We start from the raw sequence: 115,343 nt of genomic DNA, 5'->3' as shown, positions 1-115,343 counted from the left end.
TTCCGGCAAACAGCAGGCGGCCGTCAAGCTCGTAAGTCCACTGATGGTAGGGGCATACCAGTTTTGCGACTTTTCCCTTGTCCTTGGTGCACAGTCGTGAGCCACGATGGCGGCATACGTTATGAAACGCATGAATCTGTCCTTCACCGCCACGCACAATCACAACGGGATTATTACCGATTTCCAAGGTCATAAAGTTGCCCTTGGCCGGTATCTCGCAGGTCATCCCTGCGAATAGCCACTCTTTTTCAAAGACTTCCTGCATATCGAGCGCAAACAAGCGGGCATCGTTATAGAACGGCTGGGGTAGAGAAAAGGCGTGCGCACGGGACTGCAGCATATCAACCGTCGCTTCACGCATGGCGGCCAGAGGGTCGTTGAGTGTGTCATCCATTGTCTTGTTCATACCAGATATCCTTTTAAATACCGCCTCCCTTACCCAGGGTGGCGACAGAGTCATTAACCAAACGTAATTGTCTTGTTGTTAAGTTGCTGAACCTGGCGATTGTGTGAAGCGCGCAGCGCTTGCTACTTGTTGATGGATTGTGGTCCACGCCATTTGCTTTCAATTGTCTGCCCACGACACTATGTGGCGTGGCGACGACGTGAGCGGAGATTTTTGATAGGCCGAAGGTGCCGCAAGGTAAGTGCGTGTCGCTAACAGGCAAGCTGGTCATAAAGCGCGTACTCAGAATGCAGGTTAATGGTGCTGGACCGTGCAGACAGGACGGGCCGGTGAAGGCAACGCGATAGCACGGCCATATTGAGACGACGATGACAACGAACTTCTTTAATCCCGTCACGACCCAAACCTGGACCAACGGCCGCCACCATGTGCGGTGCGTCAAGATCATTCAGGAAACCTGGGACGTTCGCACGTTCTGCTTTATGGCTGAACAGCCGGTAATGTTCTTCTTCAAGCCGGGCCAATTTGTGACACTAGAGCTAGAAATCGATAATCAGCCCGTTATGCGCTCCTATACGATTTCAAGCTCTCCCTCTGTGCCTTACAGCTTTTCAATCACGGTCAAACAGGTGCCGGGAGGCCAGGTCTCCAACTGGCTGCATGCCAATTTAAAGGTAGGCGACGAGCTGGTGGTCCATGGTCCGGTGGGCAACTTCAACTCCATCGACTTTCCTGCCGAAAAGGTGCTGCTTCTCTCAGGCGGTGTAGGCATCACACCGCTAATGTCGATGACGCGTTGGCTCTTCGATACCAACGCCAACGTCGACGTGGAATTCATCCACAGCGCCCGCGCCCCGCGCGATGTCATTTTCCATCGCGAGCTGGTGCACATGTTCTCGCGTATACCCGAATTCAAGCTCCATATCGTGTGCGAGAAGAAAGAAGATATCGGCGAGGCATGGGCTGGCTACCGCGGTTTTCTAACCCAGCCCATGCTTGAGCTGATGGCACCGGACTTCCTTGAGCGGGAGATCTTCTGTTGCGGCCCCGTACCGTATATGAATGCCATCAAAGCGATTTTGCGCGCCAATAACTACAACATGGACCACTACCATGAAGAGCTGTTTGGCGCGACGCCGGTTGACGTTCAGGAAGACGTCCTGGAGCTTGCTGAGCAGGCCGAAGTGGAAGCCGAGCAAGCAGAGCCTGAGGAGCTGATCAACATCGAATTTGCCCAGTCGAACAAAAGTGTACGTATACAAGCAGGCGAAACGGTTCACGCCGCAGCGGCCAAACTTGGCCTGCATATCCCCAAGGCCTGTGGCATGGGCATCTGCGGTACTTGCCGGGTGGAGCTGAAATCCGGCGAAGTGGAAATGGAACATAACGGCGGGATTACCGACGAAGATATTGAAGAGGGTTACATCCTGTCCTGCTGCAGCAAACCGAAAGGCGATCTGGTGGTCGATTTCTAATGCGGCAGCCCCTCATTCACCACTAGCCCGACCCCAAAACGGATACTGAGCTCCTCGGTATCCGTTTTTTGTGGCGTACACTCGCCTTGAGCGGACACAAAAAAACGCCCATGGCACGCAGCCATGAGCGTTATTAGCGTTGGTTAGCCGCTTTTTTAGCGTCTAATCAGGCAACGCCCAGCAATCCATGAGGATCAAGCACGAACTTGCTGGCCACGCCCGCATCGAACTGCTCGTAACCTGCTGGCGCATCTTCCAGCGAAATCACCTGGGCGTTAACGATCTCAGCAATGTTCAAACGTCCGTGCAGAATGGCCTGCATCAGCTGGCGGTTGTACTGCACCACCGGTGTCTGACCCGTATGGAAAGAGAGGCCTTTGGCCCAGCCTTGGCCAAAACGCAGGCTCAGGCTACCAGTTTGTGCAGCTTTCTCGGTCGCACCCGGGTCTTCAGTTACGTATAAGCCTGGAATGCCGATAGAGCCGCCTTCGCGGGTGACTTCCATCATCTGGTTAAGTACTACCGCAGGCTGCTCTTTACCGCCATGCCCAATGGCTTCAAAGCCAACCGCATCAATAGCGCTGTCTACGCTGGGCTCGCCGACCACCGCGGCAATCATTTCACCCAAACGGTCGTGCTGGGAAAGGTCGATCGGCACGAAGCCCATCTTACGAGCATGCTCCAGACGATCCTTGTTGAAATCGCCAATCATCACTACCGCTGCGCCTAACAGGCGTGCCGAGGCGGCAGCGGCCAGCCCTACAGGGCCTGCGCCCGCTACGTACACGGTGGACCCCGCACCAACGCCCGCTTTCAAGGCACCGTGGAAACCGGTCGGAAGAATATCGCTTAGCATGGTCAGATCGCGGATCTGGGTCATCGCCTGGTCGCGGTCCGGGAACTTGAGCAGGTTAAAGTCGGCGTAGGGCACCATCACGTAGTGTGCTTGCCCACCTACCCAGCCGCCCATATCAACATAACCGTAGGCACCGCCCGCTCGGTCATCGTTAACATGCAGGCAAAGACCGGTGTGGCCCTCTTTACAGGTGCGGCAGCGGCCGCAAGCGACGTTGAAGGGAACGGATACAATATCGCCAATGTTTAGAAACTCGACGCCCTTGCCTTTTTCGATCACCTCACCGGTGATCTCGTGCCCCAGCACCATACCGGTAGGCGCCGTGGTGCGTCCGCGCACCATGTGCTGGTCGGAGCCGCAAATATTCGTGGACACTACTTTCAGAATGACGCCGTGATCAATGGGCTTACCATGGGGCGTTTCCATTTTCGGGTAGGCGATATCCTGAACTTCGACTTTACCGTCGCCGATATAAACAACACCACGATTGTTGGACATGCGAAATCCTCTCTTCCGGGTGCTGGCGCAGTCTCAAGAGGTTTTCTCAGAGAGCTGTCTCAAGGACGCTATCAAGAGCCACTTCAACAACTGCGCTGGCATCATTATTTTAAATCGAGCTGGCGTATGTGAAGCGCTTTCAAGAAACGCTTCCTGATCAGCAGGCCAATTAAAAATTAGCCTGTTGCCGCAGCATGACGCACTCGGCCTACCCGCGATTACTTATAAACGACGTCGAGCAATAAATGAGCGACGCCTTATAAAGACCCATAAAAAATTCACGCCGATGTCGCAAATACGCCGAGCGGTGACGTCGGTAAGCATCTTGGGGGGCAAGCCCAGCGATACTATCGCGGCACGATAGCGTTAATGGTGATGCCATTACCGACGCTAACAAACTCCCAGACCGAACAAAGCGACTAGCCTGGAGACCCAGATGACTCACAATAATTTTTCTCCCGAAGCCCGCTTGGCCAACTACGACACGGCCCTTGCCTCGGCAATAGCTGAAGAGACAGCGCGTCAAGAAGCCCACATCGAACTGATCGCCTCTGAGAACTACACCAGCAAGCTGGTGATGGAAGCTCAAGGCACCCAGTTGACTAACAAATATGCCGAAGGCTATCCCGGTAAGCGCTATTACGGCGGCTGTGAGTTCGTCGACAAGGTGGAAGCGCTAGCTATCGAGCGGGCTTGCAGCCTGTTTGGTGCCAACTATGCCAACGTGCAGCCCCACTCCGGCGCTCAGGCCAATGCGGCGGTATTCATGGCACTGGTAAGTCCTGGCGACACCATTTTGGGCATGAGCCTAGCCCACGGCGGCCACCTGACCCACGGTGCAGCCCCCAACTTCTCGGGCAAGCACTACAATGCTATCCAGTACGGCCTGGTCGAAGGCACCGGCGAAATCGACTACGACGAAGTAGAGCGGCTGGCGCGAGAGCATCAACCGAAAATGATCATTGCGGGTTTCTCGGCCTATTCACGTGTGGTCGACTGGCGCCGTTTCCGTAACATTGCCGATGAAGTCGGCGCCTATCTGATGGTCGATATGGCCCACGTGGCGGGCCTGGTAGCCGCGGGTCTCTACCCGAGCCCGCTGCCCTATGCCCATGTCGTGACGACCACGACCCACAAGACACTGCGCGGCCCGCGAGGCGGCCTGATTCTCTCCGCCGATGGCGACGAGACGCTTTACAAGAAGCTCAATGGCGCGGTATTCCCCGGCCAGCAGGGCGGCCCGCTGATGCATGTGATCGCGGCCAAAGCGGTGGCGTTCAAAGAGGCCATGAACCAGGACTTCGTTAACTACCAGCGCCAGGTGATCGCCAACGCCCGTGCGATGGCTCGCGTCTTCGTTGAGCGTGGTTTTGATGTGGTTTCCGGCGGTACCGACGATCACCTGTTCCTGGTCTCGCTGATCAAACAGGGCATTACCGGTAAAGATGCCGACGCGGCCCTTGGGCGCGCGCATATCACGGTCAACAAGAACACCGTGCCCAACGACCCGCAAAGCCCCTTCGTTACCTCGGGCCTGCGCATCGGCACTCCGGCGGTAACCACCCGCGGAATGGTTGAGGCGGACTGTGAACACCTGGCAGGCTGGATTTGCGACATTCTTGACGTACTGGCCGACCAGCAGGACACCACTGACGTAGAAAACCAGGTACGCGAAAACGTCGCCGACCTGTGTGCCCACCACCCGGTATATGGCCAAGCCCAAACCGCCAGCGAGCACGTAGCCGATAGCGCATCAGTCGCCTGACGATAGCCGCCAGCCGGCTCCTCGGAGCCGATCAAGGAGAAACTTTATGCAACGTTATTCCGGCTTCGGACTGGTCAAACATGCGCTTGGACATCACGAGAACTGGGAGCGCCAGTGGCGCAACCCTGAACCCAAGAAGCGCTACGACGTCATCATTGTCGGTGGTGGCGGTCACGGGCTAGCCACTGCTTACTACCTGGCGAAAGAGTTCGGCGTCAAGAATGTCGCCGTGGTTGAAAAGGGCTGGCTGGGCGGCGGCAACACCGCACGTAATACCACCATCGTACGCTCTAACTATCTATGGGATGAATCAGGGCGGCTTTACAACCACTCGCTTGATCTGTGGAAGGGCCTCTCCCAGGATTTGAACTACAACGTGATGTTTTCCCAGCGCGGTGTGCTCAACCTGGGCCACACCCTGCAGGACATGCGTGATATTCAGCGCCGCGTTCACGCTAACCGTTTGAACGGTATCGACAGCGAGGTAGTCACTCCGCAACAGATCAAGGAGATCGAGCCTCAACTGGATATTTCCAGCCGCGCCCGCTACCCGATCATGGGCGCTTCCTGGCAGAAGAGTGCCGGCGTGGCGCGCCACGATGCGGTGGCCTGGGGCTATGCGCGTGGTGCCGATGCTCTCGGCGTGGATCTTCTGCAAAATACCGAGGTAACCGGCTTCAAGATTCGCGACGGCAAGATATTGGGCGTCCACACCAACCGCGGTGATATCGAAGCCAATACCGTGGGCTGCGTGGCGGCAGGCAACTCCGGCGTATTGGCTAACATGGCGGGCATCAAGCTGCCGTTGGAATCCCATCCGCTGCAAGCATTAGTGTCCGAGCCGCTCAAGCCGATCCTCAATACCGTCACCATGTCCAACCACGTTCACGGCTATATCAGTCAGTCCGACAAGGGCGACCTGGTTATCGGCGCGGGTATCGATGGCTACGTCGGTTACGGCCAGCGCGGCAGCTACCCGACCATCGAGCACACGCTTCAGGCCATCGTCGAGATGTTCCCGATGTTCTCTCGAGTGCGTATGAACCGCCAGTGGGGCGGCATCGTCGATACCTGCCCGGATGCTTGCCCGATCCTGTCCAAAACGAAGGTTAAAGGTCTTTATTTCAACTGTGGCTGGGGCACCGGTGGCTTCAAAGCGACCCCCGGCTCCGGGCATGTTTTCGCCGCAAGCTTGGCCAAGGGTGAAATGCACCCCATCGCTGCGCCTTTTTCCATCGACCGTTTCCATACCGGTGCGCTGATTGATGAACACGGCGCCGCTGGCGTAGCGCACTGAGGAGAGCCCATCATGTTTTATATCTTCTGCCCCTACTGCAAGGAGCACCGCGAGGAAGAGGAGTTCCACCCTCGCGGCCAGGCCCACTTGATGCGCCCTTCCGACCCGGACAACACCAGCGACGAGGAGTGGGGTGACTACCTGTTCTTCCGCGAGAACCCGCGCGGCATTCACCACGAAATGTGGGTGCACTCGGTGGGCTGTCGCAAGTTCTTCAATATCACCCGCAATACGGTGACCTACGAAATTCTCGAAACCTACCCCATGGGCGAGCAGCCAACCATTACGGCGGCAACACCCGATGTTCGTCACGAACAAGGTGTCCAGGTAGCCGATGGCGGCTGGCAAACCGTGGGCGCCCGGCCTGAAAACAAAGCACTGAATGAGGAGGCCTCGTCATGACCCAGAAAAATCGTATTGATGCCGGTGGGCGTGTCGATCGTTCCCAAGTGCTTGAGTTCACCTTTAACGGCCAGCGTTACCAAGGTCTGAAAGGCGACACGCTCGCTTCGGCACTGCTCGCCAACGGCGTGAATATCGTCAACCGTAGCTTCAAGTATTCACGCGCTCGCGGCATTGTCGCCGCAGGCGCCGAAGAGCCCAATGCCGTCGTTCAGTTGGGCGCCAAAGATGACACCCAAGTGCCCAACGTACGCGCCACCCAGCAGGGCCTGTACAACGGCCTGGTGGCGCGCAGCACCAACGGTTGGCCCAACGTTCAGCGTGACGTAATGAGCTGGGTAGGCAAGTTGGGCGGTGGTTTTATGCCGCCAGGGTTCTACTACAAGACCTTTATGGCCCCTGCCTCAATGTGGATGACCTACGAGAAGTACATCCGCATGGGCGCGGGGCTGGGTCGTGCACCGACCGAGTCCGATCCGGACATTTATGATCACATGCATCACCACTGCGATGTGATGGTGATCGGCGCGGGCCCAGCGGGGCTTGCCGCGGCGCTTTCTGCCGCACGTTCCGGTGCCCGCGTGATCTTGTGCGACGAACAGGAAGAGATGGGCGGCTCGCTGCTGGATAGCCGCGAAACCCTGGATGGCGTTTCAGCGACGCGCTGGGTTGAGCAAACAGTGAAAGAGCTTGGCGCAATGGATAACGTGACGCTGCTGCCACGTACCACCGCCAACGGCTATCACGACCACAACTTTGTCACGCTGCACGAGCGGCGCACCGAACACTTGGCCGATACCGCTCGTGAAGCGGGTTTCCCCGGTGAGTCGCGGGCACGGCTGCACCGTGTGCGCGCCCGCCAAGTGGTGCTAGCCAGCGGCACTCACGAACGCCCGCTGGTGTATGCCAACAACGACTTGCCGGGCAACATGCTCGCAGGCGCCGTTTCCAACTACATTCGTCGCTATGCGGTAGTGCCTGGCAACAGTCTGGTGCTTTCCACCAGCAACGACCACGCTTACCGCGCAGCACTCGACTGGAAAGAAGCCGGACGTAAGGTCGTCGCCATTGTCGATGCCCGCGCCAACCCCGATGGCGACCTGGTTCGCCAGGCACGCGACAGCGGTATTCGCGTGATCACCGGCAGTGCCGTCATCGAAGCACGCGGTAATCAGCGTGTTACCGGCGCACGCGTCTCGGCCGTTGATCTTGAGCGTTTCGTGGTGACCGGCAAAGCCGAAGAGCTTGAGTGCGATACCATCGCCACCTCCGGCGGCTATAGCCCGGTGATCCACCTCTCCTCACACACCGGCACACGCCCGATATGGAACGAAGCGTTATTAGGCTTTGTGCCCGGCACGGTCAAGGGCATGCAGTCGGCTGGCGGCGTGGCGGGCTATTATGCCCTCGGCGAAACGCTTGCCGATGGCGCTCGCATTGGGTGTCAGGCAGCGCTGGATAGCGGCTTTAACAGCGCCGAGGAAGCTGCCCTGCCCGCCACGCGAGCGCGGCGTGATGCGCCTTCCTGCGCACTTTATCAGGTGCCGCATGAAAAGAGCGCCTTGCGTGCGCCCAAGCAGTTTGTTGACCTGCAAAACGATGTCACCGCGGCGGGTATTGAAGTCGCCACCCGCGAAGGCTTTGAATCCATTGAGCACGTCAAGCGCTACACCGCGCTGGGCTTTGGTACCGACCAAGGGAAGCTTGGTAACATCAACGGCATGGCGATTGCCGCGCGTTGCCTGAAACGCTCGATTCCCGAAGTGGGCACCACCGTGTTCCGACCCAACTATACGCCGGTGACCTTTGGCGCCATCGTTGGTCGTCATTGCGGCGAGCTGTTTGATCCTGAGCGCTACACCGCGCTGCATCAGTGGCACGTTGAAAACGGTGCCGAGTTCGAGGACGTGGGCCAGTGGAAACGCCCGTGGTACTTCCCCCGAACCGTGAATGGCAAGAAAGAAACCATGCACGATGCAGTCAACCGCGAGTGCCTGGCGGTGCGCGAAGGCGTGGGCATTCTTGATGCCTCGACCCTTGGCAAGATCGACATCCAAGGCCCGGATGCCCGCGAATTCCTGGGTCGCGTCTATACCAACAAGTGGGCACAGCTCGCCCCTGGCCGCGTGCGTTACGGCCTGATGTGTAAAGACGACGGCATGCTGATGGATGACGGCACTACTAGCTGCCTGGGTGATAACCACTTCCTGATGACCACCACCACCGGCGGTGCAGCGGGTGTGCTTGAGTGGCTGGAGCTGTGGCATCAGACCGAATGGCCGGAGCTTCAGGTCTACTTCAACTCGGTGACCGACCACTGGGCAACCATGACCGTGACCGGCCCGGACGCCCGCAAGCTTTTGTCCGAGCTGACCGATATGAATCTTGATAAAGAGAACTTCAAGTTCATGGATTGGCGCGATGCCACGGTCGCCGAGGTGCCCGCGCGCATCTTCCGCATTTCGTTCACCGGCGAGCTGGCGTTCGAGATCAACGTGCAGGCCAACTACGCCATGCACGTCTGGAAGAAGCTTTTCGAGCACGGTAAAAAGTACAACCTGACGCCTTACGGCACCGAAACCATGCACGTCCTACGTGCGGAAAAAGGCCTGATCATTGTCGGCCAGGATACCGACGGCTCGGTGACGCCGGAAGATCTTGGAATGCGGTGGGCTATCGGCTACGACAAGCCCTTCCCGTGGATCGGCAAGCGCGCCCTGTCACGCCCCGATACCCGCCGTACGGACCGCAAGCAGTTTGTCGGCCTGAAACCCAAAGACCCAAGCGTGGTACTGGAGGAAGGCGCCCAGGTCGTCTTTGACGGCAAGCAGTCGATCCCTATGGACATGAAGGGGCACGTAACGTCGAGTTACTACAGCGCCTCGCTCAAACACGGCTTCGCCCTTGCCGTGGTAATGGGTGGTCACGAGCGGATGGGGCAGACCGTCTATATTCCCATGACCGATGGCACAGTGCATGAAGCTGAAATCGTAAGCCCTGTCTTCATCGACCCGAAAGGAGAGCGCCAGCATGTCTAACGCGAGTGTACCTAACGTTTGCGAGTTCAACACCGTGCCCGACGGCAATCCGCAGGTCGAATCTCCTCTGGCGTGGAGCTACCAGCAGCACCCGGTGCCCCGCACTAACGGTCAGGCAGGCGTTGTCCTGCGTGAAAAAGCACTGCTGGGCCACCTGGTGCTGCGCGGCGGGGCCATCGTGCTTGATGAAGCGGTTCGCGCCACGCTTGGCATGAGCCTACCGGCCAAGCCCAATGCTCTGGAACACGACGATAGCGGCGAGCGCACTATCCAGTGGCTCTCGCCCGACGAATGGCTAGTGATTGTGCCAGGCGGCGAAGAGTGCGCGCTAGAAAGTGCACTGCGCCAGGCCTTGGGCGATGCCCACGTGAGCATCGTCAATGCAAGCGGCGGCCAGACAGTGCTAACGCTTAGCGGCGACAATGCCCGCGAGGTGCTGATGAAGTCGATCTCCTATGACGTACATCCCAGCACATTTACCGTGGGCAAGGGGGTAACCACCATGTTTGCCAAGGCCACCGTGGTTTTGCGCCGCCCTTCCGAAACACACTGGGAATTGGTGGTGCGCCGCAGCTTTGCCGACTACTGCTACCGTTGGCTGCTCGACGCCTCGGCGGAATATGGTATCGACACACAATAATAAGCCGGCAGGTCGGCACCACCGGCCTGCCCTGACTGCTGATCAAGCTGATGAAAGAGAAGCGCCATGAGCCGAATGACGGATACCTGGATACTTGCCGCCCAATGCCCCAGCATTCTGGGCACGGTCGATGTGGTGACCCGCTTTTTAAAAGAGCAGCACTGCTATATCACCGAACTGAGCTCATTTGATGATCGGCTGGGTGAACGCTTTTTTATTCGAGCGGAGTTTCGTCCCGAGCGAGAAGCGTTTGACGAGCAGGCGTTTCAGGAGAATTTTCTGCCGCGCGCCACCGATTTCGACATGACGTTTGAACTGACCCCTCCGGCCAAGCGCACGGGTGCAGTCATTCTGGTATCCAAGGCAGATCACTGCCTAAACGACCTGCTCTACCGCTACCGTACCGGGCAGTTGCCACTGGATATCAAGGCGATTATCTCCAATCACCCGGACCTTGAGCCCTTAGCGAGCTGGCATGATCTGCCTTACTATCATCTGCCTATTACGCCCGAGACCAAGACCGAGCAGGAGTCCCAGGTACTCGATATTATTGAGAATACCGGGGCGGAGCTGGTAATTCTGGCGCGCTACATGCAGGTATTGTCACCGAGCATGTGCGAGCTTTTGAGCGGGCGTGCCATCAACATTCACCACTCACTACTACCGGGTTTCAAAGGTGCCAAGCCCTACCACCAGGCCTACGAAAAAGGCGTTAAGCTGGTAGGCGCTACGGCGCACTACATCAATAACGACCTCGACGAGGGGCCGATTATTGCTCAAGGGGTGGAGCCAGTTGATCATGCACACTACCCTGAGGACCTGGTCGCCAAAGGGCGCGATATAGAGTGTCTGACGCTCGCCCGCGCCATCGGCTATCACCTTGAGCGGCGAGTCTTTCTGCACAATGGGCGCACGGTGGTATTTGGCAACTAGCCGCGCTTGCTTGACGCTATGCCTTGCACCCACAGAACAATCATCAAGTCTGCTCATTGATCGACGACAGGACAAGGTTACGCGGCATTAATTCGCGATTCCCCTGTCCAACGTTGGGTGAGCCGACTTTTTATTTCCCATTCAGAGGTCTTCCATGCCTATTAGTGTCTTCGACCTTTTCAAAATTGGCGTCGGCCCCTCCAGCTCACACACGGTCGGCCCCATGATGGCCGCCTTCAAGTTTGCGGCCGTTCTGCGCGATAGCCAATTGCTCGACCAGGTGAGCCGCCTGGAAGTGCATCTGTATGGCTCGCTTTCCGCCACGGGCATCGGCCATGGAACCGACCATGCCATTATCATGGGTTTGCTGGGCGAACGCCCGGACACCATCGACCCATCGATTATCAACACCACGATTGCGGCGTTGAAAGAGACGCGTAGCCTATCGCTGGGGCGCCAGAAAGATGTTACGTTTGAATGGGACCAGGACATTATCTTTCATGAAGAGAGCCTGCCCCATCACCCGAACGCCATGAAACTTTGCGCCTTTGCCGAAGATGGCAGCCTGCTGACCGCCAACACGTACTACTCGGTAGGCGGCGGTTTTGTGGTTGACCAAAACCAGGTCGATGCCAAGCTTGAAGACATGGACACCGCCAAGATCCCCTTCGACTTTAACTCCGCCGAAGAACTACTCGCCATCTGTAAGCGTGAAGGCATGAGCATCAGCCGCCTGATGATGGAGAACGAGAAAACCTGGCGCGGCGAGCAGGAAGTAAGAGACGAGCTGTGGCGCATCTGGCAGGTCATGTGCGAGTGCATCGATAACGGCCTAACCCACGAAGGCATTCTACCCGGTGGGCTTAACGTCAAACGCCGGGCAAGGCAGCTGCATCAGCGCTTGCAGGCGGCCGAGCAGAACGACTGCCTGATCGCCACAACCTTTTCCGCCATGGAGTGGGTCAACATCTTTGCACTGGCGGTGAACGAAGAGAACGCTGCGGGGGGACGCATGGTGACGGCCCCAACCAACGGGGCAGCAGGTATTATTCCCGCCGTGCTGCACTACTACATGAAGTTCCAGGCGGGTGCCAATGACCGCAATGTGGTGGACTTCCTGCTTGCCGCCGGTGCCATCGGTATTTTGTGCAAGAAAAATGCGTCCATATCCGGCGCCGAAGTGGGCTGCCAGGGCGAGGTGGGCTCAGCGTGCGCCATGGCCGCCGCTGGCTTGGCCGAGGTGATGGGCGCTACGCCTGAGCAGGTCGAAAACGCGGCTGAAATAGGTCTTGAGCACAACCTCGGTTTGACCTGCGACCCAGTAGGCGGGCTGGTTCAGGTGCCCTGCATCGAGCGCAACGCGATTGCCACCGTCAAGGCGATCAACGCCGCCCAAATGGCCCTGCGCGGCGACGGCACTCACTTTATCTCGTTAGATAAAGTTATCCGCACCATGCGTGATACCGGCAAAGACATGTTGGACAAGTACAAGGAAACGTCCAAGGGTGGGTTAGCGGTTAATGCGATTGAGTGTTAGCGCAGCGCTTTAGCCACGTTACACGCCACAATGTGCTAAGTCGCATTGTGGCTTTTAGGCGTCAGCATTGAGCTTCACGTCTAGCGCCTAATATCCCCGGTTCTCTCTCGGCTCCCCTTCTCAAGACCAACCTGCCTATAAGCGTTGTCTTTACCTTGACTAAAGTCGTAGCCAGCTCATCGTTTGAATACTGGTAGGGTATACGACTTTATTACAATGCCTAAACGATTGGCTGAAAAATGCCCCAGTTGCTGGCTTGGCAACAGCTAAGTTCATAAAGGTAATGTTAAGTTGTCGCTTATACCTTGGAGGCATCATGGAGCTACGCCACCTTAGATACTTTTGCATTGTGGCCGAAGAGCTTAATTTCACCTGTGCTGCTGAAAGATTGCACATGTCGCAACCGCCTCTATCGCGCCAAATTAAGCAACTAGAGCAGGAAGTGGGTGCCGAATTGTTTGAGCGAAGCTCAAGAGGCTTACGCCTAACGCCTTCTGGTGTATTTTTTCAGCAGCACGCTTTGCAGATATTAGAAAAAGTGGAAGTTACCATCGATGCCACGCGACATATGGCGCGCAGCAAGCGTGCGCTATTCGGTATTGGTTTTGTGCCATCTGTTTTTTATGGACAGCTTCCGACATTAGTCCGTGACTTACGCCGCATTGAGAATATTGAACTTACACTGGCAGAACTCACAACAGTACAACAAATTCAAGCACTCAAAGCAGGCCGCATCGATATGGGATTCGGACGCATTCGCATTGATGATCCAGACGTAGAGCAGGATATTCTCTTCGATGAACCGTTGATTGCTGCCCTCTCGAGCGGCCATCCACTCGAGGGTACGACCCCGACCTGCGAGGAGCTGGCTCGCTATCCCCTCATTGTCTTCCCTGCAAAACCACGTCCCAGTCTTGCGGATATGATACTAGGTATTTTCCGACGCCAAGGTTTAAAGGTTGAGGTGGTACAGGAGGCGAACGAAGTACAGACAGCGCTTAGCCTTGTCGCCTCCGGTATAGGCATTACATTGGTCCCAGAGCAAGTAAAACGCGTTCAACGTGACGGTATTACCTATGTAGCATTGGCAGACAAGACCATAACCTCCCCCGTTATCTGCAGTCGTCGGCGAGGAGAAAACCCCTCGCCTCTAATGCAGGAAGCCAACGCTATCTTAGAGGTGCTCGTGGAAAATCGCCGTTCTGGCCGTTACCCATAGCACCACCCTTTATGGGCGCAGTATGGCGACCGGACAAGCCGCTTCGTGCAGCACTTCGTGACTAACGCTGCCAGCCACTACTTGCGAAAGACCACTACGTCCATGGGTTGTCATGGCAAGCATCGTATTATGACGACTTGCCAAATAGCTGACGATAGAGTCCGCTGGGCCGCAAATATTTGCCCAAATGCCAGGGCATGCAAAGCACTTTCACTATCATCAACCGCCACAACGATCTTTTCCATGGTCCCACTCCACTACCGCGTAAGCAGTATCACTGTTATTAGGTTTTATGGTTAAGCGAGTTAAAACGTCGATGCAGCAGGTTATAGGCAAGCGCCCCAACGACCACTCCCCAGAAGGCGGAGCCTAAGCCTAGAAAACTAATGCCAGAGGCGGTGGCAATAAACGTAATGACAGAGGCTTCCAAGTGGCTCTTTTCGGCCGCAAACGCACTGATATTGCTACTAATCGCGCCAAGCAGTGCAAGGCCTGCGAGTACCGCCACAAACTCCCCTGGCAACGACGTAAATAGCGCTACAATAGTGCCTGCAAAAATAGCACCAAACAGGTAGAAAACCCCGTTTGCCACCCCGGCAACATAGCGCTTAGCAGGATCTTCGTGAGCTTCCTTACTGGTACAGATTGCCGCGGTAATCGCTGCGATTACCGTGGTGATACCGCCAAAAAAAGCGGTGAAAAAGGACGTTGCGCTAGCCACGATAACGATTGGTCTGGCCGGGGTCGAATACCCAGAGGCGCGTAGAATCGCCATGCCGGGTAGGAACTGTCCCGTCAAGCTCACCAGTACCAAGGGAATGGCCAAGCTCAGGGTCGCATTCCAAGACCACTCGGGGCGAATAAGCTGGGGCTCGGCAAGCTGGAGTGCCACTCCCTCCAGGCTCGCGCCCTCCAGCAAGACGGCTAACGTGATACCAGCGATTAATAGCAGTACCAAGCTATAGCGCGGAGTAAGTCGCTTAAAGAGCAAATAAGCGATAATCATACCAATAGCCAGCGCCGGCACACTCTCTAAAGAGACGAAGACGCCCACCCCGAATTGGAACAGAATGCCTGCCATCATCGCGCTGGCGATGCCTGGCGGTATCATTCGGATAATGCGGTCAAAAGTGCCTGTAACGCCGATCAGAAAAATGATCACAGCGGCTGTTAGGTAGGCGCCCACCGCTTCATTGAGCGTCAACCCCGGGAACAGCGTTACCAACAGCGCAGTCCCTGGCGCCGACCAGGCGGTCACCACCGGCACTTTTAACCATAGGCTTAAAAAGATACCCGAGATAGCTGCGCCGATAGAGATAGCCCACACCCAGGACGTCATCATGGCACTGGATATTTCGGCACTCTGAGCCGCTTGGAAAAAAATGGCCAAGGGCCCGGAGTAAGAAATTAGCACCGCCACAAAACCAGCAGTGATGGCTGGGATCGACAAATCCTTTTGCAATTGCTTATGAAATTGCATGCAACACACTTCCCCGTGTCAGTATTTAACGAGCAACCAACGGCCCCGGCAAGCATCTGCTTGCTGGGGCCGTATCAAGCAACGCCGAGGTGAGTTTCAAGGCGAGAGGTCAGCTGATCCACGAGTAAAAATGACGTCAAAGTCTTTGGTTTCGACGATTGCCGAAACAACGACACCCAGCACTAACGCCCAAAACGTGGCGCCAATGCCAAGAATCTGAATACCGGAAGCGGCGATCAGAAAGGCGAACAACGCGCCTATTTCATGCTTTCTGCCAGAAAAGGCGATGGCCATCGAGGAAGTAATCACGCGCATTAGCGCCAATCCCGCAATAATGGCGATGAAATAGCGCGGCGTAGCCTCCAGTAAGCTGACCACGTAACCGTAGAATGGCGCGGCAATTACGAAAATAGCTCCTGCTATCACGGCAGCAACCCAACGTTTATCGGGGGCTCCCGCTTCTGGAGAAGCGCATACGCCGGTCATGGGCGCCGCAATGCAGGTGCTATGCAGATTAAAGAATGACGACACCATGGTACCTAAGCCCCCTACAGCGGTAATCGCATTCGCTGGCGCATCTTTATAGCCCATCCCCTTTATCAAACCGACTCCCGCTGGGGTCTCCATTCCAATCAGGATGATAGCAAGTGGTAAGCCATACGTTAGGAAAGCTTCCAACGTAAACGCAGGCATGATGAACTCAGGGAATCGAATAGTGGCGTCGATGCCGGATAAATCAACGCCTGTCACGGTTAGATAGACAAGACCAGCCACCATCGAAATGATCAATGGAGGAATCTTGCGAAAGAGCCGAGAAGAGATAAAGAAAGCCAGTATCATGATCGACGCTGGTACAATGGCACTTTCAAGCGGCTTGACCATATTGAGACCGAAACTAAGCAGCATCCCACCCACCATGCCCATCACTATCGGCATCGGTATCAAGCGCATGACGATCCCCATTATCCCCGTCACACCGGCAACCAGCGTGATAGCCCCAGCAATAAAGCTAGCGCCCAAGGCAGCTTCCAAGCCAATTACCGGAATAACCGCGGCAAACATCAATGCCCCGGGAATGGAGTTAGCCATGGGCAGCGGCAAACGGTAGTAAGCGGGCATGAAAAGTCCAAACAGGCCATTGATCATCAAGTAGCTGATAACCCAGATCATGATGAAGGAGGGGTCGAGGCCTGCCGATGTGCCCGCACTGATGTGAACGACGCCGACGCCGAGCCCCAATATACCCGCTACCAACCCCGTACTGGCATTGTCGGCATTGAGATCGCGCAGAAAATCACGGGGCGCATGCCTTAAGCTGACGCCCTTCTCGATATGTTTCACGGTGTGCTCCAGGGGATTATTGTGCTTAGAGTTATTGTTAACACTTATACAGATTTATTTTTAATCGACTCGTTAGCCGAGGTCACCGCCTGCGACAGGAAGCACGCTGCCGGTGATATAACTGGCCTCATCGGACGCAAGGAATAGAATAGGAGCGACCATTTCATCCAGCGTGCCATAACGTCCCATTAAGCAGCTCTGCTTCGTCTGATCAATATGGGCTTGAAACCATTCTTTTTCCGTCTCGTTCGTTGGCTCTGGCGTTCCACGCGAAATACGCCTTGGCGGTGCTTCTGTGCCACCAGGTGCCGTTGCAACAATACGAATACCGTGCTCGGCATACTCAAATGCTAGCGACGCGGTTAATGCATTAATACCGCCCTTCGCTGTCGAATAAGGAATACGATGAATACCCCGGGTTGCCGCTGAAGAAACATTGACGATCACACCTTGCCCTTGAGCTACCATGGCTGGCAGCACTGCTCGACAGCACCAAAGCGAGGGCATCAACGAGCGGTTGATCTCCGCTGTAATCTGCGTTTCGGTAAACTCGGTAAATGGCTTGAAGTTAATCGCTCCGCCTACGTTGTTCACCAGAATATCGATACGGCCAAAGTGAGCGAGCGCCGTATGCATCGCTTGCTCAGCGCCTCGCCACGTTTCCAAGTCAGCCTGTACCGCAATCGCTTCGCTTCCTTGCTTGCTAATTTCAGCGACAACTTCGTGGATAGCGTCAGCGCGATCTATCAGTACCAAACGCGCGCCTTCAGCGGCTGCGCGCTCGGCAACTCGTAGCCCAATCCCTTGAGCAGCTCCGGTGATCACCATTATTCGATCTTGAAAACGCGCACTCGCGAAACGTTGATTGCTCATGCGCCCTCTCCCACTTGGTTAGGGGTGAACTTCTCATAGTGAAAGCTTTGCGGTTCAATGCCTTCTGCGTCGAAGTGCTTTAGAACGGCATCTACCATCGGGGGTGGGCCACACAAGTAAATGTCGACATCGCCGTCATGCATTACGCTGGCATCCATATGGTGCGTCACATACCCTTTACGTGGATGCTCGCTGGCTTCGTCGACGACGACGGTGGAGTAACTGAAGTTTGGTAACTTCTCAGCGAAGGCATCTAACGCGTCGGTTTTGACCAAATGATCATCTTTATTGGCACCGTAAATCATATGGATCGGCGCATCACAGCCCTTCTCGACCATCTGCTCAAGCATGGAAAGGAATGGCGCTAATCCCGTGCCGCCCGCCAACATAAGGACAGGACGTGTCACTTCGCGTAGATAGAAGCTGCCCAGCGGACCAGTGAGCGTAAGCTTGTCGCCCACCACGGCACGTTCAGTCAAATAGCCACTCATTACCCCATTGGGAATATTACGAATTAAGAAAGTGGCACGCTTATGACCGGGCTGCGAGCTAAATGAATAGGAACGGTGTACTTCAGTACCGGGAACATCAATATGAATGTATTGGCCAGGTAAAAAAGCGAGGCCTCCTTCATCACCCAGATCGACCACCAGTTCAATACTGTCTTCGGAGAGCTGCTCAACCGCTGCTATCGTGCCTTCAAGCTTGCCTACTTGTGTTTTACACAGCGTGGAGGCCACTGGCACTTGGATCACACAATCCGAAGAAGGCACCATTTGGCAAGTAAGTATCTGCCCCTCAGCGGCTTCCTCATCGGAAAGCGCTTCCTCCAGGTACTCATCACCCATATCAAATTGGCCCTGCTCGCAGTGACCCTTGCAGGTGCCACACACGCCGTCTGAGCAATCCATGGGTAGGTTAACTTTTTGCCGGTAAGCGGCATCCAGAACGGTTTCCCCTTCTTTACAGCCGATGAAGCGAGTCACTCCGTCTTCAAAGTTGAGGGCAATGGTATAGCTCATGATTAACTCTCCTCTACCATCGGGTCAGACGTGATAAACGTCGATAACCTGATGGATATAGTCGTTATTAAGCTGCACGACTTTTCTTGTGATCAACGGCATCTCACCCGACACGTCCAGCGTATAAAACGAGCTGCCGAAAAAGCTGTCGGTCTTCTTGTAACGGTGGCTTAGCGTGTGCCAGTTGAAACGCAACTCCACCGTGTCGCCGTCCTGAGACAAAATCTCAATATTCGTAACCTGATGGGTGGTGCGCGGTTCCGGCATACTCGCTCCGCTGCGTTCGGTCTTGATCCGGTAAACACGATCTTCCAACCCTTCGCGGTTGGGATAGTAAATCAACGAAATTTCACTGTGCGGATCCCGAGTGAGCTGATCGTCGTCATCCCAGGCGGGCATCCAGTACTCGGCATCTTTACGGTAAAGCGCGAGCCATTCGTCCCATTCCCGATCGTCCAGCAGTCGCGCTTCGCGGTACAGGAAGGCTTGGAGTTCGTGATAGCTAATGCTCATGGTCTTTTCCCTCTCTTCACAGACACTCAGGCGGATGCGGTGGCGATAAACTGGCTACGCTCTTTATCGATGGCGCGCAGCATCTCGTGGACCCAGTGCTTGTGGTGCAGTACGTAGAGTCCTTCGTCTTCCGGGGAGGCCCCACTGAGTAGCGGTTTCATGCCAATCGCCAGGGCATTTGCATCAGCGCCTTCGATCCACTGCTGAGCACCTCGAGAGAGGTCATTCCATTCCGCTAGGGCGCCGTCGTAGCCCTCCTGACAGGCGCGGAATTCTTCAAGGTCATCTGGGGTGCCCATACCGGAAACGTTGAAAAAGTCTTCGTATTGGCGAATACGCAACCGGCGGTCCTCCGCCGACTCTCCCTTAGGGGCGAAGCAGTAGATCGTGACTTCGCTCTTGTCCACGGAGAGAGGACGAATCACGCGAATCTGCGTGGAGAACTGGTCCATCAGATAAGCGTTCGGGTAAAGGCAGAGGTTGCGCGTCTGGTTGACGATTGAGTCGGCACGAGCCTCGCCAAACTGCTCCTTGATCCAGTCCTTATTCTGATAGACCGGACGAACATCCGGGTTAAGCAGCTGCGTCCAGAGCATCATGTGACCGTTTTCGTAGGAGTAGAAACCGCCCTTGCTCTTCGACCAGCCGTCGGCATCGACCGACTTGGTGCCACCGGCGTCGTAGTTGCGTCGCTCCATAGTCGAGGCATAGTTCCAGTGCACAGAGCTTACGTGGTAGCCGTCGGCGCCGTTCTCGGCACCCAGTTTCCAGTTACCGTTAAAGGTATAGGAAGACGTGCCGCGTAAAATCTCGAGGCCTTCCGGGGCCTGGTCGACAATGTTGTCGATTACCTTGGTGGTTTCACCGAGGTGCTCGTCAAGCGGCATAACATCGTCGCTTAAGCTGCCGAACAGAAAGCCCTTGTAGTTCTCGAAACGCGGCAGGCGCTTGAGGTTGTGAGATCCATCCTGCTTGAAGTTCTCCGGATAGGCGCCAGTTTTCTCGTTCTTGGCCTTGAGCAGTTGGCCATCGTTCTTAAACGTCCAGCCGTGGAAGGGGCAAGTAAACGTGCCCTTGTTGCCACGCTTGCGGCGACACAGGGTCGCGCCGCGGTGGGCACAGGCGTTGATCAGGCCATGCAGCTCGCCCTGCTTGTCGCGGGTAATGATTACCGGCTGGCGGCCCATAGTGACGGTCATGTAGTCACCTGGCTCGGCGACCTGACTTTCGTGGGCCAGAAACAGCCAGTTGCCTTCGAAAACGTGCTTTATTTCAAGTTCAAAAAAATCGGGGTCGGTAAACATGCTGCGGTGGCAGCGGAACCGGCCGTTGGCCGGGTCATCTTGAACGGCATTGCGAACACGGGCTTCAAGTTGATCAAGCTTCACGGTCATGATCGCGCTCCTCGAGGTTATTATGATGTTCTGTTGAACTTGAGAACGACAGGTTTCAGGGGAGTCTGCCGTTCTCATGGGGTGGACAGTCAGGTGCTGTGCCGAGGGACTTATACCTTGGCAGTACCCGCCAGTTGACTGGCCAGGTCTTGCTCGTCCTCTTTGGCACGGGGCCGAGCGTGGCGTGCCTGAAGCTCCGGGGCAGAGACTTGTGTCAGCTCAACATCGAATACTACTTGGGAGAACGGACCGCTCAGGTCCCGCTGGGCGATTTCAGCCGGGTCGTCGATGCGCTCGGCGGGGATCACCAGCTCTTCTCGAGTGGCGAAGGCGAAGTCATCAAACGTGTAGGGGTCGCCCGCCAAGTTGATCTGGGTGGTCAGGTGCTGATGGCCCGGGGCGGAAACGAAGTAGTGGATATGGGCCGGGCGCTCGCCATGACGGCCAAGCGACTTGAGTACCACATCCGTGGGCGCGCCTTCGGGAACGCCGTAACCGGAGGGAATGACGCTACGAGCGGTATAACGACCGTCACTATCGGTGTAGATCGTGCGGCGCAGGTTATACTCGGACTGCGACGGGTCAAAGAAAGAGTAGCCACCCTTGTCGTTGGCGTGCCAGATCTCAACCTTGGCCCCGGCAATCGGGGTGCCATCCACGCCCCGAACCTGGCCGGTCAGCCACATGGTCTCGCCTTCGGTGGTTTCGTCGGCCATACGCGCAAACCCTTCAGCTTCCGGAGCACCGGCCACGTACAGCGGGCCTTCGATGGTACGCGGCGTGCCGCCGGTGCGCTGGGCCTCGGCATCGATGGCATCGTGACGCATATCAAGGAAGTGATCGAACCCAAGGCCCGGCGAGAGTAGGCCGAACTGGGTCTGGCTACCCAGCGCGTTGAGCAGATTAACCGCCGCCCAGTACTCTTCTTCGGTGACATCGAAGTCATCGATCAACTTGAAAAGATCGCCCACCAGACGATGGATAATCTGCTTGGCACGGCCATTGCCGCCAGCCTGGTCGAGCCCGGCGACCGTGTTAATGAAGTCTTGTACTTCTGGCGTGTCGAAGATTTTCACAGTCATTATATAATCCTCAGATTTTTATAAGATATTGTTCTATTAGTAATAAGCTGACGTGGTGCGTATTTGTTTAACTATCATCTTCGCGAATGGAGGAGGGGTGGCGGCACAAGGGCTTGACGCTGATCTCCATATACGGAAATAGTGGGAGATTGCTAACGAGCTCTTGTAACTCAGCATTATCTTTAACGTCGAAAATACTGACATTGGAGTAGCTGCCCGCTACCCGCCATAAGTGACGCCACTTGCCCTGACGCTGTAGTTCTTGCGAATACTCTTTTTCGGTTGACTTGATCCTGGCCGCCTGCTCAGCCGGCATATCGGGCGGTAGTTTGACGGTCATTTCTACTTGAAAAAGCATGCCTATCTCCTTTCTAAATCACGTGTACGCTTAGTGATGGCAACTTGAACACAAGGGTTATTTACGGGCGTAATGGGCCAATTTATCTTCGTCCAGCGTCATTCCCAGACCCGGCCCTTTAGGCACCTCGACACCGAACTCGGTGTAATTGAGAGGCTCGACGACGATGTCGTCTTTTTGCAAAAGCGGGCCAAACATCTCGGTGCCCCAAGCCATTTCTGGGAGGATGGACCAGGCGTGAAGTGATGCGGCTGTGCCGATAGTGCCTTCCAGAAGCGTACCGCCGTATAAACCTATACCGGCGGCCTGAGCGACGTGGGCCAGCTCTAAGGCGCCATAAATGCCGCCAGCCTTGGCCAGTTTGATAGCATAGGCACCGCTGAAGCCGCGACAGATAAGGCCCAGCCCGTCGCGCGCATCCTGCACTGCTTCGTCTGCCAGCATAGGAACGTTAAAGCGGTTGGCTAACCGCACTAAACCGGCGTGTTCCCGTGCAGGGATAGGTTGCTCAATCAGATCAATGCCAGCATCTTGAAGCGCCTGGATACCACGCACCGCCACGGACTCATCCCAAGCCTGATTGACGTCGACACGTACACTGGCACGATCGCCTAACGCCTCTTTAATCGCCGCCACATGACGGACATCCTGGTCGACAGGGTTAGCACCTATCTTCAACTTGAAATCACAGTGGCGGCGTTGCTCCAGGCGTAGTAGCGCTTCATCGATATCCTTGGCGGTATCGCCACTAGCCAGCGTCCATAACACGGGGAGATGCGCTTGCTGATGGCCGCCGAGAAGTTCGCTGATGCTCAGGTCCAAGCGCTTCCCCTGCGCATCCAGCAGCGCCGTTTCGAGTGCCGACTTGGCAATCATATTGCCGCGGGCATGCCGATTGAGCCGTGTACGCAGGGAGTGGATGTTAGTAGAAGGCTGACCAATCAGCAGAGGTGCTAGATAAGTATCGATATTGCGTTTGATACTTTCTGGACTCTCTGGGCCATAGGCCAGGCCACCGATAGTAGTGCCCTCTCCGAGCCCTTCGATACCATCAGAGTGGCGCATACGCACGATGACCATGGTCTGGCAGGCCATGGTTGCCATGGAGAGTTTGTGGGGACGAATAGTCGGTAGATCGACTAGCAGCGTCTCGATATGTTGGATGACGGTTGACATGGCAACTCCGGCGTAAGGCAATCATTTCACTGAATATCAGTTTGATTGGCGCTGTCAGCCGGAACCAATATTGTTTAAGTGCTTTGCCATACCAAGGAGGTATTACCAGGGAGTAATTAGCTCGGCAGTTTTAGCATTCCGACGCCATTATTGATTCACTCTCGTCACTGCCACAACCTGCCGGCATCCATTATTTTTTGTTAATTATCAATCATTTGAGAAAACACCCGACAACTAAGCAACTCATTCCCAAGAATTGGATGGCGTAGCGTACGGGAAATAGCTGTTTTCTTGCACAAGCAGCTCCTGCTACTTGCTATATAAGGTATCTACGAACTTGAAAACCTATGCCTTACTGTGGCTTGTAGCGGTAACCTTCTTTCTTCAAAGTACACTGAGTTATGAATCTTTTGCGACAAAAGAATAAGCCGCTACTGCCGAATCAGCGTCATTTCACGGCTTACTTGGTAGTAACGTTAGGGAGCTAAGGCTAATTTATGTCTTGCTGCCACCACATCATCATAGGGGTCATGGTCCCAAAGCCACTCGAAACGGGTTTCCAGATTTTCGATCAGCCTGGTTTCATCGGCGCTACTACCAACACCGGCATATTCGTAGATATCCCCGGCTTCATGGGATGTTCGCTGTGCCTTGCAGGTGCGGTCATAGCGCACTTGCTCAAAGGCAGACAGCACATCACTCACATTATGGCGATCACAACTAGCATCTGTCAGCAGGCTGGCTAGCACATAAGCATCTTCAAGTGCCAGGCCGGCTCCAGCCCCTTGGTGCGGCACTAGCGCATGAGCAGCGTCGCCAACGATTAACACGCGATCCCGATGGTAACGGGTTAACTCAGGTAACTCATGTAATGCCCACCGCATTGGTTCTGGAATACATTCCAGGATAGCCTGGCAAGCAGGACCCCAATCTTTAAACACCCCCAGCATTTCTTTGTGAGTTACGGCTTGTACCCACTCTTCACCTTCGGGTAGCTTGGGATTTGTTGTCGAACGATCAGTAATAAAGGCGACAACATTAACCAATTGCGACTGTTTAACTGGGAACGTCAAGATGTGACGATCTTTACCAAGATACATTTGAGGTACTAGTGCTAAACGCTTCTCGCTGCCGTGAGCCTCTAAGGTAGTCTCTAATTCACTTGTCGGGATCATGCCACGGTAGGCGTAAGTACCACTCCAAAGCGGCGTAATCTCGCCGTACTGCTCTGGGGGTAAAACGTGCTGACGCACTGCTGATTTAATCCCGTCAAAGCCTATAATCACGTCGCCGGTGAAGTGCGTACCATCACTGAAGTAAGCCGTTGCACTCTTGGCATCCTGCTGCACCTCGACACAGCGCTTGCCGAAGTGAGCGATGCCGTCAGGAAGGTTGGCAACAATGGCATCCAGAAAATCAGCACGGTGCACCGAGGATTGACCAACGCCTGGTGCTAAGCTGGCAGTTAAATAAGTGTCATCACTGCCACGCCGCCATTCAAACCACACATCTTCAAAGGGCGCGGGTGAAGAGTCGGCAATACGTTGATAAGAGGCTTCCAATCCCAGCCGTTGAATAGCTTTCACAGCATTAGGGCCAAAGGAAACTCCAGCACCAATCTCAGAGAACTGGGGGGCTGATTCAAAAAGCTGAACATCAAGCTGGCTATCGCGGGATAACGCAACCGCAAAGGCCACGCCACCGATGCCACCACCGATAATACCAATAGAAAGACGTTTTTGTTGCACCTGTGTGGCTTGCATATTGTCACCCCGGTCAGAGATTTATCGTTATCATGTTGAGCTTTATGCTCTTGCCCTAACGTTATTCGGATGAAACAGCGGCCACCACACAGCCCTCTTCATTCGAACTATAAGCGGCGCTAATAACATTAAGAAACAATGAGTTGGAATCAGTTCATTTAAATTAAATAGACCAATGTCGAACAAATGACGAGGCATCGAGGGATGGTAAAACTTACGGATATCGACCTTAACCTACTGGTTGTTTTTGATCTTCTGTACCAGGAACAGAACACCCAACGGGTCGCTCTACGTTTAGGTATTACCCAACCTGCCGTGAGTCATGCGCTTAAGCGTTTAAGGCTTTTACTGCATGACGAACTCTTCGAGCGCACTTCTCAAGGGCTTCAGCCAACGCCGCGCGCCAGTCAGTTGCATCCCGGCATCGCCGATGCACTCGCAAGAGTGAACGATACCTTGAACATAAACGAGGTTTTCAATCCCGCGGTGAGCGAGCGCACCTTTAATATCAACATGACTGATATTGGCGAGATCGTCTTTCTGCCGCGCTTGCTTGAGCATCTCTCAAAAGCAGCGCCGGGCGTGTCACTGACAACCGTGCGCAGCCGCAATAGCGGCCTGAAACAGGAGATGGAGGCGGGCCAGATCGACCTATCCGTTGGCCTTATTCCACAGCTTGGGGCTGGTTTTTATCAACAACGGCTATTTGGGCAGCGCTATGTGTGCCTGATGCGCCAGGGTCACCCGTTGGCCACCGGCGAGTTTGATGTTGAGCGTTTTCGCACCGCCTCTCACGCCGTGGTAGTGGCACAAGGTACCGGCCACGGCATCGTAGAAGAGCAGCTGACACGTGCCAAAATCACGCGCCCCGTCAGGTTAACGTTGCCGCATTTTGCCGCCATTCCTTATATCATCAGCAACAGCGACCTTATCGTCACGGTGACCGATAAATTGGCCGAAGCTACCTGCGAGCGTTTTGGGCTAACGATTCGAGAGCACCCATTGGCGTTTCCCGAGATCCCGATCAACCTTTTCTGGCACCGCCGCTTTCACCAGGACCCTGGCAGTCGGTGGTTGCGTGGGCTGATGTTCACGATGTTTTCCGAGTAATTACAACGAAAAGCGCCAACTTCATCCAAATATATCTCCTGCCATTTGGATGAAATTATCAAGCACGGGAGATACGCTGCTCCTGCGCCACGCCAGCCAAAGTGGCATATCACAGGTTGCTAACTCTTCTAGCTCAATAAAACGGATGCCTAACATGGGATGGCAGCGACTGGCAGCCGGGACAATCGCTACCCCCAATCCTGCCGAGACCATACTGAGGATGGTAATGTTATCCGCGCCATACTGCACCACGCGAGGCTCAAAGTTTAGCCGTGCAAAGTGCATAATCACACGATCATAATAGACCGGAGAAATACTGCGGTACCCCCATACAAACTCAGCCTCAGCAAGGTCCGCAAGTTTTGTCGGAGGCAATCGTGCCCAAGACGAAGAGGTGGGTACGGCGAGTATTAGGTGATCTTGCTGAAGTAGACGTGCGTCGATGCCCGACGGAGCATGATCATCGTGATAGATAATACCGACATCAAGACTACCCTGTTGCAGCTTTTCTAACTGAGGGCCGGAAAGCAACGGCAAAACATCCAGCGCCACATGGGGATAGTGGCTACGATAGTCGCCCATGAGTTTAGCCACTTCGGTTACCCACAAATGCGTCACGGTTATACCAAGGCTAAGTTTTCCTGTTTGCCCACTGCCCAGTGCTAACAAGCGCGCCTTGATATTCGCACGCTCGTCTAACATGCGTGTAGCATCGCCGTAAAGCGCACGCCCCGCCACTGTCAATCGGATCCCGCGAGCGTGGCGATCCAGAAGTGGTGTACCAACACTTTCTTCTAACAGGCGCATCTGCCGTGTCAACGCAGGCTGTGCAACGTGTACCTTGCGGCTAGCCCCAGAAATCGATCCGCTCTCCACCACGGCAATAAAATACTCCAGTTGACGAAACTCCATGGTTTGACAACACCTCACATACGCCCGTGAACCACAAGTAAAAGCATCTTAGCTACCAACACTTTAAACCATACCGCCTGCCCATGCCTAAATGATATATCTAACATCTAAAAGATATATTTTTGATATCCCAATGCTTGTTTCATAGTGAATAAACAATCCATAACAAGACTCGCTATGACGAGCAGGAAACCCGATGAACAAGACATACCACCTTCTAACAGGGTTGCACTTTGCGGTGTGCACCCTGGCAATGATCTGGCCCGGCGCACTGATCGCCAATCGTATCGAGCCCACCGTACTCGGACTGCCCTTTCTATTTTTCTGGTACATCCTCTGGATGCTGATTCTATTTGTCGGCATGTGGGTAGCCTTTGTGATTCGCCACGGAGGTGATCGCCATGAATGATTCGATCATTGTCGTCGGCATCACCCTGACCTATCTCGCTCTGGTGCTATGGGTGGGACTCCGCGCTCGCGGTCAGAAAAATTCAAGCCTAGAGGGCTATGTAGCAGGTGGACGCCATGTTGGCGTGGTGATTTTGTTCTTCATCCTCGGCGCCGAAATATTCTCCGCCTTTGCCTTCTTGGGCGCGCCGGGCTGGAGCTATCAGCATGGTGCACCAGCCTTCTATATTCTCGCTTACCTGTCGCTGATGCCCATCACCATTTGGGCCATGGGGCCACGAGTGGCCAAGCTAGGTCGAGAGCGGGGCTATCTCACCCAAGGCGACATGATTGCCGATCACTACCAAAGCAAAACGCTGGGTATGCTGGCTGGCGTGATCGGTGTGCTAGCGCTAGTACCCTATCTTACGATTCAGATTGCCGGTGCAGGCCTGTTGTTTCAGGCGGCTACTGATGGCCTGATTCCCTTCTGGCTGGGGGCATTGCTAGCCTTCCTGGTAGTCGCCGCCTACGTCTTCTGTAGTGGTCTGAACGGCATCGGGTGGACCAACCTACTCCAAGGAATCATGATGATAGTCATCGCTTGGTTCCTGGGTCTCTCCATCTCTGAGCGCCTCTACGGCGGCGTGGGCGAAATGTTCCGCCAGATCCAGTTAACCATGCCTGAGTACCTGACCATGCCTGGGGCCACTGGTATGAACTGGGGCTATTTCAGTACTGCGGTGCTGGTCAGTGCTTTCGGCGGTGCCATGTGGCCGCATCTGTTTATGAAGTTCTATTCGGCGGACAGCGGTAAGACGCTGCGTAAGGTTAGCGTCTTTTACCCGCTTTACGCCTATCTGTTGGTGCCGCTATTGTTTATCGGCTTTGCGGGCATTTTGCCCTTCTCCGGCTCTCCTTTAGAACGCTCCGATACGGTGCTCCTGCGCATGGTAATGGACGCGGCCAACTTCTCACCCTGGGTGGTCGGCTTGATGCTTTCTGGCGCGCTGGCCGCTGCCATGTCTACAGGCGCTAATCTAGCCCATACCGCTGCCGTAGTGTTGGTGCGTGATGTGGTTGGCCCCACCATGATGAAAGGGGCAAGCGAGAAGGCGGTCATCAGCGCAACACGCTGGAGCGTGCTCGGCTTGTCGTTGATCGCCTACCTGTTTGCGCTGGCCAACCCCTCGTCGCTGGTACTACTCCTACTCGGCGCCTATGGCTTAATTGTTCAACTCTTCCCGATGGTCATTGGCGCGCTGTTTATGCCACGCCTGCGCCGCGCCAGCGTCATGGCGGGCGCCCTATTCGGCAGCCTGGCCTACTTGCTGATGGAGTTCGCCTGGAGCTCTCCACTTGGCTGGCACGCTGGCATCTGGGCGATGCTGATCAACGTCGGCACTGTGGCTGTCTGGCAGTGGTTGGTTAACCCCACCCTTGCGGCCCCTACGTCAACATCTCCCCATTGAATGCCCGGAGAAATACATGGCTACCCAAACAGAATGTTTCAATTTAAAAGATGCTATCAGCAAACAGGCCGAGGCAACGTTCGTAGATACCCAAACGCTATATCGCGAGTTGCATCGAACGCCAGAGCTTCCCTTCCAGGAGTATAAAACCAGTGCGCGTCTCGCCGACGCTTTGGAAAGCCTCGACTATGAAGTAACACGCGGCGTAGGCGGCACTGGCGTCGTCGCTCTAATGCATAACGGAAGCGGCCGTACGGTCATGCTGCGTGGCGATATGGATGCCCTCCCCATAAAGGAAGAGACTGGACTCGATTTTGCCAGTAACGAAACCACTACTACGTCAGATGGTAATGAAATACCACTGATGCACGCTTGCGGACATGACCTACACAGCAGCTGTATTGTAGGAACAGCTGCTGTGATGGCAGCGCTAAAAAAACACTGGTCCGGCACGTTGATGCTCATCTGTCAGCCTGCAGAAGAGATTTTTGGCGGTGCCAAAGCGATGTTAAATGATGGCCTCTATGAACGCTTCCCACGCCCAGACATCATTTTAGGTCAACACAATATGCCAGCATTAGCAGGAAGTGTTGGGCATATTTCTGGCAGCGCCATGGCCGCCTGTACTAATTTGGCGGTGACTATTCATGGCGCTGGGGGCCACGGGTCTATGCCTGCACAAACGGTAGATCCGGTCGTGATCGCAGCGCATGTGGTCACCCGGCTACAGAGTATCGTTTCCCGGGAAGTACCACCGGAAGAAACCGTGGTGGTCACCGTAGGAAAGCTCCACGCGGGCACCCAAGCTAATATTATCCCCCACTCCGCCGAACTTGAGATTAATATCCGTAGCTTTGATGATGTGCTGCATAGCCAAGTAGTGGCATCTATTAAGCGTATTATCCGCGCAGAATGCGAAGCGGGCCGCTCGCCCAAACTGCCGGAATTCCGAACACTCAACGAAACTATCGCTCTGCACAACGATCCGATGGCGGTAGAGCATGTTCGCCATGCCCACACCGAATATTTTGGCGATGCCAACCTTTTCGCCATGCCACGCCTTAATGCCAGCGAGGATTTCCCGCTGCTTGGCAACGCCGAAGTCGGCGGTTTTGGTGGCAAAGATATCCCCTACGTCTACTGGTTTATTGGTGCCACGCCCGCCGAACGCTGGGCAAAAACCTTAGGAACGAGCGTGTCGCAGAAAATGCGCCACCTTGAAATGCCTCATTCACCTTACTACTTTCCGGGGAATGACGTGACGTTGCGAACCGGTATTGAGGCAATGGCAACCGGCGCTCTCGCCTATTTAGCCTAGTGTCACTGCAACCTTAACGGCCACGGTCTACCAGCACAGCCGTTAAGGTTTTGGCTTGGCCCATGCCGCGCGGGTGCTGTGGGCAGCCGTTTTATTGGTAATCTTCCAAGTACCGTCGACCTTCACCAGGGCAATAACATCGACCCAAGAGTCTGCAAGATTGTCACTGTTATCAAAACCCAGTAGCACGCTGGCCACGTCCCCGGCTTGGGTGACTGCAATAAAACGGCTGGTGACCTTTCGGTAGCTAGTCGCCCAGCGTTCAAAACGAGCGCTGATCAGATCAGTCGCTAGAATGCCTTCAGCATCCACAGCAAATATCCACGCATCCTTATGAAAGGCCTCCTGCAGCTTTTCCATACCGCCTTGAAAGCCATCAACATATAGCTGCACGACGTGTTTAATCTCATCAATCTCGAAGGCATTACCTACTGTAGTAGCGTTATTCATGTTTGAACTCCTGCAAATAATTTAGCGCTTTTTTGTAACTTTTATAGCCTTGGCATCTCGCGGGCCTGTTGCCAGCTAGCTATTGGGCGCTGGTACTGGGCGCATAGCACAACCGTACGGTCGACCAACGCCGCATTGGAAGGGCCAGCGTATTTTCCCAGGGAGTTTACTAACGCAATAATAGAGACGCCGATAGGCACCCTAATAACCGCCGTAGCCGTGTTACTGACCCACATGGTGATGAACCAGCAGGCAAACATTAGCCCGAAAACGATTTGAGCGGGTTTAGTGCCGACGGTGAGAACCGTTAACAATGCAAAGCTCACCCACGCCAAGCGCTTAATCGTCTGCTGAAAGGGTGTATTCAAGCTGTTGGCGTTAGCGGTTGAACGCGCCACATACTCCTTGCACTGCACCTACTGACGAGTTTCCAAGCCAGTGACGCAAGTCTCGCCGTGGTTCGCCACGTCGCCCAAATCTGTTGCCAGTACGCCAAGCAGCTTCACAGCGATCAGCTGAGGCGCTTCTACTGAAGGCACATGACCTACGCCGTCAAAGATCTCAAGCGGTGCGCCATCAAGCTCGGCAGACAAGGCTTCCAGTGTCGTCGGCGGCGTAGCCAGATCTTCACTGCCGCCAAGTAGCTGCACCTTGACGTTCTTGTTGGAGAGCTTGCCGGTAAACGTCTCGCGGCCGAGCATTTCACACAGCTGAGCGTAGGATTCGTCGTCGCCGCGGCCCATCTGAATGCACCAGCCCGCTTTCAGCGCGGGGCTTGCTTCAAAGGCCTTGGGCGCAAACCAGCGCGGCACAATCTCTTGTGACATCGCCGCGAGACCTTCCTGACGCACGCGACCCGCGCGAGTGTTCCAGAGCTCTGAGTTGCCGATAACCGCGCCGGTATTGGTGAGCGTGGCAGAGAGCAAACGGTCGCTGTGCTCAGCGATCAGCTGTTGACCGATTACACCACCAATGGAAGTACCGACAAAGTGAAAGCGCGCAGCGCCTGAAAGCTCTGCCAGCGCCAAGGCCTCGGCAACCAGATTAGCGGGCGTAACCTGTGCTCCACTGACCGCCTGACTAGCCCCGTGACCAGGCAGGTCCCAAGTCAGCACGCGATAGCGTGGCAAGAGTACCGGGATGATGTCATCCCACACTGCCTGGCTCATGCCCAGGGGGTGCGCCAGCACTACCAAGGGGTTAGCTTCTATACCGAGCAGCCGATAGGCCACGCTGCGGCCATTGATGGTATGAAATGCCATGGCAACCTCCGTTAAACGCGTTCGATCAGTGTGGCGATGCCTTGGCCAACACCCACACACATGGTGCATAGCGCGTAGCGCTTGCCGCTGTTTTGCAGCTCATGGGCGGCGGTGAGCAGCAACCGTGCGCCGGACATGCCCAGCGGGTGACCTAAAGCAATCGCGCCACCGTTAGGGTTTACCCGAGGGTCATCATCGTCCAGGCCAAGGTCACGCATGCAAGCCAGCGCCTGAGCAGCAAAGGCTTCGTTAAATTCAAATACATCAATCTCATCTAGCGAGATACCGGTGCGCTTAAGCAGTTTCTGCACCGCCGGTACCGGCCCATAGCCCATGATACGTGGCTCAACGCCTGCGGTGGCCATCCCGATGACTCTTGCCATCGGTGTCAAGCCGTACTGCTTAACTGCGGATTCGCTTGCCACTAGCATGGCAGCCGCGCCGTCGTTGACGCCGGAGGCGTTGCCTGCTGTGACGCTACCGCCATCACGGAAGGGCGTCGGCAAGGCCGCGAGTTTCTCCAGCGTGGTATCCCGCAGATGCTCATCGGTATCAAATACCAATGGCTCCTGCTTACGGCGAGGAATCTCGATGGCGGTGATCTCTTGAGCAAAACGCCCAGCCTGTTGAGCGGCAGCCGCTTTCTGCTGGGAGCGCAATGCAAAAGCGTCCTGATCTTCCCGGGAAATCTTGAACTGCTCGGCGACGTTCTCCGCCGTTTCGGGCATGGAGTCCACCCCATAGGCTTTCTTCATCAGCGGATTGATAAACCGCCAGCCGATGGTGGTGTCTTCGATTTTTTGCCCGCGGGCGAAGGCGCTGTCGGCTTTGCCCATCACGTAAGGCGCGCGCGACATGGATTCCACGCCGCCGGCCAGCGCCAGCTCCATCTCACCGGCTTTAATCGCCCGAAACGCTGTACCTACCGCGTCCATTCCGGAGCCGCACAAGCGGTTCATGGTGGTGCCGGGGACCGAGGTGGGGATGCCTGCCAAAAGTGACGACATGCGCGCGACGTTGCGGTTATCTTCACCTGCCTGGTTGGCGCAACCCATAAACACTTCTTCGATCGCGGCAGGATCGAGATCCGGCGCGTCGGCCAGCACGGCCTTGAAGATCGTGGCGGCGAAATCATCCGGGCGCACACTTGCCAGCGTGCCGCCAAACCGGCCTACGGCGGTACGTCGTGGGTGACATAAATAAACGTTTGTCATAACCGACTCCTTATTCGCCCGTGTGAGCGCGTTCGGTGCGGGCTTTCAGCTCGCGCAGGATCTCAAGTTCTTTCTCACTGGGCTCAGGAGTGCTCTCAAGCTGGTCGGCAAAACGTATTTCCCAGCCGGTCGCCTCCATCACGTCCTCGCGATTAACGCCGGGGTGAAGCGATACCACGACAAGCTCTTTGGTGTCGGGGTCGGGCTTCATTACGCATAAATCGGTGATCACCCGGGTAGGGCCTTTACCGATATTAGGCACGTTATCGCGCCCTTTGCCGTCACGGCCAAAGCCTAGCGTGGTAACAAAATCGACATCTTTTACAAACGCCCGCTTGGAGTGCTTCAGGGTAATAAATACCTCACCCGCGTTGGTGGCAATTTCCGGCGCTCCACCGCCGCCCGGCAGGCGTACTTTAGGTGCTTTGTAATCACCAATCAGCGTGGTATTGAGATTAGCAAAGCGGTCAATTTGTGCGGTACCCAAAAAGCCTACATTCACTTTGCCGCCCTGCAGCCAGTAACGGAACATTTCCGGTACAGCCACGGTAGTGAGTGCTGATTCGCACAGTTCGCCGTCGCCGATGGAGAGCGGCAGAATGTCGGGCTTGGTTTGCAGCGTGCCGGATTCGTAAATCAATACCACGTCCGGCGCATGGGTAAGGCGCGCCAGGTTGGCAGCTTCAGAAGGCAGGCCGATTCCCACAAAGCAGGTGGTGCCGTTTTCCAGCGCGCGTGCCGCCGTGACGGTCATCATTTCAGAAGAGGTATATTCCAGGCTCATCAGACGTTCTCCCCTGCATGATTTTGAACACCCTTAAAGACGTTCTCATCGAGCCACTGAGTAAAGGTGTCGCGGTCTCGGGCAATGGCATCCCACTCTTTATAAAAGCGGTTACTGCGACCGTAATAGCCGTGAGTATAAGAGGGCAGCGCGCCTTTCTCGGCCACCGCAATGGCACTGATCGCCCAGCCTGGAATCACGCAGGCATTGGGATGCGCTTTCAAGTCATCGACGATCTCTTCGACCGTGACGATGCTGTGTTTGGCAGCGAGTATGGCTTCTTTTTGTACGCCGACAATTCCTTCCACCAGCACGTTGCCCTGGCGGTCTGCACGCTGAGCGTGAACGATGGACACATCCGGGCGTACCGAAGGCACGGCGGCTAAGCGCTCACCAGTAAACGGGCACTCGATGAATTTGATCTGATCGTTCACGCTGGGCAGTTCGCTGCCGATGTAGCCGCGGAAAACAGCCATCGGCAAACCCGCAGCCCCCGCTTCAAAGGCGCAGGCCATGGCCGCGTGACTGTGCTCAAGAATCTCAACCTTGTGCGGCCAGCCTTTCTCAACCGCATCGCGCAGGCGGTGTAATGAGCCAACGCCTGGGTTACCGCCCCAGGAGAAAATCACCTTTTTGGCGCAACCGGCGCCGATTAGCTGATCGTAGATGATGTCGGGAGTCATGCGGATCAGCGTCAGATCACGCTTTTGCTGACGGATCACTTCGTGACCCGCAGCAAACGGGATGAGATGGGTAAAGCCTTCCATGGCCACGGTAGCGCTGTCTTGAACGTAGCGCGCTACCGCGTCATGTAAGCTGAGAAACTCGGCCATTAGATTGCCTCTTAGCTATTTTGTTGCCGTCACGGCAAAAATTGTTCGCAAAACGAACATTGATTTGCAATACGAACAAAATAAAGAGACCTTGACGCTACGTCAAACGACTAAAAAAGGGAGGCCACTCCTCCCCCTCTTTGCTAACTTTTAAAAAACCAATAAAAACAATTTCTTATATAAAACACCGGCATTAAAATGCTGGAAGAAGGTGATAATAGCAAGACAAAAGTATTAGAAGCAGTACTCTCAAAGGTGGTCTATTAAACGGTGGCAATGGGCGTTACCGGTGACCCGATAGCACCGGGTAATCGCAGGGGAGGTGCTGTCAGCAGGAAACGTGAGCGTTGATGCCTATGCAACCAATCGGCCAAAGGCTTGAGATACCAAAGCTCTGCAAGGGGCAGCCCCAGCTTGAAAAGACAATGGTGATGTAACGGCAGCTTGCAGCAGTCCTCCGGCATAGCCGCCTTGTCTGCATTCTCTACAGCATAGTTATCAGCACAGATGGCGGTAATGCCGCTGTCGCTTATCCATTGCAGCAGTGAAGTATCGGTGCCGTCCAGCACGGCACCGGTTTGCTTCAGTGTTGCGGTATCAGGACACCCATCCATTTGCACAAGTGCCTCAGCAAAACCTGTGCGCAATACCAGCATATCACCTTGCTCAATGGTGACATTCAGCTGTTTTAGCGCATGCATAAATTCTTTATAGCCGACAAGCATGCGTCCGTGGCCGTATACACGGGCCAAGTCCACCAACACGCCGCGCCCCTGCATCCCGTGGACCGCCATGTTTTCAACCCCAAGACGTCGAGCACTTGAGCGACTCACAGCACCACCCATGTCCAGGCTCTGGATATCGGTTTCTGCACGATAACCGTTGTAGTAGCACCGTTCGGCGTGGCCATCGCCATCTGCATCGAAAAGCGCGCCTACGTGGGCAAGAGAGTCCCACTGAGAAGAGTACTGGAGCGACAAGACCACCTGATCATCACTGATGACGTCGATGAGGCCTGGGTGAAGATTGGCCAGCGGGAAGTTGAGGTAGTCATCCTGACCGAGGCTCGTTGGTGCAAGACGCGGCGGGAAGCGACGAGGATTGAGTGCATTGCCCCCCGGCAGATCCAGCGGCAGCGACAGGCTGAATACGTTTCCCGTCACGACCTCACGGGCTCCCTTCAGCACCTGCTCGGCTCGGAGTAGATTGACCCTGCCCAACTGATCATCAGGTCCGAAGTCGCCCCAGTTGGCCCCCTCGGGCCGTTGCTGCCAGCGTATATTCGATTTGGTATTCGTCATCAGTCAGCTCCTCTTGTCATTCATCGCGATTGCAATGATGTGTTCCAGATTACCGCGGGCCTCAAGCTCCTGACGCTTGATGTGAACCTCATCCCACGGGTAGAACCCTCGCCCGGCTTTGGCACCTAGCCGCCCCTTCGCCACGTACTCTTCAAGCAGCCTTGAAGGCGTGTGAGTATCCTCGAGATCCTCGTACAGGTAGCGGGCAATATTGAGGTGCGTATCAAGCCCGTTGAGATCGCGCTGTAGCAACGGTCCGTTAAGCGCCAGCCGAACCCCGATAGAGAACTGGACGATCTCGTCCAACGCCTCAACATCAACAACACCCTTCTCCAGTAGAGAAAGGCATTCGCGCATGATGGCGTGCTGAATGCGGTTCGCAACAAAGCCAGGAACGCTCTGTTTGAGGACAGCGGGCCGTTTGCCAAGAAGCGACAGAAAGGCGCAGGTCCGATGGATCGTCGCTTGGGTGGTGGCCGCTCCAGGAATGACTTCCACGGCAGGGATCAGATCCGCCGGGTTGAAGAAGTGCGCACCGGCCAAGCGCTCGGGATGACGCATACCCTGACCAATCGCATCGATGGAAAGCCCGGAGGTATTGGTGACGATCAGTGTGGTAGCTGCACAGTTCGCTTCGGCTTCGGCGATCACCGCACGCTTGATAGCCAGGTTTTCCGTTACGCTCTCGATAACAATGCTGCCTTCGCCCTCCTGCGACCAGTGAGCCTGCACTTCAAGCTCACCGACCGTCGGGTGGTTGTCTGAGAACGTCCGCTCGATTTCGCGTCGGCATGCCTCAAGAGCAGCCGCCTGATTATCGATCATGCGTACCGGTATCCGATGCGCCAACATTAGCTTGGCAAGCGTTACGCCCATGGTGCCAGCCCCCACGATCACGACGCGCTCAATGGGTTGTGTCATGTTTTCTGTCTCTCCTTTGATGCCATCTCAAAATATCGCCCAGTCGATATCATCAGGGTGCTGAGTACGCCGGCGAGCGGCTCGTATCCAGCCCTGGCGAGCGCTCTGTGAAGCAAGCTGCGACTAACGTCGCATTGTTAGCTCGCTCAACAAGCTCAATCATCACCACCATGCGAACACTAGTACGCTATACGTACACTTAAAGTACTTCAACTCCAGGAGAATCGCCATGCAGGCTATGGCCAATTTCTTTACCCGCTTGGTCAGTCGCTACATGCCTGATCCGCTGGTCATCGCCATTCTGCTGACGGCCGTTACCATCGTGCTCGCCATGCTGGTGGAAGGCACATCGGTATTCGCCGCCACCCGCTTTTGGGGAGACGGTTTCTGGGGGCTGCTCGCATTCAGCATGCAGATGACCGTTATTCTTCTGGCTGGCTACATTCTGGCCAAAACTCCGTTAGTCGACCGACTTCTCGATCGTATCGCGGGTTGGGTCAGAACGCCTTTTGCCGCCATCGTGGTCGCCACGCTGATTGGTGGTATCGGCAGTTGGCTCAACTGGGGGTTTGGCCTGGTGATCGGCGGTATCGTGGCGCAGAAACTGGCCGTAAAGGTCAAGGGGCTGCATTACCCGTTGGTGATCGCGGCGGCGTATTCCGGCTTTGCGCTTTATGGTATCGGCCTTTCCGGAAGCGTGCCGCTACTGATCGCGACCGAGGGACATTTCCTGCAGGATGAGATGGGGCTAATCCCACTCTCCGAAACGATTTTCTCTCCCGTTCTGCTTATTACCAGCGTTCTCATTATCGTCACGCTGCCGCTTTTCAATGCCTGGCTTCATCCCAAGCGCCCCGAGGATATTGTCGAGATCGACCCCGCCACCGTAGATAAGCCAGCGGCACCAACGCTGAGTGACACTCAGAGCGCCACCCTAGCCGAACGGCTCAATCATAGCCGTTTCATCGGCATCGGCATTGGCCTGCTGGGCATGCTCTATGTGGCACTCTACAGCCTTGGCGGCGGATCGCTGAATCTCAACACGGTCAACTTCACCTTTGTGTTTCTCGGCATTCTGCTGTTCGCATCGCCCGTCCAGTATCTTGCAGCCTTGAACGACGGCGTGCGTATCGTATCGGGCATTATCATCCAGTACCCCTTCTACGCCGGCATCATGGGCATCCTCGTAGGCTCTGGGCTGATGGTCAGCTTTGCCAACCTGTTCGTGGACATCTCGAGTGCGGCGACCCTACCCATCTGGTCGTTCATCAGCGGCGGGGTAATCAATATTCTGGCACCTTCCGGAGGTGGCCAGTGGGCCGTTCAGGGGCCGATCATGATCGAGGCGGCCACTGAGCTTGGCGCCTCCCACGCAGCGACGGCGCTCGCCGTGCAGATCGGCGACCAGTGGACCAATATGGTTCAACCCTTCTGGATACTCCCCGTGCTCGCCATTTCAGGCCTGAAATTGCGTGACGTGATGGGCTACATGGTACTGATCCTAATGTATCTGGGCGTCATCTTTGCCGGTGCCGTGTGGCTCTGGGGCTACCTGGGCGCGTAAATTCCACCGTAGAGCAGGAGCGAACCTTGCCTTATATGATCGAAACCTTCGACAAACCCGACCACCACGAGCGGCGCCTTGAGATGCGCGAGGCCCACTTGGCCTACCTGGACGCACACAAGGAACATCTGCTGGCCTGCGGCGCAAAGCTTTCCGACGACGGGGCGACCGCTTCCGGCGGACTTTACCTGCTCGACTGCGAAACGCGAGACGCCGCGCAGGCCTTCATTGATGATGACCCGTTCAGCCAAGCGGACCTGTTCGAACGCGTCGTCATCTGCCTCTGGCGCAAGGCGTATCTGGACGGTGTCGGCTACTTATAACACCTTCTAAACAAGCGAAACGGAGAAAGCGCGATGCTATTTCACGTGGAGATGGTAGTTAATCTGCCCCATGACATGCCCGCCAACGTGGCCGATGAGATCAAGGCCCGAGAGCGGCAGTATGCTCAAGACCTTCAGGCTCAAGGCAAGTGGCGCCACCTATGGCGCATCGCTGGCAGCTACGCCAACGTCAGCATCTTTGACGTGGAGAACAATAGTGAACTGCACGAACTCATTTCAAGGCTACCGCTCTTTCCCTACATGGATATCATGGTGAGACCGCTGTGCCGCCACCCCTCCTCCATTCGTGACGACGATCGTTGAGCGCTCCTGACTCGGCCTCGTTACGTATCCAACAGGAGCACCTCATGACGACACCCTTCGCCGTGGTTACCGGCGGCGCCCGCAATATAGGCCAAGCCATCGCCCTGCGTCTGCAGCAAGATGGCTATCGCGTCCTCGTGCTCGACATCGTCGAACCTGAAGCGCCATCACTCAAGGAGCACGCCTATCAAGTCGATCTTTCGGACGTAGCCGCTACCCAACAGTTGCTGTTGAAAGTCACCGAGGGCCTGCCCGTCGCCTGCCTGGTCAATAACGTGGGTATCGTGGCGCCTGCGCTGCTTGATGACACCGATATTGATGGTTTCGATACGCTGATGCACCTGAACGTGCGTGCAGCGCTGGTGTGCACCAAGGCGCTGCTGCCCAAGCTGCGCGAAAGCGGCCACGGGCGTATTGTCTTCAACGCCAGCCGCGTTGTATTAGGCAAAGAGGCAAGAACGCTGTATAGCGCTACCAAGGGGGCCGTGCAGGCCATGGCGCGCACCTGGGCGCTGGAGCTTGCCCAAGATGGCATTACTGTCAACTGCGTCGCTCCCGGCCCGATTGCCACCACTGCGTTCTGGGAGAACAATCCGCCGGACTCCGAGCGCGCGCGGCGCATCATCGATAACGTGCCGATAGGGCGCATGGGCCAGCCTGAAGAGGTCGCTCACGCGGTCAGCTTCTTCTGCGATCAGCGCAGCGGGTTCATCACTGGCCAGACCCTGTTCGTCTGCGGTGGCGTCACCGTCGGCTGAGCCGCTAGACCACACCCTTTTCCTGCAAGCGGTGAACCGCCTCGTCGCTTTTACCCAGCAGCCGGGTCAGTACGTCTTGGGTATCTTCACCCAGCGCCGGCGGCGCCTTAGGGTAGCTCAAGGCCGTTTTGGAGTACTTGATGGGGTTGGCAACGCCGGGCACGCTGCCCGCCTTGCCAGGAACATCGATCTTCATACCGCGTGCCTTTACCTGCTCATCCTCGAATACCTGGGCGATGTCCTGAATGGGGCCGCAAGGAACGCTGATGGATTGCAGCATTATGGTGAGAGCGGTGCTTTCAAAGCCACGTGTCACGTCACTGATCAACGCAACCAGCGTTTCGCGGTGCTTGACGCGCAGAGGATTGGTGACAAACCGCGGATCATCCGCTACATGAGCGATGCCCACCGCCTCACAGAAACGCTGGAACTGACCGTCGTTGCCGATAGCGATAATGACCTTGCCATCTGCCGTTGGAAAAGGCTGGTAGGGCACAAGATTGGGGTGATATTCACCGGTACGCTTAGGGGACGTGCCGCTGCAGAAGTAGTTGAGTGCCTGATTGGCAAGCCAGCTTACCTGTACATCCAGCAGGGCCATATCGATATGCTGCCCCTCGCCGGTCTGATGGCGGTGGTGCAGGGCCCCCAAAATGGCCACCACGGCGTTCATGCCCGTGGTCAAATCCGCCACGGCCATGCCCACCCGCTGCGGCCCGGCGCCGGGCAGGCCATCCGGCACACCGGTGATACTCATCAGCCCTGCCTGGGCCTGAATCAGGTAGTCGTAGCCCGCCATCCTGGCCATGGGCCCAGTCTGGCCAAACCCCGTAACGGAGCAGTAGATAACCCCGGGATTGATCGCCGAGAGGCTTGCATAGTCAAGCCGCTTATCGGCGAGCCCACCGGTCTTGAAGTTCTCCACGACGATATCACACTGGACCGTCAGCTCATGAAGCAACGCTTGGCCTTCGGGGTGGGCGATATCAACAGTTACCGAGTGCTTTCCACGGTTGGCTGAAAGATAGTAAGCCGATTGAGGCGCCTGCTCGCCCTCCCCTTGCCACCACGGCGGCCCCCAGTGGCGCGTGTCATCGCCAAGGCCCGGACGCTCTATCTTGATGACCTCCGCGCCCATGTCCGCGAGTATCTGCGTACACCAAGGGCCTGCCATTACCCTGCTCAAATCGAGTACGCGCAACCCTGTTAACGGCCCTGGCATAAAACTCTCCTGTTTATTATTGGTCCACAACAGCGCAGCTCATCCAGCTTGATAAGGGCAAGCTTTGATAAGAACCTCAGTGTTATTAATTAACTGGCTGGCTCGGTTTTAGTTTTCGATCCTTGAAAAAGCGAAATATGGCAAAGGCAATGGAACCAAACGTGATCGCGATAAAGAACCAGGTGATCGGGCCACGGACAAAAATCGATAGATCGCCGTTGCTGATCAGCAGAGAGCGCCTGAGATTGTCTTCAAACATGGGGCCAAGGATAAAACCGATCAGAAACGGTGCGGCGGGAATGCCCGTCCGATTGAACAGATAGCCCACCACGCCAAAGGCCAGCATCAGCCAGATATCGAACGTGGCGTTATTGACCGCATAGGCGCCGTAAATGCAGAACATCAAGACGATAGGGAAAAGGATCGACTTGGGAATATCCGCAATCAGCGAGAAATACTTGATCGCCGCGTTGCCGACCACCAGCAATATCAATGAGCTGAACATGATCCCGAGAAACAGCGCATAGATCAGCGACAGGTTCTCCTGGAACATGATGGGGCCAGGCGTTAGCCCGTGCACCATGAACGCCCCCAAAATGATGGCCGTGATGACATCACCCGGAATACCCAGCGAGAGCAGCGGTATCAGCGTCGCGCCGGCTACCCCGTTGTTGCCCGCCTCGGCAGCCGCGACACCCTCGACTTCCCCTTTGCCGAAATTCTCCTTGTTGGGAGAGCGGCGGCGGGCATCGCTATAGGAGATAAATGCCGCGGCCGTTGCTCCCGTACCTGGAATGGCGCCAATAACCACGCCGATCAGGCTGCCGCGAACGATACTTTTCATGCAGCGCTTGAGCTCGGCTAGGGTCATGCCAACTCCGCTGGCTTTTGCCTTAATGTGAGGTAGTGCTTTCTTTCTATAGAACTCAATAATCTCGGGTATGGCAAACAGGCCGATCAGCAGCGGAATAAAGGAGATCGAATCCATCAGGTTGTAGTTACCAAAGGTAAGGCGCTGCGATCCGAAGACCGAGTCAAGCCCTACCAATGACAGCAGTATCCCCATCAATGCCGCCAGAAGACCCTTCACCATTGAACCACTTGCCAAGGAAATGATGATGGTAAGAGAAAAGCAGATCAGCCAGAAGAACTCAGGCGCGCCAAAGTTGAGCGCTATCTTGGCGAGATAAGCAGCAAAAAATATCAGAGCGATGTTGGAAATGAAGTCCGCGATGACCGAAGAGAACAGTGCAGTTTTAAGCGCCTTCTTGGCATTGCCCTGCTGCGCCATAGGATAGCCGTCTAGCAACGTACAGGCAGACGCGGGAGAGCCTGGCGTACGAATCAGGATAGCGGTAATTGAGCCGCCATACATGCCCCCTTTATAGATACCCACGAGCAACAGAACCGCAGCGACAGGCTGCATCGAGAAGGTAAAGGGCAAGGCTAATGCGACGGCCATGGTGGCCGTCAAGCCCGGGATAGATCCTACGGTAACGCCAATGACCACGCCAAGCGCAATGGCTATAAAGTTATCGATACTTAAGAAAAGTTGCAGTACTTCGGTAAGGTTTTCCATATATCACCCAGGCTGCGCGCCGCCAAGAAGTTGTTAATAAGGCATTAGCGGAAGTGGAACATTCATCACATTGACAAACAGCAACGTCACGCCCACAGGAAAAGCCACAGCAAACCCATAGACCCACCAGGTTCTGACAGGGTGTGCCAAAAAGAGAAGTACGGTTGCCAAGATGCCGGTCAAGATGGCGCCTAATGTTTCGAAAAACAGTACGTAAACCAGAAGGGCAATCACCATGATGACAAAACGACGAAAGGAGCCTTTAATGAATTTTCGTTCATCGTTTTCACTTTTATTGGCCACCAGCAACCCTTGAAGAATCAGTAACACTGAAAAAGCCAGCATCAGCCAACTAACGATATTGGGTAGCCAACGCGGTGACATCATGGGGTTCTGCAGTATAGGCGGCTCACCGATATAGTTGGGAACGAGATATAGCGCCAGCACTAACGAAACCACCAGCAATATAATGCCGGTCATAAAATCCAGGGTATCTTTAATTCTGTTCACGGCACTGTAATCAGAGAATGACATAACAGCCTCTCCAAAGGGACAAGCTCACGAAAGCAGTGAAGGCGAAGGTCATGACAACCTCCGCCTTCATTTTTTTAGTGCTGTTTACTGACTGATGCCGGCCTGCTCGGCCACTTCCTGCCAGCGTTCCAGATCATCGATCACGAACTGCTTGAACGCTTCGCCTTCTATCTGGCCCGGCTGAGCGCCTAGCTGCTCGGCAAAATCCAGGAACTCTTCACGCTCCATCACTTCGTCCAGTGCTGCCTGCATGGCCTCAAAACCCTCTTCGGGGAACGAGTTGTGCGCGATGAGGCCGAACCAGGCCGTGGTAACAAACTGGTCAAGATTGTACTCACCGATTTCGGAGAGTGTGGGCACGTCAGGCAGGTAAGGCGAGCGTTCTGCAGACGTGACGGCAAGAGCGCGCAAGTCGCCGGATCTGATATGCGAATAGACGGTTGGCATATTTTCAAAGGAGACGTCTACATCGCCACCCAGCAGGGCAGGCAGGGCTGCACCACTTCCCGCGAAAGGCACGGCAGTCATGTCGGAACCGGTCAGTGTCTTGAACAGCTCGCCCGACATATGAATGGAGCTACCCACGCCGCTATGGCTGAAGGCCATGTTCTGATCCTGCGCAGCTTCTATAAACTCAACAACCGTGTTGTAAGGACTGCTGGCAGGCACCACCATCACGTTGGGTATATCAATGACATTTTGAATGAAAACGAAATCTTCGACAGGATCGTAAGCAAGATCAGGGTAAATGGCAGCACCGATCGTATGGCCCGGCGATGCCATTAAAAGCGTATGATCCGCATCGCGACCACCGCGTGCTAGACGACCAGTACCCACTGTCGAGCCTGCACCTGGGCGGTTCTCAACAATGACATTGGTATCCAGCGCATCTTTAAGCAAGTCGGCCACGCGGCGTGAAAGCACGTCAGTGGTGCCACCCGGCGCGTAGGGCACTACCAAGCGGACGTCACCGGTGGGCCAACCGGCAGCGTTGGCAGTTGAAATGGAAGCAGAAATTAGTAAGGCGCTGCCGCAGGCAGCTATACAAGTGGTGCTGATGAGTTTTTTCATTGTATTAACTTCCTGTGCGTAGCTGGCTATTTGTTCGCTATACGTACATGTATTCGCATTACACACACAGACTACTGCGTTATAGCGTCTCTACAAAACACAACTTTAGTAGCATTTCCTCGTCGTACCTATCTATTTATCAGAAATAAAAAGGAGTGACAAAAATCAAAGCCTCATGTTCGCATAACGAACTACTATCCGATAGAATCGCGTACCGCTCTTATTTGATTAGTAAAATCGATACACGTAAGTAGGGAAACCATGCTTGAAGACATTCTCGACCCTGAAAGCCGGGACTTTGTGACAGCACTTGCCAGCGGATTGGAAGTAATACGCGCATTCGACTATGAGCACCCACGGATGACGCTCAGCGAAGTGGCCACGCGCACAGGCATGAATAGAGCAAAAGCGAGGCGCTTTCTGCTGACGCTGCACTCCTTGGGCTATGTGCGTAAACAGCAGCGCTATTTTGAGCTCGCTCCACGGGTTCTTCAGTTGGGCTATGCCTTTTTGTCGGCCAACAACTACCGAGGCGTCATCCAGCAGTATCTGGAAGACATCACGCTGGAAATTGGCGAGTCCTCCTCGTTGGGCGTATTGGATGGCGAAGACGTTATCTACGTTGCTCGATCAGCTGCCAAACATCGCTTGCTGGCCATTACGCTATCTGTGGGCACCCGACTACCTGCCGCCCACACGTCCTTGGGACGCGTATTGCTCGCCCAGCTCGATAGCGCTGAACTGGATAATTACTTGGCCAATCTCAAGCTGGAAAAATATACGGAAAAGACCATCACCGATATAGCTAAGTTGAGGCATCAAATCATTACCGCACGACAGCAGGGGTATGCCATCGCTGATCAGGAACTGGATCCTGGATTACGCTCCTTGGCCGTGCCCGCCTTTGATGCCAAGGGCCACCTGATCGGCGCCATCAATGTCAGCACGAACGCTGCCAGGGTGGATCTGGATACACTATTGGGTAGTTACTTACCGATCATGCAGAAAAAGGCCGCTCAAATCAGACTGAACATCAATTAGCCCCAGAGAAAACACCTTTCATGCCTTGAAAGCTAAACCACCATCTACTTCTTATCAGTCCTGATGATAGCCTCTAGTGCAGCCAAGTATCCCTGTATGCCTAGCCCGGCAATCACACCGTCCGCGCGCAGCGAAATATAGGAGTGATGCCGGAAACTCTCGCGCTTATGCACATTGGAAATATGTACTTCAATGACTCGCCCATCGAAAGCGTTGAGCGCATCCAGAATGGCTACCGAGGTATGCGTATAAGCGGCTGGATTGATAATGATCGCCAGGGTTCCATCCAGCCTTGCCGCATGAATGGCATCAATCAGCACGCCTTCATGATTGCTCTGCAGGCAATCAATTTCCCACCCTGCGGAGACCGCCTTTTCAAGTAACAGGCTGTTCACGTCGTCAAGTGTTGCAGCGCCATAGATTTCCGGCTGCCGAGCACCCAGCAAATTAAGATTAGGGCCATGAAGCACCAGGACACGTGGCGTAGTCGGCATGCGATTTCCTTGTCTGTTGTTCAAGTCTATTGTTCAGGTCTGTTGACCCTTATTCGTCGGTGCTAAAGTATCTCTTCATGCTACATTAGTACGCTTTATAAATGCAGCAGGCTCGTTGCCCCATGATCCTCCCCCTCTACCTAGGCCTACCCATGTGGGCAAACCAGGATTGGCAGGGCAGCCTATATGCCCGCCATGCCAAAACCGATCTGCTGGCTGACTATGCCAGCGTATTCTCAAGCGTGGAAGGCAATACGACCTTTTATAGCGGCGCGCCCAAGGCCGAGACCGTTGCCGCCTGGGCTCGCCAGGCACCTGCTCACTTTCGCTTCTGTTTTAAATTACCTGCCAGTATCACCCATGACCAGCGGCTTACCCAGTTGGATGATGTCTGGTCCTTTTTAGCCGCACTTGAGCCACTGCATGATCGTCTTGGCCCTACCATGGTTCAGCTACCGCGAGATTTCGGGGCGGATGAGCTACCAAAGCTAGAGGCCTTACTGGCTGCCTGGCCCGCTCACTTACCATGCGCGGTTGAAGTTCGTCATCCTGTTTTTTTCCACAAAGGCGCGGCTGAAAAAGCACTTAACCAATTGTTGATAACTTATTGTGCCAACCGTGTAATGCTGGATGTACGTCCGGTGTTTTCAACCCCTGCTGAGGGCCACGCGGGCCTTGCGCACGCTCAGCAGGAAAAGCCGAAACTCCCGTTACACGTGCTTTCCACAGGTAATTTTCCGGTCGTTCGCTTTATTGGCCATATTGACAAAACGATTAATACGCACTACTTCACCCCTTGGAAAGCTCGCCTGAACCTGTGGATAAGTCAGGGGAAAACCCCTTTCTTATTTGTGCATACTGCTGATAATCGCGAGTCTCCCGAGATGGCACGTCAGCTATACAATGCGCTTGGCGAACTTGCCGACCTACCCCCGCTTAGTGCCTTCCCCGGTGAGGCACAAAACCTGTTGTTTTAAGCTAATATTAATTTAACCTAACTGGCACGAGGTCTCTTGATCGGATAAATTGCGCATACTTTTGAAAAGCGCAGAGCGATCTGCTCTTTTTGAATATGCGTAAATGGGCGCATAGCGGTTTATTACAATTCAACTAACAGTAGGTGATGTATGGCAAAACTTGCACATGCACAATGGTCATCGCGTATGGGCTTTGTGCTTGCAGCTGCCGGTTCAGCGGTAGGCTTAGGGAATATCTGGCGCTTCTCATATATGGCGGGTGAAAGCGGCGGCGCTGCTTTTGTTCTGGTCTATCTTGCATGCGTAACGCTGGTTGGCCTGCCCATTCTGGTAGCGGAATGGATGATTGGTCGCCGGGGCCAGAAAAATCCGATTAACACCATGGCCGACCTTGCCACGCGCCACGGGCGCTCCAAGGCTTGGGCAACTATCGGTATTAGTGGCGTTCTGGCGGCCTTTTTAATTCTATCTTTTTATAGTGTTATCGGTGGCTGGTCGCTCAATTACACGCTGGGGTCGGTGATCGGGACGTTTAACGGCCAGGATGCCGATGCCGTCGGGGCTATTTTTGGCGATCTGCTGGGCAGGCCTACAACGCTTCTGCTTTGGCATACCGCGTTCATGGTGTTGGTCGTTGGTATCGTGGCACGTGGTGTGACCAAGGGGCTTGAAGCCGCTTCACGACTTCTGATGCCAGCGCTGATCGTGCTTCTTTTGATTCTGGTCGGCTATGGCGTAACAAGCGGCTCCTTCGGTGAAGCACTTGCGTTCATGTTCAGCCCTGACTGGGGTGCACTGGACGGTGGTGTCGTACTGGCGGCGATGGGCCAAGCCTTCTTCACCCTATCATTGGGTATGGGCATCATGATGGCGTATGGCTCTTATCTGGGCGAAGACGTCAACCTGATTAGCACAGCGCGTACCGTTATTATCCTGGATACGGTCATTGCCCTGCTTGCAGGTCTTGCGATCTTCCCCATTGTGTTCGCCAACGGGCTGAGCGCAGGCGAAGGTCCGGGACTCATCTTCGTAACGCTGCCTCTGGCCTTTGGCAACATGGCGGGCGGCACCATTCTCGGTTTGATGTTCTTCCTGCTGCTGACGTTTGCAGCGCTTACGTCGGCTATCTCGCTGCTGGAGCCGGTCGTTGAGACACTCGAAGAGCGCACGTCCTTGAGCCGGATAGGATCGACACTGGCGAGCGGTATTGCGGTGTGGGTACTCGGTGTGGCGGCGCTGCTGTCATTTAATGTGTGGTCCAACGTGCTGTTATTCGGCCTCAATATTTTTGACTTCCTCGACACCTTCACCAGCAAGATTTTGCTGCCGCTGACGGGTCTGGGCGCGATTATCTTCTTCTCGCTATGTTTGGACAAAGAAGAAGCGCGCAAGGAGCTACGGTTAGATATCTACGATTTCACCTTGTGGAATCTACTCGCCAAGTACGTGGCGCCACTCGGTGTGATTATCGTATTCCTGACCGGCTTGATCTAGCGATACCTACGCCCTGCCGCTTGGCAGGGCAGTACTATATGGGTACTGCTTAAACACCGAGCTACATGCCGTTAGTGCAACTCGCTCTCTTGCCGTTCATCATCGTCTGGCAGGGGGGCGATATCCCGGTATAGCTTCTGAAACTCCCGATGCAACTCAATTCCTCGGCGAGCTCGTAAATTGCGTTGTGCGGCGCTACGCTGGCGCTGAGCATGCTCATCCACTTCCATGCCCATAAAAATATCCAGCAACTCGCTTTTGACCGAGGTAATTCGTTCGACGTTTTTCATGATCGACGTGCCTCCAGGTGAATATGCCTTCGTCCACCTGCATCTGTGGCGACTGTTGAATGATGCAGTGCGACACTTCACTTCTTACTATACCTTACTTGACAGTATGATGACGAAACTTGGCGAAATGCGTTAACGCCTTTTAAACGCACGCCTAAACATCGTTTCGCTGCCCTTTTATGCCATCACTCAGGCATACTGTGGCAAATGCTGACAAATACAGCAAAGCGCGCAGTGCAAAACGCGCGCACTGGATAATCGAGGAGCTGAACGTGAGTCGCGCCCTGTTCGATGAGATGAGACGCCGCATGGAGCACTTTCGCCGCTCCGAACAAAAAGTGGCACGCTTTGTACTGCGTAATCCTGACGAGGTTATCCACATGCGGATCGTTGACCTCGCCACCGAAGCCAACGTTAGCGAGCCTACCGTGGTGCGCTTCTGTCGCGCCTTGGGCTGTAATGGCTTTCAGGATTTTAAACTGCAGTTAGCGCAAATGCTGGCGTCTGGCAGCCAATTCGCGCAGTTCTCAATGAACGACAGTGACTCCGTTGCTGAGTTCTCACACAGTATTTTTGACTCCACGGTCGGCACCCTGCTTTCGGTACGTGACCGGCTCGATAACGACGCGCTGGGCCAAGCGGTTAATGCGCTGGCGATGGCCAATCGGGTTGAGTTTTACGGCTTTGGCGCCTCTGGCGCTGTCGCGTTTGATGCACAGCACAAATTTTTCCGTTTACAGATATCTACATCGGCCTATGCTGACCCGCACATGCAGAACATGTCGGCGGTGACCCTTAAAGAGGGCGATGTGGTGGTGGCTATTTCTCAAACGGGCCGGACCAAAGCATTGGTCGCCAGCGTACGCTTGGCCCGTGAAGCGGGCGCTACGGTGATTGGCCTGTGCCCCAGCGGTTCCCCCTTGGCAGAAGAGGTCAGCCTGCCACTGTATATTGATGTTCACGAAGATACCGAGATCTACACGCCGCTCAGCTCTCGTATTGCCCACCTGGTGTTAATTGATGTGCTCGCCGTGGGCGTTGCCAAAACCCGCGGCCCCAAGCTGGCTGAGCAGCTTAAATCGGTGAAGAAAAGCCTGAATACTCTGCGCTACCCTGAAGACAACTAAATCGTCGTACGCTAACGCCTGTATGCACAGCCAGTTCACCTGCTGTGCTAAACTACCCGCCCCTTTTCGATCCGGCAGCGGCTTTTATGGACGACGTCACGGCGATACTCGATCAGCTCAACACAGCCCAGCGTGAGGCAGTCAGCGCTCCTCAGGGTAATCTTCTCGTGCTGGCCGGTGCAGGCTCCGGTAAAACCCGGGTACTGGTTCACCGGATTGCCTGGCTGATGCAGGCAGAGGGCCTGTCGCCCTATGCACTACTGGCAGTTACCTTTACCAACAAGGCTGCCCGCGAGATGCGCACGCGTCTTGAAGCCCTGCAAGGAATCTCCTTACGCCATGTTTGGGTAGGCACGTTCCACTCCATTGCTCACCGCCTGCTGCGCACCCACTGGCAGGACGCTCGACTGCCGCAAAACTTCCAGATTATTGACTCCGATGACCAGCTCCGACTGGTGAAACGGCTGCTCAAGGATTACGCCATTGACGATGAGCGCTTTCCGCCGCGTCAGGTCCAGGGGTTCATTTCAAGTTGCAAGGAAGAGGGCTTGCGCCCGCACCAGGTGAACGTTGACGGAGATGCCTACATGGCGCAAATGGTAGAGCTTTACGAGCGCTATCAATTGACCTGTGAACGCGGCGGGCTGGTGGATTTCGGCGAGCTGCTGCTTAGAAGTCTGGAACTTCTGCGGGATAATCCGGCGCTTTTAAATCATTACCGCGAGCGCTTTGGGCACGTATTGGTGGATGAGTTTCAGGACACCAACACCTTGCAGTATGCCTGGCTAAAGCTGCTGACCGGCATGCAAACTCCCATGACCGCAGTGGGCGATGACGACCAATCCATTTATGGCTGGCGCGGCGCCAAGGTCGAGAATATTCGCCGGTTTGAGGAGGAGTTCCCGCAAACGCAAACGGTGCGTCTTGAGCAGAACTACCGTTCAACCAGTGCCATTCTGGATGCTGCCAATGCGTTGATCAGTCATAACAGTGACCGGCTGGGCAAGAACCTGTGGACCGATGGTATCGAGGGCGAGCCTATTTCCGTCTATGCCGGGTTTAACGACCTGGAAGAGGCGCGCTATATCGTCGACACTATCAGAGAGAAGGTCGATGAAGGCTTTAACCGTCGTGATATTGCGATTCTCTACCGCTCCAATGCTCAGTCGCGGCTGCTGGAAGAGACGCTGATTCGTCAAGGCATGCCTTACCGTATTTACGGTGGTCACCGCTTCTACGAGCGCTTGGAAATCAAGAACGCCCTCGCCTATTTACGTTTACTGCTTAACCGCGATGACGATGCCTCGCTTGAGCGTGTGATCAACGTGCCGACCCGCGGCATTGGCACGCGTACCGTGGAAATTCTGCGCCTGCGCGCGCGCGAACAGAGTATTTCACTTTGGCAGGCGCTGCATGATGCCCTTCAGGACGGTACGTTAAAGGGCCGTGCGGCCAATGCGGTACAGACGTTTGCCAACCTGATAGAGCAGTTAGATAACGACGCGTCAGGCTTAACCCTTTACGAAATTATCGACCACGTCACCGAGCACACGGGCCTGATTGAGCACCATAAAAGTGAGCGCGGTGAGAAAGGCCAGGCGCGGGTCGAAAACCTCGAAGAACTGGTCACCGCTGCCCGAGCCTTTACCCAAAGTGATGCGTTTGAAGCACCCGAGGCGGGTGAAGGCATGGCTGCTCTGGAGGCATTTCTTTCCGAGGCGGCGCTTAACGCGGGCGACCATGAAGCTGAAGAGTTTGAAGATAGCGTACAACTGATGACACTTCACTCTGCCAAAGGTCTGGAGTTCCCGGTGGTGTTTATTGCCGGTGTGGAAGAGGGCCTGTTCCCGCATAAAATGTCGCTCGAAGAGCCGGGGCGTTTGGAAGAAGAGCGCAGGCTCTGCTACGTGGGCGTTACCCGCGCCATGCAGAAACTCTACCTGACCCACGCAGAAACTCGCCGCTTACACGGCAAAGAGGTGTTTCCTCGCCCCTCGCGCTTCTTGCGTGAATTACCGCCACACCTGCTTGAAGAGGTTCGCCTGCGCGGCCATATCTCACGCCCAGTGACCGCCGCCCGCACAAGCTTTGCGCAGCAGCGTGTTGAAAGCGATGGCGATTTACCTGCCCTGCATGTGGGCCAACGCGTTGGCCACGCCGTCTTTGGTGAAGGCATTATTCTTAATGCCGAAGGCGAAGGCGCACGCGCCAGAGTACAAGTGAGCTTTGAAGGCGAGGGCGTTAAGTGGCTAGTGCTGGGATTTGCCAAGCTAATCCCACTGTAACGCCTATGTTAAGGGGAAGTGTCTTAACAGGTTGCCCAATAAAACCGGGGTAGCGCATACTGGCGAGTGGACACGTACGCTCACGCGTAACGCAATAATAATCGTATTTATTCGGAGTTATAGCCGCCATGCAACGCCGCCAATTCTTAAAAACCGCTGGCTTAGGTGCTGCCGGTGTCGCTGCCGCCCCCTTTGTAGCGACCGCGCATGCAGATGAAACGTATACCTGGGACATGGTGACCTCTTGGCCGAAGAACTTCCCGGCGCTAGGCACGGGCGCCAACGACTTCGCCCGTCGCGTTGAGCAGCTCTCCAACGGTCGTATGAAAATCCGCGTACACGGCGCAGGCGAGCTGGTACCTGCATTGGAAGTGTTTGATGCGGTATCAGCTGGAACGGCAGAGATGGGCCACTCCACGCCCTATTACTGGCGTGGCAAGCTTCCGGCTGCCCAGTTCTTTACCGCCGTGCCCTTTGGTATGTCAACGACTGAGATGAATGCGTGGCTGTATCACGGCGGCGGTCAGGAGCTGTGGGACGAGGTTTACGCCAAGCATAATCTTAAGCCGTTCGCAGTGGGCAACACTGGCCCTCAAATGGCAGGCTGGTTCAAGAAAGAGATCAACTCGCTGGACGACATGCAGGGCCTTAAACTACGTTTGCCAGGACTTGCCGGTGAAGCCATGAACGGCATCGGAGTCAGCACCGTGAATATGCCAGGCTCTGAGATTTTCACCTCGATGCAAACGGGTGTTCTGGATGCCGCCGACTGGGTAGGGCCTTACAACGATATGGCGTTTGGCCTGCATCAAGTGGCCGACTACTACTACACCACGGTGTGGAACGAGCCGACCGCAACCGTCGAGACAATGATCAATCTGGATGCCTGGAATGCCTTGCCAGAAGATCTGCAGGACGTTATTCGCGAAGCAGCACGCGCGTCCAACCTGGCCATGTACACGGAGTTCGCTTACCGCAACGCTCAGGCGCTAGAGACACTGGTGGATGAGCATAACGTTCAACTGCGCGAATTCCCCGACGATGTCGTTCAGGCACTCTACGAATCCTCACAAGCCGTGATTCAAAACCAGGTTGAGAGCGATGAAGACTCACGGCGCATTTATGAGTCGTACGCTAACTTCCAGAACCTTATCCGCCCGTTCAGTGATATCGGCGAGTATGCCTACCTGAAAGGACGTGATGCCGTTGGCGGTTAATCGCTACCCACGGTTGATAAAAAGGGCGCCCAGGCGCCCTTTTTTTGCAAACCATTGTGCCATCTGATGAAGGGCCGGCAAGCCTTAACCATGCACGGCACGAATACGGCCATTATCGTCCAGAGCGACCATGACGAAACGCGCCTCAGTGACTTTTTGGCGCTCTTCAAGTCGTCGCCCATGAGGAATACGTACCCATACTTCGACATCGATCTTAAGAGAACTGCGGCCAATTTCCTGTACATGAGTGTAAACGCTCACCATGGAACCCACGCGCACAGGGCTTAAGAAATCCATCGATTCAATGGCCACTGTCGCAGTACGCCCGCCAGCCTCACGACCGGCTGCAAGTTCTGCCGCCTGATCCATATGATTAACCAGCCACCCGCCCGAAATATCGCCGTAAAGGTTGGTATCCTGTCGAGAAGCCAGTAATTTGAGTGTGAGCAGGCCTTGAGGGGCCGGAGCATCATCCAGGTCGGTTTCTAAAAGTGTCATAAGTCGGTCGCTTAATAGGGTTATTGTTGTGCTGTTGCTGCGTCGCAATATAAAGCATTAGTTAATCATACGAGGACACACGTTTGAAGTGCATGGGTTTATCGTCAGGGAAAAAAAATCGCCTGCGTTTTACGCTTGCCACGGTACTAATGCTATTCGCATCAGCCGCCTGGGGGCAACCACAACCAGTGAGTGGCACCCTGAGTGCGATTGGCTCCGACACGATGGCCGGCCTAATATTACGCTGGGGCGAGGCGCTAGCCGTGCGCTATCCAGAGATTAACTTGCAGTTTCAGGCCACCGGCTCGGCAAGCGTACCGCCAGCGCTTACGGCTGGCACTGCACGGCTTGGACCCATGTCGCGCCCCATGAATGACCAAGAGCGACAAGCGTTTATCGATCGCTACGGTTACCCACCGCTAGAGCTTAGGGTGGCCAGAGATGCGCTTATTCTGGTCGTTCATCGTCATAACCCCTTGCGGGCCATTACGCGCCAACAGGCCGATGCCATTTTCTCCACCGGCCAAGCGTGCGGCGCCGAAAAGCCGATAAGACGCTGGAGCGAATTGGCCGCCACACGCGAGTGGCCCTATGGAAATATCGCCCTACATGGGCGTAACCTGGCATCGGGCACCTATGGGTTGTTTCAGACCGAGGTGCTGTGTGATGGCCAATTCCGCCCCGACATCAGCGAGCACCCGGGCTCCTCTGCCGTTGTCGCGGCCGTGGGTGAGTCGCCCAACGCCATGGGATATGCCGGATATAATCACCTGACACCGATGGTACACGCGCTACGCCTTGTTACCGCAGAGGGGGAAGAAATTGCGCCCAGCGAGCAGGCTGTTCAGCGCAACGAATATCCGCTATCACGCGACCTTTACCTCTACGTTAATTTACCGCCAGGTGAGTTACTGCCCGCCGCCGAGCAGGCATTTTTAGCGTTTATTTTATCGGAAGAAGGCCAGCAAATTGCCCGTGCGGCGGGTTTTGTACCGCTGCCCGATGATGAACTCACAAATCAGCAACGGTGGTAGTTCACTATCATCCAATTGTCATAAAAATGTCTTAGAGTAAGGAGAACTCACCATGCAACCCATCTTCGCGACGGCCATGCCTTCCCTATGATGTTGATATGACCCCATCTCGCGTTCCTGCTTCTTATCAGCCGCTACGCCAGTTTAAAAATCGTGTCGCCACCGGCCTTATTACGGCGGGGGGCATCGCGGTACTGCTCGCGATTCTGGCGATCGGAGTGTTTCTATTTTGGGAAACGCTGCCGCTGTTGGCACTGGATAAGACCTTTGCCTTCGATAAGCTCTCACCACTGGTATGGGGAACGCTGAAAGCGGCCTTGGCGGCGATGCTCTTCGCGCTGCCTATCGCCTTGGGCGCCGCCATGTACTCGGCGTTATTCATGTCAGCGCGCTTGCGCAGCCGGATTAAGCCGACTCTTGAGATGATGGAGGCAATGCCCGGCGTGGTAGTGGGATTTATTGCCGGTTTAGTACTTGCTCCATGGGTGGAGCGAAACCTGGCCAGTACGCTGGTGCTGCTGGTATGGCTGCCAATCAGCGCGGGGCTTGCAGGCGTACTCTGGCACATGGCCTCGTCTCACTGGCATCGGCGGCTGCCGTTTTCCTGGGCCGGGCTATGGCTTGTACCCTGGCTTGTCGGCATGGTGGCGCTGGCAGTGTGGTTGACGCCCTTGCTGGAGCAACTCTTTCTGGGCGGCGATCTGCGCCGCTGGTTAGAACAGCGCTGGGGGATGGATTACGCCACCCGCAATGCACTGATTGTAGGTATCGCCATGGGGTTTGCAGTAATACCCAGCATTTACTCTCTTGCCGAAGATGCACTTGCCGACGTCCCGCTCTCCATGATGGAAGGCGCCCAAGCGCTCGGGGCCAGCCGCTGGCAGGCGCTATGGAAAGTCGCGCTACCGGCGGCGGGACCGGGTATCTTTTCTGCAGTGATGATAGGCATGGGTCGTGCGGTAGGTGAAACCATGATTGTGTTAATGGCCAGCGGCAATACCGCTCTGCTGAGCGCCAGCCCCTTTGAAGGCATGCGCTCAATGGCCTCCGCCATTGCGATTGAGCTCCCAGAAGCCTCCCCCGGCGGGTTTACCTATCATCACCTGATTCTAGCGGCGCTGGTGCTGTTTCTATTTACGTTTTTGGTAAACACCCTAGCCGAGGCAGTGCGCTTACGTATGCGCCGCCGCTACCATAAAGCAGGGCATTACTAATGAGCCGCCTATTCGCCGCCGCTCCCAGGCATCGGCTCGATAAACTATGGCCGTGGCTATGCGCCGCTAGCGTTGCCTTATCACTTTTAATGTTAAGCGCGTTACTTACACTATTGCTTGTGCGTGGGTTAGGCCATTTTTGGCCCGCCACGCTTGAAGAGATAACACTACGCTCGGGTAGCGTTGTTGCAGGGCAAGCTATTCGCGAAACGCCGCTGCCTCAGGAAGCCGGGGTTGAGCGCCTCTATTTTAAAGGTAACCGTGATGTAGACGGCGTCAGCTGGCACTGGGTAGATATCGACGATATTACCTCACGTACAACACCGCACGACCTGATCCGCCTGGAACGTGCTCCGTGGGGCAGTTTTATTGGTCGCTTGGCCGCAGTAGAAACTGACCAGCAATCGCTACATGGCCACGAAGCGTGGGACTATTTAAACAATGCACTTACCCTACCGGCTAATCAGCGCCCGCCGGGGCAGCTGCTGCTGGTCACGGCACAGGGCGAGACGTTACGCCAACCTCTGGACAGCGTCAGCCAGGCACTGGCTCCTAATGCCATGTCCTGGTGGCAAAAAACGCACACCTGGGGCACTAACGTTTGGCAGTTTTTAAGCGAGGGCCCGCGTGCGGCCAATACCAGTGGCGGCGTATGGCCGGCTATTTTCGGTACTGTACTGATGGTCATTTTAATGTCCGTAATCGTCACCCCCTTTGGCGTACTGGCCGCTATTTATCTTAATGAAATTGCTCATCAAAACCGACTTACCCGGTTAGTGCGCATTGGCGTACGCAATTTGGCGGGCGTTCCCTCCATTGTGTACGGCGTATTCGGCCTTGGCGTATTCGTTTACGGCATTGGCGGCACGCTGGATAGCTGGTTCTTCAGCGATACACTGCCTTCGCCAACGTTCGGCACCGGCGGTCTTTTATGGGCCTCTTTAACGCTCGCGCTATTGACGCTTCCTGTCGTTATTGTGGCCACCGAGGAAGGGCTTGCTCGCATTCCCGATGCCCAGCGTGAGGGGGCAGTAGCGCTGGGGGCCACCCGTCTGGAAATGCTAACGCGTATTGTCCTGCCCATGGCTACTCCTGCCATGCTAACTGGCGTTATTCTCGCTATCGCCCGCGCCGCAGGCGAAGTCGCTCCGCTTATGCTGGTGGGGGTTGCCAAGTTAGCTCCGCAAATGCCGGTCGACGGTGAGTTTCCTTATGTGCACCTGGAGCGCAAATTTATGCATCTTGGCTATCATCTATTTGATACTGCTTTTCATGGCGAAGATGTACAGGCCGCTATGCCTCTGGTTTACGCCACGGCGCTTCTTTTAGTGGTTATTATTTTGGTGCTTAACCTAACTGCCATATTTCTGCGTCATTATTTTAGGCGCCAACGAGGAAGCGAATGCTAGCGTCATTAGATATAGCCAATGCCCCACAGGCGCCGGTGACGCACTTTTCATCCGAGCACTGCGCCTTGAGTATCGAGCAATTTAACCTCGCCTATGCGGGGAAATCGGCGTTGCGTAATTTAACGTTGAGTGTGCCACGCCACCGGGTAACGGCCTTTATTGGGCCTTCTGGCTGTGGCAAGTCAACACTGCTACGTGCCATTAACCGGTTACATGATCTTAACGAGAGCGTGGAACACAGTGGGCATATTCAGCTTGAAGGGCAGGATATTTACGCCGCGCAGATGAACGTGACCGAGCTACGCCGCCGGGTAGGCATGGTGTTTCAAACGCCCAATCCGTTTCCCATGTCGATCTATGAAAACGTCGCTTTTGGCTTGCGTTTACAGCATCGCCTACCCAAGCGGCAACGCGATGACATTATCGAGTGGGCGCTGACCTCAGCAGCCCTATGGGATGAGGTAAAAGACCGCCTGCATCGTTCGGCGTGGCAGCTATCAGGTGGTCAGCAGCAGCGCTTGGTCATCGCTCGAACGCTTGCCGTGCAACCGGATGTGCTACTACTGGATGAGCCGGCATCAGCGCTTGATCCAATTTCAACGCTGAAGATTGAGGAGCTGATTCGTAACCTTAAATCACAGCTAACCCTTATCCTTGTCACCCACAATATGCAGCAAGCCGCACGGGTCTCCGATTATACGGCCTTTCTACACAACGGAGAGCTGGTTGAGTACGGCCCTACTGACCAGGTCTTCACTAATCCGCATTTACAACGCACCGAAAACTACATCACCGGCCGCATGACGTAGTCGTCAATCATCAGGCCTAACTAACCCAACATCAGGAGTGCTCAATGGATATTACGAGCGATACCCACAGCCAGCATATCTCGCGCCAGTTCAACCAGGAGCTGGAAGAGCTAAAAACCCACCTGATGGCCATGGGCGGCCTGGTGGAAAAACAGGTTCAGGATGCCGTATTCGCCCTGCTGGAAAACGATACCCGCTTGGCTGAAAAAGTGCGCGATAACGACCGGCAAGTGAACGACCTGCAGCTGCAAATTGATGAAGAGTGCACCCGCGTATTGGCACGCCGCCAGCCCGCAGCATCAGACTTACGCCTGGTGCTTGCCGTTATTCGTGCCACTTCAGATCTTGAGCGTATCGGCGATGAAGCCAGCAAGATTGCGCGTAATGCAATCTTGCTCAGCGAGAACACCAGCACGGTTCGTGGCTTAATTGAAGTTCGCCATATCAGTGAGCATGTACGTAAAATGCTGCGCGATGCGCTGACAGCCTTTGCCCGTTTCGATACCGACTTGGCGATGAAGGTAGTGCGTGAAGACGAGTCGGTCGATGATGAGTACGGCAGTGCCATGCGCTCATTGATGACCTTCATGATGGAGGATTCACGCTCAATTAGTTCAATACTCAGCATTATGTGGGTGCTGCGCGCGCTGGAACGCGTCGGCGACCATGCCGATAACCTGGCGGAGTACGTTGTGTATCTCGTGAAGGGGCTCGATATTCGACATAGCGACCTGGACATCGTCGACCAGAAGGTTACGAAAAAGCCTTGACCCATGAGGCGTTTCCTCTTGCAATACGTCTGGGCGGACACCCGCCTGGACGTTTGTATTTATGAGGACTGCTTGAATGTTGGATGCAATAACAGCGCTTAGCCGAGGTACGCGGCTGGTCTATCAAAAAGGCCTGCGGCGTTATATTTTTCTTCCTATCCTCGTCAATATTATTGTTTATGTCGCCATGTTCAGCTTTGTGATTACGCGCTTTTCGGGCTGGATTGATCACTGGATGACATTAGTACCTGCTTGGCTGGATTGGCTCTCCTGGCTGATCTGGCCGCTGTTTGTGGTTAGCCTTATTGCCATTGTATTCTTCACCTTCACCCTGATTACAAGCTTTATTGCGGCACCTTTTTACGGCTTTTTAGCGGCTAAAGTGGAAACTCAAGAAACAGGCCGTATTCCGCTGGATGACCGGGGGCTGACCAGAACTGCGGTTGATGCGCTAGGCCGAGAGCTGGTCAAGCTTGCGTATATCGCCCCCCGCGCCATTGCCCTCTTTATCATCAGCTGGATTCCAGGACTCAACCTCTTTGCACCGATTCTATGGGGGCTGTTTTCCGCATGGGTAATGGCCATTACCTATCTGGACTACCCTATGGATAATAATAAGGTCGCGTTTAAGGATATGCGTCAACGGCTTTCCAAGCGCTGGTGGCAAAGCCTCAGCTACGGCGGGCTAGTTACTCTGGTTACCTGGATACCGCTTGCCAATCTTTTTTTGATCCCGGGAGCCGTAGCGGGAGCCGTACTAATGTGGGACCAATATTATCGTACGGCGAGTGAGCTTACGATCCAGAGGCCCTCGTAACACCTGAAAAGTCATGCTTTTTCTACGCTTTTAGGCGCAAAACCCCGCTTTAGCGGGGTTTTTTAATGCTTTTAGTAGTGGTTTACCAGTCCAGGCTATCGCCTTCTTTGTGATTCAACTCGGTCGATCCGAACGAATGGGTGTTACGACGCTGGGTACCATCCTGATCCCGCTGCAGCTGGCTTGACGGTGCATAGTTGCCGTTCATATGATCACGCTGACTATGGTTAAGCTCACTGGGTGAGTAGTGAGGACTAGACGTGCTAGTGGATTGCGGCATGTCGATGACATCACTACCCACTGCACGATCTTTAGTACGCTCAATAGAGCTTTGGGCAAAAGCGAGCGGGCTTGCAACCAAACCGATAGAAATACCTAAAATACCTGCCGTTTTTAATACTGCTTTAAATGACATAACTCTCTCCTGATGTGGGGTGCTACTCATCTGTCGTACCTATTATCACACTAATGTAAATACCACTGCACTGAAGGGGTGAGAAGCGGTCAGTGTCTTTGACTACAGGATTACGGTCTAAGTGCCAAAACATCCCAAATTCATGGAATGATAGATAATTCAAAGATAGTTTTTAAACAAGACCACAAAAATAAAGCCACCCAAGTAAATAGCAGGCTAATATTTGTTTAATGTTAGCACAGCACCATGGTGAACAAGCTAAAAAGCTCGTTATTAACCTTTGTGTTTAAAAAGTATGAAAGGAGTCATCAAACCGGCGGGGGCAGGAAAATGGTGAAAAGCTGAGATAGAGAATTTAAAACTTGTCAACCGTGACTGCTCATTTAGAGCTATACAAGATTAGGTCCTGCCATGGCAGGACCCTAACCCCGTATCTATGGACAATAGCTAGCGCTAGCTTCCTCTCCTTTTGCGGGGCTCCAACCTTGGAATTTACCCTGACTAACGCTCTGATTGTCGCTTGATTCAGTCCGTGAATCGGTGAGCATCCATGCGATGGGACATCCTTATCCCTTGCTCGTTCCTAAACTGTAGTACAAATTTTTAGAGCTGAGTGTTTAAACTGCTCGTCACTGATCTTGGCCAGTGGTTACAGAGCTATTTTGCTCAGGCAGGTCGCTCGGCTCAAATGACGTATCGCCGCCACCAGTTACGCCCGTTGGACCGCCATCCATGGACTCATTATGAGTTTCATGTTGAGAAGAACCTGCACCGGGACGCGTAGTATCGCCTGCGCTTTCACCGTTAATGTCTGAAAGATCACCTGCATCATAGGTAGATGCATCACCACCTGCACCCGTACCAGATGATTGCGGCTGCATGGGTTCTTCATCAGCTGTAATATCGTGGTTTGGATCTACTGGCTCTTGGGCAAAAGCGAAAGGGCTTGCCAGTAAACCGAACGTTACACCTAAAATCCCAGCTTTCTTGAGTAGTTCCTTGGACATCATGTTCCTTCTCCTCGAGCGCTGTTGATACCGCTTAACTTAAGGAAGTGCCTTCCTGGCTTACCATTTCCTGCGGTAATCTTCCTTGCCTAACTTAATGCAGATGTAATGCCAGAAAACAAAAATAAAAAAATACTTCTTATTAATAAATAACTTAAAACCCAGCCGACGTACCAGCCATGCTCGTTGAGCGTGTATATGGGGCCACCATAACTGACTAAAAATGACACATGAGCAGACTTGAGCCATAGTTGGCTGTCTACATGGCACGCTTATATAAAGGTTATACAAAAAACCAGGGAAAGGGGGCTAGGAGGCAGCAGCCAGCCGAGTGCCGGGGAAAATACAGCGAAATAGCGAACCTTCGCCAGGATGCGATTCAACCTGAAGCAGGGCATCGTGGCGCAGCAGGATATGCTTAACGATGGCAAGACCAAGCCCAGTACCGCCTGTCGCGGTACTTCGGCCTTTATCAACCCGATAAAAGCGTTCCGTTAGCCTGGGAAGGTGGACAGGATCGATGCCCTCTCCATCATCTTCTACTTCTATGCATGCGCTTCCATCTTCCATGGGCGCCCAGCGCAGTGTAATTTGGCTACCCTCTGGGGTATATCGCACCGCATTGAAGGCCAGGTTAGAAATAGCGCTACGTATTTCCTTCTCGCTCCCTATGAGCTGGGCGTCACTTTCAATAGCAACACGGATAACATGCTTACGGTGCGATAGCGCCAATGCATCCTGGCAGACGCTATTAAGCAATTGCTCAACCGACAGCGCCTGATGATCCTGCCCGCCTTGATCAATTTCCAAGCGTGACAAAAGTAGCAGGTCGTTAACCAGATTTTGCATGCGCTGCGTCTGGTCCTGCATTTGCTCGATCCCCCGACCCAAGCGAGGCGGAAGCTGCTCAGCCAAGTCACCATAGGTTTCGAGGTAGCCAGAAAGAACCGTAAGCGGCGTACGCAGCTCATGGGAGACGTTGGCCACGAAGTCTCTGCGCATTTGCTCAAGGCGGTGCAAACGAGTGATATCCCGTGCCATCACCAGGCGTTCATCGTCGCCATACAAGGTGATTTGGTATTGCAGAATGCTGCGCTCATCAATGGGTGAGGTCAGCGTAAGCGGTTCGCTGTAGTCGCGGGCGTTGAAGTAGCTGATAAAGCGTGGGTCACGCAACAAATTGGTAATGTGCTGGCCACGATCGTGTGCGGTTTGTAGGCCCAGCATATCCGTCGCAGCACTGTTCCACCACTCCAAATCACCATGGCGGTCGAGCATTACCACGCTGTCGCGCATGGCCTCTGAGGATTCCTGGATACGCGCAAGCGTAGACCGCAATCGACCTTGTGTAATGCGCTGGCTTTTTTGGTAGCGGTAAAGACGATCAAGCAAATCCCCCCACATGCCACCAGCAGCTGGCGGCTCGTTATGGGGATTAAGGGTTAACCATTGAAAGAGTACGCGCAGCTGGCGTAAATGGTAAAAAAGACAAACGGCCAACCCGGCCGCCAAACCAAGACCCGCTGAACCTAACAACCACCCCAGGCAAACACCTATGGTCGCTAACCAGGCAATACGCCAAAGCTCACGGCTCCATAGACGCACAGTTACACCCGGGCTGAGAAACGATAACCGGTACCCCGTACCGTCTGAATCAGGTTTTGATGCACATCGCCTAACGCCTTACGCAAGCGCCGAATATGTACATCCACTGTGCGCTCCTCAACATACACATTGCCGCCCCATACCTGGTCCAGTAGCTGGCTGCGTGTATAGGCTCGCTCCTGGTGAGTCATAAAGAACTGCAGCAGGCGATATTCAGTGGGCCCCATTTCCAGCGCCTTGCCATGCGCACTAACACGGTGGCTGACGGGGTCGAGTAGCAGGCCGTTAATTTCGATGGGGTCTTCTACGCCACGCGGGGTAGTGCGTCGCAATACGGCTTTCAAGCGCGCGACCAACTCACGGGGCGAGAAGGGTTTGGTGATATAGTCGTCCGCTCCCGCCTCAAGGCCTTGAATCTTATTGTCTTCCTCACCCTTGGCGGTGAGCATAATAATCGGCATTTCGGCGGTTGCTTCTTCACGCTTAAGGCGTCGCGCCAACTCAATACCACTGGTACCTGGCATCATCCAATCCAGAAGCAGTAAGTCAGGCTGATGATCAACGACTAGCGCGTGGGCATCCTGGGCGTTATCCGCTTCAAGCACGCGATAGTCAGCCATTTCCAGCGCCACTGCGATCATTTCGCGAATAGGCGCTTCATCATCGACAATCAAAACGGTCTTGGCGGTCATTCCAGGGCCTCACGGTGTTCAATGAAAGGTAATTCAATGACATCTCAGTGACAATAACACCATGACTTGATGACACTTATATGACAATAGCCAATAACAAGAACGAATGACAACCACTAATCACGCTTTACTAGAGCGGCCCGGCCACTGGCCACCAACTTAGCGCAATTCCGGCAAAAATCAGCAGCCCTGACCAGTGATTATTCAAAAAAGCCTGAAAACACGGGTCACGTTCACGATGCCGAATCAGGCGCTGTTGATGAATAAAGGTGGCCGCCATACCGACAAGGCCTAGCCAGAAAAAACCACCCAGCCCAACACGAACACCCACAAAGGCTAACAGCGCCAACGTCGCCAGTTGCAGTAATCCAATCATCAAGCGGTCTGCACTGCCAAACAGCACCGCCGTTGATTTAATACCAATTTTCAGGTCATCGTCGCGGTCGACCATGGCGTATTGGGTATCGTAGGCAACCGTCCACAGTACGTTCGCACAAAACAGCAACCAGCCTTCCACAGGTACATATCCCAGCACCGCCCCAAACGCCATGGGGATTGCCCACGAAAAAGCCGCCCCCAGCACCACTTGAGGAAAATGGGTGTAACGCTTCATAAAGGGGTAGATAAACGCCAGAATCACGCCACCAATCGACAGCAGCACCGTAAACCAGTTGGTCAGCAGCACTAACACAAACGCAACAGCGACCAGCCCAATAAACAGCAGCTGGGCTTCGGTTTCACTGATTCGCCCCGTCGCCAGCGGACGATGTTTCGTGCGCTTAACGTGGCCATCAACATGGCGGTCAGCGTAATCATTCACAACGCAGCCAGCAGCGCGCATAACATAAACACCTGCCACAAAAATAAGCAGCACGTTGCGGCCTGGCACCCCGTTTGTAGCCACCCAAAGCGCCCATAAGGTAGGCCACATCAATAGCCAGGTGCCAATGGGGCGGTCCAGACGCATTAAGTGTAAAAAATCAGCGACTCGCGCCCATCCGATTGGCCGCAACAAAGAACGATCCATGCCTACCTCACGTAAAGAAGAGATGCCGAGCAAGCCTACCGCGAAGGCAGACGAAGGTCATCTGCCATGGTGGATAAAAAGTACTCCTGCACCAGTAGCGATAACCCACCATGCTGAAATACTGAGCGCCGCCCCCAACGACTTTCCACGCCTGCACCCTCAGGGAAGTCAAAGCGTGGGGCGCCGCTCGTGGCTTCAAGAGGACCACGTACTAAATCCGGCTGGCGAAACAGCCAGCTGCCCAGCGAGCGCTCACCAAGTTGCTCCAATCGCTGACCTTTTAGCTGTGTTAAGGGGGCAACCGAACGTGCGACGACCCAAGGGTTATCACCCACGCACAGGGCGACCTCCCGCAACCAGGCATAGCGGCGAAGCTCAATCCCCAACGCCTGCGCTTCATCACGCAGAGGCACGCCGGCGCCCTGGCGCAGCAGGCGAACGCGAAACAGCTGCCCCGCACCTGCCGCTTTCAAGCGGACCGTTAGCGAATCAGTAGACGCGATCCACTCCCACCAGGCAGCGCTCATGGCGGGGCGTAACGCAGCCACGGGCTGCCAAACAGGAAAGGCATGCGTTTGCCGAAAAGAGGACGTCACCACCAGATACTCCTGGGCAAAAAACAGAGAAGCTAGTGTAACATGGTGGTCTTAAAAGCTTTTACGACACCGATTATTTGGGGATGGCATGCCTGCATCACATCCGGTTAGCAGCCCGACTGACCACGCTGAGTTGATCATCATTGGCACCGGCATGGCTGGCATTGGGCTTGCGCGTGCGCTACGTCGCCAAGGCGATAAGCGCTCGATGATTTTGGTGAGCGCAGATAGCGGCGAGGACTACAGCAAGCCGCTGTTATCTACCGGCTTTGCAAAACGCCTCTCGCCCAATCAGTTGGCCAGGCATTCAGCCACGGCACTGGCCGATGAATTGGATGCCCATGTGCTTACCCATACGTCAGTAGAGCACGTGACAACAGACACGCACACTGTACAGCTTAGCGACGGACAAACACTTGCCTACGATACACTGGTGCTGGCGACCGGTGCTGAATCCCGGGTGCCTTTTGACATTCCAGAAAGCGTTGCTCGCTACTGCTTTACCATTAACGATCTCGACGACTATCGTCTGCTTCATCACGCGCTGAGTGAGCGCCCCGCGCGCATTGCCGTTATCGGCGCAGGATTAGTCGGCTGTGAATTTGCCAACGACCTGCATGCAGGTGGCCATCAAGTAACCCTGATTGCTCCAGAGGCCACGCCGTTACCCAAGCTATTACCAGAACCGCTGGGGTTTGCGCTGAGTGATGCCTTTCAGGAAGCCGGTATAAAGCTTGCGCTCCACCGCACGATTAAAGAGTTAGCCCCGAATAATGACAGCACTGTTCGTCTAACGCTTAGCAACGATGACATCGTCAACGCCGATGTTATTTTACTGGCAACCGGCCTTACGCCAAGAATCGCTCTGGCAAAAGCCGCTGGGCTTGCCGTTTCACCACAAGGTATTCAGGTAGACCGATATTTGCGCACTTCGCACCCGCATATTTATGCCTTGGGCGATGTTGCTTGCATAGAAGGCATCAATGCCATGTACGTCCAGCCATTACAAGCCAGTGCCAAAGCACTCTCGGCAACGCTTACCGGCTCACCAACGCAGGTCAGCTTTGGCGCCTGGCCCATCATTGTGAAAACGCCGCTATTGCCCGTAGTGGCCTATCCGCCTTCGGCGATACTCGAACACTGGCGAATTGAGGGCGAAGGGGGTGATATGACGGCGCTTGCCGAAGATAAAGACGGGAATTTAGTCGGTTTTGCGTTGACAGGCGGCTGCGTGAGACGGAAAGTGGAGCTTTCCCGGGCAGCTCCCACACTGCTGGGCTGATTTTTATCGCGCTCACGTCTAGGCTGGATAAGCTAGCCCAGTCTAGTGAGTACTTTTAACAACACCGCTATGCTTTACGCTTAACGTAAATGAGGGGAACTTCCTATGCGCAAACCTGAACTCGCCGCTGCCATCGCTGAGAGTGCCGACTTATCCAAGGACAAAGCAGGCCAGGTCCTGAATGTTATTCTGGATGAAATCACTAACAGCGTTGCGAAAGGCGAAGATGTGGCATTGATTGGTTTTGGTACCTTTACCGTACGTGAGCGTGCAGCGCGTACCGGCAAAAACCCGCAAACGGGCGCACCCTTACAAATTCCGGCTAGCAAAAATGTTGCCTTTAAGCCGGGTAAAGCGCTTAAGGACGCCGTTTCCTAATGAAACTCAAGCTGACGCTGTGGCTATTGAGCCTAATGCTCAAACGTGCCCTGCGCCGCAAGCCGCGCTTTCGTGAGCAGCTTGAAAGGATGCGTCACTTGGACTGGGGCATTGCTACAGAAGACTTGAGCATTGCTCGCTACTACCGGATGGCCCCCAAAGGGATCTCTTCTGGTAAAGGCCTGCCAGTCGATTTGGATCTTGAATTGCGCTTTCGCGATCAGGAAGCCGCATTACGTATCCTTAGAAAGCCAACGCAGCAAGCTTTCCTCGATGGAATGCTCAACGGCGAGGTACGCCTTGTCGGTGACTCCACCGATATGAACAAGCTGCAAAAACTGCTGAAGTATTTATAACGCTTCTTCCAGCGGTTCTACCCGCCACCCATAGGTGGCGGGTTCCTACTCGTTTCACCTGCCTTTCTCCCGCCATAATGTTTGCACAGCGCTTTTTAAACACATTTTAAACAGGTCTTTTGCGTTTATTCCCGCTAACGTTAGCGCTATTAATGTAATGAACGGACCACTATGACCGTATCCAGGAAAAAAACGACAGGCTTAACGATTGCCCACTTGCCTGAGGGAGAGTTGCGTTGCGAGCACATCGAAAAGACAGTGATTAGCCTGCCAGACATAACGCGATTACTGCTAAAACCTCTCGCGATCAGCGTTGACCCCTACATGCGCACGCGGATGCAGCCCAGCGGGTATGGCTATATTGAGCGCTGGAAGGCTGGCAGCACCCTATCAGGCTGGACCATGGCCGAGGTAGTTATCAGCAGTGAGCCGGGGTTTAAGCAGGGCGACCTCGTCGTGGGCCACCTCCCCATGCAGGAGCTCATTGCCGCTGACGGGCAGCACCTGATGCGCATACCAGCAGGCAGTGACCCCGAAGCCTACTTGCATCCACTAGGAATGACGGGGTTTACTGCTTGGGTAGGTATGCAGTTACTGGGGCAGCCCACCGCTGAAGATACCGTACTGGTAAGTGCCGCTGCCGGTGCGGTTGGCTCTATTGCCGCACAGCTTGCACAGCGCCAAGGGGCAAACGTGATCGTGACGGCCGGGCGTACCGACAAGCGTGACTGGCTGCACCGTTTGGGATTCAAGACCGTACTTAATCACCGCAGTCCTGATTACGCCAGGCAACTCAATAACGCGGCGCCTTTCGGTATTACGCTCAATTTTGAAAATATCGGGGGCAGCGCTTTTACTGCTGCGATTGACGCAATGAGACCGAATGGACGCCTCGTGCTTTGCGGATTAGTAAGCCAATATCAAACCCGCAGCCCGCGTAAAAGCCCGGATAATTTTGCGCAGCTGAGGCAAAAAAAGGTCGCAATCCATCCCTTTGTCGTGCCCGATTATCTAACGCATTGGAACGACTTTCAGCGCTTTATGGCGCCTTTGGTTGGACAAAAAAGTATCACATGGCGGCTCGATAAAGTAAGCGGTGGACTCGACAGCGTGGCTCCAGCGCTCATTGGGTTGCTCAATGGCGATAATATAGGCAAGCGTGTGGTCGAATGGTAGGAGCTTATCTGCTCCAAAAACGCATAACGTGATAACCCCAAAGCCATAGCAACGAACCAGCCCAAGAGCTTATACTAAAGTCTAACAGCAACTGACAATAAGAGCGTCTATGCCTATTTCACTGCCGCTTCGGCGTCTTTGGACACTTGATAAGTTTGCCTATAGCCTGCGCGTTTTTATCGCATTCAGCGTAGCCCTGCTATTTAGCCTTTATTTTGGCGACATCGCCCTGGTAATACCGCTGTTTCTGGGCATTATCGCCTGCGCGCTCTCCGAAACCGATGACAGCTGGCAAGGCCGATTACAGGCACTGCTGGTAACCCTGGTATGTTTTACCTCAGCCTCATTTATCGTGCAGTGGCTGTTTCCTTGGCCATGGCTGTTTGCGCTGGGACTGGGAATATCCACGTTCACCCTCATCATGTTGGGCGCTATCGGCCAGCGATACGCCACGATTGCCTCAGGCACGCTGATTTTATCGATCTACTCAATGATCAATATTGAGCAGCACGGCGGTGTGGATGCCGATGTGGCCTCACGCCAGTTGCTGCTGTTGGCGGGTGCGGCCTGGTACGGGGTTATTTCCGTTGTCTGGTGTGTTCTTTTTTCTCGTCAACCCGTCAAGCAGAGCATGGCGCGCGTGTACAAGGCGCTGGGCGAGTTTCTGATTCTTAAATCAGCGCTGTTTGAACCCGTACGCGGGGTCGATGTAGAAGCCCGTCGTGTGGCGCTGGCACGCCAGAACGGGAAAGTGGTGGATGCCCTCAATCAGGCAAAAGAGATGATTTTTCGTCGTCTGGAAGGCCAGCGAGGAAGTCAAAAGCTTAACCGTTACCTGCAGATATACTTTATTGCTCAGGATATTCATGAACGGGCAAGCTCGACCCATTACCCCTACAGCGCCCTCACCGAAGCATTTTTTCACCATGACGTACTGTTCCGCTGCCAGCGGCTTTTGGATCAGCAGGGCCGCGCCTGTCGTCAGTTAGCCAAATCGTTACTGCTTAAGCGCCCTTTTGACCATGAGCAGAGTGAACAAGCCTTGGCCGACCTTAGAGCCTCTATCGATAATTTGAGCGAACGCGGCAAACCCGAATGGCGCAAACTAATGCGCCCGCTTAATGCGCTAGCGGACAACCTCGCGACGCTCGAAGCACAGATCGCCAGTGCTCATAATCCGGATACCACCAGCGACCGCGGAGATAGCGCGCTCTATGATCGCTCGCCCTCCAGCCTGCTGGAAGCGTGGAAGCGAGTACAGCTCAACTTTACGCTTGGCTCCCCCACCTTTCGCCACGCGGTACGCCTGACAACCGCGCTCATCGCGGGCTACGGCCTGCTTCAGTGGCTGGACCCCGAACAAGGCTTCTGGATTTTGCTGACTACCCTGTTTGTATGTCGGCCTAACTTCGCCACGACGCGACGCTTTCTTTCCCAACGCATTTTGGGCACGGTACTTGGCCTTACGGCAGGCTGGGTGTCGATCAGCCTGTTTCCCCAGCCAAGCGTGCAGAGCGTGATTGCGGTGGTCGCTGGCGTCACCTTTTTTGCCAACCGGGAAAAACGCTATGTCGTGGCGACAGCCTCCATCACTTTGCTGGTGCTGTGCAGCTTTAACCAGGTAGGCGACGGCTTCGACCTTATCTGGCCGCGCCTGTTTGACACCTTAATTGGCTCGCTGATTGCAGGGCTAGCGGTGTTTTTTATTCTGCCCGATTGGCAGGGCCGCCGGCTGTATCGGGAAGCGGCGAAGACAATTACCAACCACCGCCGCTATCTGGATGAAATTATTCATCAATATGAAGAGGGCAAGCAGGACGACCTTGCGTACCGCTTGGCACGGCGCAATGCCCACAATGCCGATGCCGCGCTTTCTACCCTGCTCACCAATATGCTTCACGAGCCGGGCCACTACCGCAAACAGGATGCCGATAATGGCCTACGCTTTTTGGTGCTCTCCAATACGCTGCTTAGTCACCTCTCGGCCCTGGGCGCCCACCGGCACCGCTTGCTGGAAGGCGAGGATGACGCCGCCTTGATGCCATCCGCTAAACGGATCAGCGAACTTCTTGACCAGCTTGCCGAGCAGTTGGACAAGCGTCAGCTGGTTGCACCGCTCAATGAGCCCGTCAGCGAGCTACTCACACAGTTGGATGAGTCCGGCGCGGCGAACCCGGACGAACAGGCCATGGTGATGTATCGCCCTATTCAAAGCCAGCTACGCCTCATCACCGAACAGCTAGCACCTTTGGGCGAGGCGGCTAATCGCTTGACCCGCACATCAACCTCCATCGAGGAAGCTACCCGTCCTAACGCTAGCGTTTAAACGCATCGTGACTGACCGCTACACCTGCCCGTAGCGGCCTGCGGCTTCGCCCAACCACCGCCGCACTAGTACGGCGGTTATTTGCGGTTCGCTTTGCAGCTCGCACGCTAACGCGGTGACGCGCTCTAAAAGGTCAGCATCGCGCTCCAGGTCGGCAATTTTCATCTGCGCCAGGCCCGTTTGCCGGGTGCCTAACACCTCGCCCGGGCCGCGGATTTCCAGATCTTTTTCAGCAATACGGAAACCATCGGTGGTCTCACGCATGACACTTAGGCGCTGGCGGGAGCTTTTGGAGAGCGGCGGGTGATAAAGCAGTACACAGAAGCTTTCCGTGCTCCCTCGGCCCACGCGACCACGCAGTTGGTGAAGCTGGGAAAGCCCTAGGCGTTCCGGATTTTCAATAATCATCAGGCTGGCGTTAGGTACATCTACTCCCACTTCAATCACCGTGGTGGCTACCAACAGATCCAGTTCGCCCTCTTTAAAAGCAGCCATCACGTCGGCCTTCTCGCTGGCCTTCATTCGCCCGTGGATCAAGCCAATGGCAAGCTCCGGTAACGCATCGGTTAGTTCCTGACAGGTGACTTCCGCCGCCTGGCACTGCAGCACTTCGGACTCATCAATCAGCGTGCACACCCAATAGGCCTGGCGACCATCGCTGCAGGCACGGCGAATCCGCTCAACAACCTCCGGGCGGCGCTCATCAGACACCACCACGGTTTTAACCGGCGTACGCCCCGGCGGTAGCTCATCAATCACCGAGACATCCAGGTCCGCATAGGCGCTCATGGCCAGCGTGCGAGGAATAGGTGTCGCGGTCATGATCAACTGATGTGGCGTTAACCCACCCGCTTCGCCTTTTTCACGCAGAGCCAGGCGTTGGTGAACCCCAAAGCGATGCTGTTCATCGATAATTGCCAGCCCTAGACACTGAAAATGAACATCGTCCTGGAATAGCGCGTGGGTGCCAACCACCATACGCGCGCGGCCATCGGCGATGGCTGCCTTCGCATCCAGGCGGGTTTTGCCCTTTAATTTACCTGCAAGCCAAGCGACTTCAATGCCCAGTGGCTCAAACCACGCTTTAAACGCCCGGTAGTGCTGCTCAGCAAGGATTTCGGTAGGTGCCATTATTGCCGCTTGGCAATTGCCTGCCAGGGCCGCTAGTGCTGCCATGGCGGCCACCACGGTTTTCCCCGATCCCACATCACCTTGCACCAGGCGCAGCATGGGGGCAGGGCGGCTTAAATCCAGCGCAATTTCCTCAAGCACTCGCCTCTGGGCCCCCGTTAAGGCAAACGGCAGTTGGGCTAAAAAGCGTGCCTGAAGGCTGCGCCCGGAAGGCAGCTGAGGGGCGCCGTCGGCCTGAATACGCAGGCGCACTTCACGCAGGCTAAGCTGATGCGCTAAAAGCTCTTCCAACGCTAAACGGCGCGTGGCGGCATGCTGGCCGCTGGTCAGCTTTTCGATGTCCACATCAGGCGGGGGTTGATGCAGCAAATGTAGGCAGGCGTGCAGCCCCGGCAGGTGAAAACGCTGACGCAGCGCGTCAGGAATGACATCGGGTAGCGCTTCGGGCGCGCTATCCAGCAGGCCAAGCGCTTGCTGCGTCAATGCTCGCAAGCGGGCTTGATTCAAGCCTTCGGTGGTGGGGTAGATGGGGGTAAAATACTCATCGACCGGCGTTTCACCCACCGTATTCAAGCGATATTCGGGATGATAAATTTCTAGCCCGGTGGCCCCAGCCCGCGCTTCTCCAAATGCACGAACCGAAACGCCCGGGTGTAACTGCTGCTGTTGGGCAGGCGAAAAGTGGAAAAATCGTAGGCTTAGAATACCGCTACCATCGCGCAGGCGCACCAGCAGGCTTCTCCGTCGCCCTTTAACGACGTCCGAGGCAGTCACTTCACCCTCAATCACGGCTTCCTGCCCAGCGCGTAGCAGGCCGATTGGCGTTAATCGAGTGCGATCCTGATAGCGTAGCGGCAGGTGAAAAAGCAGATCGCTCACGTGTTCAATGCCCAACCGCGAAAGCTTGAGCGCCAACGCTTCACCAACGCCTTTAAGCGCAGTGACGGGGCCGTTAAGATCGCTCATGGGCGCGCTTTACCCTTTTGGGCAGGCTGTTTGCACTGGCTGATAGCATCCACCAGGGCGTCGATCGCTTTAGGGCGCGGGAAGCTGGCTCGCCAGGCGATCGCTACCGTCCGTGAAGGGGCGGGGTCTACAAAGGGCCGACTCTCAAGCATCGCGTTTTCATACTGATCGGTGCCTAACGCTGACTGCGGCAATACGGTAATACCTAGCCGTGACGCCACCATATGCCGAATGGTTTCCAGCGAGCCACCCTCGGCAATCAAGGTGTTATTCGGGTTGTTAAGCTTTTGGCTAATCGCCGGGCACGCCTCAAGAATCTGGTCTCTAAAACAGTGGCCTTCACCCAACAGCAGCAAGCGCTCTTCCAGCAGCTCCTCTTTACGAATAGCTTCGCGCTCTACCCAGCGGTGATTTGCCGGTATCAAGACTTCAAACTGCTCTTCGTAAATAGGCTTGGTCACAATATCGGTGTCCGTGAACGGCAGTGCCACAATAATGACATCCAGCTCGCCATTTTTTAACTTGGCACGTAACGTTCCGGTCATACCTTCTTCAATATACAGCGGCATTTGCGGCGCAATATCGGCAATCGCAGGAATCAGGTGCGGAAACAAGTAGGGACCAATCGTGTAAATAGCTCCAATGCGTAGTGGATTGGATAGCTGATCCTTACCCGCGTTGGCCATTTCATAAATCAGCCGGCTTTGCTCCAGCACGCGCTGGGCCTGAGCAATGATCTTCTCGCCAAGGGGGGTTACCTGAATCGTGGATTTGGAGCGCTCAAACAGCGGTGTATCAAGCTCCTCCTCCAGTTTTTTCACCGCCACAGAAAGCGTGGGCTGCGACACATGGCAGCGTTCAGCCGCGCGACCAAAGTGGCGCTCTTGGGCAAGGGTTACGATGTAGCGAAGTTCTGTTAAAGTCATAACGGCGCCAGTGGGCATCCTCTCGTAGCAGCTCATGACGAATATCATGGCAGTCAGCGGGACGAAAAGGGACAGGAAATCCTGATGACGATGTCACATCTCGCAGCGAGTTTGTATCCAGTAGGGAATATTTATCAAAAGGAGTGGATAAGGTGAAGCTAACGGTACTGATTATCGGTTGTGGTGATCTCGGCATTACCTTAGGACGCGAGTTGATTGATGAGGGGCACCGCGTCATTGGCGTACGTCGTAAAACAGCTGTTTTAAAAGACACCGGCATTGAACCCCTGGCGCTTGACCTTAATGATCTCGATGAGGCCAATGCATCTGCACTCCCCCAAGCGGACTACGTCATTTATAGCGTAAGCGCTGACCGCTTTGAAGAGAGCGCTTACCAAAGCGCGTATCCGGACGGTCTGAAACGCGTACTGAGCGTGATGGAACAGCACAAAAAATCGCCTCGTCGGGTCTTTTTTGTCTCCTCTACCAGTGTATATGGTCAGCAGGAAGGCGAAGAGGTGACCGAGGATAGCCCAATCGGACCCACCAGCTTCTCCGGCATGCTGATGCATGAAGCGGAGCAGCTGCTGCTTAACCATCCGCTACCCGGCACCGTGGTACGTTTTTCAGGTATTTATGGACCTGGCCGTGACCGCTTGATTCATCAGGTAGCGGAAGGCCGTATCGCTGCGGTTACACCCGTTATCTACTCCAACCGCATTCATCGGGATGACTGCACCGGTATTCTGGCGCATTTAATTCGCCGTCAGGAAAGCGGTCAATCACTGGCGGAACTTTACCTGGGTAGCGACTGCGAGCCGGTCACGCTGCATAACGTGATGGCCTGGATCGGCAAGCAACTGAAGGTGGAGTCAACCGATACCATGCAATCGCCGCTGCGCCGCCGGGCCAGTAAGCGCTGTAACAACCAACGTATCCTTGAAACCGGCTATCAGTTTAGCTACCCCAGCTACCGTGAAGGTTACGCTCAGATACTCAAAGAGGGCGGCTTTTTAGAGACACAGAAAGCCTGATTGAAAAACTCCGGGTAAAAAAGCGTTAATTCAGATAGTGAAACAGTCGATAGCAGACGAGTTGACGTCCTCCCCCGCCTAAAGTCGGGGGATTCCAACTGCTTGAGGGCAACGTCCTGCCCCAAGACTTAGGATATTGCGGGCTGCATTCACATCCCGGTCATGCGAGGCACCACACTCGCTGCATATCCAGTCTCTTATTCCAAGACCTGCGATACCTTTCGGCCTTTCCTTGGGCAGTGCGCCACAATTCGAGCAGGTCTGGGTGGTGTAGGCTTCATTGACTTCCTTGAAGACGGTGCCTGCGTGATCGCATTTGTATTCCAGCATCGCCTTCAACTGGTACCAGCCAGCGTCCAGCACTGACTTGGCCATCCTGGTTTTTGTCAACTTTGAGGCGCTGACATTACCTACTACGATTGTGCCGTACTGGCTGATCAACTGACGGCTGAACTTGTGATTGGCATCCTTGCGACGATTCTTGATCCTGGCGTGGATCGCTTTCACACGCCGCTTATTGCCCGCTCGTTGGGCGGCTGCCAGTTTGGCTTCAAGGTCACGGTAGAAGCGTCCTGCCTCCAGCTTTTGGCCGTCGCTGCATGTCGCGGTATCTTTAAGGCCAAGATCAATACCAACCTCACCCTGAGCCTGATTAGGCGGAATATTCACCTCAACCACGACATTAAAGTACCAACGGCCTCGGGCATCTTCATTGAAGCTGCCTGAACGAAATGTGTATTGGCCAAGACCGTAGCTATCCCAGACCTTGAAGTAGGTGCCGTTGTGGAACACTTGACCGTTCTTCCACTTGGCCGCGCCGGTATTCACTGGAATCCAGCCGAGTGAGCGACGAACACCGCCGGACTTGCGCCATGCCAACCGCGACTTCTTGAACTGTTTGCGGCGTGTCGTGTATTCACGGGCGACTTCCTGCAACGTTTGGCTGTGCAGCCCCAGGTCCGTGCCTGCACCTTTTGTGTAGGGGTGCATATCGTAGGCCGATAGAAACAGACCGCGTTCACGAATCGCTCGTGAACTCAGTTCGTTGAGGTAGTTCCAGACAAAGTTCACGTTGCGCGCCATACGATTGAGCTGGTCGACGTGCTTGTCTTTGACTCGAACCTTCAAGGTCTTGGTCTGCTTCATGCTTTGGAGCATAAGCGGTCCATGGACACTAAACAAGAAGCTAGAACTGGCAGTCGGTGCGCCTATATCGGTAATCCGTCAATACATTGAGGAACAAAACCGCCCCAACAAGTCGCCCTGACGGGCGACGCGCTCGACATCCCCGCACTAAAAGTACGGGGTTTTCTGCGCAAATCTGATAATCAATACGCAAACACCGGCGGGGCGTTTAACGCTCAACCGGTGTTTTTTATAGCGGAAACGTCGTTAACAGTTTAGTCGCCGATGACCATTACGGCTTCGGCTTCTACCTGGCTACCTTTAGGCAGCGCTTTAACACCCACCGCGGCGCGGGCAGGAAACGGTGTAGAGAAAAACTCTTCCATTACTTTATTAACGATGGCGAAGTTATCCAGGTCGACCAGGTACAAATTCAGTTTCACCACATCGCCAAGCGAGCCTGCGGCTTCTTCGCAAACGGCTTTCAGGTTGGTAAATACCTGGCGTGCCTGTGCTTCGAAATCCTCGGAGACCAGCTCCATGGTCGCTGGGTCTAGCGGAATTTGACCAGAGAGATAGACCGTATTACCTGCTTTGATCGCCTGCGAGTAAGGGCCAATCGCGGCAGGGGCTTTGTCAGTATTAATAACGGCTTTATTGCTCATGCGGTGTTTCGCTCCTCAGTTATTTAGTACTCGTCGTTATTCAGTACCAGTCATTATTAAGCGTTAATTATCCAACCAGCGTGTTTGTATAAGGTTTAAAAGGGATACTGTTTTTTTCCAAAATAGGGTTAATGACCGCAATAGCGTTACGTGGCCGGTGCCGAATGGCAATTCGGCCAGGCCGCTTTAAATGGATTTAATTGGTCATACGGGTAATTTTGACGACGTTCGGCAAATTACGAATGCGCTTGATAATACGTGCAAGGTGAACGCGGCCCTTGACCGACAGCGTTAGATTAACCGTAGAGAGGCGCGCGTCGCGCTCCTCAATGCCGATTCGCTCAATATTAGCATCAGCATCGGTCACCAGCCCTGCAAGCTCCGCGACGAGGCCTCGGTGGCTTTCAATTTCAATCCGCAGTGCCACCGGGAAATCTTCATCAATCGCATCAGACCACTCAAGCGTAAACAGCTTATCAGGGTCGTTTTTATGCTCTGTCAGGTTTCTGCACTCGGCGCGATGCACCACCAGCCCTTTGCCCATGGAAAGGTGACCCAACACCGGGTCGCCCGGAAGCGGGTGGCAACAGCGAGCAAAGTTAATCACCATGCCCTCGCTACCGCTAATCAGCACGGCTTTACCGCCATCAAAGGTACCTGAACGGGAATCGAGAAGATCATCATGAGCGACATCTATCAAGCGCCTGGCGACCACATTCGCCATACGGTTGCCCAAGCCCAGCGACTCAAGAAGGCTATCCTGTGAGGCTATTTCCAGCTCTTTTAACGCTTGCTGAAGTACGCTGTCGTCAAGCTCTTCCAGGCTGGTTTCAAACGGCGCCAGCGCCTTGTTAAGGAGCCGCCGACCAAGCGTAATCGCTTCGGTTTGCTGCTGATGCTTCAGCGCGTGGCGAATAGCCGAGCGCGCTTTGGCCGTCGAGACAAAGCTAAGCCAGGCAAGGTTGGGGCGTGCGCCGGGTGCGGTGATAATTTCCAGCGTTTGGCCACTTTCCACGCGTGTTGACAGCGGCGCCAGATGACGGTCAATTCGGCAGGCAATACAGTTATTGCCGATATCGGTATGCACGCTGTAGGCAAAGTCGATCACCGTGGCGCCTTGGGGCAGCTCCATGATGTCGCCTTTTGGGGTAAACACGTAGATGTCGTCGGGGAACAGATCATTTTTGACGTGTTCGATAAACTCCAATGAGTTCCCCGCGTGGCGCTGCATTTCCAATAGGCCTTTCACCCAAGCTCGGGCGCGCGCATGGCTGCCTTCGGCAATCGGATGCGTGGTCTGCCCCGCTTTATAGAGCCAGTGAGCAGCAATACCGTTATTGGCCATGGCCTCCATTTCGCGGGTACGGATCTGCACTTCAATCGGCATGCCGCGCGGCCCAAACAGCGTAGTGTGGAGACTTTGGTAGCCGTTGGCTTTGGGGATGGCGATATAGTCTTTAAAGCGCCCAGGCACCGGCTTATACAGATTATGCACCACGCCCAGGATACGATAGCAGTTGGCGACATCCTCGGTAATGATCCGAAACCCGAATACGTCCATGATTTCAGCAAACGGTTTACGCTGGTCGCGCATCTTTTTATAGATCGAGAGCAGATGCTTTTGCCGCCCCATGACCGTGCCCTGCAACGCCTCTTCATCCAGGCTTTGCTGCAGTGACGACTGGATTTCACGCATGGCGCTACGCCGATTCCCCCGGGCACTGGCGACCGCTCGCTTGATACGCTCTGAACGCATGGGATGAATGGCTTGAAACGAGAGGTCTTCAAGCTCAATACGAATCGTATTGATGCCTAGCCGCCCGGCAATACGAGCGTAAATTTCCAGTGTTTCTCGGGCAATACGGCGTTTTTTATCCGGCCTGAGCGCACCAAGCGTACGCATGTTATGCAGGCGGTCAGCAAGCTTGACGATAATGACGCGAATATCCCGCGACATCGCCAACACCATCTTCTGGAAGTTTTCCGCTTGGGCAACGGCTTTGTCTTCAAAGGTGATTTGGGTCAGCTTGGAAACGCCATCGACAAGCTCCGCCACCGGATTGCCGAACTGGGCCGCCAACGCCTTTTTGGAAACACCGGTATCTTCAATGACATCATGCAGCATGGCGGCCATCAGGCTTTGATGGTCCATGTGCATATTGGCCAGAATATTGGCCACAGCAAGCGGATGGGTAACGTAGGGCTCACCCGAGCGCCGACGCTGACCATCATGGGCCTGCTCAGCGTAATAAAAGGCGCGCTTGACCTGCTGGATCTCGTCTGAGGGTAAATAGCCGCCGAGTCGATCGGCCAGGTCATCAATGGTGAACATTTACCGCGCCCCTGCTCGTTTCAGCCTTAGTCGTCGATTTGGGCGCTGGGCGCCATGGCGGGACGCACGCGAACAGGCGCTTCAACAGGTTCGTCGAGTACGGTGTGATCCACGAGGCCTGCTGCAATTTCACGCAATGCCATCACGGTAGGCTTATCGTTTTCCCAAGCCAGCTGGGCATCACGCGAGCCACGTGCCAATTGGCGGGCGCGCTGGGTGGAAATCATCACCAGCTTGAAGCGGTTTTCGACATTTTCCAGACAATCTTCAACGGTTACGCGAGCCATGGGGCCTTCCTGTAATGACGACGCTGGGCCGGCGTTGTTGGATAACGCCGCCGACCCAGCGAGAAAAAGAATAGTAATAGAACCTGATAGATTACTCGACGCTGGGCGCCTGTGACAAGAGCGCATCCAGTAGCGGTGCATGGCGCTCGCTAACCTTGGTAAGCGTTAAGCGGCGACTGATCACCAGCGACTGTAGTTCCTGAAACGCCGTGGTGAAGTCATCGTTAATTACCAGGTAGTCATACTCATTAAAGTGTGACATCTCGCTAACCGCATCACGCATGCGCCGTGCAATCACTGCATGCTCATCCGTACCGCGATTCGCCAAGCGGTGCTCCAGCTCGCCAAGCGATGGCGGCAGAATAAAGATGGATACCGCCTCAGGCATTTGTTCGCGTACCTGCTGCGCGCCCTGCCAGTCGATTTCCAGAATAACATCCTGGCCCGCTTTCAACAGCGTTTGGACCGCCTCGCGCGACGTACCATAGTAATTATCGAAGACTTGGGCATACTCAAAAAAGTCGCCACGCTTAATCATCGCTTCAAAGTCAGCCACCGTGGTGAAATGGTAATTAACGCTATCCACCTCACCGTCACGCTTAACGCGTGTAGTATGCGATACCGAGACCTGAATGCCATCAAGGCTTTCAATCAACTCGCGAACCAGACTGGTTTTGCCTGCACCCGACGGGGCGGAAACAATAAAAAGCGTACCTTGGGACATACAGCGCTTCCCTTGTTAGCGAAAAAACGGTTAGTGAAAACAGTTAGCAAAAAGATCGTTAGCGGAGCAAGCAAAACAACACACTTATTTAAGGTGCGCAGTATCGCACACCCTCTGCGCGGACTGTAGAGTTTGCGTAAGTACACAAGGAGGTTGGATGCGCAGCACGCTGGTTATATTGGTTCTTATTGCACTTGGTGTGGCCGTGCAAAAAGGCCTTATTGAAATTCCTCGCCACTGGGCACCGTGGGCTCCTCTTCATATCAATGATCCGATAACGCCCGTTACTCAGCTAAAAATCAAACGCTTAAGCAACAATAGAGATGCCTGTTTAGCCGCGCTGAATACCGTGCCAGAAGGCGAGCTGAGCTATACCCCCCTGGCCGATTACTCCCCCACCGCAAACTGTCCACTGACTAATATTGTACGTATGCAGGCCAGCAGCGTGCGCTTTAACCAAAGCTTTGTGGCTTCCTGCCCGCTAGCGCTTGCTTGGGTGATGTACGAGCGTCACGAACTGCAGCCTGCGGCGCAAGAAATCATGGGAAGCCGCGTGGCTCAGGTAAATCACGTAGGCAGCTTTGCCTGCCGCAATATTTACCATCGTGAGAGCGACCGGCGCAGCGAGCATGCCACGGCGGAAGCACTGGATGTTATCGGGTTTCAGCTTGAGAACGGCCAACGTATAACACTGATCAACCACTGGGATGACAAAGGGGAAACAGGAGAGTTCTTACGAGCAGCGCGTGATGGCGCTTGCAGTACGTTTGGCAACGTATTAGGGCCTGATTACAATGCCGCGCATGCCGATCACTTTCACATGGGCATGCGCGGTTTCCGATTATGCCGTTAAAACGCCGTGCTTTAAGAACATCATTCTTTAAGAGAAACAGTCCTTTAAGAAAAATAGGCAATGATGAACGAGCAGTGGGCTTTCACGATTAATCGCGGTCTAGATTGATATCGTCTTCATCGGTCAGGGCGCCCGTTGCGGCACCAACGCCTGCGCCTAGCGCGGCACCACCAGCGACACTGCCACCCGTGGCAGCGGCAGCGCCCGCCCCCACAGCGGCACCTAACCCAGCGCCACTCGCAGAGCGTTCACCCGTTGTCGTACCGCAGCCAGCTAAACCAATCGTTAATGCGGCAATAGCGCTCAACGTTAAAACACGCGATGTCTTGATCAATTGAGTATGCATAGTCATCTCCTTATGGGTTGCACCCTTACACCCTAGGAATGAATGGCTATTTATGCCACTTTTATAACCCCACAGCCACGCTGTCGGTGCGTTTCTCAAGCCAGCGCCCCCACGCAAAAATCGCTAGCCCGCATAGCGCCAGGCCCGTGCCCACCAGCCCCGTACTCGACCAGTTCAAACCAGCACTAATCGCCAACCCGGCAAGCCAAGCACCTAATGCATTAGCGCCATTAAACGCAGCATGATTAAGCGAGGCCGCCATGGTTTGAGCATCCCCGGCCACATCCATCAAGCGCGTTTGCAACGAAGGGGCAAGGGCCATACAGGTACCCACAAGCCCAACGCACAGAAGCCCTGTCCATACGTTATTGGCAGCAAAATAATAAAGCCCTTGAATCAAGGCACACCAAACCAGAATTTTTGGAATGGCCCGCATCAGGTTCTTATCCGCCATGCGACCACCGACCAGGTTACCAATAATCGACCCCACACCGAAAATCACCAGTACCAGCGGCCCCAAGGCTTCGCTCATGCCCGCCTGTTGCGTCAGGGTGGGCATCACATAACTAAAAATCGAAAACATACCGCCACAGCCGATACAGGCAATGGCAATGGTGACCAGAACACGAGACTTGGCCAGTGCCGATAGCTCACGCAGCGGGCTTGCGAGTGCATCAAACGGCTGCACCGGCACCCACGTACGAATTAATAGCGCGGTCAGTAAGGCGATAACGCCGACCCCGGAAAACGCGATTTGCCAGCCAAACAGATTGCCCGCCCAGGTACCCAGCGGCGCGCCGATTAAAATGGCCGTGGTTAAGCCCAGCATGACACGGGAAATGGCCCGGGCACGTTGATCAACCGGCACCGCCCCTGCGGCGACTAATGCCGCAACGCCGAAGTAGGCGCCATGCGGTAAACCTGCCACAAAGCGCAGCCCCACGAACGACCAGAACCCTGGTGCCATGGCACTGGCAATATTGCCGATGGCAAACACCAGCATCAGCGCAATTAATAACGCCCGCTTGGGCACGCGCGCGGCCAATGCGGAAATCAACGGAGCCCCGACCACAACGCCTAACGCGTAGCTGCTGATCGCGTAGCCAACTTGCGGCACGCTAACCGCCAGGTCGCTTGCGACACGGTTCATCAGGCCCATTATGACGAATTCACTGGTGCCAATACCAAACCCACCTAGCGCCAAGGCGAATTCGGCCAAACGCGGATTACGCGCCAGCCCTTGAGGCGACTCTTGCATTTTTTCTCCTCAGACGCGCCAAACGCCTGCTTAACAAACGGCCATATAGTGGGGCGATGATCGCAGGATTAGACGAAAGTATAAATATGCTCAATGAAATATTAGCAGGCGAGTGTTTCACTTTAACAGACTACGCTTTGAAGCAGGCCTGCGTTAAAAGGCTTAATCCACAAAGCACCTTAGGCTTTGTACGAAAACTGCTTGCGCTCGACCATACGGCGTTAAAAATCAGCTCGTGCGCGAGTCCGATCAAAATACTCATTTACACATGTAAACTCGTGCGCGAGCTCGGTCCGCTTTTTCGCTGATTTTTGCCTTGTCTGGCCTTCGCTCAGCGACTTTTCGTACAAACCCTAGTAACACTCTGCACCCATAAGGCGTCATATGACCCCTGACATCATCGAACATGCCCTAAAATCGCTCGCCAAGGCCGACCCGGATATCGCCCGTGCCCTTCCATTGGTAGGGGCTCCCTCGCCACGTGTGCGTGATAAAGGCTTTGCGACGTTCTTCTCCACCATCGTCAGCCAGCAGCTTTCCACGGAAGCAGCTCGTGCGATTATGAGCCGCGTGAATACCCTGCTGCCGGAACTTCATGCCCAAGCCGTCCTCGACACACAAGGCCAGGCACTGCGTGATGCCGGGCTCTCGTGGCGCAAAATCGAGTATGCCAAGGGGCTTGCCGAAGCGGAGCTTGCTGGCACCTTCAGTGCCGACGGGCTTGAACATCTAAACTATGAAGACGTGATTGCCACGATCACTCAACTGCGCGGCTTTGGCCGCTGGAGCGCTGAAATCTACCTGATGTTCTCGCTTAAACGCCCGGATATCTTCCCTGCCGATGACCTCGCCCTACGCGTAGCGTTAGGCCGCTTAAAAGGTTTAGACGACAAACCCTCGCCCAAGCAGGCGCGCCAGTTGGTGGAACACTGGGCGCCTTGGCGCAGCGTGGGGTCGCTGTTTTTATGGCACTACTATCGCGGCGAGCCAGTTTAAAAATAAAGCATTTAGGCGTTCAGTCCGCCAAACTTACCGGCCTGATAATCCTCGACCACCTGCTCGATCTCTTCGCGAGTATTCATCACAAACGGCCCGTGAGAGTAAACCGGCTCATCGATGACATCGCCATGACCAAACAGCAGCTGAGCGTCGCTTGCGGCTTCAATCACAATGCTATCGCCCTTCCGGTCCAGTTCAACCAGTTGATGGGGGTTGGTGGGTTCACCGCTCACCGTAACGTCGCCACTCACCACATACAGAAACACCTGTCGCCCAGCGGCAACGGGCAGTTGCTCGCGCGAACCGGCAGACAGATTAAGCGTCGACATAAACACATTGGTTAACGTCTCGATAGGGCCGCTTGTATCGCCCCACTCCCCGGCGATCAGATTCAACTCACCGCCACCTGGTAGCGCAATTGTCGGAATTGAATCCTGTTGAAGGCCCATATAGCGCGGTTCGCTCATTTTCAAACGCGCAGGCAGATTGATCCAAAGTTGAAGGATTTCCAGCGGGCCACCGTCACGCAAAAACTCAGCGGGTGAGATTTCCGCATGCACAATACCGCTGCCCGCCGTCATCCACTGCACGCCGCCTTTATGAATCACGCTCTGATGCTTGGCGCTATCGGCATGGGCAAGCGAGCCTTCCAGAATAAACGTCACCGTTTCAAAGCCACGATGCGGGTGCGGGCCAAACGGCAAGCCTTGATTATTGGCGGGATAAACCTGCGGGCCGTGATGATTCAAAAACAGAAAAGGGTCCAACTGATCAAGACCCGGCCCAGGCAATGGCCGCCGAGTGACCAGATCACCAATATCATCGCGGAGGGCTGAGTGTTGAGCGATAACACGGCGAACAGAGCTTACGGATGAGTCCGACATAAAATACTCCTTAACAATTACCTTTAGCTTAAAACCTAAGCTAATGAATGAGGAGCGAATAGTTTTCTTTGGATCATTCCAGGAAATTGATGGGTGCTTATCTACGTATCGGCTAATGCTTGACGGCTCATGCCTTCTTCAAGCGGTCAGTTTAGCGGCGGCTTACGCTTATATTTTCACAGGTAAAATTGCTATTGTTGAGGCCGACCTAGTTGCCATCTTTTATTACGCCTGAGGTTAAGCCTATGACTGAGCAGAACCCAGCGGCCTTTAGCGACCTTGTTAGCGCAATTACCCAGCAGATAGAACAAGCACGCGGACAGGTGCGCCAAGCCGTCAACACAGCCATGGTGCAAAGCTACTGGGAAATAGGCCGCTTGATTATCGAGCATGAGCAGCAAGGCAACAGCCGTGCGGAATACGGTAAGCAGCAGCTACAGCAGCTCTCGCAACAGCTTACCGAGCGGCTGGGTAAGGGCTTTGATGTGCGCAACCTACGTAATATGCGCCAGTTTTATCAAAACTATCCAAAACGGAACGCAGTGCGTACCGAATTGAGCTGGACCCACTACCGCACCCTGTTACGGGTGGAAAATGCTCAAGCCCGCGACTGGTATTTGCAAGAGACCATCAACCAAAGCTGGAGTGCGAGAGCTCTAGAACGCCAGATTACTACCCTCTACTACGAGCGCCTGCTAGCCAGTCAGGATAAGGCGCTGGTAGAACAGGAAGCAAAAGACAACACCCAGCCGCTGGCGGAAACCACCAAGGACTACCTGCGCGACCCTTACATTCTGGACTTCCTTAACCTGCAGGATAAAACCTACCAGGAAAGCCAGTTGGAACAGGCCATTATCAGTAACCTTAAGCAGTTTCTGCTGGAACTAGGCAAAGGCTTTGCCTTTGTGGAGCGCCAGCAGCGCATCCGCTTTGACGACGAAGATTTCTACATCGACTTGGTATTCTATAACTTCAAGCTGAAGTGCTTTTTACTGGTGGACCTGAAGCTCGGCAAGCTAAAGCATCAGGATATCGGCCAGATGGATACCTATGTGCGCCTATATGATGAGCAGCGTAAAGGCAGCGATGACAACCCCACTATCGGCTTGGTGCTATGCAGTGAGAAAAGCGAAGCCGTGGTGAAGTACTCAGTACTCGCTGACCAGAAGCAGCTGTTTGCGGCGAAGTATCTGCCGTACCTTCCCTCCGAGGAGGAGCTCAAACGTGAGTTGGAACGCGAACGAGCGCGCGCCATTGAACAGCTTCAGTAACAGACATCGAGAACGGGTGAATTAGTAGTAAAAGTACGCCAAACACCGCTGTCACCACATAGCGCCAAAATCAAAAGTAGGCTTAGCCAAGCATTCTCTATTTGATTAGTATAACTTTTGATTCTGCAGTAGCGACAAAGCCATATTACAAAAACGTGGAGAGTAAATTTAATGACATCACCCCATCCTCCCACCAATTTTGGCTTTTTAGCAGAACACGATGCACTGTTTGTCGAACTTGCCAGCGCCGCTGAGCATGCTTTTTCCAACGACCCCAACACCACCCTGATCAAGCTGCGCCTGTTCGGTGAGGCTATCGCCCAGCACATCGCCGCGCAATCGGGTGTCGAATTCGATGAGCAAACCTCCCAGTTGGATCTTCTTCTTCGTCTCGACAAAACGCTACATTTTGAGCCGGTCGTGCGTGAGCTGTTTCACACCCTACGCATTGAAGGTAATAAAGCCACGCATCAGTTCAGAACACAGCACCGGGAAGCCATGGAGGGGTTAAAGGTCGCCCGAGCTTTAGCAATCTGGTTTCACCAATCGTTCAGCCAGGCAGGCGTCCAGTTCAAGGCGGGGCCTTTTATTCCCCCCATCGACCCCAGCCGTCAGCTCCAGACACTGCACACCGATATCGAAAAGCTCAAAGGCGAACTGCAAGAAGCCAACGTACAGCTTGAATCCAGCCAGCAATTCAATGAATTGATCGCCCGGGAGCGAGCCGAGTATGAAGAACTGGCGCTAGCAATGGATGAAGAATCCCGCCAGAAGGCACAGGAAGCAAAGGATCACGAGCAGGCCCTAGCGGCCCAACAGAAGGCTTACGAGCAGAAGATCCAAACGCTGCAGCAGCAGTTATTGCAGCAGAATGCATCAAAAGTGTCTTCGCAGCGCGTGCAGGTCGCTCAACAGACTCAGGCCGCCAGCCAGCAGATCGTGCTCAATGAAGAGTTGACCCGCATTCTGATCGATCAACAGTTAGTGGAGGCGGGTTGGGAAGCCGACACGCAGATGCTGACCTACAAAAAAGGCGTCCGGCCCGAAAAAGGCGTCAATCGCGCCATTGCCGAATGGCCGACCAAAGGCAATGAAAAGGCCGATTATGTGCTGTTCCATGGCCTAACGCCGCTGGCAGTGGTGGAAGCCAAAAAAGAAAACACCAACGTCGCTGGTAAGATCGGCCAGGCGGAACGATACAGCCGCGGCATAACGATCACCCCACCGTTGACCGGCGCTTGGGAGCTGGCGGGCCGGACGGTTGCCTGGGCCGATGACGCCGAGGGGCACTACAAGATACCCTTCGCCTACTCTTGCAATGGTCGCCCCTACATTCCTCAGCAGCTCGAACAGTCAGGCACCTGGTTTCGAGATGTTCGCGAGCCTAGCCATCTCAAGCGAGCCCTCCAGACGTTTCATTCGCCCAAGGGGCTTGTAGATAAACTCAAGCGCAGCCAGGCTGAGGCCGAGCAGCAGCTGGCGCAGGAACCGTTTGGCTACCTTGGGCTGCGCGACTATCAGCAAAAGGCCATCGCGGCGACGGAAAGGCGTCTCTCTCAGGGCGGACGACAGGCACTGCTGGCCATGGCCACCGGGACCGGCAAAACACGCACGATCATCGGCCTGATGTATCGGTTCCTCAAGGCGGAGCGCTTCAAGCGGATTCTGTTTCTGGTCGACCGCACGGCGCTCGGCGAGCAAGCCTTGGGGGCTTTCGATGAAGCAAGACTCGAGCAGAACCAGACGCTCTCGACCATCTACAACGTCGCCGAACTTGGCGATATGGCGGCAGAGGCCGAAACCCGCGTTCAGGTCGCCACGGTACAGGCGATGGCCAAACGCGTCTTCGCCAGTGATGCACCGCCGCCGGTGGATCAGTTCGATTGCATCATCATCGACGAAGCCCACCGTGGCTACACGCTGGACCAGGAAATGACCGAAGGGGAGCTGGCGACACGTGACGCGCACCAGTACCTCTCCAGCTACCGGCGGGTGCTCGAATACTTCGATGCAGTAAAGATCGCCCTCACCGCCACGCCCGCCCGACACACCAGCGAGATCTTTGGCAAGCCGGTGTATACGTATTCTTACCGTGAGGCGGTTGCCGATGACTGGCTGATCGACCACGAGCCGCCCGTTCGCTATGAAACCCTGCTCACCCAGAAAGGCATCACCTTCGAGAAGGGGGAAACCGTTCACGTCGTGAATACACACACCGGTGAGCTTGAAAGCACCGAGCTGGACGATGAGCTGAACTTTGAGGTCGAGGCCTTCAACCGACGCGTTATCAACGACGACTTTAATCGTGTCATCTGCGAGCAACTGGCCAAAGAGCTGGACCCCTTCGGTGACGAGAAAACGCTGATCTTCTGCACCTCCGACCGCCATGCCGACATGGTTAAGCGCCAGTTGGATACGGCATTCAAGGCTCTTTACGATCGCGACTATTCGCAGGCCGCCGTCGAGAAGATCACCGGCAAGAGCGACAAGGTCGGGCAGTTGATTCGCCAGTACAAAAACGAACGCTATCCCAACATAGCGATCACCGTCGATCTGCTGACGACCGGTATCGACGTGCCCAAAATCTGCCATCTGGTATTCATGCGCCGGGTGAAATCGCGCATTCTTTACGAGCAGATGATCGGTCGTGCTACGCGGCGCTGCGATGAGATTGGCAAAACCGTATTTCGCATTTACGATCCCGTGGATATTTACGCCGCGCTGGCAGAGGTCAGCACCATGAAGCCGCTGGTCAAAGATCCCAACGTGACGTTTGAGCAGCTAACCCATGAGCTGACGGACCCGGACCGGCTTGAGCAGGCGTTGAATTCGCCTGGCGAGCAACCAGATGAGAGTCAGGCTCACGTGGTGCTCAGCCAGCTCAGCCAGAAGCTGATGCGGGTACTGCGTAAAGCAGAGAACACTGCCGAGCACAAACCAGCGGTACGCCAGAAGCTCGATGAGTTAGAAGCGCTGTGGGAAGTGCCACCTAAGTCACTGCATAAGCACCTGCTTGAGCTGGGGCCGAAAAAAGCGGCTGAATTTGTCCAGCAACATTCAGGGCTGGTTAATCAGTTGGCAGATGTGAAAGCGCTGATGGGCAGCGAGCGCATGCCGTTGATCTCCGAGCACGAAGATGAGATTCGCGAACGCACGCAAAGCTACGGCGTGCACAAGCGCCCGGAAGATTATCTGGAAAGCTTTGAAGCCTTCATTCGCGAGAACCTTAACGACTCGGCGGCCCTGGCGACGGTGGTCAATCAACCTCGTGACCTGACCCGCGAAGAGCTCAAACAAGTCCGCTTGTTACTGGACAATCACGGCTACTCCGAAGCCAGCCTGCAAACGGCGGTGCGCAACCAAACCAATCAAAACATTGCGGCCAGTATTATTGGCCATATCCGACGTGCCGCATTAGGCGAAGCATTAGTACCCTTCGAGCAGCGTGTGTATACAGCCATGGAGCGTATTTATACCCAGCACGCCTGGACGCCCGTGCAAAGGAAATGGTTGGAGCGCCTAGCCAAACAGCTAATACATGAAGTGATTCTCGACCGCGAGACGGTCAACCAGCTCCCCGCCCTGCCCGGCGGCGCCAAACAGCTTGATAAGGTGCTTGATGACCAGTTGGATAGCGTACTAGAAGAACTCAATGAGGCGATGTGGCCCCAGCGGCGAGCTTGAAGCGACGCCCTTAATAGCGTGGTATCAGGTTTAACGAGGTCAGTATTGGGCGCGAAACATACAAAGAAAATCGCATTTTCTTTGTATGTCCAAGCCACATGTATAGTTTTTTTGATTTTATATGCATGTACCCGAACGCCATGCTTGAACAGATCGCACAAAAAACGCAGAATCAACGAAATTTCGTTGATTCCCGAAAAATATGATCAAAAACCTGAGTTTTAAAAACTTCTATAGCTTTGCAGATGACACCGTTATCGACTTTGCCCTCGGCAAGAAGCCAACGCCTTCGGGGTACGATATTGACGTTGATGGTGAACGCTACAACAAGGCCATCGCAGTAGTCGGCGCCAACGGCTCGGGTAAAACGCAGCTACTCAAACCGCTGGCGTTCCTGCACTGGTTTATTACGGACTCCTTTCTAGGCAACGATCCCGAGCGAGACATTCCCATCAACGGACATGCACTCAATGGCAATGAAGCCAGCCGTTTCGAACTCGAATTCAGGGAAGGTGGAGCGGACTATCGTTATCAACTCGAACTCACATCCGAGGAGGTGCTATTTGAAGCGCTCTATGAGAAGACCAGCAGTCAGTACAGCTATCTCTTCAAGAGAGAAAAGACCGAAAAAGGATACAGTTTTAAACAGAAGGGCTTCCCCTTTCCAAAGGCACAGGCGGAAAAGCTGCGCGGTAACGTCTCATTGATCAGCGCTGCGTACAGCTATGATGTCGAGACGGCAAAGCCCTTTATCGATTTTTTCTCGCGTATCGAGACCAACGTTGTCAGTGTCGGGCGCCGCCACTTTCATCATGGTGCGCTAGTTCGTGCGGCAACCGCTTTTCAAAAAGATCCGGAGCTGCAGGCGCGCATGTCAAAAGCGCTAAGTGCATTTGACCTTGGGCTTGAAAATGTCGATATACGTAAGCTAACAGCCCGTGACGAAACCGGCCAGGAAGAAGAGATCTATTTGCCCTTTGGCACGCATACCACCGCAGATGGTCGCAGCTTTGAGCTATCGTTTTTCGAGGAGTCCAGCGGCACCCAGTCGGCCTTTGTGCTGCTCGAACCGATCCTGAACACGCTTCAAAACGGCGGTATCGCGGTGATCGACGAGATCGATAATGACCTACACCCGCACCTGGTGCCCCACCTGCTGGAGTGGTTCGAGTTCGAGCACACCAACCCCCACCAGGCGCAGCTGATCTTTACCTGCCACACACCGGAGGTACTGAACCTGCTGCAAAAGCATCAAATCTATCTGGTCGAGAAGCGCAACCAGCAGAGTGACGCCTGGCGGCTGGACGACATGACGGGGCTGCGCGCCGACGACAACCTCTACGCCAAATATATGGCCGGGGCCTTGGGCGCCACGCCGGAGCTGTGACCCGATGGCCAGAAAACACACCGCCCGAAAGCGCTCCCAGCACCAGGCCAGCCAGACCACGCTCCTGGTCGTCGGTGAAGGCCCAGATGATCAAGCCTTCATCAAACACATGCATGGCCAGCTGCGGGTCTCGCGAACCATCCGCCCGAAAATCGAAAAGCAGTCCGGCGGCTCACCGGGTAATATCATCGACAACGCCGCCAGAAAGTACGCTAGCCAGGATTTTGACCAGCGTTTTATCGTGCTGGATTCGGATATCGCCCTCTCGCAGCAGGAGCGCGACAGAGCACGAAGATACGGTTTTCGACTCATTCTCTGGTCCCCCATCTGCCTTGAGGGCGCGCTGCTTGAAGTGCTTGGCGAGCGCGTGCGTGACCATGAAACGGCCCAGCAGTTGAAAGCCCGGTTGCACCCCCAGCTGACAGGGCACCATACCGAGAAAGCCGCCTACGCGGTGCTGTTTCCCTATGAGGTACTGGAAGCGGCCACCAATCCATCCGTCGCCGAAGTGCGCACCGCACTCGCCGGACAACTCATTTAATGTCTCTTGCCATCCAGGCAGAGCCGAAAGGCTTGATTCATGACCAACAACGACATCGTCCAAAAACTCTGGAATCTGTGTGACGTACTGCGCGATGACGGCATCAACTACTCCGACTACGTGACCGAGCTGGTGCTACTGCTGTTTATCAAGATGGTTCACGAGAACACCGAGGCGGGCACGCTGAAAAAACACCCGTTGCCGGAAAGCTGCCGCTGGACAGACCTGAACAGCAAAGATGGCCAGAACCTGATCGAGACGTATAAGCGGGTTCTACTCGCTTTATCGACGGGCAAAGACAGTCAAGGCAAGCAAATACATAACGATCCATTAATCACAGCTGTTTATGCCGATGCACAAACTCGCCTCAGAGAGCCGCGTCATTTAAGACAGATGGTCGTAGCACTTGATCAAATCGATTGGTTTAGCGCTCAGCAAGACGGCCTGGGCGATCTCTACGAAGGGCTTTTAGAAAAGAACGCCAGCGAAACTAAATCCGGCGCCGGCCAGTACTTTACCCCGCGCCAGCTGATCGACTCGATGGTGCGCTGCCTGAAGCCGCAGGCCGGGGAAACCGTGCAGGACCCGGCGGCGGGTACGGCGGGCTTTCTGATCGCGGCGGATCGCTATATCAAGGACCAGACCGACGATTTGTTCGATCTTGAGGCCCGGCAGCAGTCATTCCAGAAACACGAAGCCTTTACCGGCATCGAGCTGGTTCCAGGCACCCGCCGCTTGGCGCTGATGAATTGCCTGCTCCACGGCATGGAAGGCGATAACGAAGGCGTGGTGCATCTAGGTAATGCCCTGGGCGATGCCGGTAAGTCCTTGGCTAAAGCCGATATCATTCTCGCCAACCCACCCTTTGGTACCGCAAAGGGTGGCGAGGCCAGCATTACCCGCGACGACCTGACGTATAAAACCAGCAACAAGCAGCTGGCGTTTTTGCAGCATATTTACCGCAATCTCAAACCCGGTGGACGTGCCGCCGTAGTACTGCCGGATAACGTACTCTTCGAAGCGGGCGTAGGCACTGAAGTGCGCCGCGACTTGATGGATAAGTGCAACCTGCACACCATCTTGCGCTTGCCCACTGGCATCTTCTACGCCCAAGGCGTGAAAACCAATGTGCTGTTCTTCACCAAGGGAAGCGCAACGGATAAATATCAGGACACCGGCTGCACCGACAACGTCTGGGTGTTTGATCTGCGCACCAACATGCCGAGCTTCGGCAAGCGCACGCCGTTTGGCAAGCAACACCTGGCCCCGTTTGAGGCGGTGTATGGTGACGCCCCAAACGGCCAAAGCCCGCGACAGGAAGGCGAGTGGTCATTTAACGCTGAAGAGATCGTGGTCGATACTGACGCCACTGAGGAAAATCAGAACGTCAGCGACGACCGCCTCGCTAAATCCCGCTGGCGCTGCTTCTCGCGTGAGTGGATTCGCGATACCAAAGGCGACTCGCTGGATATCAGCTGGCTCAAGGACAAGGACAGCGTTGATGCTGCTGACCTGCCCGCGCCCGAAGTGCTGGCGGCGGAAGCGATGAGCGAACTGGTGCAGGCGCTGGGTAAGCTGGACGGGCTGATGCGCGAGCTGGGGGCCGAGGAGGAAGCCGACGGGCAGCGGGTGCTGTTGAAGGAAATGATGGGAGGGGAAACAAATTAATGACTGACCAAGCATTTCCCCAGCAATGGCTTAATACACCATTGGAAAATGTCATTTTAAAAATTACTGGTGGCGGAACACCGAGTAAATCTCATCCCGAATACTACCGTGGCGATATTCCATGGATGAGCGTCAAGGATATGAATAAGCATGTCCTGAAAGATACTATTGACCATATTTCGCCTGAAGCGGTTAAAAACAGCAGCACTAACATTGTTCCCGCAGGCACCCCCATTATCGCCACACGAATGAGCCTGGGAAAAATCGTTGTAGCACACTTCGATTCGGCAATTAACCAGGACCTCAAAGCCCTCTTTTTACCATCAGAGATGCACCGCGATTACTTAATTTATTGGTATCGCTCTGTTGCTCACCAAATACAGCAGCTCGGAACGGGAACAACCGTCAAAGGGATACGGCTTGATGCCTTGAAGACGCTTGAGTTTGCGCTCCCCCCCCTCGCCGAACAAAAAGTCATCGCCGACAAACTCGACACCCTGCTGGCGCAGGTGGACAACACCAAAGCCCGTCTTGAGCGCATTCCCGAGATTCTCAAATGCTTTCGCCAATCCGTGCTGGCAGCGGCGGTGAGTGGGCGGTTGACGGAGGAGTGGAGAGGCTCAATCGAGAATCAATGCTTGGAATCTTTTGAAATACCAAAAAGCTGGACCGCCACTACCATTGGGGTGATGTTGCAGATGTGAAGGGCGGGAAACGTATCCCGAAAGGAGAAGGGCTTGTCTATGAGAACACCGGCTTTCCGTATATACGTGCTGGTCAACTTAAGGACGGTACAGTTATCAGTGGTGAGAATGGCAGAAATATCCAACTCTACATCACGGAATCTGTACAAAAGACGATAAGTCGGTACACAGTGAATCCTGGGGACGCTTACATCACAATTGTTGGTGCATCAATTGGTGACGCCGGTATTATTCCAGGCAGCCATGATGGCGCAAACCTCACCGAAAACGCCGCAAAAATAACGAATTTCAAAATTGATCTGAGTCCTAAATACTTAAGCGCGTGGTTAAGAAGCGAGTATCTTCAGCAATTAATTCGGCTAGAAACAAAATCCGCAGCCCAGGGCAAACTTGCATTGAGCCGTATTAAAACATTGCCATTTCCTCACCCCACAATAACAGAACAAACCGAAATCGTCCGCCGGGTCGATCAGCTCTTCGCCTACGCCGACACCGTCGAGCGCCAGGTCAATAGCGCCTTGGAACGCGTCAACCAGCTCACCCAATCCATCCTCGCCAAAGCCTTCCGCGGCGAGCTGACCGCGCAGTGGAGGGAAGATCATCCGGAGCTGATCAGTGGCAAGAACAGTGCCGAGGCGCTGCTAGAACGCATCAAGGCCGAACGGGCAGCGAAAGCGCCTACCAAACGCAAAAGGAAGAAGGCAACGGCATGAGCCAAGCAGAGACCTCTCAGCCCATGACCAAACAGTGGCTGCGCTACTGGCGCAACTCGCTGGCGGATGCCGAAAGCGGCCGCGGCGCGCTGACCAAAAAGGCGCTGGGGCAGACCGACTATCTCGAGAGAACGGTCTACCGAGACGGCCGCCTGCCCTCAAACCACCCGGTACTTCAGCGTCTCTTTGAGGAAGAGGATGCGTCGACCAAGGTGGTGCGGGTGGCGCTACGCCCGGCGGTGTACAAGGTATTACAGGAGCATGGAACGGAAAAACGGGCGCTCTACCCCGATGTCATCACGCCACTGATTTGCGGTTTATGGGTATCGCGCGATGGTCGCTTGATCCCTGCCGAGCCGCCGGTGATTCCCCGCGATCTGCTCGCGCCCCAGGCCGATGACCGCTTCACGCTGAATGATGTCGCCGAGCAGGACCGCTTCCTGAGCAAGAGCGAGCCACAAGTCTGGTCGGAAAGCGAGGCAATGGCGCTGCTTGAGGATCAAACGCTCGAGGTGCACGGCGAGCGCTGGCAACCGTACTACGAGCTTTCGCAGAAGCTATTCGACACGCTGTGCCCGAAGGAATTGCTGAAGGACGTGTTCGTAAGCGCCAACGAGGCGCGCATCACCAAAGTCGACGATCAGCTGGGTGCGGCGACCCACATCATCAAGCTTTATGACTGGCTGTCCACCACCGATCAAGCGTTGCCGCTACTGGAAAGCTACGCGCTTTCACACATCCAGACGTACCAGCCGCGCGTCGAGCCACTAGACAGCATGCCTCTCCGTCTGGGCCACGCCAATTCGCAGTACCCGCTGGCCATTGCGCAGCGCGATGCGCTGGCGCAGGTCATGGCAATGGAGGATGGCGAGATACTGGCGGTCAACGGCCCGCCAGGTACGGGCAAGACCACGTTCGTGCTCTCGGCTATCGCCTCGCTGTGGGTGAAAGCGGCGCTCGATGAGGCCGAGCCGCCATTGATCGTCGCGGCTTCGACCAATAACCAGGCCGTGACCAATGTGCTCGAAGCCTTTGCCAAGGATTTCGAGGAAACTCAGGACGCCTTCGGTGGGCGCTGGCTACCCGAGATCACCAGCTACGGCGGCTATTACTGCGCGCGCAGCAAGGAAGGCGAAGCGTCGAAGCATTACCAGACCCCGTCGTTTTATCGCGAGGTCGAATCGCCGGAGTATCTCGAGCGTGCCGAAATGGTGTTTGTCCAGCACGCCCGGGAAGCCTTCGACGATGACAGCCTCACCGGCGTGGACGCCGTTCGCAAGCGGCTTCATCAGCGACTGACAGAGCGCCAAGCCCAGCTTGATGATTTTCACCAACGCTGGTCGGGGCGGGCAACGCTTCAGGCACAGCTTGCCGAGCAACTGGGCGATGCGCCCGATCAGACGCTTGAGCGCGAGCAGGCGGCGATCATCGAACTGCAAGGCGAGTTCGACACCTTTGAGGCGGATCTCAAGCGTTGGCAGCACTTTTGTGCCGACGAGCCCATGTGGCTTTCCCTGCTTGCCGTGCTGCCGCCGGTGGCCAAAAAGCGGCGCATGCGGCGTGAGCTATTCATCAGCGAGCACCTGAGCGGTGAAGGGCAGCGCCTGATCGAGCAGTCGCCATCGGCAGAGGCTCCCGAGAATGCGCTGAAGGCAAGGCTCGATCAGCAGCGCGCCGCGCTGGACGAGAAGCAGGCCTTCGTTGCCGAATGCCGACAAACCATGCAGGCGATCGAGCAGGCCACAGCGGCACTGGAGGCGGCCTTTAGCGAACACGTCGGCAAACCGCTGCCAGCGACGTTCGACGCCTTCGATCAGGCGCTGGATACCACGCTTCGCTTCAATCTCTTTCAACTGGCGGTGCATTACTGGGAAGCGCGCTGGCTGGAAGCATGCGCCGAACGCGCTGACGAGCTGGCCGAGCAGACGGCCAAGGGCAAAGAGAAACAGGGGCTGGCTACCGTACGCCCGCGCTGGCGTCGGCGCATGATGCTGACCCCCTGCATCGTCTCGACGCTGCACTCGCTGCCGTCGCACATGATCCACAAGGTGTTCGAAGGCCCCGGGCAGTTTCGGCCTGATTACCTGATAAATGAAATTGATCTCTTGATCATCGACGAAGCGGGTCAGGTCGCGCCGGATGTGGCAGGCGCTTCCATGGCGCTGACCAAACGCGTGCTGGCGATTGGCGATGTCCACCAGATCAAGCCGGTCGCCACCCAGTCGCCAACGGTCGATGTGGGCAATTTATCCCATCAGGGGCTGCTTACCACCGTCGATGAGTACGAAAAACTGCGCGAAGGCGGCCGCTCGGTGGTGGACGGCAGCGTGATGCGGATTGCCCAACACGCCAGCCGCTACCACTACCTTGAACAAGCCGAGCCGGGCATGTTCCTGCGCGAGCATCGGCGCTGCCTTAATGAGATCATCGCCTACTGCAACGACCTCTGCTATCAAGGCTTGCTGCAGCCGTTACGTAACAAGCCCGCCACTGATACCAAGCTGCCACCCTTTGGTTACGTGCATGTCGATGGCCGAGCGGAGACGCCGCCTTCGGGGAGCCGCATCAATCGCCTCGAAGCTATCACGATAGCCGAATGGTTGGCCGATCAGCGCGAACGCCTGGAGGCCACGCATGGCAAGCCGCTGGAACAGATCATCGGTGTCGTCACGCCCTTCAAGGCCCAAGCCAATCTGATCGAGCAGGAGTGCTTGGCACGGGACATCAGGGTCGGCGATGGCGACGCAGAAATGACAGTGGGCACAGTACACGCCCTCCAGGGGGCAGAGCGCCCTGTCGTGCTATTTTCAGCGGTATATTCGCGCCATGACGATGGCAGCTTCATCGACAATGACCCCTCGATTTTAAACGTAGCGGTGTCACGCGCGAAGGATAGCTTTCTCGTCTTTGGCGACATGGACGTTATCGGCACGGCGGCTCACGGCACACCACGGCACCTGCTGGGCCGTTATCTCTTCAGTCACGAGGATAATGAGCTAGCATTCACAGCAAGCGTGGCGCGCCCCGACTTGCTGGCACTGTGCCAGACACCGCGGCTGATCAACGATGCAGAAGCACACGACCAGCTCATCAAGGATTTGCTTGAACGCGTACAGCATCAGATCACCGTGGTATCGCCCTGGCTATCGTTGGACCGTCTGGAACAGACAGGGTTGCTGGCGGCGTTGCAGCAAACGGCAGATCGAGGTGTCGGGGTAATGATCTATACCGACCATCATTTCAACACTACCCGCGCCAACAGGCCCGATGAGGAAAAAACGGCGAGCTTCGAGCGGTGCTGTGAAATGCTTGCTGCGGAAAAGATAACGGTGAATGTCGTCAACCAGGTCCACAGCAAGCTCGTCATGGCTGACAAGCATGTGTTATGCGTGGGTTCCTACAATTGGGCTAGCGCCGCACGGGAGGGGAAATACAAGAACATGGAAACCTCCATGCTGTATAGCGGTAACCTGGAAGAGGAAATAGAGCTCCAGCGTGAAGCGCTAAAGCAGCGTGTTCGAAAGCAATATCCCGAACCTGACTGATTCAAACAGGCTCGGCCCTAGCCGGGCCTGTTTCAAAATAACGTCCAAGCGAATTCATTTAGACTCCCCAACGCCAAGTAATCTCCGCTTTGCACGTGAATCTCGCGGCCCCATGAATCACTATCACCGCTCAATGATCATTATCAAAGCCGCCCAACCAGCTCGGTGCGGTTGGTGGCGTTGAACTTGCCATCACCGCACGGAAAATCTTTAATTAATGCTTGGGCTTCTGTGCTGTCGTGGGCCTCGCCACCCGTTATCCTGCGAGCTTGCCCCCTACTGCCAAGCCACCTTCGTCCAAACGTCAACACTTGCTAATTATCCCTTGCCCAGCCAGTATCAAACCTCCATGCGTAGTGCAGGATAATAGGCAATGAGTTTGCTGACCCCGTTTGGGCCCCTTCAGGATATTCCGCTTGATAACATCGAGCAGTTAAAGGAAATTCTCGTTCGTTCCGACAAGAGCCGGATGCTGGAAGGCCTGGTCATTGAATCAGTGTTTAACGAGTATCTCAGCAAGCTTACCGGGCAAGGGATCGACGTATTGCCGATCTCGCTGGTTCGCACACTGACGGTGAAAGCCCAGCGCCATTCGACGCGGAAAACGTTTGTGAATGCCTGGTGGGTATGGGACCACTCCGAAGAGTGTACGTCAGCGGCGGCGCTGTGCAGGTTGCTTTCGCCCAAAGGAAGTCATGAGGGGTTTCTGTTTGACTGCTATTACGGCGAGTCAGCCAGAGACTTCTTTATCAAGGAGTGGAACGGCGAAACGCATATTCCCATTCAGTCCTTTATGCTGAAGAACCGGCGACAGACAGTGCCTCAATTCAGGATTCCTGCGGCGTCGGTCATTGATGAACACCGCTCCCAACAAGCATTCTGGGCGGGAATTTCCAGCCAATATAGCGATGATCTCTTTAAGCGGGTCGTGCTCCATCGCTTGTTCAAAAACTGTGCAATACAACCTTTTTTCGATGGCGTGTGGGATATAGACAGCCTTGCACGGCTGCCGGATAACACTTTCATGCAGCTGGAAGTTAAGCACAAGTTCCCGCGTGTTACTGGCCCTGATGAGAATCTCTCTTTTGGGATTAATAACGGCCAGCTAATGGTCATGCTGGCGCTGGCCCAAAGAGGTATCAAGACGCTGCACATGATCATGGTGAAGCCGATCTGGAACAAAAACCTGGGCACGGGCTACCTACTCAACCGAATCGGGGATCGCAAGAACGTCGTGCTACTGGCGAAATTATTGGATGAAACGACCTTGCGCGAGATAATGAAAAGACGCTCATCGGCAACGGGGGCGGAACAATCCTTCACCGGAAAAGATGAGCAAAAAGCACGCTACGTTACCCCTTCCGAGTTTCAGTTTCTGGGAACATTGGATGATCCTGTCGAAGCAATTGCCAAAAACATCCATCTTGCTGCCACTGGCCATTTGGATCGCCCGGCCAGTGATCAGATGTTAAAGAACAGCCGTATTCAGCAGTAAGGCCTCGCCAATACCGAACGATGGGTCTACAATCGTGGCAGATCGTCACACATTTGACCCAGAGAACTTCATGACCCTCCTTTTCGATATTGATAACGCTGCTGATTCAGACGCGGCTCCTCAACCAGCAGGTACTTCTCTATCGCCCTATGAGAGGCTTGATGACAGAGCTCTTTTGAACAAGCTGTTGGAAATTTACGATCAAAGAGCCATCGCAGAAGCACTTGCCGAGGCTGATAAGGGGAGCTGGTGCCGAGAAACCATCAATCGCTGGGCCAAAGGAAAGGCTGAACCCAAGGTTACCCGTGCCGCCTACCAGCGCATGGTGTCCATGCTGCCAACGCCTAAACCCAATGATATCAAGCCGTCTTTTCGATTCATTGACCTGTTCGCCGGTATTGGGGGAATAAGAAAAGGGTTTGAAGCCATTGGTGGCGAATGTGTGTTTACGTCTGAGTGGAACAAGTACGCCGTACGCACCTATAAAGCGAATCATTTCTGCGATCCGCTTACGCATCGATTCAACGAAGATATCCGCGAAGTCACGCTGAGCGCTAACCTCGAGATTGACGAAGATACCGCCTATAAACACATTGATCAGCAGATTCCTGATCATGACGTGTTACTCGCAGGTTTTCCGTGCCAACCGTTTTCTCTGGCAGGGGTTTCAAAGAAGAACTCTCTTGGCCGAAAACACGGGTTTGAGTGCGATGCCCAGGGAACACTGTTTTTTGACGTTGCGCGGATTCTGGCCGCCAAGCGGCCGGCGGCTTTCCTGCTTGAAAACGTCAAAAACCTCAAGAGCCACGACAAGGGTAAAACCTTCCGAGTGATCTGTGAGACGCTGGATGAGCTGGGTTATGAAGTGGCGGATGTTAACGCTCCCAAAGGCCAGGACCCCAAGGTTATCGATGCCAAACACTTCCTTCCTCAGCATCGTGAGCGGATTGTGCTTGTGGGCTTTCGTCGAGACCTTGGTGTTCATGATGGCTTCACTCTAAAAGACATCGTCAACATGTATCCGAAGGAGCGCCCCTCTTTTGGCGAACTCCTGGATAAGGACGTCGATGACAAGTACATCCTGACGCCTAAACTGTGGGAGTACCTTTACAAGTACGCGCAGAAGCACCGTGAAAAGGGTAACGGATTCGGCTTTGGCTTGACCCGCTTCCACGACGTGGCCCGCACCTTGTCAGCCCGTTATCACAAGGACGGCTCGGAGATTTTGGTAGATCGGGGTTTTGATGACGCACTGGATTTCTATAGTGAACACAACCACACGCATCGGCCAAGAAGGCTGACGCCCCAAGAGTGCGCACGATTAATGGGCTTTGATAAGCTGGGTGAAAGCAACTTTGTCATCCCGGTATCCGATACCCAGGCCTACCGGCAGTTTGGTAACTCGGTGGTTGTTCCAGTGTTTGAGTCAGTGGCAAAGCTAATGAAATCTCGAATTCTTGCTGCCCGAAAAATTGAGTCTATCAAGGCCAAAGAAGACCAAAAACAGATCGAGATTCCCCTTGCGCAGTAACGGGGTTGCCAGAGTTTTGAACACCAGGATATCAGGGGCCATAGACGTATGGAAAAGCTGTCCACTCACTTTACAGGCGTTGGTGTAAAGTTGCTGAGTGAGGTTGAGGTTAACCCCAGAAAGTCCAACCAGCATGAGCTTCAAGGTGTCCAGAAGCTCCGGCAAATTCTCGGAAGTGAGCGGCGCTGGATTGATAGCACATGTCTCTATATGGGTGATGATGACGCCGACAGGCTCTCTCAGAATGGGACGTTAACCTGGTACGATGCACGCGAGAAGGACCCGGCGCGTAGTGCAGAGTTTCGTTTGTACTATAGAAGCAGCAATGAGCCCCTGAAGTCTGCGGCGGCGGGCGACACCCTGATTTATGCTCACCGGCCTGATGGGTCTCTGCTGCTGGTTATCGTTCCCCAGGAAAGTGAGCTTCGAACAGAGCTTTTGTGGCTGTTCGGTGTGCATGAAGAGCCTGGTACGACGCTTGAAATCATCGATCCAACCCGCGTCGAGGTTCCGGTTTCACTGTTCAACTATATTGCTGAAGAAGCTGGGATAGCCGTCCTTAGAGCAGGTGCTGATGAGGATAGTTGGCTAGACCTACTGCTTGAAAGATTCGACCTGAAATTTCCCACCACTCGGCAACTATCGGGGCTGGCGCTTGAAACGCTACAGCATGATATTAATCCCATGTCCGCGCCAGACGATACGTTGATGGCATTGATCGAGCGCGAAGAAATACTCTTTAAGCAGTTGGAGCGGCACGTTGTCAGTGAACATCTGGTAGAGCATGCCAACGGGTGGTCCAAAGATGTAGACGCGTTTATCAGCTTCTCTCTCAGTGTTCAGAACCGAAGAAAATCCAGAGCCGGGCACGCCCTGGAGAACCACTTGGAGTGGATATTTGGCAAGCACAGGTTACCGTTTGAGCGCGGTGCCAGAACCGAGAAGCGCTCAAAGCCGGACTTCCTGTTTCCCGATAGTGAGGCGTATCAACACCCTGATTTCCCTTCTTCAAGACTTCACATGCTGGGCGTCAAAACCACCTGCAAGGACCGCTGGCGGCAAGTTCTGAATGAAGCGAAGCGTATTCCTTTAAAGCACTTGCTTACCCTTCAACCCGGCATATCAGAACATCAGCTTACGGAAATGCGGGATGCTGGCGTTCAGCTGGTAATTCCATCGCCGCTGCAGCCGTTTTACGCTCAAGGCAGCGTCGAGACGCTATCCAGCTTCATCGAATTTATTCGCGGGCACCATCATGGCGGATATTGTTGATCGTTCCACCCGATCAAAAATGATGGCTTCTATCAAGGGCAAAAATACTGTCCCGGAGCGGTTTGTTCAGGCGGAGCTAGAGAAACGACATATTTCTTTTGACGCCCATGCGAAACACTTGCCCGGTAAACCAGACCTTGTGATTCCTGTTTATCAGGTCGCTCTTTTTGTGAACGGCTGCTTTTGGCACCGCCATGAGGGCTGCTTCTATGCGACAACGCCCGCCAGCCAAAAGGAGTTCTGGCAGAACAAGCTCGCCGAGACCGTACGCAGAGATGCGCGTAAACAGGCCGAACTAGAGGCTCAAGGATGGCGTGTCATCGTTGTCTGGGAGTGTGGCGTGAAACACTGCCCGCAGGAATTCGAGGTGGTGATAGATGCTATCGAGGGCGAAATCGCCCTTTCAGAGTGGCCCGAAAAGCCGCCACGTGTCAGGAGCTAAAAATGACTTTTCTCGACACTGGAGGGTTACGTCTACTTTCATCTTCCCCCCTTCCAAACAACGTTTTGAATTACTGACGCGTAAAAGACGCTGTTTGTAGTGGTCAACTAATTCCGGACACCGAAATGTGCCAAAAAGGGGTAGCACTTTCACGAAATTCTGCCTCAATGATGGGTAGCATGGCATTTTACTACCCACCTAGCGGTGGCTTAAGCTGGATCATGGTAGACAAGCGTCGACATCACTCAATATTCTGAATCTGCTCACGCATCTGCTCAATCAGCACTTTAAGCTCTACCGCACAGCGGGTGCTTTCGGCCACAATGGATTTAGATGACAGTGTATTGGCTTCGCGGTTTAGCTCCTGCATCAAAAAATCCAGACGGCGGCCTTTAGGACCGGCTTGAGTGAGCTGGCGGCTGACTTCTTCAACATGGGCCGTGAGACGGTCGAGCTCTTCGTCTACATCGGCTTTTTGGGCAACCAGTACCAGCTCAGCTTCCAGCCGCTGGGGGTCAAGTTCGGTTTTGGCCATTTCCAGACGCTCCAGCAGTTGGGCACGCTGGCGTTCTAATAGCTGGGGTAACAGGCTTTTGACGGTTGCGACCTGTTCGCTTACCGCGGTAAGGCGCGTGCTAATCATTTCGGCGAGTTTGTCGCCTTCACGGGCTCGGGCATCGATGAGTTCCTCCAGCGCTTGCTCAAACAACGTTTTGGCAGCGGCTTTGATGGCGCCCTGATCCAGGTGTTGGGTTTCCATCACGCCAGGCTGGTTTAAAAGCTCAAGTGTGGTGGGCGGTACGGCGCTGGGCACGTGCTGCTGGATAGCCGTAAGCGCATCAGAAATCGCGGCCAGGCGCGCGGTATTTACCGTAGGGGCCTGTACGGTTTCTGAGCTTTCAAAGCGTATGCTGCACTCTACTTTGCCTCGCGCCAAGCGGGTTCGCAGGGCTTCACGGAGTATCGGCTCGAGATCGCGCAGGCTTTCATGTAGCCGAAAATGCGGTTCCAGGTAACGCTGGTTCACCGAGCGAATTTCGACGTGCAGCGTGCCCCAGGAAGCAGCCTCCTCAACACGGGCAAAGGCGGTCATGCTGTGTACGCGACGTAAAGTGGCCATGGTGATTATCCTTTGAGAACGCGTTTTCCTCAGTCTACCCGATAAGGGCAGGCTTGAACGTTAAGACGTGTACAATGGAAGGCTTTTCCTAGTTATGCGCTTTTTGTGAAGTGCTTTTTGTGAGGTGCTATGCGTCCTGAAGTTGTTCGCCCCAGTGGTCGCGAGGCCAACCAGCTGCGTGAGATCCGCCTGACCCGTGACTATACCCGTCATGCGGAAGGCTCCGTACTGGTTGAGTTTGGCGATACCAAAGTGCTGTGTAATGCCAGCGTAGAAATGGGCGTACCGCGCTGGCTGCGCGGCAAAAACCAGGGCTGGATCACCGCGGAATACGGCATGCTGCCCCGTGCGACCCACTCACGCAGTGGGCGTGAGGCGACACGTGGCAAACAGGGTGGCCGCACGCTGGAAATTCAGCGCTTGATTGGTCGGAGCCTGCGGGCAGCGGTCGACCTGAAAAAGATGGGCGAATTCACGGTCACCGTGGACTGCGATGTCATTCAGGCAGACGGCGGCACGCGTACTGCATCAATTACGGGTGGCTGTGTCGCGCTGGTGGATGCCATTCGTTATCTGCAGCGTGAGAGGAAGATTAAAAGCGATCCTTTCAAACAGTTGGTCAGCGCGATTTCAGTGGGTATCTATAAAGGCATACCGGTGCTGGATCTTGACTACCCCGAGGACAGCAAGGCCGATACCGATTTGAACGTGGTGATGACCGAAAGCGGCGAGCTGATTGAAGTACAGGGCACGGCTGAGGCAGGCGCGTTTAACCGCACGGAGCTAAACGCCATGCTGGACCTGGCCGAAAAGGCGGGCTCTGAGCTACTTGAGCATCAGCGTGAGGCGCTGGGTATTCGCGGTTAGACCGTTTAATCACCAACGCAATGAGCCGACCATGGTCGGCTCATTGGTTAACGGCGACGCGGGAAAGATGCTTAAAGGGCGAGATCGTACTCGACAATTAGCGGGGCGTACTCGGAGAAAGTTGCCTCTTTATCAATCCATGCGTCGACCACGTGACGACGGAAGTTGGGGCCGACTAACTGATAGTCGATCCGCCACCCTTCTTGACGGCTACGTGGCACCTCTTGGTCAAGCTTCGGCCACCAGGTGTATTCGCCAGCATCGCGATTTATTTCGCGGAAGGTGTCGATAAACCCTGTTGGGCCAAGCACCTGATCCATCCAGGCGCGCTCTTCGGGGCGAAAACCAGAGGTGAGCTGGTTATCCGACCAATTGGCCAAATCGACCGTTTTATGGGCCACATTCCAGGTACCACAGATGATGTATTCGCGGCGTTTGCGCGACATCTTCGTCAGGTACTCCTGGTACTGCTCCATAAACGCCTGCTTGGCTTTCTGGTCGCTGCCATCGGGCATCAAAAAGGTGGCAATGCTGAAGCGGTCATAATCCGCCTGCAGAAAACGCCCTTCGTGATCGCACTGCGGAAAACCCAAGCCATACATGATCGCCTTGGGGATTTTGCGGCAGTAAAGCCCAACACCGGCGAATCCATCCTCTTCCGCATCCAGGAAATAGCCTTCATAGCCTTCCGGATAAAGAATATGGTCACCTAATTCAAAACTTTTTGCCTTGATGTTCTGCACGCAAACCACATCGGCGTCCTGCTGAGCCAGCCAGTCCAGGAAGCCACGGTCGACGGCATCACGTATACCATTAACATTGATGCTGGCAATTTTCATAAATCGTCCCTTTTGCGTCGCTGCTGTATGATACCCGACGTTTAGACGTTTGGGTAAATAGACCCTCTTATTCTTGCTATTTACCTGCGTTTTATTGTCGCCTTTGTGCTGACATAAATCATCCGCCTAATGAGGAACGCCGTGGTTACCACTCTACAACCCTACCAACGCGAATTCATCGCCTTTGCCATCGAGCAGGGCGTTCTTAAGTTTGGTGAATTTACGCTTAAATCTGGGCGAGTAAGTCCTTACTTTTTTAACGCTGGACTGTTCCAGACCGGCCGCGCACTAGCCAAGTTAGGCCGTTTTTATGCCCAGGCCATTGTCGACAGCAACTTGAAAGCCGATGTGCTGTTTGGCCCAGCGTACAAGGGCATTCCGCTGGCGGCAGTGACCGCTGCGGCACTGGCGGATCATCATGACCAGGACATGCCCTACGCGTTTAATCGTAAGGAGGCCAAAACCCACGGCGAAGGCGGCAACATTGTGGGTGCACCACTGGCGGGCGATATCCTGATCATTGATGATGTGATTACCGCCGGTACGGCCATCCGCGAAGTCATGAGCCTGATTGAGCAAAGCGGTTCCCGTGCAGGCGGCGTGATAATTGCCTTGGACCGCCAGGAGCGCGGCCAAGGCGAGCAGAGCGCCATTCAGGAAGTCCAGGCCGAGTATGGCATGCCGGTGGTGAGCATCGTCACGCTTGAGCAAGTACTTACTTACCTTGAAGAGCATACTGGTGACGAAATGCTCGCCTATGCAGAAGCCGTGCGCGCTTATCGTGACCGCTACGGTATTGCCGCCTAGCTAAGTAGCAAGTGCGCCAGCAAAACCTTGCTGGCGCCACGCTTCATAGCTCACAATAGCCACCGCGTTGGAAAGGTTTAGGCTGCGATTATTGGGCTGCATGGGAATGCGTAGCTTTTGGGCGTCTGGCAGCGCCTGATGCACCTCGGCAGAGAGACCAGCCGTTTCAGAGCCAAACAGCAGTATATCGCCAGCCGCAAAATCTGCCTCACTGTGGGGCCGTGTACCCTTGGTGGTAATTGCCCAAATTCGCCGCTCAGGCAGAGCTTTTTGGAACGCAGCAAAATCAGCATGACGCGTCACATTAGCCAGATCGCGGTAATCAAGCCCAGCACGGCGCAGCTTTTTTTCTTCAAGATCAAAGCCCAGCGGCTCGATTAAATGTAAACGACAGCCATTGTTGGCTACCAGGCGCATAATATTACCCGTATTGGGTGCCATACGCGGCTCAAACAGCGCTACTTCAAACATCACCACCTGCCTATCCATGTTGTGCGCGTAGAAACGCCTGATTGTAGATGAAAAACCGCCAAGGATAACGTGCCTAATGACGCCCTCGCCCCCGCAATCCATTCTTAGCCGCATTAAAGGTCTTAACCCGCGCCAACAGGAAGCCGTGCGCTACATTGATGGCCCCTGCCTGGTATTAGCGGGCGCGGGTTCCGGCAAAACCAGCGTTATCACCACCAAGATTGCGTATCTGGTTCAGGAGTGCGGAATGAGTGCGCGCCGGATTGCGGCGGTCACGTTCACCAACAAAGCCGCCCGAGAGATGAAAGAGCGCGTAGGGCAAATGTTGAAAGGCAAGGAGGGTCATGGCCTTACCGTCTCCACCTTTCACACTCTGGGGCTTAATATTATTCGTGGCGAGCTGAAGACGCTGGGTTACAAGCCGGGGTTTTCCCTGTTCGACCCGGAAGATGCCAAGGCGCTGCTGCGTGACCTGATGAACAAGGACGCCCAGGTCGACGCCGAGCAGATAAATGCCGTGCAGAGCAAAATATCCACCTGGAAAAACGACCTGGTGCTGCCCAGCGACGCGCTTTCATTTGCCGCCGATGACGATGAACACTTTGCCGCTCGGGTATATGAAGCCTATAACCGTCATCTAAAAGCCTACAACGCGGTGGATTTCGATGATCTGATTCTACTGCCCGTAGTGCTCTTGAAAAACGATGCCGAGGCACTGGCGCGGTGGCGGCGCAAGATTCACTACATGTTGGTGGATGAGTACCAGGACACCAACGTGTCCCAGTATTTGCTGGTGAAGCTTTTGATGGCCGAGCGCTCGACCTTTACCGTGGTGGGCGACGATGATCAGTCAATCTACGCTTGGCGCGGTGCACGTCCCGAGAACCTGATCACGCTGGGCGAGGACTTTCCGCGCCTAAAGGTGATCAAGCTGGAGCAGAACTACCGTTCGACCGGGACGATTCTGCGCGCGGCCAACACGCTGATTGCCAATAATCCGCACGTCTACGATAAAACCTTGTGGTCGGATATGGGCGACGGTGCACCGATTCGAGTGATCGTGAATCGCCATGAAGAGGCAGAGTCTGAGCGGGTGGCCAGCGAAATGCTGACTCGGCGTATCAAGGAAAAGGCTGAATGGCGCGACTTTGCCGTCCTTTATCGCGGCAACTTTCAGGCACGGCTTTTAGAACTCAAGCTTCAGCATTACCAAATTCCCTACAAACTGTCCGGCGGCACGTCGTTTTTCTCGCGTAATGAGATCAAGGACGCCATGGCCTACCTGCGCCTACTCATCAACCCTGCCGACGATAATGCCTTTTTGCGGATAGTAAACGTACCGCGCCGTGAGATTGGCCCAGGCACGCTTGAGAAACTGGCTAACTATGCCACCGAGCGGACGATTTCCCTGTTTGCAGCGTGTCATGAAATGGGCCTGGAGCAGACGCTGCCCACCCGCGCTGTCGAGCGGTTAAGCCGGTTCACCCACTTTATTGACGGTGTGCGCAAGCGCATGGATCAGGGCGATGCAATTGCCGCCATCCGCGACATGCTGCGGGATATGGATTACGAGGCGTGGCTTTATCAGAACGCCAGTGCGCCGACTATTGCTGAACGGCGCATGGCCAACGTGTGGATCTTGATCGACCAGTTGGAAAAGTCGCTTAACCGTGACCCGGAAGAGGATACCGCCTCAGAGGCGACCGAAACCGACAGTGTGGAGGCGGCGATTTCCCGGCTGGTGCTGCGCGATATCCTGGAACAGCAGGCCGAAGAGGATGACTCAGACCGCGTACAGCTGCTCACCATGCACGCATCAAAAGGGCTTGAGTTCCCGCATGTTTACCTACTGGGCCTTGAAGAGGATCTGCTACCGCACCGCAATGCCATTGAAATGGGCACCGTGGAAGAGGAGCGCCGCCTGGCCTACGTGGGTATTACCCGGGCGCGGCGTACGCTCACGCTCACGCTTGCCCGCCAGCGCAAAGCCTACGGTGAGCTGATGGATTGCCAGCCCAGCCGTTTTCTGGATGAACTGCCCGGGGAAGACCTGGAGTGGGAAGGTCGGGCGGATAAAGAGGACCCGGACAAGAAGCAGGCGCGCGGCAAGGATGCAATTGCCGGGCTGCGCTCTCTGTTGGGGTAACGACCAGACCAAACTATCCACAGGCGGATCACCGAAACCGCCTGTGGATAGGTTATTCGACCTCTTCGATCATGTAGTCGACCGCTGCCTTGATCTCATCATCGCTGAAATTAAACCGGCCGCCCTTGGGTGGCATCGCGCCAATCCCCTTAATGGCGTTGGCGTAAAGCGTGTCAGTGCCTTGAGCGAGCCGTGCGGCCCAGGCGGCGTTATCGCCCGTTGCCGGAGCGCCCGCAATGCCTGCCGCATGGCAGGCGCCACAGCCAGCCTTGGCGTACAGCGCTTCACCATCGTAATGGGCGGCGATATCTTCCGATTCAGGCTCCTCTGGCAAGGAAGCATCAGGTTCAGGCTGGGCCACCGCACGTTGGCATGTTTGTCCTTGCAGGCAAAGCTTACCAACTGGCGCAAGGCGCTCGGCAAGCGCTGCATCCTCGGCCTCTGCATCAGCAAGTGCGGCGCTCGATAGCACCCCTAACGCGACTATCCCGCCCAGCATACATTTGAAACTCACCCTGCCCCCTTGGCGTTTATCGCCATAATAGCGGCGTTTAATCCTGTATCAATAACCGTGTTCCAGGAAAAATTCCGGGAAGATAATATCTTTTTTTTCACAGATAGCCAGAGGGCGATAGGTGAGAGCCACCTATCGGGTGACGCAATAACAAAAGAGTCTAAACGGTGATTTAAAGGCCTACGTTTAGAAGATCAGCTTAAAGACGCCCGTAAGGGTAAGAAGGCCTACGGCAAAAATAAAGATAATAATCCACAGCAAAATTTTCATAACGTTTCCTCCATGAATAAAAGAAGCATTCCTCAATACCGCGCTAACAGTATAGAAGAGAAATTAAACAGCAGGCTTAATATTACCTTTTGGCCAGAGAAATTCTCGTGTTTCATCATGGGTTTGAAGCGATAAGCTAAGCATTTTTCCAGGCAAGCAGACGCTGCTCGGCATAACCGATGAACCCCGCCTGCTGATAAAGGCGCCAAGCGGGCGTATTGCGAGCATCGACGGTCAATATCATCTCGTTTGCCCCTTGGTTAATCGCCAGGTTAAAAGCCGCGGTTAACACGTTTCGACCGATGCCCTTGCTGCGCCATTGCGCCGTGACGCCCATTAATAAAAGCTCCCAGCAGTGAGCCGACCGCGGCGCTAACAGCAACACGCCCACCCGCTCATCGCCCAGGTTAACGCTATACCAATGGTTCGGTGCCGTAGGTGCCTGGTCGTAAAAACCGGCTAGCAGGGCTTCGCTGGAAAGTGATTCTCGCAGTGCTGGGCAGTCCAGCGAGCCTTGGCTAATGGAATCGATCAGGGCAGTTTGCGCGGCGGTGCTTAGCTCACTAAAAGGCGCTAGCCGAATTGGCGAATCCGTTGAAGGTACCGCCTCCGTGGCCGCCAGCGTAATGGACAAATAGTGTAGTTTGGCCAAGCGCACCATATTATGCGCAAGCAGCGTTGCCTCCCACGCATAGTGGCTGGGCGGCAATACCACGTGGCAAAGCGTTATTCCCTGCGTGGTTACCCAATCATGAGCAGCGCTTAGTAAGGCTTGGCTTGCTGGGTCATCCTGGCAAGGAAGCCATAGCTGTGCGGTGGCGTGAGCTAGCGGCTGCACCCACAGCGCGCCGCTAATACGGCCGCGCTGCTGATAGATCCATAGCCCTTCCCAGGCTGCCTGCGTGGCCGATTGCAAGGCGGTATGCAGCGTCGATTGTAAGGACGGCTCATGTACCGCCGCTAGATGCAGCAGGGCTTCCCGGCGCTGCGTTGAAGGGCAGATACTCACAAAAGCACTATCGACTATCGGTTTCATTAGTAATCATGGCGCCATTGCATTGCTTTCGTTGATGTTAATCCTGACTGACTCCCCCTAACGATGCTACCTTTTGTTACTTCTAACTGGGCCGTTGTTACAGGAGTAATTGACACCATGCGCATACTGCTGGTTGAGGACGACGCCAGCTTGTCTTCGGGCATTCGCCTGGCGCTCAAGCCGGAACACTATACGGTTGACCACCTGGATAATGGCAATAGCGCGCTTATGGCTCTTAAAGAGGCTGAGCCGTTTGATGCTGTCATTCTCGATTTGGGCTTGCCGGGTCTGGATGGCCTACACATTATCAAGGCGGTACGCCGCCAAGGCAGCCAAATTCCGATATTGGTACTCACCGCCCGTGACGGTATTAATGACCGCATAGCGGGGCTGGATGCTGGGGCCGATGATTACCTGGTCAAGCCCTTTGAAGTGGAAGAGCTCAAGGCCCGTTTGCGGGCACTGCTAAGGCGCAGCCAGGGGCAATTGGATAATCACCTGGAGTGTCGCGGCATCCGCCTGGAACCGCTTACCCTAAGCGTCAGCTATCAGGATAACGTCATTACCCTTTCACGACGCGAATTTACCCTGTTACAGGAATTTATGGGCCACCCGGGCCGGGTCTTTACCCGCGATACACTTACCAGCCTGATTTATGGCTGGGATGAGGATGTAGAAAGCAACGCCATTGAAGTCCATATTCACCATTTACGGCGCAAGCTGTTTCCTGAGGTGATTCGCACCGTACGCGGAATTGGCTATGTGATGGATAAGGCGCCGCCGGGAGGCGAGCAGTGAACTCTATCCGTCGGCGAACGTTAGGGCTCACACTGCTGCTGTTTCTGCTCAGTATTATGGTCATTAGCGTGGTTAGCTACCGTTATGCCACGCACGAAATTCAGCAGTTGCACGATGCAAGCCTTGCCCGACACGCGCATCTTTTGGGTGAACTCATGCAAGCGCCTATTCCGCCCGCGTATCAGCAGGCACTTCTGCAAAGCGTAGAAAATACGCTGCAAACCAAGCAGCGCAATCCTGAAGCGCTTGTCTTTCAACTTTGGGAAGGCGATGAACTACTGCTGCGCTCAACCGATGCACCATTAGCGCCGCTTGCCGCATCGCAAAGTGGCTACACCCGGCAACAATACCAGGGGCAAACGTGGCAAACCTATACGCTTTCGCTTGCAGAGGGGCGCAGGGTCATCGTGGGTGAGCGTGACGACATCCGCTTACGTTTGATCAGGCGGGTAGCGCTGCGTACGCTGCTGCCCGAATTTATTGGGTTAATCGTATTAACGTCTTTATTGTGGTGGAGCATCGGCTGGGGGCTTTCACCTCTGTCGAGAATGGCAGAACAAATCCGCAACCGAGACCCACATAACCTTCAACCCCTTAAGCTTTCGCCTCTGCCGTATGAGCTGGCGACTATTTCCGGTGCACTCAATCGCCTGTTGATGCGCATCCAGCGTTTACGCGAGCGCGAAAAACGTTTTATCGCCGATGCCGCCCATGAGCTGCGTACGCCGCTTGCCGTACTCGACCTTCATGCCCAAAACGCCCTGACCGCAGAAAGCCCACAGGACCGTGAGGAGTCGCTTCATTATTTGCGCCAAGGCGTTGCCCGTTCGACGCATTTGGTCAGCCAACTGTTAACGCTGGCAAGGCTTGACCCGGATGAAACAAGCCTGCCATTACGCCCTGTTGATGCGCTGTTTGAGGTGCGTGACGCGCTGGCCAAACTACTTCCCCTCGCCCAGCAACAACAGCAAATGCTGCAGCTAGAGGCTGATGAACAAGACCAGTGGGCGTTAAACGAAGTCCCTGGCACCTTGGGAACACTCGTGCAAAACCTGGTGGGCAACGCCATTCAGCACTCTCCCCCTCAAGGAACTATCCACGTGCAGCTTAAGGCGGAATTGAACACCATTATTTTAGTGGTGGATGACCAAGGCCCGGGGATTCCTTTATCAGCCCGCAAGGCTGTTACAGAGCGCTTTCACCGCGCAGGCCCCGGCGCTGGGTCAGGATTGGGGTTATCCATTGTGGAACGGATAGTGGCGCAGCATGCGGGCAGCCTGGTATTTGATGATGCGCCAGGGGGCGGTTTGCGCGTACAGGTCACGCTTAATCGCCACAGCGGCCAAGGTTAGTTTTCAAGCCTTAAGGTTCCGATAAGAATTAACTGTGACTCTGAGGGTACCAGGCTGATTGGCAGTAAGCAGTTGGCCAAATAAAAATGGAGGTTCCCTGATGAATCAAGTGGCTTTTGCACCAAAAACGTTAATTAAATTCAGCGCCGCTCCACGCCTTAAGTCGCCGAGTGCCAAGCGGTTAACGACTGAAAGTTCAGCGCTGGATGTACTTACCGACTTTCAAACGCTGAAACCTCATTCAGTCGCCGCCGACACGCCTGTTGACGAGGCGCATCTCAAAATGCGTTATAGCGGTGTGCGGCTTCTGTTTGTAACCGACAAAAATGAGCACTGCATCGGTATTCTTACCGCCAAAGAGCTGATCGGCACACGCCGTATTAATCTGGCCATGCAGCAGCGTAATCTTGACCGCGACGAAATAACCGCGGATATGATCATGACATCCTGGGACAAACTAAGTGCGATGACGCTGGAACAGCTCTCGGCGCTGACGATTGAAGACCTTGTCTTGGTCATGGAAGACGTGACTGAACAGCACCTGTTAATCACTCAGTACGACGATCATAACGCACTGACCATTCGTGGCTTAATATCAGCCACCGATATTCAAAACACCGTGGGTAAGCAAGTCAGTACGGTGGTTCCCGTAGCGAGCAGCTTTGCCGATATTTGCCAAGTGATTACCGGCCACGACCTGTAAGTTGAAAAGTATCCGTTAGCTGTTGTTAAACGTATTTATCATCTAAAACGCCCCTTACCAAAAACGGTAAGGGGCGTTTTTTAGTGTTCTATCAATACCGTGTTAATCCCTAAAGATTAACACCCAACCGCTAGAACATGGAGGCGTTGATAAATAAGTGTGTCGCTACACTAGCGGCATAACCCAGAAAAATAGCCGGCACCCAGCGCAAGTGAACCATAAAGGTATAAATACCCCGTGCCTGGCCCATCAAGGCAACGCCAGCCGCTGACCCCATGGCGAGCAGGCTTCCCCCAACACCGGCGGTAAGCGTAATCAGTAGCCAGTTGCCTTCAGACATATCGGGCGCCATGGAAAGCACGGCAAACATTACCGGAATGTTATCCACCACGGCTGAAATCAGCCCCAACACAACGTTAGCCCAGATGGGATTCCAACTGCCGTAGAGCGTTTCAGACAGCAGGCTTAAATACCCCATAAAGCCAAGCCCGCCCACACACAGTACGACGCCGTAGAAGAACAGCAACGTATCCCACTCAGAACGCGCGATACGGCTAAAGATATCAAACGGCACCACACTGCCTAACTGCTCCAGTTTCTTCCAGTCGCCCCGGCGTGAATAACGTACCCGCTTACGCTCTAACGAGCGCGGCAGGCTGCGCCGCAGGTAGTATCCAAAAAACTGCAGTAGTCCTAAACCAAACATCATGCCCATTGCAGGCGGCAGGTGTAGAACCGAGTGGCAGAGTACGGAGATGGCAACGGTCAGCAAAAACAGCGCAATGATCCGGCGTGCGCCCCGCTTGAGCCAGACGCTTTCAGTAAGTGCTGCCGGTTGGCGGTTAACAATAAAGAAGTTCATGATGACCGCAGGCACCATAAAGTTAACGATAGCGGGTAATAACAGTACAAAGAAACCGCTAAACGGCACTTGTCCTGCCTGCCAAACCATCAACGTCGTGATATCCCCAAACGGGCTAAATGCGCCGCCAGCATTGGAGGCCACCACCACGTTAACGCAGCACAGGCTAATAAACTTGTTATCACCTTCAGCCACTTTCAGGATTACCGCGCACATCAGCATAGCCGTGGTCATGTTGTTGGCTATCGCAGAAATACCAAATGCGAGAAAACCGGTAATCCAAAAAAGGCTGCGGTAGCTAAACCCTTTGCGCACCAACCAGGCACGCAATGCGTCAAATATACGTCGCTCTTCCATGGCGTTGATATAGGTCATCGCCACCAGCAAAAACAGCAGTAGTTCGGTGTATTCGAGCAACGTTTCCCGAAAGGCGATTTCTGCCTCTTCAGGCATACCGGCCTGCACATACACCCATGCCACGATGGCCCAAATAAGCCCCGCCGCTACCAGAACTGGCTTGGATTTACGCATGTGGAGAAGCTCTTCAGACATTACCAGCGCATAGGCAAGTACAAAGATGCCAACACACGTAATACCGGCAAGAGAGAGCGTTAAATTCAGTGGACCTGCATCGGCATAAGAGAGAGAAGGAAAGACAACAGCACAGAGAGCAATCAACAACCAAGCGACCCGGCGAGCTGAGAGCCGAGGTGCAAGGACGTTTTGTGGTTTCATGACAGCGTGATCCTGACAGGTGTGGGGAGAGAGCGTGCCACCATGATAAGCACGCTAATAAACTGCTGCAACGCAGCGCTGACTCGCAAGATGCGCCTAATTGTCGCACCTTATAACGCTGTTTTATAGGGCTTAGCCGCAGAAACTGAGTGCAACACCAGAGCTTTCCGCTAAGGTGTTTCTATATGTCATACATCGAACTCAGCATCTATAACAACACCGGTGTTACTTAAGACAAGATGCTAGGTTTTGTACGAAAAGTGATATCTGCTAAGTTTTCCCATGCAATAGCTGCAT

General features: G+C 54.7%; 106 protein-coding genes and 1 pseudogene (1 of these 107 running past the window's edge). 56 read left to right on the top strand and 51 right to left on the bottom strand.

Annotated features, from left to right (window positions below):
• On the bottom strand, positions 1-406 hold the 5' portion of the coding sequence (locus tag CZ787_RS14400) for an aromatic ring-hydroxylating oxygenase subunit alpha (RefSeq protein WP_087110415.1). Its footprint begins 881 nt before the window's first position; the window shows 406 of its 1,287 coding nt (coding positions 1-406); the start codon lies at positions 404-406; its stop codon lies beyond the left edge, outside the window.
• Between the two features lie 368 nt (positions 407-774).
• Between CZ787_RS14400 and CZ787_RS14395 the strand changes: the two genes are divergently transcribed.
• Positions 775-1,881, top strand: coding sequence for a hybrid-cluster NAD(P)-dependent oxidoreductase (locus CZ787_RS14395; protein WP_087110413.1), 1,107 nt, complete (start codon positions 775-777; stop codon positions 1,879-1,881).
• A 166-nt stretch (positions 1,882-2,047) separates the two neighbouring features.
• Here the strand turns inward: CZ787_RS14395 and fdhA are convergent, their stop codons facing one another.
• Entirely contained in the window at positions 2,048-3,235 is a 1,188-nt protein-coding gene (gene fdhA / locus CZ787_RS14390; RefSeq protein ID WP_087110411.1) for a formaldehyde dehydrogenase, glutathione-independent, read from the bottom strand.
• A gap of 436 nt (positions 3,236-3,671) precedes the next feature.
• Between fdhA and glyA the strand changes: the two genes are divergently transcribed.
• The 8 genes from glyA (at position 3,672) to CZ787_RS14350 (ending at position 14,066) form a co-directional block, all read left to right on the top strand.
• Complete coding sequence (gene glyA / locus CZ787_RS14385; protein WP_087110409.1) at positions 3,672-5,000, top strand: serine hydroxymethyltransferase; 1,329 nt, start codon at positions 3,672-3,674, stop codon at positions 4,998-5,000.
• Positions 5,001-5,046: 46 nt separating this feature from the next.
• Complete coding sequence (locus CZ787_RS14380) at positions 5,047-6,297, top strand: sarcosine oxidase subunit beta family protein (RefSeq protein ID WP_087110407.1); 1,251 nt, start codon at positions 5,047-5,049, stop codon at positions 6,295-6,297.
• Between the two features lie 12 nt (positions 6,298-6,309).
• Positions 6,310-6,699: a sarcosine oxidase subunit delta gene (locus CZ787_RS14375; protein WP_087110405.1), complete on the top strand. Its 390-nt coding sequence runs from the start codon at positions 6,310-6,312 to the stop codon at positions 6,697-6,699.
• On the top strand, positions 6,696-9,737 hold the full coding sequence (locus CZ787_RS14370) for a sarcosine oxidase subunit alpha family protein (RefSeq protein ID WP_087110403.1): 3,042 nt from the start codon (positions 6,696-6,698) through the stop codon (positions 9,735-9,737). Before CZ787_RS14375 ends, CZ787_RS14370 begins: the two co-directional genes overlap by 4 nt.
• Complete coding sequence (locus CZ787_RS14365) at positions 9,730-10,377, top strand: sarcosine oxidase subunit gamma (protein ID WP_087110401.1); 648 nt, start codon at positions 9,730-9,732, stop codon at positions 10,375-10,377. Before CZ787_RS14370 ends, CZ787_RS14365 begins: the two co-directional genes overlap by 8 nt.
• 66 nt (positions 10,378-10,443) lie before the next feature.
• Positions 10,444-11,310: a formyltetrahydrofolate deformylase gene (gene purU, locus CZ787_RS14360; RefSeq protein WP_087110399.1), complete on the top strand. Its 867-nt coding sequence runs from the start codon at positions 10,444-10,446 to the stop codon at positions 11,308-11,310.
• 154 nt (positions 11,311-11,464) lie between these two features.
• Complete coding sequence (locus CZ787_RS14355) at positions 11,465-12,847, top strand: L-serine ammonia-lyase (RefSeq protein WP_087110397.1); 1,383 nt, start codon at positions 11,465-11,467, stop codon at positions 12,845-12,847.
• A gap of 316 nt (positions 12,848-13,163) precedes the next feature.
• Positions 13,164-14,066 (top strand): LysR family transcriptional regulator, encoded by a 903-nt coding sequence (locus tag CZ787_RS14350; RefSeq protein ID WP_087110395.1) that lies wholly within the window; start codon positions 13,164-13,166, stop codon positions 14,064-14,066.
• Positions 14,067-14,075: 9 nt separating this feature from the next.
• Here CZ787_RS14350 and CZ787_RS14345 read toward each other — a convergent pair whose 3' ends face one another.
• The 11 genes from CZ787_RS14345 to salA form a co-directional block, all read right to left on the bottom strand.
• On the bottom strand, positions 14,076-14,222 hold the full coding sequence (locus CZ787_RS14345; RefSeq protein ID WP_254908640.1) for a universal stress protein: 147 nt from the start codon (positions 14,220-14,222) through the stop codon (positions 14,076-14,078).
• 127 nt (positions 14,223-14,349) lie between these two features.
• Positions 14,350-15,546, bottom strand: a complete 1,197-nt coding sequence (locus CZ787_RS14340) for a benzoate/H(+) symporter BenE family transporter (protein WP_087110391.1) — start codon at positions 15,544-15,546, stop codon at positions 14,350-14,352.
• A 96-nt stretch (positions 15,547-15,642) separates the two neighbouring features.
• The gene (locus CZ787_RS14335; protein WP_087110388.1) at positions 15,643-16,887 is read right to left on the bottom strand and encodes a benzoate/H(+) symporter BenE family transporter; all 1,245 of its coding nucleotides are present in this window, start codon (positions 16,885-16,887) and stop codon (positions 15,643-15,645) included.
• Positions 16,888-16,959: 72 nt separating this feature from the next.
• Positions 16,960-17,760, bottom strand: a complete 801-nt coding sequence (benD, locus tag CZ787_RS14330) for a benzoate diol dehydrogenase BenD (RefSeq protein ID WP_087110386.1) — start codon at positions 17,758-17,760, stop codon at positions 16,960-16,962.
• Positions 17,757-18,782 carry a benzoate 1,2-dioxygenase electron transfer component BenC gene (gene benC, locus CZ787_RS14325; protein WP_087110384.1) on the bottom strand — a complete coding sequence of 342 codons (1,026 nt, stop codon included), beginning with the start codon at positions 18,780-18,782 and terminating at the stop codon, positions 17,757-17,759. The genes benD and benC overlap by 4 nt, the downstream gene beginning before the upstream one ends.
• Before the next feature lie 24 nt (positions 18,783-18,806).
• Positions 18,807-19,295 carry a benzoate 1,2-dioxygenase small subunit gene (benB, locus tag CZ787_RS14320; RefSeq protein ID WP_087110382.1) on the bottom strand — a complete coding sequence of 163 codons (489 nt, stop codon included), beginning with the start codon at positions 19,293-19,295 and terminating at the stop codon, positions 18,807-18,809.
• 26 nt (positions 19,296-19,321) lie between these two features.
• Entirely contained in the window at positions 19,322-20,689 is a 1,368-nt protein-coding gene (locus CZ787_RS14315) for a Rieske 2Fe-2S domain-containing protein (RefSeq protein ID WP_087110380.1), read from the bottom strand.
• 110 nt (positions 20,690-20,799) lie between these two features.
• Positions 20,800-21,771 carry a catechol 1,2-dioxygenase gene (catA, locus tag CZ787_RS14310; protein WP_087110378.1) on the bottom strand — a complete coding sequence of 324 codons (972 nt, stop codon included), beginning with the start codon at positions 21,769-21,771 and terminating at the stop codon, positions 20,800-20,802.
• 67 nt (positions 21,772-21,838) lie between these two features.
• Positions 21,839-22,129 (bottom strand): muconolactone Delta-isomerase, encoded by a 291-nt coding sequence (gene catC, locus CZ787_RS14305; protein ID WP_087110376.1) that lies wholly within the window; start codon positions 22,127-22,129, stop codon positions 21,839-21,841.
• A gap of 57 nt (positions 22,130-22,186) precedes the next feature.
• Positions 22,187-23,305 carry a muconate/chloromuconate family cycloisomerase gene (locus tag CZ787_RS14300; RefSeq protein ID WP_087110375.1) on the bottom strand — a complete coding sequence of 373 codons (1,119 nt, stop codon included), beginning with the start codon at positions 23,303-23,305 and terminating at the stop codon, positions 22,187-22,189.
• A gap of 476 nt (positions 23,306-23,781) precedes the next feature.
• Positions 23,782-25,068 (bottom strand): salicylate 1-monooxygenase, encoded by a 1,287-nt coding sequence (gene salA / locus CZ787_RS14295; protein ID WP_087110374.1) that lies wholly within the window; start codon positions 25,066-25,068, stop codon positions 23,782-23,784.
• Between the two features lie 204 nt (positions 25,069-25,272).
• On the opposite strand from salA, the gene CZ787_RS14290 reads away from it, so the two are divergent.
• Entirely contained in the window at positions 25,273-26,178 is a 906-nt protein-coding gene (locus CZ787_RS14290) for a LysR family transcriptional regulator (protein ID WP_087110371.1), read from the top strand.
• Between the two features lie 21 nt (positions 26,179-26,199).
• On the opposite strand, the gene CZ787_RS14285 is transcribed toward CZ787_RS14290, so the two are convergent.
• Positions 26,200-27,090 carry a LysR family transcriptional regulator gene (locus CZ787_RS14285; protein WP_087110369.1) on the bottom strand — a complete coding sequence of 297 codons (891 nt, stop codon included), beginning with the start codon at positions 27,088-27,090 and terminating at the stop codon, positions 26,200-26,202.
• 196 nt (positions 27,091-27,286) lie between these two features.
• Between CZ787_RS14285 and CZ787_RS14280 the strand changes: the two genes are divergently transcribed.
• Genes CZ787_RS14280 through CZ787_RS14270 form a run of 3 tightly spaced genes read left to right on the top strand, consistent with a single transcriptional unit; the run spans position 27,287 to position 30,267 of the window.
• Complete coding sequence (locus tag CZ787_RS14280; protein ID WP_087110367.1) at positions 27,287-27,499, top strand: hypothetical protein; 213 nt, start codon at positions 27,287-27,289, stop codon at positions 27,497-27,499.
• Positions 27,492-28,949 (top strand): sodium:solute symporter family protein, encoded by a 1,458-nt coding sequence (locus tag CZ787_RS14275; protein WP_087110365.1) that lies wholly within the window; start codon positions 27,492-27,494, stop codon positions 28,947-28,949. The genes CZ787_RS14280 and CZ787_RS14275 overlap by 8 nt, the downstream gene beginning before the upstream one ends.
• A gap of 16 nt (positions 28,950-28,965) precedes the next feature.
• Positions 28,966-30,267 carry an amidohydrolase gene (locus CZ787_RS14270; RefSeq protein ID WP_087110363.1) on the top strand — a complete coding sequence of 434 codons (1,302 nt, stop codon included), beginning with the start codon at positions 28,966-28,968 and terminating at the stop codon, positions 30,265-30,267.
• A 42-nt stretch (positions 30,268-30,309) separates the two neighbouring features.
• Here CZ787_RS14270 and CZ787_RS14265 read toward each other — a convergent pair whose 3' ends face one another.
• The 8 genes from CZ787_RS14265 to CZ787_RS14235 all read right to left on the bottom strand — a co-directional run bounded on the left by CZ787_RS14265 (position 30,310) and on the right by CZ787_RS14235 (position 37,032).
• Positions 30,310-30,717: a nuclear transport factor 2 family protein gene (locus tag CZ787_RS14265; protein ID WP_087110361.1), complete on the bottom strand. Its 408-nt coding sequence runs from the start codon at positions 30,715-30,717 to the stop codon at positions 30,310-30,312.
• A gap of 41 nt (positions 30,718-30,758) precedes the next feature.
• Positions 30,759-31,115, bottom strand: coding sequence for a hypothetical protein (locus tag CZ787_RS19130; protein WP_254908630.1), 357 nt, complete (start codon positions 31,113-31,115; stop codon positions 30,759-30,761).
• A gap of 18 nt (positions 31,116-31,133) precedes the next feature.
• Positions 31,134-31,979 carry an alpha/beta fold hydrolase gene (locus CZ787_RS14260; RefSeq protein ID WP_254908629.1) on the bottom strand — a complete coding sequence of 282 codons (846 nt, stop codon included), beginning with the start codon at positions 31,977-31,979 and terminating at the stop codon, positions 31,134-31,136.
• 11 nt (positions 31,980-31,990) lie between these two features.
• A complete protein-coding gene (gene pcaF, locus CZ787_RS14255) occupies positions 31,991-33,193 on the bottom strand; it encodes a 3-oxoadipyl-CoA thiolase (protein WP_087110359.1) in 1,203 nt (400 codons plus the stop codon).
• Positions 33,194-33,203: 10 nt separating this feature from the next.
• The gene (locus CZ787_RS14250; protein ID WP_303393869.1) at positions 33,204-33,971 is read right to left on the bottom strand and encodes a CoA-transferase subunit beta; all 768 of its coding nucleotides are present in this window, start codon (positions 33,969-33,971) and stop codon (positions 33,204-33,206) included.
• Between the two features lie 5 nt (positions 33,972-33,976).
• Entirely contained in the window at positions 33,977-34,810 is an 834-nt protein-coding gene (locus CZ787_RS14245; protein ID WP_087110355.1) for a CoA transferase subunit A, read from the bottom strand.
• Positions 34,811-35,073: 263 nt separating this feature from the next.
• Positions 35,074-36,111, bottom strand: coding sequence for a cyclase family protein (locus tag CZ787_RS14240; RefSeq protein ID WP_087110353.1), 1,038 nt, complete (start codon positions 36,109-36,111; stop codon positions 35,074-35,076).
• Between the two features lie 3 nt (positions 36,112-36,114).
• Positions 36,115-37,032 carry a 3-hydroxyacyl-CoA dehydrogenase NAD-binding domain-containing protein gene (locus tag CZ787_RS14235; protein WP_087110351.1) on the bottom strand — a complete coding sequence of 306 codons (918 nt, stop codon included), beginning with the start codon at positions 37,030-37,032 and terminating at the stop codon, positions 36,115-36,117.
• A gap of 229 nt (positions 37,033-37,261) precedes the next feature.
• Between CZ787_RS14235 and CZ787_RS14230 the strand changes: the two genes are divergently transcribed.
• Genes CZ787_RS14230 through CZ787_RS14215 form a run of 4 tightly spaced genes read left to right on the top strand, consistent with a single transcriptional unit; the run spans position 37,262 to position 40,001 of the window.
• On the top strand, positions 37,262-38,596 hold the full coding sequence (locus CZ787_RS14230; protein ID WP_087110349.1) for a short-chain fatty acid transporter: 1,335 nt from the start codon (positions 37,262-37,264) through the stop codon (positions 38,594-38,596).
• Positions 38,597-38,631: 35 nt separating this feature from the next.
• Positions 38,632-38,919, top strand: coding sequence for a YciI family protein (locus CZ787_RS14225; protein WP_254908638.1), 288 nt, complete (start codon positions 38,632-38,634; stop codon positions 38,917-38,919).
• Positions 38,920-38,952: 33 nt separating this feature from the next.
• The gene (catC, locus tag CZ787_RS14220) at positions 38,953-39,243 is read left to right on the top strand and encodes a muconolactone Delta-isomerase (RefSeq protein WP_087110345.1); all 291 of its coding nucleotides are present in this window, start codon (positions 38,953-38,955) and stop codon (positions 39,241-39,243) included.
• Between the two features lie 44 nt (positions 39,244-39,287).
• Complete coding sequence (locus CZ787_RS14215; protein WP_087110343.1) at positions 39,288-40,001, top strand: SDR family NAD(P)-dependent oxidoreductase; 714 nt, start codon at positions 39,288-39,290, stop codon at positions 39,999-40,001.
• A gap of 4 nt (positions 40,002-40,005) precedes the next feature.
• On the opposite strand, the gene CZ787_RS14210 is transcribed toward CZ787_RS14215, so the two are convergent.
• From CZ787_RS14210 to CZ787_RS14195, 4 genes are all read right to left on the bottom strand, one after another.
• Positions 40,006-41,223 carry a CaiB/BaiF CoA transferase family protein gene (locus CZ787_RS14210; RefSeq protein ID WP_087110341.1) on the bottom strand — a complete coding sequence of 406 codons (1,218 nt, stop codon included), beginning with the start codon at positions 41,221-41,223 and terminating at the stop codon, positions 40,006-40,008.
• 85 nt (positions 41,224-41,308) lie between these two features.
• Positions 41,309-42,802 (bottom strand): tripartite tricarboxylate transporter permease, encoded by a 1,494-nt coding sequence (locus tag CZ787_RS14205; protein ID WP_087110339.1) that lies wholly within the window; start codon positions 42,800-42,802, stop codon positions 41,309-41,311.
• Between the two features lie 33 nt (positions 42,803-42,835).
• Complete coding sequence (locus CZ787_RS14200; protein WP_087110337.1) at positions 42,836-43,336, bottom strand: tripartite tricarboxylate transporter TctB family protein; 501 nt, start codon at positions 43,334-43,336, stop codon at positions 42,836-42,838.
• Positions 43,337-43,420: 84 nt separating this feature from the next.
• Entirely contained in the window at positions 43,421-44,407 is a 987-nt protein-coding gene (locus CZ787_RS14195; RefSeq protein ID WP_087110335.1) for a Bug family tripartite tricarboxylate transporter substrate binding protein, read from the bottom strand.
• Between the two features lie 261 nt (positions 44,408-44,668).
• On the opposite strand from CZ787_RS14195, the gene CZ787_RS14190 reads away from it, so the two are divergent.
• A complete protein-coding gene (locus CZ787_RS14190) occupies positions 44,669-45,448 on the top strand; it encodes an IclR family transcriptional regulator domain-containing protein (protein ID WP_087110333.1) in 780 nt (259 codons plus the stop codon).
• 44 nt (positions 45,449-45,492) lie between these two features.
• Here CZ787_RS14190 and aroQ read toward each other — a convergent pair whose 3' ends face one another.
• Positions 45,493-45,942 carry a type II 3-dehydroquinate dehydratase gene (gene aroQ / locus CZ787_RS14185; protein WP_087110331.1) on the bottom strand — a complete coding sequence of 150 codons (450 nt, stop codon included), beginning with the start codon at positions 45,940-45,942 and terminating at the stop codon, positions 45,493-45,495.
• A gap of 122 nt (positions 45,943-46,064) precedes the next feature.
• Here aroQ and CZ787_RS14180 point away from each other — a divergent pair, with 122 nt between their 5' ends.
• Complete coding sequence (locus tag CZ787_RS14180; RefSeq protein WP_087110329.1) at positions 46,065-46,919, top strand: DUF72 domain-containing protein; 855 nt, start codon at positions 46,065-46,067, stop codon at positions 46,917-46,919.
• A gap of 150 nt (positions 46,920-47,069) precedes the next feature.
• Positions 47,070-48,413: a sodium-dependent transporter gene (locus CZ787_RS14175; protein ID WP_087110327.1), complete on the top strand. Its 1,344-nt coding sequence runs from the start codon at positions 47,070-47,072 to the stop codon at positions 48,411-48,413.
• A 71-nt stretch (positions 48,414-48,484) separates the two neighbouring features.
• On the opposite strand, the gene CZ787_RS14170 is transcribed toward CZ787_RS14175, so the two are convergent.
• Complete coding sequence (locus CZ787_RS14170; protein WP_087110325.1) at positions 48,485-48,703, bottom strand: PA3496 family putative envelope integrity protein; 219 nt, start codon at positions 48,701-48,703, stop codon at positions 48,485-48,487.
• Between the two features lie 272 nt (positions 48,704-48,975).
• Here CZ787_RS14170 and hexR point away from each other — a divergent pair, with 272 nt between their 5' ends.
• The 3 genes from hexR (at position 48,976) to CZ787_RS14155 (ending at position 53,332) form a co-directional block, all read left to right on the top strand.
• Positions 48,976-49,830, top strand: coding sequence for a transcriptional regulator HexR (gene hexR, locus CZ787_RS14165; protein WP_087111253.1), 855 nt, complete (start codon positions 48,976-48,978; stop codon positions 49,828-49,830).
• An 86-nt stretch (positions 49,831-49,916) separates the two neighbouring features.
• Positions 49,917-52,115 carry a DNA helicase II gene (gene uvrD, locus CZ787_RS14160; RefSeq protein ID WP_087110323.1) on the top strand — a complete coding sequence of 733 codons (2,199 nt, stop codon included), beginning with the start codon at positions 49,917-49,919 and terminating at the stop codon, positions 52,113-52,115.
• A 128-nt stretch (positions 52,116-52,243) separates the two neighbouring features.
• The gene (locus CZ787_RS14155) at positions 52,244-53,332 is read left to right on the top strand and encodes a TRAP transporter substrate-binding protein (protein ID WP_087110321.1); all 1,089 of its coding nucleotides are present in this window, start codon (positions 52,244-52,246) and stop codon (positions 53,330-53,332) included.
• Between the two features lie 84 nt (positions 53,333-53,416).
• On the opposite strand, the gene CZ787_RS14150 is transcribed toward CZ787_RS14155, so the two are convergent.
• Entirely contained in the window at positions 53,417-53,830 is a 414-nt protein-coding gene (locus tag CZ787_RS14150) for an acyl-CoA thioesterase (protein WP_087110319.1), read from the bottom strand.
• Positions 53,831-53,922: 92 nt separating this feature from the next.
• On the opposite strand from CZ787_RS14150, the gene CZ787_RS14145 reads away from it, so the two are divergent.
• The 6 genes from CZ787_RS14145 (at position 53,923) to cysZ (ending at position 59,883) form a co-directional block, all read left to right on the top strand.
• A complete protein-coding gene (locus CZ787_RS14145; protein ID WP_087110317.1) occupies positions 53,923-54,864 on the top strand; it encodes a PstS family phosphate ABC transporter substrate-binding protein in 942 nt (313 codons plus the stop codon).
• A 98-nt stretch (positions 54,865-54,962) separates the two neighbouring features.
• On the top strand, positions 54,963-56,078 hold the full coding sequence (locus CZ787_RS14140; RefSeq protein WP_087110315.1) for an ABC transporter permease subunit: 1,116 nt from the start codon (positions 54,963-54,965) through the stop codon (positions 56,076-56,078).
• A complete protein-coding gene (gene pstA / locus CZ787_RS14135) occupies positions 56,078-57,487 on the top strand; it encodes a phosphate ABC transporter permease PstA (RefSeq protein ID WP_087110313.1) in 1,410 nt (469 codons plus the stop codon). The genes CZ787_RS14140 and pstA overlap by 1 nt, the downstream gene beginning before the upstream one ends.
• Positions 57,481-58,296 (top strand): phosphate ABC transporter ATP-binding protein PstB, encoded by an 816-nt coding sequence (pstB, locus tag CZ787_RS14130; RefSeq protein ID WP_087110311.1) that lies wholly within the window; start codon positions 57,481-57,483, stop codon positions 58,294-58,296. The genes pstA and pstB overlap by 7 nt, the downstream gene beginning before the upstream one ends.
• 44 nt (positions 58,297-58,340) lie before the next feature.
• Positions 58,341-59,066 (top strand): phosphate signaling complex protein PhoU, encoded by a 726-nt coding sequence (phoU, locus tag CZ787_RS14125; RefSeq protein WP_087110309.1) that lies wholly within the window; start codon positions 58,341-58,343, stop codon positions 59,064-59,066.
• 76 nt (positions 59,067-59,142) lie between these two features.
• Positions 59,143-59,883 (top strand): sulfate transporter CysZ, encoded by a 741-nt coding sequence (gene cysZ / locus CZ787_RS14120; protein WP_087110307.1) that lies wholly within the window; start codon positions 59,143-59,145, stop codon positions 59,881-59,883.
• A gap of 82 nt (positions 59,884-59,965) precedes the next feature.
• On the opposite strand, the gene CZ787_RS14115 is transcribed toward cysZ, so the two are convergent.
• The 6 genes from CZ787_RS14115 to CZ787_RS14090 all read right to left on the bottom strand — a co-directional run bounded on the left by CZ787_RS14115 (position 59,966) and on the right by CZ787_RS14090 (position 65,228).
• Positions 59,966-60,298, bottom strand: coding sequence for a hypothetical protein (locus tag CZ787_RS14115; RefSeq protein ID WP_087110305.1), 333 nt, complete (start codon positions 60,296-60,298; stop codon positions 59,966-59,968).
• A gap of 629 nt (positions 60,299-60,927) precedes the next feature.
• On the bottom strand, positions 60,928-61,308 hold the full coding sequence (locus tag CZ787_RS14110) for a hypothetical protein (RefSeq protein WP_087110303.1): 381 nt from the start codon (positions 61,306-61,308) through the stop codon (positions 60,928-60,930).
• Positions 61,309-61,614: 306 nt separating this feature from the next.
• The gene (gene phoR, locus CZ787_RS14105) at positions 61,615-62,910 is read right to left on the bottom strand and encodes a phosphate regulon sensor histidine kinase PhoR (RefSeq protein ID WP_087110301.1); all 1,296 of its coding nucleotides are present in this window, start codon (positions 62,908-62,910) and stop codon (positions 61,615-61,617) included.
• A 2-nt stretch (positions 62,911-62,912) separates the two neighbouring features.
• Complete coding sequence (phoB, locus tag CZ787_RS14100) at positions 62,913-63,602, bottom strand: phosphate regulon transcriptional regulator PhoB (protein WP_087110299.1); 690 nt, start codon at positions 63,600-63,602, stop codon at positions 62,913-62,915.
• A 130-nt stretch (positions 63,603-63,732) separates the two neighbouring features.
• Positions 63,733-64,629 (bottom strand): 4-hydroxybenzoate octaprenyltransferase, encoded by an 897-nt coding sequence (gene ubiA, locus CZ787_RS14095; protein WP_087110297.1) that lies wholly within the window; start codon positions 64,627-64,629, stop codon positions 63,733-63,735.
• A gap of 35 nt (positions 64,630-64,664) precedes the next feature.
• A complete protein-coding gene (locus CZ787_RS14090) occupies positions 64,665-65,228 on the bottom strand; it encodes a chorismate--pyruvate lyase family protein (RefSeq protein WP_087110295.1) in 564 nt (187 codons plus the stop codon).
• An 85-nt stretch (positions 65,229-65,313) separates the two neighbouring features.
• Here CZ787_RS14090 and CZ787_RS14085 point away from each other — a divergent pair, with 85 nt between their 5' ends.
• The 5 genes from CZ787_RS14085 to yccS all read left to right on the top strand — a co-directional run bounded on the left by CZ787_RS14085 (position 65,314) and on the right by yccS (position 70,743).
• A complete protein-coding gene (locus CZ787_RS14085; protein WP_087110293.1) occupies positions 65,314-66,507 on the top strand; it encodes an NAD(P)/FAD-dependent oxidoreductase in 1,194 nt (397 codons plus the stop codon).
• A gap of 105 nt (positions 66,508-66,612) precedes the next feature.
• Complete coding sequence (locus CZ787_RS14080) at positions 66,613-66,885, top strand: HU family DNA-binding protein (protein ID WP_018918476.1); 273 nt, start codon at positions 66,613-66,615, stop codon at positions 66,883-66,885.
• Positions 66,885-67,241: a hypothetical protein gene (locus CZ787_RS14075; RefSeq protein WP_087110291.1), complete on the top strand. Its 357-nt coding sequence runs from the start codon at positions 66,885-66,887 to the stop codon at positions 67,239-67,241. The genes CZ787_RS14080 and CZ787_RS14075 overlap by 1 nt, the downstream gene beginning before the upstream one ends.
• A 171-nt stretch (positions 67,242-67,412) precedes the next feature.
• Positions 67,413-68,417: an MDR family NADP-dependent oxidoreductase gene (locus CZ787_RS14070; RefSeq protein WP_087110289.1), complete on the top strand. Its 1,005-nt coding sequence runs from the start codon at positions 67,413-67,415 to the stop codon at positions 68,415-68,417.
• A gap of 109 nt (positions 68,418-68,526) precedes the next feature.
• The gene (gene yccS / locus CZ787_RS14065; RefSeq protein WP_087110287.1) at positions 68,527-70,743 is read left to right on the top strand and encodes a YccS family putative transporter; all 2,217 of its coding nucleotides are present in this window, start codon (positions 68,527-68,529) and stop codon (positions 70,741-70,743) included.
• Between the two features lie 18 nt (positions 70,744-70,761).
• On the opposite strand, the gene recG is transcribed toward yccS, so the two are convergent.
• Positions 70,762-72,840 carry an ATP-dependent DNA helicase RecG gene (recG, locus tag CZ787_RS14060; protein WP_087110284.1) on the bottom strand — a complete coding sequence of 693 codons (2,079 nt, stop codon included), beginning with the start codon at positions 72,838-72,840 and terminating at the stop codon, positions 70,762-70,764.
• Positions 72,837-73,766 carry a hydrogen peroxide-inducible genes activator gene (locus CZ787_RS14055; protein WP_087110282.1) on the bottom strand — a complete coding sequence of 310 codons (930 nt, stop codon included), beginning with the start codon at positions 73,764-73,766 and terminating at the stop codon, positions 72,837-72,839. The genes recG and CZ787_RS14055 overlap by 4 nt, the downstream gene beginning before the upstream one ends.
• 152 nt (positions 73,767-73,918) lie before the next feature.
• Here CZ787_RS14055 and CZ787_RS14050 point away from each other — a divergent pair, with 152 nt between their 5' ends.
• Positions 73,919-74,800, top strand: a complete 882-nt coding sequence (locus tag CZ787_RS14050) for an SDR family oxidoreductase (protein ID WP_087110280.1) — start codon at positions 73,919-73,921, stop codon at positions 74,798-74,800.
• Positions 74,801-74,878: 78 nt separating this feature from the next.
• On the opposite strand, the gene CZ787_RS19125 is transcribed toward CZ787_RS14050, so the two are convergent.
• From CZ787_RS19125 to gmk, 5 genes are all read right to left on the bottom strand, one after another.
• Positions 74,879-75,958 (bottom strand): RNA-guided endonuclease InsQ/TnpB family protein, encoded by a 1,080-nt coding sequence (locus CZ787_RS19125; RefSeq protein ID WP_254908628.1) that lies wholly within the window; start codon positions 75,956-75,958, stop codon positions 74,879-74,881.
• A 242-nt stretch (positions 75,959-76,200) separates the two neighbouring features.
• Entirely contained in the window at positions 76,201-76,590 is a 390-nt protein-coding gene (locus CZ787_RS14040; protein ID WP_087110278.1) for a RidA family protein, read from the bottom strand.
• A 196-nt stretch (positions 76,591-76,786) separates the two neighbouring features.
• Positions 76,787-78,922 (bottom strand): bifunctional GTP diphosphokinase/guanosine-3',5'-bis pyrophosphate 3'-pyrophosphohydrolase, encoded by a 2,136-nt coding sequence (gene spoT / locus CZ787_RS14035; protein ID WP_087110276.1) that lies wholly within the window; start codon positions 78,920-78,922, stop codon positions 76,787-76,789.
• Between the two features lie 26 nt (positions 78,923-78,948).
• Positions 78,949-79,209, bottom strand: a complete 261-nt coding sequence (gene rpoZ / locus CZ787_RS14030; protein ID WP_087110274.1) for a DNA-directed RNA polymerase subunit omega — start codon at positions 79,207-79,209, stop codon at positions 78,949-78,951.
• Between the two features lie 91 nt (positions 79,210-79,300).
• Entirely contained in the window at positions 79,301-79,933 is a 633-nt protein-coding gene (gene gmk / locus CZ787_RS14025) for a guanylate kinase (RefSeq protein WP_087110272.1), read from the bottom strand.
• Positions 79,934-80,090: 157 nt separating this feature from the next.
• Here gmk and CZ787_RS14020 point away from each other — a divergent pair, with 157 nt between their 5' ends.
• A complete protein-coding gene (locus CZ787_RS14020) occupies positions 80,091-80,786 on the top strand; it encodes an extensin family protein (protein ID WP_087110270.1) in 696 nt (231 codons plus the stop codon).
• Between the two features lie 88 nt (positions 80,787-80,874).
• Here the strand turns inward: CZ787_RS14020 and CZ787_RS14015 are convergent, their stop codons facing one another.
• Together CZ787_RS14015 and CZ787_RS14010 are read right to left on the bottom strand one after the other, a co-directional pair.
• On the bottom strand, positions 80,875-81,132 hold the full coding sequence (locus CZ787_RS14015) for a hypothetical protein (RefSeq protein ID WP_087110268.1): 258 nt from the start codon (positions 81,130-81,132) through the stop codon (positions 80,875-80,877).
• 61 nt (positions 81,133-81,193) lie between these two features.
• Positions 81,194-82,390, bottom strand: coding sequence for an MFS transporter (locus tag CZ787_RS14010; RefSeq protein WP_087110266.1), 1,197 nt, complete (start codon positions 82,388-82,390; stop codon positions 81,194-81,196).
• Between the two features lie 384 nt (positions 82,391-82,774).
• On the opposite strand from CZ787_RS14010, the gene CZ787_RS14000 reads away from it, so the two are divergent.
• Entirely contained in the window at positions 82,775-83,386 is a 612-nt protein-coding gene (locus CZ787_RS14000) for a DNA-3-methyladenine glycosylase family protein (RefSeq protein ID WP_087110262.1), read from the top strand.
• A gap of 11 nt (positions 83,387-83,397) precedes the next feature.
• Here CZ787_RS14000 and CZ787_RS13995 read toward each other — a convergent pair whose 3' ends face one another.
• Positions 83,398-84,273 (bottom strand): pirin family protein, encoded by an 876-nt coding sequence (locus tag CZ787_RS13995; protein WP_087110260.1) that lies wholly within the window; start codon positions 84,271-84,273, stop codon positions 83,398-83,400.
• A gap of 245 nt (positions 84,274-84,518) precedes the next feature.
• On the opposite strand from CZ787_RS13995, the gene CZ787_RS13990 reads away from it, so the two are divergent.
• The 12 genes from CZ787_RS13990 to CZ787_RS13940 all read left to right on the top strand — a co-directional run bounded on the left by CZ787_RS13990 (position 84,519) and on the right by CZ787_RS13940 (position 102,526).
• Positions 84,519-85,544, top strand: a complete 1,026-nt coding sequence (locus CZ787_RS13990; protein WP_087110258.1) for a PDDEXK nuclease domain-containing protein — start codon at positions 84,519-84,521, stop codon at positions 85,542-85,544.
• A 171-nt stretch (positions 85,545-85,715) separates the two neighbouring features.
• Positions 85,716-89,228: a type I restriction-modification system endonuclease gene (gene hsdR / locus CZ787_RS13985; RefSeq protein WP_087110256.1), complete on the top strand. Its 3,513-nt coding sequence runs from the start codon at positions 85,716-85,718 to the stop codon at positions 89,226-89,228.
• Between the two features lie 202 nt (positions 89,229-89,430).
• Positions 89,431-90,615 (top strand): AAA family ATPase, encoded by a 1,185-nt coding sequence (locus CZ787_RS13980; RefSeq protein ID WP_087110254.1) that lies wholly within the window; start codon positions 89,431-89,433, stop codon positions 90,613-90,615.
• Between the two features lie 4 nt (positions 90,616-90,619).
• Positions 90,620-91,156, top strand: coding sequence for a hypothetical protein (locus CZ787_RS13975; RefSeq protein WP_087110252.1), 537 nt, complete (start codon positions 90,620-90,622; stop codon positions 91,154-91,156).
• A gap of 39 nt (positions 91,157-91,195) precedes the next feature.
• Positions 91,196-92,824 carry an N-6 DNA methylase gene (locus tag CZ787_RS13970; protein ID WP_087110250.1) on the top strand — a complete coding sequence of 543 codons (1,629 nt, stop codon included), beginning with the start codon at positions 91,196-91,198 and terminating at the stop codon, positions 92,822-92,824.
• Positions 92,824-93,528, top strand: coding sequence for a restriction endonuclease subunit S (locus CZ787_RS18885; RefSeq protein ID WP_176372228.1), 705 nt, complete (start codon positions 92,824-92,826; stop codon positions 93,526-93,528). The genes CZ787_RS13970 and CZ787_RS18885 overlap by 1 nt, the downstream gene beginning before the upstream one ends.
• A complete protein-coding gene (locus tag CZ787_RS18880) occupies positions 93,525-94,241 on the top strand; it encodes a restriction endonuclease subunit S (RefSeq protein WP_176372227.1) in 717 nt (238 codons plus the stop codon). Before CZ787_RS18885 ends, CZ787_RS18880 begins: the two co-directional genes overlap by 4 nt.
• On the top strand, positions 94,238-97,786 hold the full coding sequence (locus tag CZ787_RS13960; RefSeq protein ID WP_087110248.1) for an AAA domain-containing protein: 3,549 nt from the start codon (positions 94,238-94,240) through the stop codon (positions 97,784-97,786). Before CZ787_RS18880 ends, CZ787_RS13960 begins: the two co-directional genes overlap by 4 nt.
• Positions 97,787-98,159: 373 nt before the next feature.
• Positions 98,160-99,281 carry a hypothetical protein gene (locus CZ787_RS13955; RefSeq protein WP_087110247.1) on the top strand — a complete coding sequence of 374 codons (1,122 nt, stop codon included), beginning with the start codon at positions 98,160-98,162 and terminating at the stop codon, positions 99,279-99,281.
• Between the two features lie 34 nt (positions 99,282-99,315).
• Complete coding sequence (gene dcm / locus CZ787_RS13950) at positions 99,316-100,812, top strand: DNA (cytosine-5-)-methyltransferase (RefSeq protein WP_254908627.1); 1,497 nt, start codon at positions 99,316-99,318, stop codon at positions 100,810-100,812.
• 48 nt (positions 100,813-100,860) lie between these two features.
• Entirely contained in the window at positions 100,861-102,084 is a 1,224-nt protein-coding gene (locus CZ787_RS13945) for a type II restriction endonuclease (RefSeq protein ID WP_087110243.1), read from the top strand.
• Positions 102,068-102,526, top strand: a complete 459-nt coding sequence (locus tag CZ787_RS13940; protein WP_087110241.1) for a very short patch repair endonuclease — start codon at positions 102,068-102,070, stop codon at positions 102,524-102,526. Before CZ787_RS13945 ends, CZ787_RS13940 begins: the two co-directional genes overlap by 17 nt.
• A 241-nt stretch (positions 102,527-102,767) precedes the next feature.
• On the opposite strand, the gene CZ787_RS13935 is transcribed toward CZ787_RS13940, so the two are convergent.
• Positions 102,768-103,646: a YicC/YloC family endoribonuclease gene (locus CZ787_RS13935; protein ID WP_087110239.1), complete on the bottom strand. Its 879-nt coding sequence runs from the start codon at positions 103,644-103,646 to the stop codon at positions 102,768-102,770.
• A 129-nt stretch (positions 103,647-103,775) separates the two neighbouring features.
• On the opposite strand from CZ787_RS13935, the gene rph reads away from it, so the two are divergent.
• A complete protein-coding gene (gene rph / locus CZ787_RS13930) occupies positions 103,776-104,513 on the top strand; it encodes a ribonuclease PH (RefSeq protein WP_087110237.1) in 738 nt (245 codons plus the stop codon).
• Positions 104,514-104,584: 71 nt separating this feature from the next.
• Here the strand turns inward: rph and CZ787_RS13925 are convergent, their stop codons facing one another.
• Positions 104,585-105,352: an exodeoxyribonuclease III gene (locus CZ787_RS13925; protein WP_087110235.1), complete on the bottom strand. Its 768-nt coding sequence runs from the start codon at positions 105,350-105,352 to the stop codon at positions 104,585-104,587.
• Between the two features lie 141 nt (positions 105,353-105,493).
• Between CZ787_RS13925 and pyrE the strand changes: the two genes are divergently transcribed.
• Positions 105,494-106,159 (top strand): orotate phosphoribosyltransferase, encoded by a 666-nt coding sequence (gene pyrE, locus CZ787_RS13920; protein ID WP_087110233.1) that lies wholly within the window; start codon positions 105,494-105,496, stop codon positions 106,157-106,159.
• On the opposite strand, the gene CZ787_RS13915 is transcribed toward pyrE, so the two are convergent.
• On the bottom strand, positions 106,160-106,630 hold the full coding sequence (locus CZ787_RS13915) for a tRNA (cytidine(34)-2'-O)-methyltransferase (RefSeq protein ID WP_087110231.1): 471 nt from the start codon (positions 106,628-106,630) through the stop codon (positions 106,160-106,162).
• A gap of 76 nt (positions 106,631-106,706) precedes the next feature.
• Here CZ787_RS13915 and rep point away from each other — a divergent pair, with 76 nt between their 5' ends.
• On the top strand, positions 106,707-108,776 hold the full coding sequence (gene rep / locus CZ787_RS13910; protein WP_087110229.1) for a DNA helicase Rep: 2,070 nt from the start codon (positions 106,707-106,709) through the stop codon (positions 108,774-108,776).
• A 52-nt stretch (positions 108,777-108,828) separates the two neighbouring features.
• On the opposite strand, the gene CZ787_RS13905 is transcribed toward rep, so the two are convergent.
• Both CZ787_RS13905 and CZ787_RS13895 read right to left on the bottom strand, forming a co-directional pair.
• The gene (locus CZ787_RS13905; RefSeq protein WP_087110227.1) at positions 108,829-109,290 is read right to left on the bottom strand and encodes a c-type cytochrome; all 462 of its coding nucleotides are present in this window, start codon (positions 109,288-109,290) and stop codon (positions 108,829-108,831) included.
• Positions 109,291-109,696: 406 nt separating this feature from the next.
• Positions 109,697-110,596, bottom strand: coding sequence for a GNAT family N-acetyltransferase (locus tag CZ787_RS13895; protein WP_087110225.1), 900 nt, complete (start codon positions 110,594-110,596; stop codon positions 109,697-109,699).
• A gap of 117 nt (positions 110,597-110,713) precedes the next feature.
• Between CZ787_RS13895 and CZ787_RS13890 the strand changes: the two genes are divergently transcribed.
• From CZ787_RS13890 to CZ787_RS13880, 4 genes and pseudogenes are all read left to right on the top strand, one after another.
• Positions 110,714-111,394, top strand: coding sequence for a response regulator transcription factor (locus CZ787_RS13890; protein ID WP_087110223.1), 681 nt, complete (start codon positions 110,714-110,716; stop codon positions 111,392-111,394).
• A gap of 56 nt (positions 111,395-111,450) precedes the next feature.
• Positions 111,451-112,206: pseudogene (locus CZ787_RS19280) on the top strand (sensor histidine kinase N-terminal domain-containing protein); the annotation flags it as partial.
• 159 nt (positions 112,207-112,365) lie between these two features.
• Positions 112,366-112,746 (top strand): sensor histidine kinase, encoded by a 381-nt coding sequence (locus CZ787_RS19275; RefSeq protein WP_419866539.1) that lies wholly within the window; start codon positions 112,366-112,368, stop codon positions 112,744-112,746.
• A gap of 100 nt (positions 112,747-112,846) precedes the next feature.
• On the top strand, positions 112,847-113,449 hold the full coding sequence (locus tag CZ787_RS13880) for a CBS domain-containing protein (RefSeq protein WP_087110219.1): 603 nt from the start codon (positions 112,847-112,849) through the stop codon (positions 113,447-113,449).
• Positions 113,450-113,579: 130 nt separating this feature from the next.
• Here the strand turns inward: CZ787_RS13880 and nhaD are convergent, their stop codons facing one another.
• Positions 113,580-115,046: a sodium:proton antiporter NhaD gene (nhaD, locus tag CZ787_RS13875; RefSeq protein ID WP_087110217.1), complete on the bottom strand. Its 1,467-nt coding sequence runs from the start codon at positions 115,044-115,046 to the stop codon at positions 113,580-113,582.
• Positions 115,047-115,343 lie beyond the last annotated feature (297 nt).

The organism is Halomonas citrativorans, from assembly GCF_900163645.1.
GTDB classification, from domain to species: Bacteria; Pseudomonadota; Gammaproteobacteria; order Pseudomonadales; family Halomonadaceae; genus Vreelandella; species Vreelandella citrativorans.
This window is presented reverse-complemented; position numbering and strand designations above follow the sequence as displayed.

Excerpts from the sequence above, each read along its gene's own strand:
- pstB (WP_087110311.1), top strand. The coding sequence starts at position 57,481 with ATGCTAGCGTCATTAGATATAGCCAATGCCCCACAGGCGCCGGTGACG.
- CZ787_RS14085 (WP_087110293.1), top strand. The coding sequence starts at position 65,314 with ATGCCTGCATCACATCCGGTTAGCAGCCCGACTGACCACGCTGAGTTG.
- CZ787_RS13975 (WP_087110252.1), top strand. The coding sequence starts at position 90,620 with ATGGCCAGAAAACACACCGCCCGAAAGCGCTCCCAGCACCAGGCCAGC.
- uvrD (WP_087110323.1), top strand. The coding sequence starts at position 49,917 with ATGGACGACGTCACGGCGATACTCGATCAGCTCAACACAGCCCAGCGT.
- nhaD (WP_087110217.1), bottom strand. The coding sequence starts at position 115,046 with ATGAAACCACAAAACGTCCTTGCACCTCGGCTCTCAGCTCGCCGGGTC.
- CZ787_RS14375 (WP_087110405.1), top strand. The coding sequence starts at position 6,310 with ATGTTTTATATCTTCTGCCCCTACTGCAAGGAGCACCGCGAGGAAGAG.
- CZ787_RS14010 (WP_087110266.1), bottom strand. The coding sequence starts at position 82,390 with ATGCAAGAGTCGCCTCAAGGGCTGGCGCGTAATCCGCGTTTGGCCGAA.
- CZ787_RS14115 (WP_087110305.1), bottom strand. The coding sequence starts at position 60,298 with ATGTCATTTAAAGCAGTATTAAAAACGGCAGGTATTTTAGGTATTTCT.
- rph (WP_087110237.1), top strand. The coding sequence starts at position 103,776 with ATGCGTCCTGAAGTTGTTCGCCCCAGTGGTCGCGAGGCCAACCAGCTG.
- CZ787_RS13980 (WP_087110254.1), top strand. The coding sequence starts at position 89,431 with ATGATCAAAAACCTGAGTTTTAAAAACTTCTATAGCTTTGCAGATGAC.
- fdhA (WP_087110411.1), bottom strand. The coding sequence starts at position 3,235 with ATGTCCAACAATCGTGGTGTTGTTTATATCGGCGACGGTAAAGTCGAA.
- CZ787_RS13915 (WP_087110231.1), bottom strand. The coding sequence starts at position 106,630 with ATGTTTGAAGTAGCGCTGTTTGAGCCGCGTATGGCACCCAATACGGGT.
- CZ787_RS13940 (WP_087110241.1), top strand. The coding sequence starts at position 102,068 with ATGGCGGATATTGTTGATCGTTCCACCCGATCAAAAATGATGGCTTCT.
- CZ787_RS14110 (WP_087110303.1), bottom strand. The coding sequence starts at position 61,308 with ATGATGTCCAAGGAACTACTCAAGAAAGCTGGGATTTTAGGTGTAACG.
- CZ787_RS14055 (WP_087110282.1), bottom strand. The coding sequence starts at position 73,766 with ATGACTTTAACAGAACTTCGCTACATCGTAACCCTTGCCCAAGAGCGC.
- rep (WP_087110229.1), top strand. The coding sequence starts at position 106,707 with ATGACGCCCTCGCCCCCGCAATCCATTCTTAGCCGCATTAAAGGTCTT.
- CZ787_RS14080 (WP_018918476.1), top strand. The coding sequence starts at position 66,613 with ATGCGCAAACCTGAACTCGCCGCTGCCATCGCTGAGAGTGCCGACTTA.
- CZ787_RS14265 (WP_087110361.1), bottom strand. The coding sequence starts at position 30,717 with ATGAATAACGCTACTACAGTAGGTAATGCCTTCGAGATTGATGAGATT.
- CZ787_RS14175 (WP_087110327.1), top strand. The coding sequence starts at position 47,070 with ATGGCAAAACTTGCACATGCACAATGGTCATCGCGTATGGGCTTTGTG.
- CZ787_RS14020 (WP_087110270.1), top strand. The coding sequence starts at position 80,091 with ATGCGCAGCACGCTGGTTATATTGGTTCTTATTGCACTTGGTGTGGCC.
- CZ787_RS14235 (WP_087110351.1), bottom strand. The coding sequence starts at position 37,032 with ATGACACAACCCATTGAGCGCGTCGTGATCGTGGGGGCTGGCACCATG.
- CZ787_RS14195 (WP_087110335.1), bottom strand. The coding sequence starts at position 44,407 with ATGAAAAAACTCATCAGCACCACTTGTATAGCTGCCTGCGGCAGCGCC.
- CZ787_RS19125 (WP_254908628.1), bottom strand. The coding sequence starts at position 75,958 with ATGCTCCAAAGCATGAAGCAGACCAAGACCTTGAAGGTTCGAGTCAAA.
- CZ787_RS14260 (WP_254908629.1), bottom strand. The coding sequence starts at position 31,979 with ATGGCATTTCATACCATCAATGGCCGCAGCGTGGCCTATCGGCTGCTC.
- CZ787_RS14190 (WP_087110333.1), top strand. The coding sequence starts at position 44,669 with ATGCTTGAAGACATTCTCGACCCTGAAAGCCGGGACTTTGTGACAGCA.
- CZ787_RS14270 (WP_087110363.1), top strand. The coding sequence starts at position 28,966 with ATGGCTACCCAAACAGAATGTTTCAATTTAAAAGATGCTATCAGCAAA.
- hsdR (WP_087110256.1), top strand. The coding sequence starts at position 85,716 with ATGACATCACCCCATCCTCCCACCAATTTTGGCTTTTTAGCAGAACAC.
- CZ787_RS19275 (WP_419866539.1), top strand. The coding sequence starts at position 112,366 with ATGCTGCAGCTAGAGGCTGATGAACAAGACCAGTGGGCGTTAAACGAA.
- CZ787_RS18885 (WP_176372228.1), top strand. The coding sequence starts at position 92,824 with ATGACTGACCAAGCATTTCCCCAGCAATGGCTTAATACACCATTGGAA.
- CZ787_RS14240 (WP_087110353.1), bottom strand. The coding sequence starts at position 36,111 with ATGACGAATACCAAATCGAATATACGCTGGCAGCAACGGCCCGAGGGG.
- CZ787_RS14215 (WP_087110343.1), top strand. The coding sequence starts at position 39,288 with ATGACGACACCCTTCGCCGTGGTTACCGGCGGCGCCCGCAATATAGGC.
- CZ787_RS14015 (WP_087110268.1), bottom strand. The coding sequence starts at position 81,132 with ATGCATACTCAATTGATCAAGACATCGCGTGTTTTAACGTTGAGCGCT.
- gmk (WP_087110272.1), bottom strand. The coding sequence starts at position 79,933 with ATGTCCCAAGGTACGCTTTTTATTGTTTCCGCCCCGTCGGGTGCAGGC.
- phoB (WP_087110299.1), bottom strand. The coding sequence starts at position 63,602 with ATGACCGCCAAGACCGTTTTGATTGTCGATGATGAAGCGCCTATTCGC.
- pcaF (WP_087110359.1), bottom strand. The coding sequence starts at position 33,193 with ATGACAAACGTTTATTTATGTCACCCACGACGTACCGCCGTAGGCCGG.
- rpoZ (WP_087110274.1), bottom strand. The coding sequence starts at position 79,209 with ATGGCTCGCGTAACCGTTGAAGATTGTCTGGAAAATGTCGAAAACCGC.
- CZ787_RS14300 (WP_087110375.1), bottom strand. The coding sequence starts at position 23,305 with ATGTCAACCGTCATCCAACATATCGAGACGCTGCTAGTCGATCTACCG.
- CZ787_RS14145 (WP_087110317.1), top strand. The coding sequence starts at position 53,923 with ATGGGTTTATCGTCAGGGAAAAAAAATCGCCTGCGTTTTACGCTTGCC.
- catA (WP_087110378.1), bottom strand. The coding sequence starts at position 21,771 with ATGACTGTGAAAATCTTCGACACGCCAGAAGTACAAGACTTCATTAAC.
- CZ787_RS14315 (WP_087110380.1), bottom strand. The coding sequence starts at position 20,689 with ATGACCGTGAAGCTTGATCAACTTGAAGCCCGTGTTCGCAATGCCGTT.
- benD (WP_087110386.1), bottom strand. The coding sequence starts at position 17,760 with ATGAGCAATCAACGTTTCGCGAGTGCGCGTTTTCAAGATCGAATAATG.
- aroQ (WP_087110331.1), bottom strand. The coding sequence starts at position 45,942 with ATGCCGACTACGCCACGTGTCCTGGTGCTTCATGGCCCTAATCTTAAT.
- cysZ (WP_087110307.1), top strand. The coding sequence starts at position 59,143 with ATGTTGGATGCAATAACAGCGCTTAGCCGAGGTACGCGGCTGGTCTAT.
- CZ787_RS14225 (WP_254908638.1), top strand. The coding sequence starts at position 38,632 with ATGATCGAAACCTTCGACAAACCCGACCACCACGAGCGGCGCCTTGAG.
- salA (WP_087110374.1), bottom strand. The coding sequence starts at position 25,068 with ATGCAAGCCACACAGGTGCAACAAAAACGTCTTTCTATTGGTATTATC.
- catC (WP_087110345.1), top strand. The coding sequence starts at position 38,953 with ATGCTATTTCACGTGGAGATGGTAGTTAATCTGCCCCATGACATGCCC.
- CZ787_RS13925 (WP_087110235.1), bottom strand. The coding sequence starts at position 105,352 with ATGAAAATTGCCAGCATCAATGTTAATGGTATACGTGATGCCGTCGAC.
- CZ787_RS14230 (WP_087110349.1), top strand. The coding sequence starts at position 37,262 with ATGCAGGCTATGGCCAATTTCTTTACCCGCTTGGTCAGTCGCTACATG.
- phoU (WP_087110309.1), top strand. The coding sequence starts at position 58,341 with ATGGATATTACGAGCGATACCCACAGCCAGCATATCTCGCGCCAGTTC.
- CZ787_RS14180 (WP_087110329.1), top strand. The coding sequence starts at position 46,065 with ATGATCCTCCCCCTCTACCTAGGCCTACCCATGTGGGCAAACCAGGAT.
- purU (WP_087110399.1), top strand. The coding sequence starts at position 10,444 with ATGAGCCGAATGACGGATACCTGGATACTTGCCGCCCAATGCCCCAGC.
- CZ787_RS14355 (WP_087110397.1), top strand. The coding sequence starts at position 11,465 with ATGCCTATTAGTGTCTTCGACCTTTTCAAAATTGGCGTCGGCCCCTCC.
- CZ787_RS14000 (WP_087110262.1), top strand. The coding sequence starts at position 82,775 with ATGACCCCTGACATCATCGAACATGCCCTAAAATCGCTCGCCAAGGCC.
- CZ787_RS13960 (WP_087110248.1), top strand. The coding sequence starts at position 94,238 with ATGAGCCAAGCAGAGACCTCTCAGCCCATGACCAAACAGTGGCTGCGC.
- CZ787_RS13995 (WP_087110260.1), bottom strand. The coding sequence starts at position 84,273 with ATGTCGGACTCATCCGTAAGCTCTGTTCGCCGTGTTATCGCTCAACAC.
- CZ787_RS14275 (WP_087110365.1), top strand. The coding sequence starts at position 27,492 with ATGAATGATTCGATCATTGTCGTCGGCATCACCCTGACCTATCTCGCT.
- recG (WP_087110284.1), bottom strand. The coding sequence starts at position 72,840 with ATGAGCGATCTTAACGGCCCCGTCACTGCGCTTAAAGGCGTTGGTGAA.
- CZ787_RS14200 (WP_087110337.1), bottom strand. The coding sequence starts at position 43,336 with ATGTCATTCTCTGATTACAGTGCCGTGAACAGAATTAAAGATACCCTG.
- benB (WP_087110382.1), bottom strand. The coding sequence starts at position 19,295 with ATGAGCATTAGCTATCACGAACTCCAAGCCTTCCTGTACCGCGAAGCG.
- CZ787_RS14340 (WP_087110391.1), bottom strand. The coding sequence starts at position 15,546 with ATGCAATTTCATAAGCAATTGCAAAAGGATTTGTCGATCCCAGCCATC.
- CZ787_RS13945 (WP_087110243.1), top strand. The coding sequence starts at position 100,861 with ATGGAAAAGCTGTCCACTCACTTTACAGGCGTTGGTGTAAAGTTGCTG.
- CZ787_RS14075 (WP_087110291.1), top strand. The coding sequence starts at position 66,885 with ATGAAACTCAAGCTGACGCTGTGGCTATTGAGCCTAATGCTCAAACGT.
- CZ787_RS14365 (WP_087110401.1), top strand. The coding sequence starts at position 9,730 with ATGTCTAACGCGAGTGTACCTAACGTTTGCGAGTTCAACACCGTGCCC.
- CZ787_RS14285 (WP_087110369.1), bottom strand. The coding sequence starts at position 27,090 with ATGGAGTTTCGTCAACTGGAGTATTTTATTGCCGTGGTGGAGAGCGGA.
- CZ787_RS14040 (WP_087110278.1), bottom strand. The coding sequence starts at position 76,590 with ATGAGCAATAAAGCCGTTATTAATACTGACAAAGCCCCTGCCGCGATT.
- CZ787_RS14210 (WP_087110341.1), bottom strand. The coding sequence starts at position 41,223 with ATGCCAGGGCCGTTAACAGGGTTGCGCGTACTCGATTTGAGCAGGGTA.
- CZ787_RS14155 (WP_087110321.1), top strand. The coding sequence starts at position 52,244 with ATGCAACGCCGCCAATTCTTAAAAACCGCTGGCTTAGGTGCTGCCGGT.
- CZ787_RS13880 (WP_087110219.1), top strand. The coding sequence starts at position 112,847 with ATGAATCAAGTGGCTTTTGCACCAAAAACGTTAATTAAATTCAGCGCC.
- CZ787_RS14350 (WP_087110395.1), top strand. The coding sequence starts at position 13,164 with ATGGAGCTACGCCACCTTAGATACTTTTGCATTGTGGCCGAAGAGCTT.
- spoT (WP_087110276.1), bottom strand. The coding sequence starts at position 78,922 with ATGTTCACCATTGATGACCTGGCCGATCGACTCGGCGGCTATTTACCC.
- CZ787_RS13935 (WP_087110239.1), bottom strand. The coding sequence starts at position 103,646 with ATGGCCACTTTACGTCGCGTACACAGCATGACCGCCTTTGCCCGTGTT.
- CZ787_RS14395 (WP_087110413.1), top strand. The coding sequence starts at position 775 with ATGACAACGAACTTCTTTAATCCCGTCACGACCCAAACCTGGACCAAC.
- CZ787_RS14170 (WP_087110325.1), bottom strand. The coding sequence starts at position 48,703 with ATGAAAAACGTCGAACGAATTACCTCGGTCAAAAGCGAGTTGCTGGAT.
- ubiA (WP_087110297.1), bottom strand. The coding sequence starts at position 64,629 with ATGGATCGTTCTTTGTTGCGGCCAATCGGATGGGCGCGAGTCGCTGAT.
- CZ787_RS14205 (WP_087110339.1), bottom strand. The coding sequence starts at position 42,802 with ATGGAAAACCTTACCGAAGTACTGCAACTTTTCTTAAGTATCGATAAC.
- CZ787_RS14070 (WP_087110289.1), top strand. The coding sequence starts at position 67,413 with ATGACCGTATCCAGGAAAAAAACGACAGGCTTAACGATTGCCCACTTG.
- CZ787_RS14140 (WP_087110315.1), top strand. The coding sequence starts at position 54,963 with ATGACCCCATCTCGCGTTCCTGCTTCTTATCAGCCGCTACGCCAGTTT.
- CZ787_RS14280 (WP_087110367.1), top strand. The coding sequence starts at position 27,287 with ATGAACAAGACATACCACCTTCTAACAGGGTTGCACTTTGCGGTGTGC.
- CZ787_RS14245 (WP_087110355.1), bottom strand. The coding sequence starts at position 34,810 with ATGGCCGAGTTTCTCAGCTTACATGACGCGGTAGCGCGCTACGTTCAA.
- CZ787_RS14370 (WP_087110403.1), top strand. The coding sequence starts at position 6,696 with ATGACCCAGAAAAATCGTATTGATGCCGGTGGGCGTGTCGATCGTTCC.
- CZ787_RS13990 (WP_087110258.1), top strand. The coding sequence starts at position 84,519 with ATGACTGAGCAGAACCCAGCGGCCTTTAGCGACCTTGTTAGCGCAATT.
- catC (WP_087110376.1), bottom strand. The coding sequence starts at position 22,129 with ATGCTTTTTCAAGTAGAAATGACCGTCAAACTACCGCCCGATATGCCG.
- CZ787_RS13890 (WP_087110223.1), top strand. The coding sequence starts at position 110,714 with ATGCGCATACTGCTGGTTGAGGACGACGCCAGCTTGTCTTCGGGCATT.
- CZ787_RS14380 (WP_087110407.1), top strand. The coding sequence starts at position 5,047 with ATGCAACGTTATTCCGGCTTCGGACTGGTCAAACATGCGCTTGGACAT.
- CZ787_RS13970 (WP_087110250.1), top strand. The coding sequence starts at position 91,196 with ATGACCAACAACGACATCGTCCAAAAACTCTGGAATCTGTGTGACGTA.
- CZ787_RS14290 (WP_087110371.1), top strand. The coding sequence starts at position 25,273 with ATGGTAAAACTTACGGATATCGACCTTAACCTACTGGTTGTTTTTGAT.
- glyA (WP_087110409.1), top strand. The coding sequence starts at position 3,672 with ATGACTCACAATAATTTTTCTCCCGAAGCCCGCTTGGCCAACTACGAC.
- pstA (WP_087110313.1), top strand. The coding sequence starts at position 56,078 with ATGAGCCGCCTATTCGCCGCCGCTCCCAGGCATCGGCTCGATAAACTA.
- yccS (WP_087110287.1), top strand. The coding sequence starts at position 68,527 with ATGCCTATTTCACTGCCGCTTCGGCGTCTTTGGACACTTGATAAGTTT.
- CZ787_RS13955 (WP_087110247.1), top strand. The coding sequence starts at position 98,160 with ATGAGTTTGCTGACCCCGTTTGGGCCCCTTCAGGATATTCCGCTTGAT.
- CZ787_RS13895 (WP_087110225.1), bottom strand. The coding sequence starts at position 110,596 with ATGAAACCGATAGTCGATAGTGCTTTTGTGAGTATCTGCCCTTCAACG.
- CZ787_RS14150 (WP_087110319.1), bottom strand. The coding sequence starts at position 53,830 with ATGACACTTTTAGAAACCGACCTGGATGATGCTCCGGCCCCTCAAGGC.
- benC (WP_087110384.1), bottom strand. The coding sequence starts at position 18,782 with ATGAGCTATACCATTGCCCTCAACTTTGAAGACGGAGTGACTCGCTTC.